This window comes from Paenibacillus sp. J2TS4, from assembly GCF_018403245.1.
Lineage (GTDB): Bacteria > Bacillota > Bacilli > Paenibacillales > NBRC-103111 > Paenibacillus_L.
Map to the genome: position 1 here is coordinate 749,727 of NZ_BOSH01000001.1, position 115,343 is coordinate 865,069.

The window sequence follows — 115,343 nt, forward strand, 5'->3', positions numbered from 1 at the left end:
AAATACGGAATGGTCGTAGACGTAACCCCGCATCGCTGGTCTACTATGCTGTATCAGTTTGGAGGAAGCGTCTTTAACGAAGACGGTACAAAAACACTGATCAATGACGAGAAAGCGGTTCAGACGCTGGAATACTTCAAAAAGCTTCACACAGACGGCATTATGCCCGATTCTGTATGGATCGGCGGAGAGAATCCGAACAACCTTTTCCGTACCGGACAAGTGGGCGTTCATTTAGCGGGCAACTGGATGCTGAGCAACTACAAAGATATCGACAACTTTGAATGGGGCGTCACTTACATGCCTAAGCAGGAAATTCGCTCTTCCGTTCCAGGCGGTAAATATTTAATGGCGTTCCAGAACTCCGGAGTGGAGAAGGAAGCGGCAGAACTCATCAAATTCCTGACTTCCAAGGAAATCAACAGCAAATACAACCAGGACTCCTTGTTCATCAGTCCTCGTAAAGACAGCGCCCAGCTGGATTATGAATTTGGTAAAGAGATGTTCGAAGTATTCTCTAATGAGTTGGCGGATACGACTCCGAAAGCAGCTAATGACTGGTCGAGACAAGATGTGATCACGAAATTTACGGACGATTTGAAAACAAACATCATCGAATCGTTGACTAGCAAGCTGACTCCGCAGGAAGCATTGGATAAAGTAGCAGAGAAAGCGACAAAAGCGATCGAAGGCAAGTAAGTAGGCAGTCGTTAGCTAAGCAAAGTAGAGCAAGTAAGTGGATAAGGAAACATAGAGTGGCTGCACTGGTGGCAGCCTCTCCATGTTTTAATCCATCAGGAAGGAGCTTAAGCCATGGCGAATAGCATTACTGGCGGCAGCAATGAATACAGAGCGCCTAAAAACCCAAAGTGGAAAAAAATGATTGCTCCCTATTTGTTCGTGCTGCCGAACCTGGCTATTTTTTCGGTGTTTATCGTTGTTCCCGCATTGTTCGGTCTTATTTATTCGTTTACCGATTATGACGGGATTAATAAAATGAATTTCATCGGATTCGAGAATTATGCTTATATTTTCCAGGATTCCGAATTTTGGGCGGCGCTTCGCCGAACGGCGGTCTATGCCGTTTTTGTCGTGCCGTTGTTATTTGCAGCCGCGCTGGGCATTGCTATTTTGCTGATCCAGCAAATTAAAGGAAAAGGGATTTTCCGGGCTATCGTCTATTGGCCAACGATGATTTCGTTAATTATCGTCGGTTTGACCTGGAAGTGGATATTCGGCGGCAGCTTCGGAATCGCGAACTACATTCTCGAATCGATGGGAATGCAGCCGGTTGGCTGGCTGACGGATCCATTCTTTGCCAACGCTTCTGTTATCGTGGCCACTCTGTGGTCGAGAGTAGGATTTTTTATGGTCATCTTTATGGCGGGGCTTCAGAGTATTCCGCAGGATTACTATGAGGCGGCCAAAATTGACGGAGCCGGCAAAATTCGTTCCTTCTTCAGCATTACTATGCCGCTGCTGAAGCCGACCAGCTTGCTCGTTCTTATGCTCTCTCTGATCGATGCGTTCAAAGCTTATCCGCTTATGTTCGCTCTTACCGGAGGGGGACCCGGACGCGAAACGACTTATGTCGTGCAGCATATTTATCAAACCGGATTTACCGCTCAGGAGCTTGGTCTGGCCAGCGCGATGTCGGTAGTCCTGTTCATCATCATCGCTATTTTTACTGTGTTTCAGTTTAGACTTGGAAAAGGAGGGGCGATCGACTGATGACTCGTGCAAACAAAGCAGCTGTTTATGCAGCGTTGATCATTCTTTCCCTGCTTTTTTTGTTCCCGGTAGTATGGGTCGTGCTTTCCTCTTTTAAAAACAGCAACGATCTATATGCCTGGCCGCCGCAAATTTTACCGAGTGTATTCACTCTGGAAAATTACAAAGCAGCTTTCGACAAAGGCAACTTCGGCGTTTATTTCATGAACTCCGCTTTTGTTACGATCGTCTCTACGATTCTGCTGCTTATCGTTAACTCGATGGCCGGATTTGCCCTGGCGAAATACCGGTTTAAAGGGGATACGCTGATCCTGGTCGGATTTATCTCTACTCTGATGATTCCGCTCGAGGTGATTATGATTCCGATCTTCTCGGTCATCAGCAAGCTGGGCTTGTATAACTCCTTATGGGGTATTATTATTCCGCCTGCGGCTACCCCGACCGGTGTGTTTCTGATTCGTCAATATTTGCTGAGCGTGCCTAACGAGCTGTTGGAAGCGGCGAGAATGGATGGAGCTTCCGAGTGGAAAATCTACCGGAGCATTATTTTACCGATCGCGAAGCCGATTCTTGCCGTGCTGACCATATTCTCCTTCATGTGGAGATGGGACGACTTCCTGTGGCCGTTGATTGTTATCAGCGATCCGAAGAAGTACACGATTCAGCTCGCACTATCCAATTTCATCGGTGAATATAATGTAGACTGGAGCAGCCTGCTGGCGATGTCCGTAATTACAATGATCCCGGTGCTTATTGTCTTCCTCGTCTTCCAAAAACAGCTTGTCCAAGGAATTGTCACTACAGGAATGAAAGGCTGATAATCAATGGGAAATATGGCCCGATACAAACCTCTTCAACATCATAATCTTACGATCAACCGTTGGCTGGTAAGCCAGACGATAGAAAGCAGAGTCCGTTTTGATCCGGTGACGATGGATGGAAGCATCAACACGTGGCTGTTGGAGGGTTTCGCTATCCATGAAAATCCATGCCGCCAGCAATTTGTAACGGAGCGTCGGGCTCATTCGCCGGAGCTGCCTCACGGCTTGGAAGAGGCGCTTCCCGGAAATACTCTTGCGGAAGCGGGAGCTTTGGGAACATGGAATCTTTATTTTCCGTGGGGAAATCCCCGGGTGGAAAGATCGAACTTCTGGATGGTGCCGACTCATCTTTTAACTTACGCTGTTACGCAAATCGACTGTCCCCGTGCTCATCTATCGAAGCTTAAGCTCATCACGTGCGGATCTATCACTCTATGGATCAATGGGGAGAAAACCGCCGACTTTACTCCATTTACGAGAAATAAAGAAGCGGAAACAGAGATTGAGGTCGAGTGGAAAGCCGGTATCAATACCGTCGTTGTCTGCTTTGAAGACTTGGCCGAAAGAGATACCCAGTATTATTTTCGCGTGGATTATGAAGGGACGGAGCCGCTGGACATTCTCCTTCCTATTGGAGAGGTGAAGGAGGAGGAGGCTCATTCGCTTGAGAAGGCATTGGCCGAAGCTTATTTTACCAAGGATACGGTAACGAATGGACCTGTCGTCCTTAACATCAGCAATCCGCTGGATGAGAAGATTGACTTCCGCATGCAATTTGGCAGCGATATTTTTGGCTCCTTGCAAAGCGCTGATGCGGTTCTTCAGGCGGGTGCGGCTGAGTTAAAGCTGGGTCAAGCGGAGCAATTCGGAATGGGCTATAAATACATTCAGCTGTCCGCCTGCAAGGGCTCCTTGTCCATGATGAGACGATTGGGCGTACAGATCTATCCTCAATCCGCTTTGGAGTTCGCGGTGGATGGAGATATAGCTGCCCGCAAGGAAGCAGCCCTCAAGACGATCGCCAAATATGGCGAGCCTAACCTGCACACGGCTTTGGCCCTGCTGAAAACAGGAGGCTCTACAGCGGAAGCGGAAGCGATCCTGCGAGAAGAAATGGAGGCCATTAACGCGCGGGCGGATTGCAGCGACTTTTTTCTCGTCTCGTTGTTCCGGGTTTGGCAGGATTATCGCAGCAGCGGACTGTTTACGGAGTCGTTCTGGAATGAAGTGAAGGCATGTATCCTCAATTTCCGTTATTGGATGGACGAGCCGGGTGACGATGTCATGTGGTTCTTTAGCGAAAATCACGCTTTGCTCTTCCATACTTGTGAGCTGCTGGCAGGGCAATTGTTCCCGGAGGGGCATTTCACCAACAGTAACGAAACGGGCGCCCAGCATAAAGCGAAGGCGGAAGCTCGATTGAAGGAATGGTTTGAGCGCTTTTTGACAGAAGGACTCGCGGAATGGAACTCGAGCGCTTATTTTCCAATCGATGCCATAGGCTTCATTCAATTGTATGATATGGCGGAATCTGCGGAAATTCGCAAGCAAGCCAAAGAAGCGCTGGACCTGCTTTATTATTACATGGCAGTCAATTCCCATCTCGGTGTGCTGGCCTCCACTTACGGCAGAAGCTACGAGAAGGAATTGAAAGGCCATTATATCGAAGGCACCTCCTCTATGAGCTGGATAGGTTATGGAGTTGGATATTTGAATAATTACACGATCAGTAATGTGGCATTGTGCCTGTCTGACTACGTTCCGCCAGAAGAGTATAAAGCTTATTTGCTTCCGAAGGACAAGGAACGGTTTGTTTTCCGGTTCGACCAAGGTCTGGGAGGCTATGCCAAGCTGTACAACTATAAAACGAAGAGGTACAGCCTGTCCTCCATAGCGGATTTTAAAATCGGGCAACGAGGCTATCAAGAGCATGTGATGCATCTGACCTTTGGCCCCGAGGCTAATCTGTGGGTGAACCATCCTGGAGAATTGGCCGTGCACGGTTCAGGCCGTCCGAGCTATTGGGCGGGTAACGGGTATTTGCCCAAGGTTGGCCAGTATAAAGGGCTGGGCGTCCTTCTGTATCGGATTGATCCGGCGCATGACGTCCATTATACCCATGCTTATTTTCCGACGGAAATTTTCGACGAGTACGCAGTTCATAATGGTTGGTATTTTGCTAGAATCGGAGACAGCTATGCGGCGGTCTATGCGGTTAAAGGATTACGTCTTCAGGATCAAGGTCCGGATCGTGGCAAGGAGCTGCTGTCTTCCGGCTTGACCAATGGTTGGGTGCTTAGAGTTTCTGACGGAGAGGAGAGCGGAAGCTTCGAGCAGTTCATGGAGCGCATATCTGGCATGGAGGTCAGCTTGGAAGGCAGTGAACAATTGGCGTTAACCGATCCTGATTATGGTTCTGTAGAGCTGCATTGGAATAAGCCGCTTGTCGTTAACGGGGAAGAACAGCCTGTCGGCGGATTTGGCATTCGCGGCAAGCTTGAATACGTATAGTCGGTCAGCGGGGAGGAATAGCGATGACTGTAAATAGAGAACAAGTTCTGGAGGCTATCGGCAAAGTATCGGAAGCGATGAAAACGATGAAGAACGACAGCCTTGAGGAGAAATATCCGATTGGTCTGATTGATATTCATTTATGGGAATGGCCCCAAGGAGTCGGGCTGTATGGAATGTATCAGTATTACGAGGAAACGAAAGACGAGAAGACTCTGGAATTCCTAAAGAACTGGTATCGGGCCCGGCTTAAGGAAGGCCTCCCGGAGAAGAACGTAAATACCTGTTCTCCATTAATTACGCTAATTTCTTTGTGCGAATTGACCGGAGATCAAGCTTTAGAGGCTGTCTGCGACGAATGGAGCCGTTGGATTATGGAAGAACTGATTCGTACCGGAGACGGAGCCTTCCAGCATATGATCACCGGCGATCCGAATGATGGACAGATTCTTATCGATACGTTGTTTATGACGGTGCTGTTCTTGGCCAAAGCCGGGATTTACTTCGGACGTCCGGAATATGTCGAGGAAGCCAAACGACAATTCCTCATTCATATTAAATATTTATATGACAAGCAAACCGGACTTTTCTATCATGGCTGGGATTTCAACGAAAAGCACAACTATGGGGCAGTTCGTTGGGGCAGAGGCAACGGCTGGTATACTTGCGGAGTAGTTGATTTCATCGACATGATCGGCCTGGAAGGCGGAATTAAGCACTATTTGCTCGATACGATGCGTGCTCAGGTGACCGCTTTGGCCGAGCTCCAGCATGAATCCGGATTATGGCACACGGTACTCGACGACCCGGATTCCTATTTGGAATCCTCTTGCGCCGCGGCCTTTGGCTATGGAATATTGAAAGGCGTCCGCAAAGGTTATTTGGACCGTTCCTATTTATCTAACGGGGTAAGGGCTTTGCAAGCCGTTATGGATCAAATCAATGACGATGGAGTGGTCATGCAGGTGTCGTATGGGACACCGGTTGGCAACGATGCGCAATTTTACAAGGACATCCCCATCAGTCCGATGACTTATGGACAAGCGCTGACGCTGTTGATTTTGATGGAGGGCTTGAAGCTGGAAGCTTCTTGATATCGATGCGAGCTTCGCCCGTCAAGGATAAACTTTTTTAATATGATAACGATACGGAAGGGGTTAATGCCGCGTGATTACACTGACTGGCTTCGCCGATGAAATATCGGCAGAATTCAAAGAACAACTGGATTGCCTGGAATCGGAAGGGATTCGATACCTGGAATTTCGCGGGGTATGGAATAAAAACGTATTGGATCTAACGGACGAAGAAATAGCGCAGGTTAAGGAAATGCTGGAGGAGAGGGGGATTAAAATATCAGCGATCGGCTCTCCTATCGGAAAAATCAAAATTACCGACCCGTTCGAGCCCCATGTCGAGAAATTCCATCGGGCGCTTCAGCTGGCGAAATATTTCGATACCCGCTATATTCGTATTTTCTCTTTCTTTATGCCTGAAAATGAAAAGCCTGAAGTTTACCGCGATGAAGTCATGCGGAGAATGAAGGAATTGGTCCGGCTGGCTGAGGAAGCGGATATCATTCTGCTTCATGAGAACGAAAAAGAAATATATGGCGATAACACCGAAAGATGCCTGGATATACTGACGACTTGCCGATCCAGTCATTTGCGGGCCGCTTTTGACCCGGCCAACTTCGTCCAATGCGGAGTGAAGCCGTTCGACGATGCTTATTTCCCGCTCAAACCCCATATCGAGTATGTCCATATCAAGGATGCACTATTTGCGGATGGATCGGTAACAGTGGCCGGGCAAGGAGATGGTCAGGTGCCACAGGTGCTGGCAGACCTGCAAGCATCCAATTACGCGGGCTTCATGTCTTTGGAGCCCCATTTGCAGGCGGCAGGCACTTTCCAGGGCTTCAGCGGACCGGCTTTGTTCAAGGAAGCGACCAGCGGCTTGAAGAAGCTGCTTTCTGATTTGAATTGGGAATGGAACTAACTCAGCAATAGAATACGGAAAAATGGGGTGTTAACGTTTGCATCCCTAAATATCAATATTAAAGCGGCCTCCTTTATGGGGGCCGTTTGCCATAATGATTATTATTCCACCAGTCCCATAGATAAATAATCGTGCTGGTTCACAACTCCGTCCACAGGAAGGTTATGAGCTTTCTCATAAGCCTTAAGCGCCTGTTCCATCGATGCCCGGAATTTGCCATCGCATGGCCCCTTATAATATCCTGCGCTTCTAAGCCAGCTCTGAATGAGCTGCACATCGGCACCGCTGTCCCCTCTGGCCAAATCCCGTGGATTGCGATTAGGTTCGCCTAACGCATGACTCACGATGGAGACGGAGGTTCCCACCTTAACCCATTCGAATAATTCCTCCACCTGGTGGTTTCTCATTCGGATACAGCCGTGGCTGGCATCTTGTCCTATGGAGGATGGACGATTCGTTCCGTGAATGCCATATATCCCCCAAGGCACATTCAAGCCGATCCAACGGGTTCCGAAGCCGGAGCCCCAATTCGTATATTTGTTAATGACCTTCCATTCTCCAGCCGGAGTCGGCGTTTGCGGTTTCCCTAGGGCGATTTTATATTTCTTGAATAATTTCCCATCGACCAGCACTTTTAATTCATTGCGAAGAGGAAGAATTTGGATCGAGACCTCTCCTTCCGGGATTGGATTCGAAGGGGGCTGACCGACCGCTTCTCCTTGAACAAAATCCGATTCACTAATCTCTTGGATAGCAGTCATAGCTGGATAACAGAAAGTGACAAAGACAAGCAGGAAAAGGATCGATCTCATGGTGCACCTCCTTGGAAAGCAATCAATTATGAACAGACTCAAGCTTGTTAAAGTTGAGCAGTTCAGAAACCGTAACGAATCGGAAACCTCGTTGCTTAAGCTCCGGTAATATTTGCTTCAAAGCTTCTACCGTTTGTGGATTTCTCTCCACATGGTCGTGAAAGAGGACGATATCGCCATTGCGGGCGTTGTCCAGTACTTTGCGAACAATTTTGTTGACGCCGGGAGAGCTCCAATCCTTAGTGTCCTGGTGCCAGGACCAGAGGACAGTCAAATAACCCGCATCTCTGGAAGCTTTTACGACGTTATCATTGTAAAATCCACCGGGTGGCCTAAACAGATGCGGCTTTTGGCCCGTGATCGATGTAATTAATTGTTGGTTTTTTACAATTTCCTGACGAATTTGATCGATCGGAGTACTCTTTTTAAAATAACGATGACTGTAGGTGTGATTAGCCAGTTCATGTCCCTCCGCCACTTCCCTTCGTGCGAGATCTGGAAACTTCTCCATGCGCCTGCCCACAACAAAAAAAGTCGCCCGGGCATCATATTGTTTCAATAAATCCAAAATTTGCGCCGTTTGTACCGGATTCGGGCCATCATCGAAAGTAAGGGCAATGACTTTTTCTTCCGTTTTGACCTCCCACACAATTTCCCCGCGGGCTTCATAATAATCTCTGCCTTTATCCGACAGAACGGAATTATGATTACCGTCCTGCGCTTCGGCAGACGCCGTCATGATTGAGCCCCAAGATACAGAAGCGGCCAGCAGGGTCATAAGAAAGGTTTTTAAGTAAATAGATCGCATAGCTTCCTCCGAGTATTCATGTCATAGTCTGTACACAGGTTGTCCCGCCTGTCCCGCCTCCATCCTTGGAAAAAGACGGATGTACACCATAGTGTTCCCAACTTGCGCCCCGATAATTTACCTAAGAAAGGATCATATTATAATCAGATCATTTAAGGGCATGTGGCAGCAGTCTACAGGGAAATGCCCGAACCTCAGGGGATGAAATGGCTATGCAAACTAAAGTATGGGTAGGATTGTGGGTTCTTATGAGCCTATTATGTGCGGGGTGGGCTGAACCGTCTGCCGCAAATGGGAAATCATCACCGGATACAGTCATTCTTACTGTCAAAAGTTCTCCATCTGCGGACTGGGAATCGAAGCTGGAACTTTCCTTTAAAGGGTTGAAAAGTGCCATTCGAGGGGCCACAAGGCTTGATGCTCTACAGCTTCCAGTGACTGACCGCTACTTAACGATAACAAGCGGCAGGCGGGACGAGGTGTTCCGAGTTGGGCAGGATGGTCGGGTGTACGACGCCGAAACAGGCCAGCAGCTGCAATTATCCGACAAATGGACGGCCAAATTGAAACGTTATGCAGATGGATTGGCTGAGCAGCATTATGGGCAGCTTGTGGAATGGGCAGAAGCCCGAAATTCCGTCAAGCTCAAAAACATAGTGACGGTAATGGATTTGGAAACCGGGCTTCAGTTCCGAGCTCAGCGCAGGGCGGGAAGGCATCATGCCGATGTTCAGCCTGTAACCAGGGAAGATACGAAAATCATGAAGCGAATCTACAACAATCAATGGAGCTGGAAGAGGCGGGCGATTCTCGTCCGGCAGGAGGACAAGCTCTTTGCCGCATCTATGCATGGAATGCCCCATGGGGGAGACGGAATACCCGATAACGGGTTCTCCGGACATTTTTGCATTCATTTTCTCAATAGTGTGACTCATGGCAGTAAAGCCAAAGACCCGGAACACCAGTTGATGGTTCATAAGGCTTCCGGCCGTTTGAATGAATATGTGCGGGGGCTTGATCCAATTGAATTGGTGGACAGCTTTATCGCGGCGGTTCACCTTCAGCAGCATTACATGCTTGGTCTGTTCGTGGATAATACGCAATCCTCCTTTTTCCATAAGCTTCAGGAGGAAGTACGGACAGTTCATTCTCTTCGCCAAATCTCTAAATCGAAGCCAGGGGAGACAAAGAAGGAAGAAGCATTATGGGCAATCGAGCTTCCGGTCGAAGTCCAATTGGAAAGAGAAGGAAGGAAAGCTATTAGGAAGAAGCTCGTTTTTGGACTGCATAAGGATGCAGCAGGAAGCTGGGTCATAACGGAGATTCAAGGGTTAGGCGAATCGCCAAAGGGGAGCAAGAAAAAATCAATACTAAAGAATAAAGGAGACTGATTATCATGAAGCGACCATGGGGATTATCTCTCATTGCCCTGCTGCTTGGACTCTTCGTAAATCCTATATGGTCTTCCGCGGCATCGAATGATCCAGGATTGACGGGGAAGAGGTCGGCAGCCGTAGTGATAGATGACTTTGGCAATAATATGAAAGGTACCGACGACATGTTCCATCTTCCCTTCAAAATAACTGCCGCAATCATGCCATTCCTGCCATCTACCAAGCTGGATGCGGAAAAGGCTCATCAAGCGGGCCACGATGTTATTGTGCATCTCCCGATGGAGCCTATTTCCGGACCCAAAAGCTGGCTAGGTCCCGGGGCCATTACGACGGATCTGACGGATGAGGAGATTCGGCGCAGAGTTCATGCGGCCATTGATGAAGTGCCGCATGCGATCGGGCTAAACAACCATATGGGCTCCAAAGCGACATCCGACCGCAGAGTAATGAAGGCAGTCCTTGAAGTATGCAAGGAGCGGGGGCTTTTTTTTCTCGACAGCCATACTAATTACCGCAGTATAATCTCCAAAGTAGCGCAGGAGGTCGGGGTTCCTTGCCTGGAAAATCACTTGTTCCTGGATGATGTCCATACGAGAAAGCATATGACGAAGCAATTGGCATTCATGAGACAGCATCTGAGCGACCATACTCCGTGCATAGCGATCGGTCACGTAGGAACCGGCGGTAAATTGATGGCCGAAGTGCTGGGGGAAATCATTCCCAAGATGGACAAGAACATTCGCTTCGTCGGGGTGTCCGATCTGTTCGCCGAAATGTTTCCTATTGTGCCTGGCCTGACATCCGGGCGGGACCATTAGACCCGTGCACAGGTTGATTGTCTAATGTTTAATGCGCCGGGCAGAACGATTTCCTGCCCCTGAATTCCGGGCTCCTTGATCTGCTGGAATAATAGCTCAACCGCTATGCTGCCCATCACTTTGGCCGGTTGAGTTATCGAAGTAAAGTAATCGACGTATTCCGCAGGCAGCGGAGTATATTCGTCATCAAATGTAACCAGGCTAATGTCCTCCGGTATTCGTAAATTGTATTCGTTAATCATTTGAACGGCGACCAGCAAGTCGCCAGGATGAGCAATGAAGATGGCGGTAGGTCTCTCGGATCGGTTCAGAATGGCTCTCATGGCTTCTGCTATCGTCATCCCGGCTTCATCCAGATCGATTAATCGATCGGAGCCGGTCTCCATTCCTTTTTCAAGCAAGGCAATCTGAAACCCGCGAATCCGGTCTCTATAAGTGGAGAAACGGGAGGGAGTAACCATGGCGATCCGGCTATGGCCTATGGAAAAAAGATAATTCGTCAGGTTCATCGCTCCCAGCAGATTGTCTCCTCGAACCAAATGCAAATTTTCTCCCTCCACCTTCTGATCGACCAGGACGGAGGGGATTCCGCTTTGCTTGAGCAGATGAAGATGGTCGCTCTGTTGATTCTTGCTGAGCAGAATGATTCCTTCCACATCGCGGGCGATCATTTGGGAAACAACCGCCTTTTCCTTATTTAACCCGCTGGAGTTCCCGATGAGGACCATATAGTCCTTCTCAAAAGCTTTTTCTTCCACCCCCAACAGAATGTCCATCCCAAAAGAATTAGCCGCAATGCTGCTTGTAAGCGGCAGCACTAATCCAATCATCATCGTGCCTTCGTTCGATCGTTTCATTTCGTTTGCATTCAAATTCAGCTTTCTCATCGCTTCCAGAACTCTCTGTCTGGCGGTGGCGGATACATTCTCGTGGTTATTGATCACTCTGGATACGGTCGCTTTCGAGACTTTAGCTAAGTCTGCGACTTCCTGAAGCTTGGACATCATTGTTCCCCTCTCTGAAACGTTGCAGTTTTCATGCTTTCATCCTAACTTACCGCTATTTTTTTGTCAAAATGAAGCTCCTAAAGGAAGGTGCATGCAAAAATTCATCTTGATCCTTGCAGGATTACCTTTTAGAATAGAGCTAGTTGCAACGTTTCAGAAACATATCATACAGTTCAATAATATTCTATCTATATAAATTGAACTAATGATGAATAGCTCATGAAGTGGAGAAAGAAAGATGCTTCCAGGGCGAGTTTTGGCTTTGTATTCCTACCATCCGAAGGCCCATCCATATAGAAGGAATACAAAACAAGATGTTTGAAGCTTCGGAGGCACTTTCCTTCGGAACGAAATGACAGCTATTCTTTAGTTCAACATATATAGTCCTATTGATCTGACAGATTTGGAGGAGGAGAAGCTTTGATTGAACATCAACTGGAAGGAAGCAAGCGAGCGCACGGCATGAAGCTGCGCAAGCCGGCAACGAAGTGGCAGGATGCTCTGCCAAGCGGCAATGGAACGATGGGGGCTATGGTTTATGGAAGCATCCAGGAAGAAACGATTCTGCTTAACCATGAGGAGCATTGGGAGGGAAGTGTAACGAAGCCGCTTCCCGATTTATCGGGCTATTTGCCGGAGGTTAGAAGACTGCTGGCGGAAGGAAAGTTCAAGGAAGCCAATACATTCTATCCCGATAGGCTTCGAGAGGCGGGTTATATTGTCCAGACGGGCCGGTTTCAGCCTGGCTTCGATCTCAAGCTGCGGACAGAGACGCAGTATGCTTTTCGGGATTACATACGCGAGCTGGATTTTGAGACGGGCCAGGTTTCGGTTCGCTGGAAGGACGGACAGATCCATTATGACCGTCGATTGTTTGTCTCCCGAACCGACGATGTAGTTGCTCTTGTTGTTCGGGCAGATCGTAAGGGAGCTATTTCTCTGGAGCTGGAATTGCTGCCTCATGATTTGCAGGATGCGACCGATAAGAAGGGCCATCCGCTGGACTTGCCCCTTTCTTTCGAACAAACAGTGGAAGAGGACTTTCTCATTGCTACGGGAAAGCGGGAGAAAGACGGCTCCGAATTCGGGGCGGTGGCCCGTATTGTCTCTGTAGGAGGAAGCCGTGAAGTGAAGGAGGATAAGCTGGTTATTGCTGAAGCCGACGAGGTGATCATTCTTACCCGGCTTTTTGCACAGGGAGAGAGCGCTTCGCAGACACAGCGTCTGAAGGAAGAACTGCTGCAATTGCCTGCCGACTACAACGCTCTGTTCGTTGGGCATCAAGCCGAGCACAGGAAACTGTTTCTGAGAACGGAATTGGATTTAGATATGGGATCCGGGAGGGATTCCGTTAACGAGCAATTACTGCTGGACGCCTACAATGGCGACGTTCCTGCAGCGCTGATGGAGCGGATGTTTGATTATGGCCGCTACTTGCTGCTTTCCAGCTCGCGCCCCGGGGGGCTGCCCGCCAATCTGCAAGGAGTTTGGAACGGCTCTTATGCTCCGCCCTGGTCCAGCGCTTTTTTTAACAACGAAAACATTCAAATGAATTATTGGCAAGCTTTACCGGGGAATATGCCGGAAACGATGCTGCCTTTCTTTGATTTTTTTGAATCGCTTGTGCCGGATATGAGGCAGAATGCTCAAGCCTTTTATGGCTGCCGCGGCATTCTCGCCCCGCTATTTGCCTCTCCTGATTCGGGATTGAAGAAAAATCTGCAGCCGCATGTCGTTTACTGGTCTGCCGGTGCGGGGTGGCTGGCCCAGCATTTTTACGATTATTGGCTGTTCACCGGGGATCGGGACTTCCTGCAGAATCGGGCGGTTCCGTTCATGAAGGAATGCGCCATGTTCTATGAGGATTTCTTCTTTGAGGGAGAGGACGGTTACTATATTTCGTCTCCGTCCAATTCTCCGGAAAATTGGGCCGGCGGTCATTTCGAGGGAGCGCTGAAGGTGGCCGTTTGCGTAAACGCGACGATGGATTTTGCAGTGGCCAAGGAGGTGCTTGCCAATCTCTGTGCAGCCTGCAACGAACTGGGGCTGGAGCCGGACAGCGTACAGAAATGGGAAAGAATGATCCGCAAAATTCCACCCTATGAGGTGAATGAGGACGGCGCGATTAGAGAATGGATGCATCCGGACTTGCAGGATAACTATCACCATAGGCACCAGTCTCATATCTATCCTCTTTTTCCCGGCTTGGAAGTGACGGAGGAGACGCAGCCGGAATGGTTTGAAGCCTGCCGCGTGGCGGTCGAGAAACGGCTGGTCATTGGTCTAAAGGAGCAGACGGGCTGGTCTCTCTCGCATATGGCCAATATTTACGCCAGATTAGGGGATGGCGACCGGGCATTGGAATGTCTGGAAATCTCCAGCCGTTCGTGCGTGGGCGATAACCTGCTTACTTACCATAACGATTGGCGGAGTCAAGGAATCACGATGAAAGCGATGTGGGGCCATAGCGCTCCATATCAAATTGAAGCGAATATGGGCTGGACGGCCGCGATGTTGGAAATGCTCGTGTTCTCTTCCCCCGGAATGATCAAATTGCTGCCGGCTCTTCCCCGCCCATGGACGAGAGGAAGAATCAAAGGAGTAATGGCCAGAGGAGAGGTGGAGGTTGCGATAGAGTGGGATATGGAGGCCGCCCAAGCGACAGCCACTCTCTTATCACGCCGGGATCAATGGATTACGATCAAATTTCCGCGGGCTATCCGGCAGCTTAGCTGTACCGGAGAGTGCAGGGATTCCTCCTATGGTCCGCTATATCGCGAGGTGCACGCAGCCGAGGATCAGGAACTGATCCTGGATATGGCTTTCATCTCCTGAGCCGAACAGAGGGCAGGACATGATATATGGTTGGGGTCCAAACCATAATTAGTGCAGGACGAAGGCAAAGAGAGATGAATCTTGGTCAGGTGCGGTGAAATAGGTGCAGATCAGTGGCATACAAAAGGGAACAAGTCTCTATAAACGATGGCCGGTGTTATAAAAGGAGTGAGTGACGATGTTCTTCAGAATAGAGCAGCTGAGCAAGCAAGTGGAGGAACTGGCGGCGTACCGTTACCGGGAGGAAAGAGGCATTTCCCCTTTATGCATGAAGCCCGATCCGTCAGGAGAGGTAGGCGCATACCCGACTGAAGAAGGGGAGTGGTCGGAAGTCCAAATAGGGGACCGCTGGAAAGGCCGGGATGCTTATTTATGGCTGGCGGCCGACGCAGTCATCCCCGAGGCATGGAAGGGCAGGAAGGTGGTCGGCCGGTTTTGCTTTGGCAGCGGCGGAGGAGGGAATAACCGCGGGTTTGAATCCCTGCTCTTTCTTAATGGCCAGCCTTATCAAGGGGTGGACACGAACCATCAGGAAGTCTTTTTTCCGTCGGATTGTGCGGGGTCTCAGGTCTCATTGAGGTTCAGATTATGGACCGGACTCAATGGCTATGGCAGAAGGCAGCCCGTTGAGCACCAGTTGATGAGAGCGGATCTCGCCTGGCTCGATCCAACGACCGATGATTTCTATTTTACGAGCAGGGCCGTGATCGAAACCGTTCAGGTACTGACCGAGAGCCAGCCGGAAAGACAGGAGCTGCTTTCTCTGCTCCATCAGTCCTTCCTGCTCATCGATTGGTCGCGTCCCGGCTCCCCGATTTTCTACGATTCCATAGAAATCGCCTTGCAGCAGTTGAAGGCCCGATTGGCGAAACTCCCGAAGCAGCATGCGGTAACCGTTCAGTGTGTCGGGCATACCCACATTGATGTAGCCTGGCTATGGCGTTTGCGGCATGCGCGGGAGAAGAGCGCCCGCTCCTTTGCAACCGTACTGCGTCTGATGGAGCAGTATCCCGATTATATCTTCATGCAGACCCAGCCGCAGCTTTACGACTATTTAAAGCAGGATTACCCCGAACTGTACGGGGAAATCCGGACCCGCATCGAGGAAGGACGCTGGGAGCCCGGCGGGGCGATGTGGCTGGAGGCGGATTGCAATTTGCCTTCCGGGGAATCGCTTGTCCGCCAACTGCTGGCGGGAACCCGCTTCTTGAAGAGGGAGTTCGGGACCGAATGCAAATATTTGTGGCTGCCGGATGTGTTCGGCTACAGCTGGGCTTTGCCGCAAATTATGAAGAAGTCGGGCATCGAAGTGTTTATGACGACCAAAATCAGCTGGAACCAGTACAACCGGATGCCGCATGATACTTTTTATTGGCGCGGCATCGACGGAACGGACATTCTTACCCATTTTATTACAACACCGGACCCCGGGGGAGGAGAAGGAGCTTTCTATTATACCTACAACGGTGGCGTTACTCCTTATTCCGTAACCGGTATCTGGGATGGATATCGAGATAAGGAAATTAATCAGGAGCTTCTGCTTTGTTACGGTTATGGAGATGGTGGAGGAGGAGTGAACCGGGAGATGCTGGAGATGCGGCGGCGTCTGGCCGAGCTTCCGGGAGTGCCTCAGGTGACGACCGGCCGGGCCGATGAGTACTTCGGCCGATTGCAGGATCGGGTGGCTGCCGCGGAGGAATATGTGCACACCTGGGACGGAGAACTGTATTTGGAGATGCACAGGGGGACGTACACAAGCCAAGCCTATAATAAGCGGATGAATCGGAAGCTGGAGCTTCTGTACCGGGAGGCCGAGTGGTTGGGAGTGACCGCCAGCCTGCTGCGCAGGGAGTGGTCACTTTATCGGCAAGCAGAGCTGGAAGAGGGATGGAAAATTATATTGCGCAACCAGTTTCACGACATCATTCCCGGTTCCTCGATTACCGAGGTATATGAAGATAGCCGCAAAGAATACGATGAAGCCTGGGGAACAGGGCAGAAAGTGTGGCAGAAGGCGGCGGATGAGATCGCAGCCCTGGACTCGCCAGATCAGGTGGCGGTAACGGTATTCAACTCTGCTCCTTGGGCAAGGACAGAGCTGGTGAGGGTAGAACTGGAGGAAGCCGCGGAGCATGGCGCCTGGCATGATGACAATGGCAACAGACTGGAAGCGCAGTACGATGGACGGCTGTGGTGGGTCCAGGTGGAGAACATGGCAGCCATGGGGTGGACAACGCTCGTCTTTACACGAGAATCCCAAACAACTCTTATCCCGGGGCAACCCTATCCTTTTGTCATGAAGGAGGAGGGAATGACTACCCCTTATTATGAAATTTCATGGAATTCCAACGGGCAGCTTACCCGAATCTATGACATCCAGGCCGAACGCGAGGTGCTGCTGGCAGGGCAGCGGGGGAATGTACTGCAAGTGTTTGAAGACAAGCCGAAAAGCCGGCATGAAGCCTGGGACATCGATATTTATTATCAGGAAAAAATGAGAGAGGTCCATGAGCTTGCCGAAGTATCCTGTCTGGAGCTTGGCCCCTTAAGAGCTAGAATTCGTTGGGAATGGACTTATATGGATTCAACAATTGCCCAGAACATGATCGTGTATAAAAATAGCCGGCGCATAGACTTTGAGACCGAGATCGATTGGCACGAGCAGCGGCAGCTGCTGAAGGTCGCATTCCCGGTCGAAATCCGATCGACAGAGGCGACTTATGATATTCAATTCGGCAATGTGAAGAGGCCCACTCATTGGAACACGAGCTGGGATTATGCCAAATTCGAAACGGTAGGTCATCAATGGGCCGATTTGTCCGAGAGGAGCTACGGAGTCAGCCTGCTGAACGATTGCAAGTACGGATATGACATTAAAGGCAACGTACTTCGTCTGTCGTTAATTAAATCGGCTTTAGCCCCGGACCCGACAGCCGATCAGGGGCGGCATTCCTTTACTTATTCGCTTCTTCCCCATCCCGGGGATTGGTTTGAGGGAGGCACGGTGCAGGAAGCCTGGGCGCTCAACCAGCCGCTCACGTATGCCAAGGGAAGGCCGGCGGCGGCCTCCAGCTTCTCCTTGTTCACTGTTCATTCTGATCATGTCATGGTAGATGCGGTCAAAAAAGCCGAGGACGGTCAGCATGTGGTGCTTCGCATCCATGAATACGGAGGCAAGCGCGGGCAGGCTGCCATCGATTGTGGATACCCGATCGATTGGTGGCAGGAAGGCAATCTGCTGGAGGAACCGGAAGGAGAACGCTTCCTGAATCAGCCCATCCAAATAGCGCTGCGGCCGTATGAAATCAAAACCTTGCTGATTTGCCCCCGGTAGGGGGCACTTTCCTTCGGAACGGAAAGGACGCTTGTCCTTGTTTGATATTTTTCATCTATGGGACAGACAGACTTTGCCGGCACAGATATGGAGTCCAAGAAGTGGAGAAAGAAAGAGGTCGACAGGGCAAGTTGTGGTGTCCATTAAATGTAATTAAACCTGAGGGCTTCTCCAGGAGGGGATGAGATGAAAAGAAACGGATATAAGCGATTGTTATTCTCTTACCTGCCTATCTTTTTCTTTATCACCCTGGCCATCGTATTTCTTTCCGTACTTTCCGCAAGCGAGCTGTCCAAAAAAGAAACCATTCGCGCCAACGAAGTATTCGCGGGGCATGTTATGCAGATGGTCGATCATACGATGCGGACGATAGAGCAGCAAATCATCAAGGAAGTGCAGACGAACGACAAGCTGGCCCAGTTTTACACCGAAAATTACTCCGGCAGTTCAGCTATGACTCTATATGAAATTTCCAATATGCTCAGAGAATGGATCGTCAATATCCCGATGATCGATTCGGTCTATTTGGTCCGTTCCTCGGATCAGATGATATTAAGCAATCATTTCATGAAGCCGGTGGCCGAATTCGAAGACCGCGATTTGATTGGGGAAGCACTGGAATCCCCCTCTTCCATCGCTTATAAATGGACCGACATAAGAAGCTATAGAGTGTTTGAGGATCAGCTTCGGCCGATCAAGGTTGTCACCTTGATCCACAGAGTACCGCTGCTGAGCGGGGATCAAGGCATCATCGCGGTCAATGTGCAAACCTCTGCTATTGAGAATGTGATCGAGGATCTGGCCGCTTCAAACCTGAATTTTATTCGTCTGCTGGACCGTCAGGAGTCGCCTATTCTGGACAACAATTCCAACGGCAAAATATTGACGAGCAAGGAATCGAGCTATACCGGTTGGAAAATAGAAAGCGGACTGACAAGCGATAATCTCCCTGCTTTTATCTTTTCGTACTCCTCTATTTGGTTTGCACTGAACCTGCTAATGATTGTCATAGGGATCGTTTGGATTCTGTTCGTGACACGCCGCAATTACCGGCCGATTGAAGCTATATTGGCCCGCATTGACGCCTATGCTGCTCAAAAGAACAGCCTTTCGTCCACCCAGGATGAATTCCGCTTTATTGAAACGGCCCTGGATGATTTGGTGGAGAGATCGATGAATTATCAAAAGCAGAGAGAGGACGATCTGATTTATCGAAAAAGAATTTTTTATAAGGAAATGGTTGAAGGCGGTTCCCCGATTACAGCGGAGCAATTGTGGACGGAGATGCGCCTGTTGGGCTTTCAGGACCCTATTGGAAAGCTGGCGATGGCTGTCGTCGAGCTTGACAAGTATGCGGAATTTGTAGACCGGTACAGCCAGAGGGACCAGTATTTGCTTAAATTTGCACTCAGCAGCGTCATAACGGAACTATTTCAGAAGAATGGGATAACGGTCTGGATGGAATGGATTTCTACTTCGCAATTGAGCGTCATGGCTCATCTCCCTGATTCGACGGATGACACAAGTCTGGCAGAGCAACATTTCGAGGACGTTATTCAATGGGTGAATCAGCATCTGACCTTCACGGTAACGATAGGACTATCCACTATGGCGAAGCAGATTGAAGAAATTCCCGCTCTGCACGAAGAAGCTTTGGAGGCCTTGAAGTACAAGCCGGTCCTCGGCGGAAATCGGATTATTCACAAGGAAGCGATAAGAATATACCCACAAGGGGAAGTTTACAAACATTTGAACTTATTGCGCTCCCTGGGACAGAAGTATCGGCTGGGCGATATGGAATGGGCGCTGGAATTAAAGCAAATGTTCCACGCATGCGCGGAGGGCCTGCTCACCCGCGATAGTTTGTCGGCAATTCTGCACAACATGATTTATCATCTGCAAAGAGAAGTGATGGAGCTGCCGCCGGAAGTCCAAAAATATTGGAACGATGAGACCCTTCCTCTGCTAAACCGGGCTATCGAACGGATGGACACACTGGACGAATTGGAGAAGGAGCTTCTTTCCATCCTGAACAAGTCGGCGGAGCAGATGGAACAATGGAGGCTGTCTCGCAATAACTACAATCTGATGCTGCAGATTAAATCATTTACCCACGAGCATTATGCCAATCCTGATCTTTGCCTCACCTATTTAAGCGGCCAATTCGATTTGAACGCCAAATATATTAGCCAGATGTTCAAGGAAAAGCTCGGCGTCAATTTTCTCGATTATTTGTCTACCGTAAGAATCGGGCAAGCGGAAAGATTGCTGACGGAAACCGATAAACCCGTACAGGAGATCGGGGTTCTGGTCGGCTATCCGAATGTAAGGTCCTTTTTACGTGTATTCAAAAAGATTACTGGAGTGACACCCGGTGAATTCCGCAAGAAGTGAAAGGATTCGGCAGAACTCCCCCTTTGTTCCGGAAAACTGTCTCTTGCAGAAATTTGTCCATAGCCTTCAAAAGCGGGCCGATAAGCGAATTTATGGAAAATAGTAACCTCCCGGAATACTGTCGATTGTCAACGAAAAAAGATTTCGGTAAATTGATGGAAATTTAGGGAGGGGAGGTGAGGCGGTGGAGCAGCCATTAAAGAGCTCAATACGGACAGCAGAGCACCAGAAACGATCGTTATCTTTGGACCGAAAGAGAAAATTTAAGCAGAATCTGCCTTTACTCGTCATGTTTATCCCGGTCGTCGCTTTTTATCTGATTTTTAAGTATGCGCCCATGGTCGGAGTTATTATCGCTTTTAAAAGCTATAACTTTGCCGACGGGATTTTTGGCAGTCCATGGGTTGGAATGAAAAATTTCCAGCTGCTGTTCAGCAACCCGAATTCGCTGCTCATTATTCGGAATACGCTGATGCTCAGCCTGTTGAGTCTTATTATCGGGTTTCCATTTCCGATAATGCTCGCCATTTTGCTTAACGAGGTCAGAAGAATGTGGTTTAAGAAGACGGTGCAAACCCTCGTTTTTTTACCTCACTTTTTATCCTGGGTTATCGTCGGCGGCATGGTGGTAACGATTTTCTCCCAGCAATCGGGAGTCATTAATCACTTGCTGGAGCAATGGACCGGGACAACCTTCGCGTTCCTGTATAACGAGCTTTCCTGGATATCGATCTATGTCGGCTCGGGCATATGGAAGGAAGCCGGGTTCAGCGCGATTATTTATATGTCCGCGCTGTCTACAATTGACCCGAGCTTATATGAAGCGGCCAGCATCGACGGGGCGAGCAAATGGAAGAAAATATGGCATATTTCACTGCCGGGGATTGCACCGGTCATTATTCTCATGCTGATTCTTTCCATGGGAAGGGTGATGGAGGTCGGCTTCGACCAGGTGTATACTCTGCAAAATTCGGTCGTAGCCAATGTATCCGAGGTCATCAGCACCTATATTTACAGCTTCGGCTTGCAAAGAGGACAGTTTAGTCTGACGAGCGCCATGGGCTTGTTCGAATCGGTGGTAGGCTTTATTCTCGTCGTCCTGGCCAATACGATCGCCCGCAGATTCGATCGTGGACTCTGGTAGGCTGTGTGTTAGTATGAACTCTCATATTTCAGGAGGATGCGATGAGAAGAACGTCAGGTGAAAGATGGTTTAATGGAGCCGTCGCCGTATTATTGTTCATTGCCGGCGTCAGCTGCTTGCTTCCCTTGCTGCATGTGGCGTCCGTTTCGCTCAGCGATCCCCATTATGTCCGGTCAGGGGCGGTTACTTTATGGCCGCGCGGCTGGTCGCTGGAATCGTACACGCTATTATTTAAAGGCTCTAAAATTGTTAGCGCTTTAAAAAACAGCTTCACCATAACCGTGGTGGGCGTTCTGCTGAGCATGCTGTTTACGACGCTGGCCGCATATCCGCTGTCGCGCAAATATTTTTATTTTCGCCGTTTTTTTACACTGGCCATCGTTTTTACGATGCTGTTCAGCGGCGGATTAATTCCTACCTATCTGGTCATGAAGCAGTTGGGCTTGATCAATACTTACGGGGCATTGTGGCTCCCCGGACTCGTAAGCACATTCAATATGCTGATCATGCGCACTTATTTTGACGGGATACCGGAAGAATTGGATGATGCCGCGCGGATGGACGGCTGCGGGGAGTGGCGGTATTTGCTGCAGGTGGTGCTGCCGTTATCGCTCCCGGTTATTGCGACACTATCCGTATTCTATGCCGTCGGCTATTGGAATGCCTTCTTCTCGGTATTGATCTACATTAACGATACCAGCAAATACAACTTAACCGTGCTGGTGCAACAGATGATCCAAAGCCAGTCCTTGATGCAGGAGCTGAACGCCAGCGATATGCAGACGTTCATTACACCCGAAGGCATCAAAACCGCCGGAATTGTCGTCATGGTTCTGCCGCTTCTTATCGTCTATCCATTCCTGCAGAAGTACTTCGTCAAAGGTGTGATGATAGGGGCGGTCAAAGGATAGCGGGATACAATAAAATCAGGAAAAGTGAGGGGTAGAGAATGAAACAAAGAAGATCACAATGGATGACCGCCGGGATGATTCCGGCGCTGGCCTTGGCTACAGTGATGGCAGGCTGTTCAGGCTCAGGCGGTTCCGGGCAGCCGGGTAAGGATCCTGATGTTAAGGATGCGGACGGATCCAAGAAGAAGGCGAATATAACGGCAACGATCTATGATCGCGGCTTGGTTCCGGAAAGTGAAGGAACGATTGAGAAAAATCGCTGGACAGAGTGGATTAACGAGAACGGGCCGGCCAATGTCAAGTTCGTCGCCATTCCCCGCAACGATGCTACGGCGAAGCTGACTACGTTATTCGCTTCCGGGAGCGCACCTGATCTGGTTTTTGAGTATTCCAACACACTTCGCGATCAGCTTTACTCGCAAAAACAGATTCGCAGTGTCGACGAGTTAATTGAAGAGCACAGCACGACTTATAAGCAGCTGTTGGAACAGTATCCGCTCTTCAAATCGGTAGCTACTATGCCGGACGGCAAAATGTATGCTTTCGGCAAAATCAACGGCTTGTCCACGAACCATGCTCTCTATATCCGCGCCGATTGGCTGAAACAAGTCAACAAAGAAGTTCCGAAGACGACAGAAGAGCTGTATGAAGTATTAAAAGCGTTTACAGAGCAGGACCCGGACGGCAACGGCAGCAAGGATACCTACGGCACATCGTTGGCTTATATAACCAATCAGGTCATCAATGCGATGTTTCAGAATGTGCGCTGGGTTGTTGAGGACGGGGAACTGATCCGCGATTGGGAAAGAGCCAAGGCGGCTACTGAATTCAAGAAGCGTCTTTACGATGAAGGCCTTGTGGACAAAGACTATCTGACCGATAAGAGCGGGCAAAAAGCCCAGCAGGATTGGGTCAACGGCAAGATCGGCATGTGGGCCGGACAAACGAACGGTCCAGCCTGGTTCCAAATTTACGAATCTTTGAAGAAAAATGATCCTTCAGCCGAAGTGCTGGTCATTCCGCTGCCTGAAAGTCCGTTTGGTCAATTCAGTCCGGTTATCCAAAATCCGGTTCAGTTGACCGCCATGATCAACGCTCAGGCTAAAAATCCGGAGGCCATTATAGAATACATTGATTTCATATCGTCGGAGACGGCCGGGAAAACATTGAAATATGGATTGGAGGGAACCCACAGCACAACAGGCTCCAATGGCTGCCCGGCCTTTGTAGACAAGGAGAAGGCTAAAGAATTGTCCTACACCGATGATTTCAGAATGCTCTATTCCCCTGCGCTGGAGGGGAAATGCGGGGAGTATGCAGAGACTTTGAATCAGGACAATCCTGTGGAAAAAGAGTTCTATGATCTGGTCCAAATGGCTAATGAAGCTTATTTGACTCCGGAAAGACCGATCGCCGATATTACTCACGGGGAACATATGCCGACGCCGCCGGAAGATATTCAACTGATTGTCTCCAGCGTCAACAAGCAGATCGACGATCTGTGGAATAAAGCTATCGTCAGCGGCCCTTCCTATACTCCTGATCAAGCTATGAACGAGGCGAAAAGCCTGTGGGACAAGGCGGGAGGCAAGCAGGTCGAAGAATGGTACGCCAATTGGTACAGCGAAAACAAAGAAACGGCTCTGCTGCGGGATAAATTGTATGAGTTCAAGCGATGAAGCCTGGCCATGGAACCTGACAGAATTGGCACATTGTCCCCGTCTTTATCCAATGTCCGAATGGGAGGACGGGGACATTAAGGCCCTGTTTTACGAAGGGCTGCCCTATCAGGGGCGGCAGACCCGGGTGTTCGCCTATTACGCCTTGCCTGAACCGGCCTGCGGGAAGAAGGTGCCTGCCATCGTGCTCGTGCATGGAGGAGGAGGGACGGCTTTTAAAGAATGGGTGCAGCTGTGGAGAGACCGGGGCTATGCCGCCCTCGCCATGGATCTGGAGGGACAGCTCCCTCTGGAGAAGAACAGCAGGGGAGAGCGGCCCAGGCATGAATGGGGCGGGCCGGCCAGGCAGGGGATTTTTGCCGATTACGGGCAGCCCCTGCAAGACCAATGGATGTATCATGCCGTAGCCGACGTCATCCTGGCTCATTCCATTCTCCGTTCCTGCGAACGGGTGGATGCCGACCGAATCGGTGTCACCGGGATTTCATGGGGGGGAGTCGTGGCCAGCCTGGTGGCGGGAGTGGATCGCCGTCTGGCCTTCGCCATTCCCGTATACGGCTGCGGATATTTATACGAAGCCGATAACCAGTACGGTCACAGCTTCGAGAGCATGCCGCCGGAGGCTTCCGCCAAGGTGAAGCGTCTCTGGGACCCGTCCTCTTTTTTGCATCGGGTCTCGATTCCCATGCTGTGGGTAAACGGCAGTGATGATCCGCACTTCCCGCTTCATCTGACGGGCCGATCGTATCGGACGGCCCACAACGGCATAGACGAATCCGCACTGAGCATTCATTTCGGATTAAGTCATTCTCATCGCGCCGGATGGGAGCCGGAGGAAATCTATTCCTTTGCCGATCAAATGACCCGGGGCGGGAAGCCGCTCGTGCAGATCGTTCGCCAGGAAATGGAAGGGAACCAGGTGAAGGTTCAATTTCGCTCGGACATTGCGGTAAGCCAGGCGGAATTGCGGGTTTCCCGAAATGTTTCGGATTGGTTTAAAGCGGAATGGGAAGCGATAGAAGCCCGAATAGAGCAGGATTCCTGTGAAATCAGCGCGGAGCTGCCGGAGCGGGCGGCTGCGTATTTTTTTCAAATCAAAGATGGATGGGGTAGGCTCGTGAGCACTCCCCCTGTCACGCTCTGAATGTCGCTTTCGACAGGGATCTACCCAAAAGCCACTAGTGTGGCGAAATAAGTGCAAAATGCATCTATTTTGCTCCGAAAGATTAACATGCGGTGAAATGGTGGTACAAGTGCTCTTGTTTCGCTGCGAAAGCTGCGCCTAATATACTCGCAACGCACTAACGTTAAGTGTAAATTCTGCAGTTAGTTCCTGCTTTGTTCGCTAAATGGCTTAATTTAAATGGAAAACCTGCATTTAAAAAAGGGCAAGTTGCTTGATTTCCTAGATTTTGCTCGAACTAGATGTAGGTTTTCCAGTTATTTTACATATTTTTGTCTGAAATGGCTGGATTTGCTGCAGAAAATCCATTTAATGAGAAGGAGGAATCGGAAATGCAATATAGACATCTGGGAGCCAGCGGCTTGAAAATAAGTGAGGTCAGTTTGGGAAGTTGGCTAACTTACGGGAATTCAATGGAAGAAAAGCAATCGGAAGCCGTCGTGGACAAGGCCTACGGGCTGGGTATCAATTTTTTCGATACGGCCAATATGTACGGGCGCGGAGCCGCTGAACGGATCATGGGCAAGGCATTGTCAAAATATCCGCGGCATTCCTACGTGCTCGCGACCAAGGTTTTCCATCCGATGGGGGACGGGCCGAACGACAGAGGACTGTCCCGCAAGCATATTATGGAGCAGTGCGAGGCCAGTCTGCAGCGAATGGGCGTCGATTATATCGATTTGTATCAGTGCCACGGCTATGATTCGAACACTCCTCTGGAGGAGACGCTTCGCGCTTTGGACGATCTGATCACACAGGGGAAAATTCTTTATGCCGGCGTCAGCCGGTGGAAAGCGGTTCACCTGTCGGATGCTGTTCATACCGCCGAACGGTATCATCTGGACCGGATAATATCCAACCAGCCCCAGTACAACATGTTCACCCGCGGACTGGAGCAGGAGGTGCTGCCTGTGTGCGAACGGGAAGGGATCGGACAAGTCGTATTCTCTCCTCTGGCCCAAGGAGTATTGACCGGAAAATACAAGCCGGGAATGGCTCCGCCCGAAGGCTCCCGTGCCGCCGATCCGAAGTCGAACATGTTTATGAAATCATTCATCCAGGAAGCGAATCTGGTCAAAGTGGAGAAGCTGCAGCCGATTGCCGAGCGGAACGGTCTTAATATGGCTCAGCTGGCGTTGGCCTGGATTCTGCGGCTGGATAATGTAGCCAGCTGCATTATCGGTGCTTCCCGGCCGGAACAGGTAGAGGACAATGTCAAAGCATCCGGCGTGAAGCTGGCCGCCGAAGATTTGCAGGAAATCGAAGCTATTCTGAATGGGCAATAGCGGCAGCTGCTGTATCTGCTAACAGTCTTTGACACCTCGCAGCTCAAGCAGGATTTTACCGGGCAGGGAATTATAGACATTTTATCGTTACGTTCCTTTCCTTCTTTTGGTCTATAATGGTCGTAAATGGAAGCGTTACCCCATGTCGGTTCTGTCGTATCAGTTCTAAAAATGCGATCCATTAAAACGAAAGAAGGTATGGACAATGGAAAAGGTTGATTTGGAGAAATTAGCGTTGAACGGAGGAGCGCCGGCCAGGAGCAAGCCGCTTCCACCTAATTATCCGGGTGCGGTTGTTATGGGAGAGGAAGAGGCGGCTCAAGCCGCGCAAATCATTAAAGCGCAATCCCCCTTCCGTTTTTATGGTCCAGATTTGCGAAATTCTGTCACCGCTATGGAAAGGATGATGGAGAAGGATTTGGGGGTTCCGTACGCACTGGGAGTAACCTCCTGTACTGCTGCCCTTGTTGTTGCCTTGAAAGCGTTGGGCATTGGTTACGGGGATAAGGTCATTGTTCCTTCCGTTACTTTTATCGCAACGGCCGGAGCGGTCGTTGCCGCGAACGCGGTTCCTATCTTCGCCGATGTGGATGACAGCTTGAATATAGATCCCGCCGACTTGGAGAGAGTGATGGACGAAGAAGTGAAAGCGATTATTGCCGTTCCCATCCTCGGCACTTCATGCGACATGGACCCTATTATGGCCTTCGCCAAAAAACATTCGATTCACGTGATCGAGGATGTCGCCCAGTCCTGCGGTGTCCGCTACAAAGGGCGTTATGCGGGAGCTATCGGAGATGTCGGAGTCTTCAGCTTCCAGATGAACAAAATCATTACGGCCGGCGAAGGCGGAGCGGTAGTTACGCATAGTCCGGAGTTCTACGAGCGTGCGGCAAGATACCACGATCAAGGGCTGCTACGGCCTCAATTGAAGGAGCGCCACGGACTGAATCCGGATGAGGAGACTGCGGCCTTCATCGGGCAAAATTACCGGATGAGCGAAATTACGGGAGCGGTTATGGTCGAGCAATGGGGAAGGCTGAACGGAATCGTCCAAACGATGCGAAATCATCATCGATATCTTAAGCAGGCTCTGGCGGCTGAGTTGCCGGATATGAAATTCCGCTATTCTCCTGATGAACAAGGGGATATCGGTTCCAATCTAGGAATCCTACTCGATTCCGCTGAGCAAGCCAAGGCATTCACGGAAGCCTTGAACGCTGAAAATATCGGGGTCCATACCTTATATGGAAGCCGCCCGGTTTATATGGTTCCGCAAATTTTCAATAAACGGACAGCGGAGAAGGATAATTTTCCATTCAATTATCCGTTCAAAAATCCTGTCGTCTATACGGAGGACATGTGTCCGCGTGCGGTTGATCTGGTGGCCCGTATGGTGTTCCTGCCGGTCAGTCCGGTGCTCGCTCCATCCGATCTCGACGAAATTGTCCAGGGGATCACGAAGGTATACAAGACTTTATTCTAACCTGCCGGGCAGGAAGCAATAGAATCTCTTCTAACCCGCCAGACAGGATGATAAATTAGAAGACGTTCGTCAATCCACCGCCGGATATGCCTGTTTTTGCGGTTTGACATCGTCGCTGCACAAGTGCTAACCTTCGAATAAGCGGTTAATTCCTTAACGGAGACCAAGCAATGAATTATAATTTTAATAATTGCGAGTGCACGTAATTCGATAGGAGTGAGAAGACGATGATGTTCACTAAATTATTGGTAGCTTATGACGGATCCGAGACTTCCAAGAAAGCTTTGGACAAAGCCATCAGTTATGTCAAAGAAAATCCTGCGGCCCAGATGGAAGTCGTCTATGTTCTGAATATGCAAAGTCTGGTCATAGGCGAGGCCATGATCAACATTCCGGTTTATCTTGAAAATGAAATGTACGAACAGGCGGAAGGGATCGTTAAAGAAGTCAATGAGCGATTGGCAGGGCTGTCTGATGCGAAGGCCATTATTAAACGTGGATCACCTGCGCCTACAATATTGCAGTATGTAGAGGAAGAAGGATTTGACGTCATTGTCATCGGCAGCCGGGGGCTTGGCGGCATCCGCGAATTCGTGCTTGGAAGTGTCAGTCACAACGTCGCCCAACATTCCAAAGTTCCGGTTCTTATCGTTAAATAGGAACGTAATGAAAGAGTCAGGTCTGAGAAGGTCTCGTACATCGGGGCCTTCTTTGTGTATTCTTGGCGCGCATCGAATAAACCACGAGAATGCGGTGCACGTTGTGTGGAGGCCGGAACGTACGACAAAGAGGCCAAGAGCACATCGTGAATAGGCCAAAAGCGTTAATGCGAGGATGCGAGAGCATAGCGTGAAGAGGCAGGGAATGTACTGCGAGGGCTCGAGAGCATAGTGTGTGGGCAGAAGCGTACACAAGGAGTGAGAGCGTATACTATAAAGGCCATAGATCCGTGGTACCGCATGACCGGCACGGTTAGAGGTCCATGCTATGGAACATGGACCTCTATGCTTGCTCAAGCGTTAAAGCGGCCGAACCGTTCCGACGTCTGCTGGACGGTCCGGCGGATGATGTCGGCCGCTCCTTCCGTCCGGCACAGAGCGGCGGCCTGTCCCGCCCAGAGCGACAGGCCGCCGGCGTCGCCAGCCCGTGCGGCCGCTTGCCGGATATCGCGCGTCAAGGCATTCTGGACGGGATAGGGCGGTATCCGCACCTCACATCGCTCCATATCAGCGATGAAGGCGTTGCGGATGCCGCGCGCGGGCTTGCCCGAGAACGCTCGGGTCAGCGTCGTGCTGTCATCCGTGGACCGCATAAGCTCCTCCTTGTAGCGGGGGTGAGCCCCGCTCTCCAAGGCGGTTAAGAAGGCGGTCCCCATCTGCACGCCCGACGCGCCCAGCGCGAGCGCAGCGGCAACCCCGCGCCCGTCCATAATGCCGCCGGCGGCGATGACCGGCACGCGGACGCGGTCGGCGAGCTGCGGGATGAGCGCCATCGTGCCGACGAGCGCCTGCTCGTGCGGGACGGCGAATGTGCCGCGATGGCCGCCGGCTTCGCTGCCCTGGCCGACGATCAGCTCGATCCCGGCCTGCTCGAGCTGGACGGCCTCGGCCACCGTAGTCGCCGTACCGATGGTGACGATGCCGCAGCTTTGCAGCCGCTCGATCACAGCGCCGGAGGGCAGGCCGAACGTGAAGCTGAAGGCGGGCACCTGCTCCGCGAGCACGACCTCGAGCTGTTCCTCGAACGGCTCGCTGTATCGGTCAGGAGGCGACGGATCTGCCGGAAGGCCCAGCTTCTGGCGATACGTGCCGAGCACCTCGTTCATCGCGGCAATGTCCTCCGATCGGACTTCGTACGGCTCTGGGATGAACAGATTGACGGCGAACGGTCGGTCCGTAAGCTCGCGAATGCGGAGAAGGGCTTCGCGGATTTGCTGCGCCGTCATATACCCGGCTCCCAGCGTGCCGAGTCCGCCGGCATTAGAGACGGCGGCGACTAATTCCGGTGTCGTGCTCCCCCCGGCCATTCCGGCCTGAATAATCGGGTAGCGGAGGCCCAGCTTCTCACTGACAGCGGTTTTGTACCAAGGCAAGGAAGCGGAGGGGACGGAGCTGGCATCATAGGAAGGCTCCGACTTTTTTCCATTAGCTGTGTATGCGGGTGTTGATTTGGATTTGGCCATACCATTTTGACTCCTTTTTGCTCATGATTATCGTATGAAGCTAAGCGCCAATTTCATTTAAAAGCTGGATGGCGGACGAAAGATGGATAAGAAACTTATTCCGGAAATCCGTGTATATAATTTAACAGACAGACTTCCCTATTATTATAGACGATATTATACCAGGGTATATACCGGCACTAAAGATTTCAAAGCTCATGAAGTGGAGAAAGAAAGATGCTTCCAGGGCGAGTTTTGGCTTTGTATTCCTACTATCCGAAGGACCATCTATATAGAAGTGATCTGTTGGTTCGGGGTCCCCGAAAAGTACCCGGAATCCCCTCGAAGCCTATCCTCACTTTTCGGGGAAGGAGTATGATGTTTGAAGCTTCGGAGGCACTTTCCTTCGGAACGGAATGATAGCTTTCTTTAGTGCCACATACATAGCTTCCTGCTTCCGTATTCTGATGAATTTTAAGGCAGCGGGCCGACAACCGTTTCAGTCTGAAACCTGCTCCATGGAGAGGAGTATCAAGTAAAAAATAACGGAAAAACAGCGGCACATGATATTTGACGGATGGCATTAGTGAACATTTGATGAAACATTTACTAATTTCCCCTAATAGTGAATGGACCGTGGTATAATTTTGTTAAACGGTTGCAAAAAGCGAGGTGACTGCCTTGGAAGGCACAGCAATGGTAGTTTCGTTTGTGTGCATAGTCATCGTTTCCATTATGACTTTTTGGGTAACAAGATTGGCTTATTCCAAAAGATGGGAAGATTCTGATTCGGATTGATCCACCATTTTATGGAATTTTAGCCTTCAGTTTATATATCAAGCACTTCTATTTATAATCATCTGATTTTAATTAAGGGAACGATTATTAATAATTTGGATATAGAGAAAGAAACACAATTAACGGCATCCGGGATGCCGTTTTTTATCGTTCGTTAGCATCCCGGCGTTGAATCCAGCCCCTAACGTTACCAGAGAGACTGTCGATTCATTGGTGAAGAGTTTTATTTGATATGATAATAACGAAACCTCGTCACGTTAAACCATTTTTTTCGCCCTGTTTCAAATTTTAAAGAAACTCCGTATCGCTATATAGCTTTTTTTGCATCCTTTTATCGCTTTTTTCGCTCATAGCGTTATCCAGATTCGTTAAAATCCCGCTGCGCCTGTTTCCGCCCAAATAAGGCTGCCCAGTTTCGTTAGAACGCTTAAGGGCTATCCCCGGCATCACCGGCACGATTATCATGCGATTATATCGTATCCTAAATGGGATGTTGACCAAAGCAGTGCTCCTTATTGCAGGAAATCTTTTGTTAGACAAGAAAGTTTTAATTGGGAAAAAAATTCCCTTTTTCCTTCAGATTCATTTTACAATATACATTAATTTAAGCGAAAAGGCGGTGTCTTCTATGAAAGAATGGATTCAATATGGTTTGTCTAAAAAAGGCGCGTTCTCGGACTATCCTTTCGGTCCGCAGCCATTAGTTCTTAAAGTCGGCTCGAAAATGTTTGCATTGATCAACGAAGAGGAACGCTCTGGAAGCATTTCTTTGAAATGTGATCCGGAAATGGCGTATTTACTCCGGCAGCAGCACCCGTCGGTAAAACCCGGTTATCACTTGAATAAGCAGCATTGGAATACAGTGATCGTCGACGGAACCGTCCCCGAAGAGGAGTTGAAATGGATGATGGATCATTCCTATGAGCTGGTCGTTAAGGGCTTGAAAAAATCAGAAGCCCGGGAGCTTGGTTTGATTTAGAGGCAATCCATCAGGAGCGATGGGAAATTGTGAATAATTGTGACCTTCGCAACAAAAGTTATGATTAAAAGGGAAGAAGGCACGAACGATGAAAATTTATCGTATTGCCGTCGCTATTATCCTGAGTATGATTACGCCTGTCCATCTCGAGGCCTCAGCAGCATCGAAACGGTTCGATATTCACTTACAGGAACGACAGGGGAGCTTCCATTCATTTAAATTGGTCACACCCGAATATGCCAAGTGGGGTAATCTTGCAATGAGGGAAGCGAGTAAAAAAGGTTATCAAATTTTGGACTACCAATATATCGGCAAGCAACAAATTAATCCCTTCGTGACGGAGCAGAAGTTTAAATTTTGGGTCAGCAAACAGGCAAGGAACTTTGGGTTATATGTATCTATCCGTTTTGAATCTACAACGGAACGAGTGCTGAACATCGATTATGAAGAAACCGATCGGTAACAGGAAATCGGTAAACATGCGAGAAAAACAGATCGTCAGCACAAAAACAATAAAACCGCCTACTCGTATAGAATAAGGCGGTTTTATTGCGGATTTATATAGTACTTGAACGTGACTCTTGCTCCACATAAGCGTCCCGACTGGCGCCCAATCCGACGATAAACAGGACCACGACGCTGGTCAGCAGAACTAGAAGAGGGGGGGTCCAACTTCCGCTCCAGTCGTGAAGCCACCCAATCAGACTCGGGCCAACGGCCGCCAGCAAGTAGCCGATAGATTGGGACATACCGGATAGACGGGCCGTCTGTTGAGAATTTCTCGTGCGGAGTGCTATGAAGACGAGAGCCAGACTGATGCTCGCACCTCCGCCAAGACCGATAAAGGCAACCCACAGCGGCAAGAGAGCAGCACCGCCGACAAACAAGCCCAAATAACCGATCAGGGAGAAGCAAAAGGTGATGATGACAAAGCTTCGCTGACTGCGCCGTCTGCCTGCCAAGAGCGGCATAATGAAGGAAGTCGGCAGACTGAATAGCTGCATCAGGGATAGCATCCAACCGGCAGCGGTTGGACTGTAGCCTCTGTCCTGGACAATTTCGGGCAGCCAAGTAATAGTGACATAGAAGGCAAGAGACTGCAGGCCCATAAAAAGAGTAACCTGCCAGGCAAGAGCGGACTTCCACATCGTGCCCTTGTGGCTTTCCTGAGCTTCTTCTCTCTCTTGGTGATGAGAGCGCAGCTGCGGCAGCCATACGATTGCGGCCAGTATCGAGATGGAGGTCCAGATGACCAGCGCTCCCCGCCATCCGAGCCCCAGTCCGACGGCCATCGGGATGCTGATTCCGGAAGCCAGGGACGCCCACAGATTCATGGACATCGTGTATAGTCCCGTCATCAGACCGACGCTATTGGGGAAATGGCGTTTGATCAGCCCGGGCAGCAGCACGTTGCATATAGCAATCGCCAAGCCAATGAGCACAGTTCCTGTAAATAAGGTGAACGTCGACGGCAGCGATCGCAGGACCGTCCCGACAATCAATATAAGCAAGCTGGCAAACAGTGTATTCTCCGCCCCGAACCGGTTCGCGATGGATGGTGCGATTGGGGAAAGAACGGCAAAAGCGATCAATGGAAGGGTTGTCAGCAGCCCGACCAGTACGCCGGATAATCCAGTATCGGCCTGAATGGTTCCAATAAGCGGCCCTATGGCCGTAAGAGAGGCGCGCATGTTGGCCGCTACGAGAATGACGCCAATAGCGAGAAGAGCTCCCGTAAGCTTGACTGGTTTATTTATTGATGGGTTTCTTACCTGAGACATGTTTTTCATAGTTTGGATTCCTTTCTTCACGGGAGAGCAGCGCAGATCGCATGGCTTCAATATAGGAGCGGGTTGCATTCTCCGCACCTTCCGGATCAGAGGCTGCGATGGCCTCCACCATATCGTGATGGGCTAGATGATGTTCATTCTCGGTCAAGGTGTCTTCCACCACAGTATGGATGGATTGATGCAAAGAATCAGACATATGGTCGTATAAATCGATCAACAAGGGGTTATAAGTAGCGGCCATGACCAATCGGTGCAGTTCCAGATCAGTGCGAATGTAAGTGTCAGTGTCTCCGGTGGCAATAGCGGCATCCCGCCGCTCCAGACAATCACGCATCTTGGCTACATCTTCCTCCGTGCGCCGATTCGCAGCCAGCCGTGCGGCCTCGCGTTCCAGGCAGTACCGGACTTCAAAGGTGTCATGTATGCTCGATTTGCGAAGCCGTCGCTGAATCGCTGCCTTTAGATCGCTGGAAGAGCAAACATAAGTGCCATCTCCCGGCTTGGCTTCCAGCAATCCGGTATGAATCAGCGCCCTGACGGCTTCCCGGATTGTATTCCGGCTAACACCCAGCTGCTTCACCAATTCGGGCTCTGCCGGAATTCTTGATCCGACTGCCCATTGGCCTGATTCAATCAGCTCCTCCAGTTGGCTGACCACTTGCTGGGAAAGAGTCAAGCGAGTAGGTTGCTGCAGTTTCATTCCGAAAATCTCCTTATAAATATTGTAATAGTATGATGATCCAAACGTAGGATGTTTGGATGAGTGCCTTTTGAAATTATAACTTTTTCAGCGCTAACCGGTCAATCCTAATTATAAAATTTTTTACGAAACCTACAGAAATTACAGGTATCTGTTTCCTCCATTCTTGCGATGAATAAATGGCAAATTGCATGTAATATGCCTCTACAACCTCAAGAGGGGCAATGGGAATTCCCCGGTTTTCGTTTGCTGTTGCCCTCGCGGAATGATATTCTTTAAGTATTGTATTTTTCCAATTATTTAAAATGAGGGTTATTCATGCATTATTCTATTGTCCAGAAGCTTAAAAAGCTAGATTTCGTCATTTTATTTCTGTTAGCCTGTTTCATGGTTATCAGCACGATTGTCGTCTACAGCGCCACTTCCGGCACCAAGCTGGATGGCTTGCATTCCGATAACATCAAGATGTATGTCTTGTCCTTCGTCGTCTTGTTTCTAGCAGCTTTTTTTAACTATAAATTATTGCTTCGTTACTTTGCCTATGTACTATATGCGATAGGAGTAGGACTGCTTTTGTATGTCCTGCTTAAAGGGGTCAACATTAACAACTCGGTTCGTTGGATCGCCGTGGGGGGGCAGCAATTTCAGCCATCGGAGCTGGTCAAGATTTTTACCGTGCTGCTGTTGGCCAAATTGTTAGCTGGAAGACAGGGAGAGCCTCTGCGATTGAGGAATGACCTTCTTCCTGCAGGTCTGGTCACCGCCTTGCCTGTCGTACTAATCATGAAGCAGCCGGATTTGGGAACCGCGCTCGTATTTGTCGCTGTGCTGATCGGCATGCTCTGGATGGCGAACGTCCGTCTCATTCATATTCTGCTGGGGGCAGCGGTGATAACGATCGCTGTGGGGCTTGTTGTTTGGTTATACTACTATGATTTTGCCTTGTTTTCCAAAATCATTCGCCCCCATCAATTAAGAAGAATAGAAACGTTCCTGAATCCGGCAGCCGATCCGCAGCAAAGCTGGCACGTTCTTAATTCCATAGGAGCGATCAGTGTCGGTCAACTGGCGGGCAAAGGCTTGTTGCAGGGAGATTTCGTACAGAACGGGTTTATCCCTTACCATTATTCCGATTCCATATTTGTCGTTATCGGGGAGGAATTCGGGTTTGTCGGCTCAGCAGTCCTGCTATTATGCTATTTTTTATTCATCTATCGCATGATCCGGATCGCTTTAAGCTGCTCCGATCTTTCCGGGGCCTATATAGTCATAGGGATCGTCTCTATGTTCACGCTCCAGGTGTTCGAGAATATAGCGATGCACATCGGATTGCTGCCGTTAACCGGAATTTCGCTGCCTTTTATCAGCTATGGGGGGAGTTCCCTGCTGACCTATATGATCGCTATCGGGCTTGTAATTAATGTCAAAATTCATGCCGACGAGCCTGTCCTTCCCGAGTAGAATCTACTTAGTTTGCGTTGATAGTGAAAGAGGAACTAGATTCCAGTAACAATTGCGATAATAGCAGCAAGCGGCAGCAGAGACGGATTGATCATTTGATTTTAATCAGGCAGGGGCGATATTTCGCTCTGAAGGTTAAGTTTTTTGTAAAAAAATGGTTCGATGGTTGGATTCATTGGGAGAAACTTTAAGCTAATATTAATGTTTGTATGATAAGGTAGTGGTTATGGAGCTATAGGGAGGTATCGGTTTGAACAGCAAAAAACTCCATTGGACAGAGCCGTTTGTTATCTTTTCTGTTCTGATGGTTTTGAAAATTAATTTGGTTTGGTTTGTTATTTATGGCGCCGCTAACGTCCTTCCCTTTATATTGGTGAGCATTCCGTCCGTTTGGGTTGTATTTACGTTAATAGAATGGCTGGCCCGAAGAAGAAAGCTCTTCCTATATATGCTGACCAATATTATCATGACATCCGTTTATTTTGCTGCCATCATGTATTACAAATATTATGGAGTCATCGTCAATTACCAGGCGCTCCAGCAGGCGAAGCAGGTCGTTCAGGTGAAGGCGAGCGTTCTGGAATTAATGCATCCTTACTATTTATTTATCTACACGGATATCATTGTTTTGCTCGTTATTTTTATGGTGAGAAAAAAATCACGACATTGGGGAAAATCACAATCCCCTATAGCGCGTAAGGGAGTTCCCATCCTGTTGTCCGTTTCTTTATTAACCTGTTTGATGACCGTCTGGTCGAATCGCGGGATCGCCAATGAATTGAAGCAGGCGGAGCAGATGGGGATATTGAATTATCAGGTCTACACTGTCTTTGCCAACATAAATAAAGAAGCTCAGGAGCCTCTGCCGGTTGATCTGGAAACGATTCTTGCCCTTAAGCAAATTGAAATGAAGGGTGAAGAAGAGAGAAAGTATTGGAAAGCGGCGGAAGACAAAAATCTTATTGTGATTCAACTGGAATCGTTTCAGGATTTCCTGATCGGTCTTAGCGTCGAAGGCCAGGAAGTTACTCCGGTCATGAATAAGCTGGTTGAGCAATCCTTATATTTTTCCCAATTTTACCAGCAAATCGGACAGGGAAATACGTCGGACTCCGAATATATGTCCAATACGTCCTTCTATGTTCCATCCGGAGGAGCCGCTTCAGAGGTGTTGAGCTATAAAGATATTCCTTCCCTGCCCAAGCTGTTGAAGGAGAAAAGTTATCGTTCTGTTACTTTCCATACGAATAGCGTTAACTTTTGGAACCGAAAAGAATTGTATCCTTCCTTAGGGTTTGACCAATATTATGACCGCGATTTTTTTGGCGATGAGGATCCTATCGCTTTTGCTGCCTCGGATGAAGTGCTCTATGATAAAGCAGTTTCCGAAATAGAGGCCTTGCTTGAGGAAGGGGATAAGCTGTATGCGCAGGTCATTTCCATGTCCAATCATCATCCTTATGAAATTCCGGAGGAAAAATATCAGATACCATTGTCTGAGAAATATGATGGATCTCTCGTCGGCAACTACTTGAAAGCGGCAAGCTATGCCGACTACGCTCTCGGACTATTTATCGAGCAGCTGGAGGAGGCCGCCATTCGCGAACAGAGCATGCTTGTCATTTATGGGGATCATATGGGGCTGCCGATTTATTCGTTGGATGGTCAAGACAAGGAGCTTCTTGAGGAACTGCTGGGAGGTCCTTACGATTATACAGAGATGCTAAAAATCCCGCTTCTCATTCATGCCCCCGAAGCGATCGAGCCGGCGGTGATTGAAACTCTCGGGGGACAAGTGGATATTATGCCGACTGTGGCCAACTTGCTGGGGATTTCTCTGGAAGATCATATTCATTTTGGTCAGGACTTGGTAAATCATACAAGCAATTTATTGCCGGAGAGATATTATTTGCCCTCGGGCTCGTATATTGATAATGATTTTATTTTTATCCCGGGTATGGGAATCGAGGACGGCACGGTTTATCCGTTGACGAGAGATGCCGAATGGGCGAATCCGAGCGAGGAAGACTACGAGAGGGCTTTACAGCTGCTGGAATTGTCCGACAGCTATTTACAGCAGCTGCCGTTTAGGAATCGTGTCAATTAGATAGATGGGAGATGGAGTCCTGCATGAATCGCGGTTGGATAATCCTGGGCTGGATCACACTGCTTTGCCTGATTTGGGTAGGCGCGGGTTGCGCGAATCGTTCGCAGCCCGGAGAGGGGGGCAGGGAAGTGCTGGAACCGACCCCTGCCGTCGGAGAAAGAATACCTGGCGCCGGCGGGAAGGTGGAGGAACAAACGGAACCGCCTGCAGCTCCGAGTCCCCCTTCACCGGAGCCGGAAGAGACAGTGACCACCGTCCGGTTCGCCGCGGTGGGAGATGTCCTTATCCACAGCTCCTTGTACAAGGACGCCAAGACGGAAGACGGCTACCAGTTCGGGCCTATGTTCGAGCTGGTAAAGCCGTTTATTTCGCGTGCTGATTTCGCCATGGCCAATCAAGAGTCCATGATTGGAGGAGAAGCGATCGGCCTGTCGGATTACCCGCAATTCAACAGCCCGTTTGAAATCGGCACCACTTTGAAGGAGGTTGGCTTCGAGGCGGTTACGATCGCCAACAATCATACGCTGGATCGGGGCCCGCAAGCGATATTGAATGCGATCGGCCATTGGGATTCCATCGGGATGATTTACACCGGGGCTTACCGTTCGAAGGAGGACCGGGAGACGCTGCGCATTGTAGAGAAGAACGGAATCTCTATGGCGCTGCTCGGGTATACCTATGGGACCAACGGAATTCCCGTCCCGGAAGGGATGGACTATCTTGTTTCGCTAATCGATCCGGAGCAAATCGTTAGTGACATTGAGAAAGCGTCCCGGTTAGCCGATGTCACTGTCCTCCAGCTTCATTTTGGGACTGAGTATGAGCGCATGCCGAACAAGCAGCAGAAGGAGCTCGCCCATCAACTGGCCGAGGCGGGCGCGGATTTGATCATCGGACATCATTCGCATGTTCTTCAGCCCTGTGAGTGGATAGAAAGAGAAGATGGACAGCGGACCTTCGTGATCTATTCGCTTGGCAATTTTCTATCGGGACAAGAAGGGGTCTACAAAGAAATTGGAGGAATCCTCGGCCTCACGATTGAGAAGCGCGTGCAGGGGGAGCAGCGGACCGTCACCCTGCTTGAACCCGCTTTGCTGCCTACCTGGACTCATAAAAAAAACTGGCGAAATTATAAAATCCTTCCGCTGGATCAAGTGACTGAACAGCAGCTCCCCGGTGTGGCGGGTTACCGCCAAGAAATTGCCGATCATATGACTCGCTGGATGCCCGAGCTTAAGATAATATCGTCCGGCGAAGTGGGAGGTTCCTGACAGGAATGAGGAAGGATAGCTTTTTTTAACATTACAGAAATTATAGTTTCCGGGGATGAGCGGGTCTCTTTCCAAACTTATGAAGGAATGCAAAAATGCAGTCGATAGGTGACATTTGATCTCATTTCACCAGATCTACTGCAAATATACAGTAGATTCGGCCATGTAGGCCCGAAAATGGCTGAATCGAAGAAATCGACTGTATGATTGCAGTCGATGACCCCAAAAGAGCGGAATCCGGTCAAAAGTAATGTATTATTGCAGTCGATTGTCAGCGGTGCACCAACACCAACACTTACGCTTATCCATCCTCATAGAACGCCGTCTGGCGTTTTTCTTAAATTATAAGAATTTTATAAGATTCACACTTATAATCATGCTTATAATTCACCGCGAAACGTTATTTCGCCGTTAAAGGACGGCGACAGCCGTTTACGCTTAAGGGCTGTCCTTTCGTTTGGTTCTTTTGCGATATTCGAGCGGACTGACCCTCATCATTTGCTTGAAAACCCGGCCAAAATGAGCGATTTGCTCATACCCGACCTGCTCGGCAATCTGGATGATTTTCAGGTCGGTCTCTCGCAGCAGCTTCTGAGCTTCTTTAATCCTCACGCTGTTGACATATTCCACGAACGTAAATCCCGTAACCTCTTTGAATTTTCTGCTTAAGTAGTAGGGACTGATATAATGCTCTTCTGCCACGGAGCCCAGTGTAATTTCATCCATATACCGACTGTTGATATGCTCCACGATTTCATAAATTTTGCGCTGCAGCGGGTTAGCCTGCTCCGGTGAATTCTCCGGTTCTTCCATAAAGCGCCGGCCTGCCAGAATAAGAAGCTGGGTTAACATGGCCTGCACGTTCGTCTTCCAGCCGGCAGGCTTATCCCTGTATTCCCCCAGCATAGCGAACAACAGCTTCTCTACAGCTTGCTTCTCCTCCGAGTTCAAGGCGATCCATTTGGAGCGGCTCTGAAAAGGGGTATAGCATACCGGATCGACAAACGGGCTCAGCCATTGGTCTTCGAACTGAAGCAGGATGCGCTCGTGATTAGCGACCCCGGTATCGGTCGTCTTATGCAGCTCATACTTGTCAATGAAGACGATCCCGCCTTCTTTAATCGGATGAGTCCGGTCTTTAATGAAGTAATCCCTCTCCCCTTGCAACAAGTAGTAAATTTCATAGTACGGGTGAAAATGATGGGCGGACATCGTGAAATGGCCTGTCCGTTTGACCTGCTCAATAAGAAATAAATCCACATTCTCTCCTCCTACTCTACAAGGTTGCGGGTGCCTCGACATCCGTTTCGGCTTCGATAATAATATCATACAATATTTGCGAAATATATAGACAAAATATGCAAGGTTTTTATATTAATGGGCAATATTTGTTTAGATATACATCTATTCTTGCGATAAAATGAATAAAAATTGATTCTATTTACCCGGCGCTATCGACCATCCTATTCCTCGATTTCCTTTCAATGAATGCGCTTAAGAGCGTCAGATTCGTATCCTTTCCGTTTCCTGAAAAGGGTTGACGCTCTTGATCTGGCAGCGGGGATCGGACTCTGAAATGCGCCGGAGGCAAAGGAGAATGGATAATGATGCTGAAAAAGTATGCGCTTGTAGGAACCGGCGGTCGTGCGGAGTTTTTTTACGGCCCATTGGCCCAGAAGTACCGAGAAACTTCCCAGTTGGTTGCCTTCTGCGATATCAATCAGACCCGAATGAATTACGCGAACCGTCTGCTTCAGGACAAATACGGAAGCGAGCCCGTGCCAACTTATCGCGCAGATGAGTTTGACCGGATGATTGCCGAAACGAAGCCGGATATTGTCATTGTTACTTCCGTCGACCGAACTCATCATACGTATATCATTCGCGCGATGGAACTGGGATGCGACGTCATCACGGAGAAGCCTATGACGGTGGATGAAGAGAAATGCCAGCAAATTATCGATGCCGTGAAGCGGACCGGCCGAGATTTGCGGGTAACGTTCAACTACCGCTATGCTCCGCATAACACGAAGATTCGGGAGCTTATTCGAGACGGCGTTATCGGAGAGGTCTTCTCCGTTCACTTCGAATGGCTGCTCAATACGAAGCACGGAGCCGATTACTTCCGTCGCTGGCATCGGGATAAGCGCAACAGCGGGGGACTGCTGGTCCACAAATCGACGCATCATTTTGACCTCGTTAATTTCTGGCTGGGCACCCATCCGGAGACGGTTTACGCCTTGGGCGGCCTGCGCTTCTATGGACGCGAGAACGCGGAAAATCGTGGCGTAACCCAGTTCTACCAAAGAGCTTACGGCAGTGAGATTGCCCGCCATGATCCTTTCGCCCTTGATCTGGAGAAGAACAGTCATTTGAAATCGCTATACCTCGATGCGGAGCATGAGGACGGCTATCAGAGAGATCAGAGCGTATTTGGCGACGGAATTAATATTGAAGATACGCTTGGAGTTATGGTCAGCTACAAAAATAAAGCGATCCTTACTTATTCTTTGAACGCCTACTTGCCTTGGGAAGGCTTCAATATTGTGTTTAACGGCAGTAAAGGCAGGCTGGAAGTGAAGGTCGTGGAACGGCCTTATGTCAATTCCGGCGGCAAAAAATCCGAGGAAGGCGCATTGAAGCATAAATCCGTTACCGTTCATCCGATGTTCGCCGAGCCTTATCAGGTGGCTATAGAAGAAAGGGAGGGAGGGCATGGAGGCGGAGATCCCATTCTGCTCAATGATCTGTTCGGAACTCCAGAGCCGGACCCGTTCAACCGGGCAGCTTCACACATCGATGGAGCAGTTTCGATCCTGACCGGGATAGCGGGCAACCAATCCTTGCGGACCGGGCAGCCGGTTAACCTTGATCGTTTAATCAAGTTTTAACGAGCACTTTTGCAAAGTCGAAGAAGGAGGAAAGTAGAATGGATCTTTATTTGGCTCTTATCGAGCAGTGGAATGAAGCGGAGGTAGACTTAGGCAGGGAAGGAAGAATCAGCTTCCCGGAGAATGGGGAGCATGCAGGGCAAATCGTTGTGTACGGGCGGTCTTATACATCGCTGGACGGCGTTAAGCTGCTTATGGTGAAAGGACTGGAAGGCAAAGGCTTATTGGTCTGGGGCAGCGGGGAGCTCTATCAGCAACTGAACGGCGAAGAGAGAAGCGGCTATAAGCTGTGCGGACTGACTCATGAGAATCGATTGGTGCTTAACCGTTTGCTGCCGTATACGGCTCCCCGGGCACTAGGCAAGCAGACGGCGACGATCGGTCTGGGGGACCGGCTCGGCCTGGCTTCCCCCGGACATATTGAGACCGTGCGAGGCAGAGGAATCAGACCGGTGCTGGCTCAACAAAGCATCCGCGAGCTTAACCTGACCAACCGCGATTACAAGCAGGTGCTGGATTCCGCCTGTTATGCGGCTCTGCAAGAAGGGTACCGCGACGGTTTTGGGGCCGATGGCGACCATCTGAAGGTGGAGCAGGATATTGAAATGGCGTTGGGACTCGGCTTCACTATGCTGACTCTGGATTGCTCCGATCGGATCGATAACACGATCGAAGGCAAATCCGAGGAGGAAATTGCCCAGCAATACGCTAATCTGCCGGAAGACGTAAGGAAGCGGCTGGAGCAGACGTATTTGCAGCAAGAGATTAAAGCGGGCTCTGTCGCCATTCATTTTGATATGGCGAATCTGCAAAAGTATGCGCTGGTTTATTTAGATGCCATTGGGTTTACGATTGAAATCTATGAGAAATATATCCGCAACCTGGGTCGTCCGATCGATTTTGAGCTGTCGATAGACGAGACGATGACGCCGACCGATCCGGCGGCTCATTATATGGTAGCTCATGAATTGTATTTGGCAGGGCTTGATTTGTACAGCGTGGCTCCCCGTTTTTGCGGAGAATTCCAAAAAGGAATAGATTATATTGGAGATCTTCGCCAATTTGAGCAAGAGCTGCAAATCCATTCCGCGATCGCGGACCATTTTGGCTACAAGCTGAGCATTCATTCCGGCAGTGACAAATTTAGCGTGTTTCCGATGATTGCCAAGTATACGAAGGGCCGTTTCCATGTGAAAACGGCGGGAACGAACTGGCTCGAAGCGATGCGAACCATTGCTAAAGTCCATCCGCAATTGTATCGGAGAATGCATGAATATGCGCTCAACCATTACCCTGAAGCGTTAGCCTATTACCATGTAACAACCGACTTCGATGCAATCGTACCGTTGGCGGAAATGAGCGATGAGCGACTGCCGGAGTATATGGACGAAAATAACGCTCGTCAGTTGATTCACATTACGTACGGGCTGCTTCTGCAGGCTAAGGACGAGCAGGGACACAGTCTGTTTAAGGAAGAGCTGTACCGCACGTTGGAGGAACGGGAAGCGGAATACGAACAGGCGTTGATCCGTCATATCGGACGCCATTTGGAGCTGTTGGGCAAATAAACAGCAGCTCTGAAGGAGAAAATTTCAGATTGGAGGAGAGCGAGAATGATAAGCGAACGGGAGCAACTGGCCGCTGTCGTGCAGGACGCGGTCCAACGTCAAAAAGTTACGGATATGCATACTCACCTTTATTCCCCCAATTTTGGCGACATTTTGCTATGGGGCGTTGATGAACTGCTCACTTACCATTATCTGGTGGCGGAAGTGATGAGGTGGAGTGAGATTTCCATAGACGATTTCTGGAAGCTGAGCAAGCAGCAGCAGGCCGAGCTAATCTGGAACAAGCTGTTCGTGGAGCATTCGCCGGTAAGCGAAGCATGCCGCGGAGTTCTGACCACTCTGCAGGGACTCGGGCTGGATTTATCCACTCGCGATTTGCAGCGGTACCGTGAGGTGATAGGCAAAGCCGATCGTTGTAGCCAGGTCGACCGAGTGTTGGAGCTGGCAAATGTCGATCACGTGGTGATGACCAATGACCCGTTCGATGACCGGGAGCGGGCGGTTTGGCTCGCGGGCACGAAGCCCGATTCCCGGTTCCACGCGGCGCTTCGAATCGACCCGCTGCTGAACGAATTCGAGTCCGGCAAGCATCGTCTCCGTGAGTGGGGGTACGCGGTAGGTGAGGATTGGGACGAGCCAACCGCGGCGGAGGTCCGCCGCTTCCTGAAAGATTGGATCGGGCGCATGAATCCATTGTATATGGCCGTATCGCTGCCCCCGACATTTGCTTATCCGGAGGAATCCGACCGCGGACGGATCATTCGCGATTGCATTCTGCCAGTGGCGCGCGAGGCGGGAATTCCGTTCGCCATGATGATTGGCGTCAAGAAGAAGGTCCATCCGGCGCTCGGCGATGCCGGCGACTTCCTGGGTCCAGCGGGGATGGAAGCACTGGAGTATCTGCTGTCGCAATACCCCGACAATAAATTCATCGTGACGATGCTGTCGCGGGAAAATCAGCATGAGCTGGCCGTATTGGGCCGCAAGTTCCGCAATTTGATGGTTTTTGGCTGCTGGTGGTTCCTTAACAATCCGGTCATTATTAACGAAATGACCCGCATGCGTCTTGAATTGCTTGGGTTGAGCGTCGTTCCTCAGCATTCCGATGCGCGTGTTCTCGATCAATTGATCTATAAATGGCGGCATTCGAAAGAACTGATTGCCGATGTGCTTATAGAGAAGTATTCCGATGTTCTGAAGACGGGCTGGAAGCTGGAAGCGGCTGAAATTCGCAGAGATGTAGCGGATCTGTTCCGCAACAACTTCTGGCGTTTTGTCGGACGGCCGGATAAGGTGCAGGTGCCTGAAGAATAGCAGCAAGATTTATAGAAGCGGTCTCTTTTTGCAGATATTCTGCTTAAGGGATCGCTTTTCTCATGGCTTGATCAGGCCCTGAATAATTTTCCCTTCTTTAAATAGAGAAAATAAATAATGGAGTTTGTAAATTTTCTATCTTAACTTTCCGATATAGTTCTAAAGTAGTGAATGTGTTGAAAAAATTCTATTGGAAGATAAGTCTTCAGGCACTGGCAATACATTAGTGAAAGGTGGAGTTGTTTAAGTTGTTTATCAACTGAAAAGGGAGTCTACTTGTCAAAAGACAAATCAGTTTCATTTTAGATTAAACCGAACAAAGAAGCTGCCTTATTGCCCATGTAAACAATTGTAAAAAATAAAAAAGGGTGCATGACATCCTTATTTCGGATCAGGAGACGAGCCCTATGTTCAAGAAATCATGGTCATTTCGCACTAAATTAACGATTACGATCTCGGTCTTTACCTTTATTGTAGCCGGCGTTTTATCTTTTATCGATAACAGGCAATTGGAAAGACTCATCGTTGCCGAGAAGAAGATACAGTATCAGCTGGTGGAAGACAACATCAGGAATGCCGTCCAGAATGTCGATCTGGTTTATGACGTATTCGAGCAGGATATGGAAGAACGGATGAAGGCTTCTCTGGAATTAATGGCTAAAAAGTATATGGAAAATCCTTATTTCGATACATGGGATTTCGCAGCCTTAAAAGAACAGTTTAATGATATGGATATTTTTGTAATAGACAAACAAACGACAGTAGCCTACTCCAGTCTGGCCTCGGATATTGGTCTTAGCTTCGCCAACGCAAAGGAGTTTGCCGCCCTTCTGCATAAAAGGATGGAAGGGGGCGAATTTACCGCTGATGGAATGGATGTTTCCGTCAATACCGGGGCGATCAAGAAGTTTGCTTACTTACCGACTCATGACCACCAATACTTGCTGGAGGTCGGAGTCAATCTGGAGGAAAGCCACTTATTTAAAACCTTTAATTTTCTGGATGCGTCCGAGCGGATTATTGAAAATTACAATGTTGTGAACGATATAACCTTATTTACTGCGACCGGTTATGCACTTGGAAAGCAGGGTGAGGATGGCAAAGCCTTTAAAATTGATGATGAGCTGCTTCCCTCCTTCCAGGAGGCCTTTGAAACGCAACAAGTCCAAGAGGTGGAATTAAGCCGGGACGGGAGCCTGTTAACGTACCATTACGTTCCATACAAGCTTGATGATCGAGATGGGGATTTAAGCCGTTCCCGGATCATTGAGATCGTTTATCATAATGAGGAGCTGGCGCAAATTATTGCGGAGCAAAAGAGAGTATTCTGGTTCAAACTGGCGATTTCCGCCTTGGGTGCTCTGCTCATCTCCTGGTTAATCGGGCGTCTGCTGACCAAGCCTATCGTACGTATGGGGCATCTCATCGACCGAACCGCACAATTTGAGCTTAAGGAATGGGCCGTCGATGTGGAAAAGCTCAACTCCCGGGACGAGATGGGAGCGATGGCCCGCTCGATTATGGTCATGCGCCAGCAATTGAACGAGATGGTGCACAAGTTAATCTCGGTATCGGATTCGATTAGCGATAACGCCCGAGAAGTGAAGCAATCGACGGACGGGGTGACCCGGCAATCGAATGGAGCTGCCGAAGCTGCCAAGCAATTGTTCAGTCACATGCAAGAAACGATGGCGGTAGCCGAGGAGATGAATGCGACCCTGAGTGATATCCAGACAGTGATTGCCGGGGTGACGGAACAAACGGCGGAAGCCGCATCGACCTCGCAGGAGGTCAGTGAACGGGCAGTTCAACTGAAAGAAATATCGCTCGCCTCCCGTGCTACGGCGGATCAAATTTATGCGGATGTGAAGGAGCAGACAGAGACGGCGATCCGACAGTCGGCCTCATCGATGGAACAGATTCATCGACTGGTCAGCGCCATTCTGGAAATTTCCGAGCAGACCCATCTGCTTGCGCTTAATGCTGCTATTGAAGCAGAAAGGGCGGGGGACAGCGGCAGAGGTTTTGCCGTCGTGGCCGGAGAGGTTCGCAAGCTTGCAGCACAGTCGTCGGTAGTAGTAAGCGATATTCAGCGGATAATAATTTCGGTGGAGGAATCGGTCAATCATTTGGCGGAAAGTTCCTCGAAGGTACTGGAGTTCATTGATCGCCAGGTACAACCCGACTATGTCAAGCTGATTGATACTTCGGAGCAATATAACGGAGACGCTGCTTACTTCAACCATTTGTTGACGGAATTCAGCGCTTCCTTCGAACAGCTTCAGGCGTCGATTTCAAGTACTGCTTCCGCTCTGGGGCAGGTCACCAGCTCGATTAGCGACAATGTCCAGCGAGTGGAGGAGATTACCTCCCAATCTGCGGGGATAGCGGACAATAACGGGCAGATTGCTTCGATCTCCAATCAAAACGTGGAATCAGCCAATACCCTGAGGGAAATCGTTAAACGATTTAAAGTATAGCCAACGATAGCTTCGGGCGTGCTCCTCGCTCATTTTTGGCGAAATATCGGAGTCCGGCAGCAGCACTTTTTATAACAAGAAGAGCAAAAGAAGCATTCCGATCCCATCTCGTACATAGGATCGCAGGAATGCTTTTTTTGCTTATGGAAGGGGGGACTCTCACGAAAGGCTTATTGTCCTGCCAGTTTCATTAGCCACAATTTGTTCGAAAAAATATGTGAAAACATTCACAAATATTGGGGACAAAGCTGTATAATAAAGTCATACAACAAATACGGCTCAAAACAGAAATAAGCGCTTGACGAAAAAGTCTGACGAATCGTAGTATGCTTAATCCGCGCAAAACGGACGGGTTTCGAACCTAACGAAACAGAGCAACGCTAATGTGACGAAAAAAGGGGAAAGTGAAGCGATATTCGGGAAATAACGATACAGACATTCGTTAAGGATCCAACCCCTTAATTTTAGTCTCCGTAACGTTACCAGAGTTCGTTAGATGGATCTATACCCAGTCAAGCACTGATTTTGAGATTGAGCCACAAACATACAAGGAGGTTTTATACATGGCTGTCCAAACGTTTAAAGCGTCCGCGCACTTGCAGCAAGGAATGGTAGTTAAAGCGAAATCCAGAAATTTTGAAATTACGATCGACGAACCCGCCTATTTGGGCGGGACAGATACCGGGATGAATCCCGTGGAGCTGGTTCTGTGTGCTCTGGGAGCCTGTCAGTCGATTGTAGCTAGAGTTTATGCGGGTAAATTTAACATCAAACTCGATGACTTCCGGGTGGAGCTGGAAGGCGATCTCGATACGGACGGCTTCATGAATAAATCCGATGTTCGCCGAGGATACTCGGATATCCGCTACAATATTTACATTAAAACCGACGCTTCCCAAGAGCAGGTGGAGCAATTTATTAGTTTTATTGAACGAACCTGTCCGGTCGGAGACACCATTGCCAATGAGGTCAATGTCCAATTAAACCGGATTATTATTGAAGAATAACGGAACGGGGAACTATATAAATTGAACTAATGAATAAATAGCTCATGAAGTGGAGAAAGAAAGATGCTTCCAGGGCGAGTTTTGGCTTTGTATTCCAACCATCCGAAGGCCCATCCATATAGAAGGAATCTGTTGTTTAGGGGTCCCCGAAAAGTACCTGGAATTGCTTCGAAGCTCATCTTCACTTTTTGGGGAAGGAGTATGATGTTTGAAGCTTCGGAGGCACTTTCCTTCGGAACGGAATGACAGCTATTCTTTAGTTCAACATATATAGAGACAGGCCTTGTCCGTTTGTAAAAACATAGCCATAATTTTATAGAGCAAGAGTAAAGAAAACAGATAAAGAGTAAACATGGAGATTAGAGGAAGAATAGGTTAGAATTTCAATGGTGCGTTATCGGTTATTGCTAACCGTTGACGCACCATTCGTCGTATATTCGGCAGATGATTCGCGATTCACTGTCCGGCAATAGATTTCGTGCAAGAGGGTGCTTTGCCGCAACATCAAGACCGGTCTACAAAATTCTCCGATAGAAGTTCTTCCCATTGTTGTTTTCAATCTCCTTTAATGTTGTCCTTGAATGGACCTCTATCTATTTTTCTATTATTGGCTGTCCCTTGTTTAGCTTCTTGAATATGCTGTATAGATCGAAATTAAGGAAAGGGAGACTGCGGTATGAAAAATCGTGGCTTGATCCCCTACTACAACCGCAACGGCTTTTCAGGAAAGTCTTCCTCCCCGTATTTTAATTCTAAGGTGCACCGGAAAGGGGAAGACGTGGGCAGACGATCGGCATATCGTAATAAAACTCGCATCGATCCGGTCGATTCGAGCGGGGCTTCCGATAAGGGGAAGACGATGTCCAAGTCCAGCTCGATCCATCCTAATCGAAGCGGACTAACAAGTGTGAATGAGAAGCTTCCCAAGAAGAATGAAGCGGATGCAGCAACGGAGAATAAATCCTCTGATGGTGGAGTGCGAGACAAGCGAGGGGCAAGAAAGGGGGATAAGAGGGAAGAAAAGAAAGAGGAAAAGAAAGAGGAACAAAAGGAGCAAGGATTGGCTGCTGCAAAGCATACTTCGAAGATCGCACCTTCCCGAAAACATGCTCCATCTGATAGTAAGATGAAAAGTACCCGAAGTGGTTATAAAGGAAAAAGTACAGGGAAAAGAGATAAAATCGAAGTAGAGAGGATGGATAGCCTCTTTAATGAATTGGAGCTGCTCGATGAGCATCAATCCGTCTCAGATAGCAGGTCGGAAAGTCGTTCCGTTCACAACCGCTCCAAGAAGTATGATAGGCAGTAAATCTCCTATCCCTCTCTTTTTCATTATTGAAAAAAAGTAACCTTGGAACCGGCCTATGCCTAATCCCCAAGTCCCCTGGAAGGGGGACTATTTTTCCACATAGGAATATTCAATCGCTTTACAGCGTTAATGTGGTGTGAAAAAAGATTTATATGAGCCATAAAAAGCTGCCTCTAATACCGGGTTATTCAACTCCGAAAAGGCTCCGTTAGGAGCTTATTTTTATTCCATTCTCTTTGGCTCCAAACCATAAGGAGCAGCTTGTAATCTACGGCATTCATTTTTGGTGTCGAATCGGCTTTCCTCCAAACAACTTCCTTCCAAGCAATCTCCATCCAACAACCTTATTCCAAAAAGTTCCTTATAATCAACTTCTATCCCGGGCAGTTTGAATATCCTTCGTAAATAAAACAGAGACTTTTTTGAACTCTCACTTAAAGGGAAAACAAACGAAATTCATAAAACAGAGACATTTTGGGAATATTTAGATTGAAATGCTCCCATTCATTGTGTGGATAAGCAATGATTTCGGAAAATACACTACAGACCTTCTTCTGGGGGGACTTATGATTTTTAACAATGATCTTTTACAGCAAAAAGCGCGCGAGCTTGCGCTAAAGCATGACACTCGCCCGGCCCTTCGTTCTGCCGCACGGCTTCGGACCAAGTTTAACGCGGACGTGGAAAGTCTGCGTTCGTTTGTTCGTTCTTTGCAGGAGGGTCATGGCCACTGCTCACAGCCGGCAGAGGAATGGCTGCTGGATAACGCTGAATTCATTGAGGAACAAGAGCTGACGGTTCGCGAGGAGTTGTCCGGCTCCGTTCTGCGGCGATTGCCGAGCCTGCGTAAAAGCGGGGAATTGCGGATCGAATCCGTTTGCGCCGATTATCTTGAACAAGTGGACGGCGTCGTGGATGTCGAGTCGTTCATGGTTTATATTCAAGCCTATCAGGAAGTCTCGGTGCTAACCGTGGCCGAGGTATGGATCATCCCGCTCATGCTGCGGGTTTCTTTAACCTCCCGGCTTGCCGCGGAAATGGAGCTGGTCCGGGAACGGCGGGAGGTATGTGTCGAGGTCCAACGTTTTCTGGAGCGGCTGGAACCAGCAAGAATCGATCCGGAACAGCTCAAAACCGCTTTGGACGAAGCTGGACAAGATATCCCGCTGGCCGGATCCTGGATCGTACACCTGGTCAGTCATCTGAGGGAATGGGCCGAGGATGCTTCTGTCGTACGGGAATGGTTAATTTGTAAATTGGAGAATGGATCGGAGAATCTCGAGCGTATTGTCTCTTACGAACATCAGCTTCAGTCCGGCTTTCAAGTGACCGCCGGTCATTTGATCAGCAGCTTTCGCACAGTGGAGCGGTGGAATTGGAGGGAAACGTTCGAACGGATTTGTCTGGTTGAGCAGACCCTTCGAAAAGATGGTACCGGGGTATACTCTCTGCTTGACGATTCGAGCAGAGATATTATTCGCAAGCGAGTGGAGGAAATAGCGTACCGATTGCGTGTCCCGGAAAATTTGGTCGCCAAACAAGCTGTAGAGCTGGCGCAAGCGGAACTTGCAAAAAAAGAGCCGGATGTTCTCAGCACGGCGACCGATGAAGCTCCGATGGAAGGGACCAGGACAAATAGCGGGTCATCCGGTTGCAAGGCTCACCCAAAATCTGTCGTGGAGATAAGAGAGAGAGCCGGTAATCTTGCTGATGATACTGAAAATCTTACGGATGAACCTCCCGTTAATCCGGCCGATCCTCCCGCGGACCATCTGGTCGGCGAGCTTCCGCCGAGACGAACGTTCGTCGCCTATTATTTACTGGAGCCCGCCGGAATAAAGCAACTGAGGCGTGCTCTTGCCATCTGCAGCGATACCCGTCTGGGGCCACGGCGGGCGGGGGCTGTTCGCCGGGAAACCGGCACTTACTTCAGCTGGCTTTCCATCCTGTTCGCCGTTGTCCTTATCGGCTTCTCCGCTTGGGTTGGAGCCGGACGCGTCCTGCAGCCGATCCATTGGTTTTGGATCGTGCTGGCTATGGCTTTGCCCGCCAGTGAATGGGCAGTTACCGCAGTACATTGGCTGATCGAGCGATTGACTCGTCCCCGGCCTTTGTTAAGGTATGATTTTTCCGCCGGAGTTTCCCGAGAGGCGAGCACGATGGTGGTTATTCCGGTTATTTGGTCGTCTCCCGAGGAAGCAGAAGAACTGGTGGACCGGCTGGAGCTGCACTATTTAGCTAACCGTGATCCTAATATTCATTTTGCGCTCTTGGGGGACTTTACAGACACAGACACGGAAACCACGCCGCAGGATCAGAAAATTGTAGATAGAGCTCGGGCCAAAATTGAAAAGCTGAATCAAACCTATTCCGGCGAAGACGGGACAACCTTTCATCTCTATCAGCGCCGCAGACAATGGAATCCTTCCGAAGGGGTCTGGATGGGCTGGGAGCGTAAGCGGGGCAAGCTGGTCGAATTTGTCGAGCTGCTGCAAGGAAGCAAGGATACAAGTTATCAGTTTGTATTCGGACAAGCCTCGGTGCTGGAACGAATTCGTTATATCATTACGCTCGATACGGACACTCAGCTCCCGATGGGGTCTGCTCAGCGAATGATCGGCACGATGCATCTGCCTTACAATCAGCCCCGTTTGAATGATACCCGGACTCGCGTGGTCGAAGGATACGGGGTCTTGCAGCCGCGAATCGGCATTAGTCATGAGGCCGCCATGAGCTCGCGTCTGGCCTATTTATGGTCAGGTGACCCGGGCATCGATCCCTATTCGTTTGCTGCATCGGATCCATATCAGGATGGGCTCGGGCAAGGTATTTTTACGGGCAAAGGCATATTCGACGTCGGCACATTCCAGCAGGTGCTGTGCGAGCGGATTCCGGACAACCATGTGCTTAGCCATGATTTGCTGGAGGGCGGTTTTTTGCGTGCGGGCCTCCTTTCGGACATTGAATTGATTGATGACTATCCTTCTACGTTCCGATCCTACCAATTGCGGCTGCATCGCTGGGTGCGGGGCGACTGGCAATTAGTATGCTGGCTGTTTCCCCGCATTTGTGACCGCCGGGGGATGCTGCAACCGATCGATTTGTCTGCTCTGACCCGTTGGCAAATCATCGACAACTTAAGAAGAAGTCTGGTTCCTCCAGGCTTGTTTCTCCTGTTGCTGCTCGGAATGACGGTTCTTCCAGGCGCTTCTGGCCGATGGTTGATCGTTGCCTTGATTACGTTATTGCTGCCGGCAGCCCGCCAATTAATAACGGGCCTGGGCCAAGGCTGGAATCCGCGCGGGCTGGTGTCTTCCATAGGCCAATCGCTTCTGACGATTTGGACACTGCCATATCAGACCGTGGTTTTGGTGGATGCGGCTCTCAAAAGCGTCTATCGGCTGTATGTTTCCAAAAAACGCCTGCTGGAATGGGTCAGCTCTGCGGAAATCGAAAGGCGGAACCAAGGGAAAAACGGAACAGAAATAGTAGGCTTAGGCGGGGGCATAGCTTTAATTGTTCTGTTCGCCGCGGCCTCTGTGGCGAGCAACGATCTGGGGATGATGTCGGCGGGGCTGGTTTTATGCGTTCTATGGGCCCTGGCACCATTCGGAGTTCGCTGGCTGGACAGACCGCCGCATCGCGCCATTCCGCGGTTTACGCAAGAGGAAGAGCGGCAATTGCGCATTCTGGCCAAGCAAATCTGGTCCTATTTCGAAGATTTTGCAGGACCCCAAGATAACTGGCTCCCTCCCGATAACATTCAGATCGAGCCTCCGAATGGAGCGGCCCACCGCACATCCCCGACGAACATCGGTTTTTTACTGACTTGTACGCTGGCGGCACGGGATTTCGGTTTTATCGATACCCGTGGGATGATTGAGCGTATGGAGCGGACAGTCGGTACGATAGAGCGGATGGATAAATGGCACGGCCATCTGTATAACTGGTACGATACCGTCTCCCTCGCACCGCTGCCGCCATTGTATGTATCGACGGTCGATTCGGGCAACTTTGTAGCCTGCTTGATGACGGTTAAAGAAGGATTGGCGGAATGGCTTCGCACCGAATTCAGAATGCAGGACATCCCGGATCGGACTATAAGCAACCACGTCCATGGGGCGTCGGTGGAGGAAAGGGAGGAAGCGGGTGTAAGCAGGCGGGGGTTAATGGCGATGGAGGAATTTGCCGTCGAGATAGAGCCAAGGGAACCAACTCCGGAAAAGCTTCCCCCCGTCCAGGGAGAGAGCCCTGATCCAACGGAGGAGACCCCGAAGGGAGATCAGGAACGATCTTCTGAACATTCGGAGGAGTGGGCCGCGCGCGGGAACGAATTAATCAACAGACTGGCCAAATTAATTGATGAAACCGATTTTCGCCCGCTGTATGACCATAAAGCCAAGCTGTTTGCGTTGGGATATCACGCGGATACGGGTGTGCGGGAAACGATACTATACGACCTTCTTGCATCCGAGGCGAGACAGGCCAGCTTCGTGGCCATAGCCCTTGGGCAAGTCTCGGTCTCTCATTGGTTCGCGCTGGGCCGGACAATGACTAAGCTCGGGAAAGAGGCCGCCCTGATTTCATGGTCCGGGACGATGTTCGAATATATGATGCCATGGCTAATCATGCGGACCTATCCGAATACGATCTGGGAACGTACTTACCGCGGGATTATAGACAAGCAAATTGAATATGCCCACAAGCGCGGAGTCCCGTTCGGCATCTCGGAATCGGGCTACTATGCCTATGATTATCAGATGAACTACCAATATCGGGCGTTCGGTGTTCCCGGTCTCGGCTTCAAGCGGGGGCTGGAACAGGACTTGGTGCTCGCTCCGTATGCGACCATCATGGCGCTGCCCTATGCTGCAAACCAAGGGCTGGAAGATTTGCGAAGGATGGAAGAGCTTGGAGCGCGGGGAAAATACGGTTTCTATGAAGCCATTGACTATACCCGCGAGCGGATGCCCCGCGACCGGGAATTTATCGTCATTCGCAGCTTCATGGCGCATCACCAAGGCATGAGCTTGCTTACGCTGGCTAATTTATTGCTGCCGCATAAAATGTACGACCGTTTTCACAGCGACAAGCGGGTTCAGGCTGCCGAGCTCCTGTTAAAGGAGCGTGCTCCTTTGCGTCCCAAAATAATGGAACGCCTCGTTATGGAAAGAACACCTCCGGAGACCAAGCTGGAATCGGTAGCTCCGCTTCGGGAATATTCTTCTCCGGACACTCCTGCGCCGGAGGTGTGCGTATTGTCCAACGGCGCCTATACGACCGTAGTGACCAACAGCGGCAGCGGGTTCAGCAGAATAGGCCCAATAGCCGTATCGCGCTGGCGCGAGGACCCGGCAGCGGACGACTGGGGAAGCTACATTTATGTCCGTGATGTAGCCGAGGATGAAGTTTGGTCGGCGACCTACCAGCCATGCCGCGGGCCGTCGGACGAGCAGCAAGCGCAGTTCATGCTGGAGAAGGCTGTCTTTACCCGGGAAAATCAGCAGATGCGGACGCAACTGGAAATCTGTGTCTCTCCAGAAACGAACGCGGAAATTCGCCGGCTGACTTTGACCAATCAAGGGAAGGAAACGCGGACCCTGGAGGTTACAACCTTCCTTGAACTGGTGTTGGCGCCGCCCGCTGCCGATGATGCTCATCCGGCTTTCAGTAAATTGTTCGTGCAGACGGAATATAGTCCGGAAGCCGAATGCTTGCTCGCCCAAAGACGGCCACGGGACGGAGGGGAGCAGACGATGTGGGCTGTTCATGCGTTGATGGCTTCGCGGCCGGACCGCGGATCGCTGGAATATGAGACGGACCGGGTCCGGTTCATTGGCCGCGGGCATACGTTATCCGATCCGCAGGAGATCCGTACGAGACTTAGCGGCACGTTGGGAGCGGTAGCCGACCCTGCGTTCGTTATGCGCAGGCAAGTAACGCTTGAACCGGGACAGCGAATGCAGCTGCATGCCGTCACCGGAGTCGCGGATACGCGGGAAGAAGCGATAGGAATAGTGAAGCGATTGAACCAGGAGCATTCCGTGGAGCGGACTTTTCAGCTGGCCTGGACGCGTGCGCAAATCGAGCTCAGGCATCTGCACCTAAAGGCGGTGGACACCGCTCTTTTCCAGACGTTAGCGGGCCGTGCTCTATATCGCTCCCACTTAGATGCGGAGAGAGCCAGGCGGATTGCCGACAATACGAAGGGGCAATCGGGGCTATGGGCTCACGGGATTTCCGGAGACCGGCCGATCGTGCTTGTCCGCATCGAGGATGCGGCACATCTGTCCTTTGTATCGAGACTGATCATGGGTCATGAGTATTTGGGCCGCCTCGGTCTGCCCCTCGATCTCGTCATCCTTAACGAGTCACTGGGCGGCTATCATCAGGACCTGCAGGAAGCGATCCAGCGTACGGCTGAACAAAGGACAGACCCCTACGGCTCCAGTCCGGGAACACTGTCTATCATCGCCGCGAACCAGCTTCCGGAGGCGGACAAGACGCTGCTTCTCGCGGCGGCCAAAGTAGTGCTGAATGCGGGGGGTCCCAGCCTGAAAGCCCAGCTTAGACGGGCGGGCGCTCCCGCAGGTCTTCCGGGGCCGCTTGTGGCATCGCGCGAAGAACAGCGGACCGTGGAGCCGGCCGGCCAACCGGCAGTCGGATCGGTCTCCAAGGCGACGGTCCGACCATCCGCGGAAGAGCCCCAGTCCTTATCCATGTTCAACGGCTGGGGCGGATTTAGCCCGGACGGCCGGGAGTACCGAATCGTCGTTAAGAACGGGAATCACCTGCCTGCGCCATGGATCAACGTCATGGCCAATCCGGGCTTCGGCACCTTGATGTCCGAGCTCCATACCGGCTATACTTGGTGGCGCAACAGCCGGGAATGCAAGCTGACGCCGTGGTCTAACGATCCGGTCATTGACCGTCCCGGAGAGATCTGCTACTTGCGCGATGAGGAGCGCGGCGAATTTTGGCAGGTTCCGCATTTCCGCACGGATTCTGCCAGCTCTCATACGGTCTCACATGGTCGGGGCTATACGCGTTACCATCAGGAAAGTCATGGCCTCGATCAGGAGATGACCGTCTTCGTGCCATTGGACGATCCGGTTAAGGTGATTCGTCTGCGGCTTAAGAACCGAACGGAAGAGAAACGCCGCCTCTCCGTAACGTATTATGCGGAATGGGTCCTCGGGGTGCAGCGGGAGGCCAACGCCTCATTCGTAGTAACGGAGTGGAATGATCGGCATGATGCTTTGTTCGCCCGCAATACGTATCAGGAATCGTTCCGTGAGGCGACCGCCTTTTTGACGATGGTCCGCCAGAAGGGCAAAGGAACTGATCCGTCGGATGCTTCGAAGCAGCGAACACACTCCGGGACTTCGGCCCCGGAGTTGTGCTGGACTTCGGACCGTGCGGAATTCTTCGGGCGCTTCGGGACGCCGGATCACCCCGCGGCAATGAGCCGCAGCTGCTTGTCGGGCAGGACGGGGACAGGGCACGACACTTGCGGAGCGCTTCAGGCTAAGCTGTCCATCGAGCCGCAGGGGGAACAGACGGTATATATTTTGCTGGGCTGCGGCGAATCCCGGGAGTCTGGGGCGCAACTGATACAGAAATATAGTAAAGCAGCGGAATGTGAAGAAGCGTTAACCCAGGTTCAGGCTTTCTGGGACCGTGTACTGGGACAAATTCAGGTCTCCTCGCCCAGCCCCGAAATGGATCTGATGGTGAACAGTTGGCTGCTTTATCAATCCCTTTCCTGCCGAATGTGGGCCCGTACCGCCTTTTATCAAGCCGGAGGCGCTTATGGCTTTCGCGATCAACTGCAGGATTCGCTGTCTCTGCTCCATTCTCTTCCGCATCTTACGCGTGCACAAATTATTCTCCACGCCTCTCATCAGTATATAGAGGGAGACGTTCAGCACTGGTGGCATGAGGAGACGGAGCGGGGAATACGCACCCGCTTTTCCGATGATTTGCTATGGCTCCCTTATTCCGTAACCCGATATCTGGAGCATACCGGGGACGATAGTATTCTGGAGGAAACCGCACCGTACCTGCGGAGCGAGCCTCTGGGAGAGGACGAGCACGAACGATATGAGGTGACCGTCACGTCGGAAGAGAGCGGGACGATTTATGATCATTGCCTTCGAGCTATCGAACGCTCCCTGCGCTTCGGTGAGCACGGACTGCCGCTCATCGGGATAGGCGACTGGAACGACGGCTTGAGCCGGGTAGGTGCGGAGGGAAGAGGCGAGAGCGTCTGGCTCGGCTGGTTTATATGCTACATTCTGGACCGCTTTGCCGAGCTGTGCGAACGCCGTGGAGATTCGGCCAGAGCTGAGCGCTACCGGGAGGTTCGCTCGAGTCTCGCCGCCTCGCTGAACGATCATGCCTGGGACGGACAATGGTATCGGCGAGCTTTTACAGATGCTGGCCAGTGGCTCGGATCAGTTCATAACGTGGAATGCCGAATCGATGCGATTGCCCAATCCTGGTCGGTTATTTCCGGAGCCGGGGAGGCGGACAAGGCGCGCCGGGCGATGCAGTCGTTTGATCGAAATTTGGTCGATCGCAGCCTGTCTGTCGTCTCGCTGCTCACTCCGCCGTTCGATCGCACGGACCCTTCTCCCGGATATATCCAAGGGTATCCGCCCGGCATTCGGGAGAACGGAGCGCAGTATACGCATGGCGTTCTCTGGAGTATTTTTGCCTGGTGTCAGTTGGGCAACGGGGATAAAGCGTTCGAGCTGTTTCACATGCTCAATCCGATTACCCATACCCGGACCCCAGGCGAAGTGAGGCGTTATGTCGGCGAGCCTTATGTCATGTCCGCCGACGTGTATACGACAGACCCGCACAAGGGGCACGCCGGCTGGACATGGTACACAGGTGCGGCAGGATGGATGTATCAGGCCTGCATCGAAGGGATTCTCGGCTTGCTTCGCCGGGGAGAACGGCTGTATGTTCGGCCTTGCATTCCGAGCGAATGGCCGGAGCTTGCTATTCAGTACCGCTTTGGGGACACTATGTACCGCATCACTATCCTTAATCCGGAGCGCAAGAGTCAAGGATTGACTGGTTGGTCGGTAGATGGTGAAGAGCAGCCATTGACGGAACGGAGTGAAGAAGAGGGAGCTGTAGTGGAACTGCGAGACGATGGTCAAGAGCATACAGTCGTCTTGACGCTGTAGTCTTGGCACCGCAGTTGCTTCTTTGGAACTGTTCTGCCCGCGGGATCACCCGTGGATAGAGCAGTTCTTTTTTTCGTCATATATCAAATTTAAAAGTTTCAGCTTCATGAATTATCAATATAAACGGCACTAGAGAAAGCTGCCGTTTCCGGTGCATCCAATCAACTAATGCCTCCGGTCCGGCCAAATTTTATGAAGGAATGCAAAAGTGCAGGCGATGGGTGACTTTTGTTCTCATTGCGAAGGATCTACTGCAAATATACAGTAGATTCGGCCATTTAGGCCCGAAAATAGCTGGATCGAAGAAATGGACTGTAAGATTGCAGTCGATAATCCCAAAAGAGCGGATTTCGATCAAAAGTACTGTATGATTGCAGTCGATTGCTCTAAACGCGCGCCGGGAGAGACGCGCGTGGCGGCGCTGGCATGGGAATGGTGCTCCTGCGCCCACGATTACGCTTTTGGTCGCTCCTCTTAGAAGGGCTTCGAAGGGAGATTTTTTTCATTTTAACAATCCGTTAATTTTCGCATAACACGGTCTTGAAGTTAGGCTGGGATAATAGGATCAAAAGGATGAATGGAGTGAACGATCATGAGCGCCATCGATATCCGCAAACTGAAAAAACTATTGTTCGTTTCGTTGTCCAGCCTGACTTTGCTCATTGTTGTCCATACAGTTATGTACCCGGAGAAATCGCGAGCCGGCAAGGGGACATGGATTAACGTTTCCGCAGGTGAGAAACTAAAGGAAAGAGGTGAATGTGGATGGCGAATTGGATCGGAAGGCTGAAGGAAAATGAAATTCGCCTGCTTTATTATATTAACCGGCGAATGAAGTCCCGATGGATGGACCGAGTGATGGGGGGAATCACTCACCTGGGAGGGGCGGTGTTTAACGTCGTTCTGCTGTTGGCACTGCCTGTTCATCCTGCGTTCGGATGGGATGGAATCGTCGCTTTAACGATGAGCCATTTGGCGGTTCAGGCGATCAAAAGATCCTTTAGCCGAACAAGGCCTTATGTCACCCTCCCGCAGCTGCATGCACCTACTAAATTGCTGGCCGACTTTTCCTTCCCCTCCGGTCATACGACAGCTATTTTCTCGGCCGTCACTTCCATCAGCCTGTCCGTCCCCGCTTTGGCCCCCCTCCTGTATTTCGTCGCCTTTCTTGTCGGCTGGTCCCGCATGTACCTTGGTTATCATTATCCATCCGATGTCATGATCGGAGCGATTACCGGCACTGGCTTTGCCGTCGCGGTTCACTATATGGTTAACCATGTTATCGGGTAGCCTGGTTTGGTCAATGCTGCATTCTTCGGCGGTATTCACTGGGGGAATACCCTAGTCGGGAACGAAACACGCGGTGAAAATACGAGTAGCTCTGGAAACCGCAGTATTCGGCGATTTGCTCCAGCGTCATCGAGCTGTACTCCATCCGTTCCCGGGCGATGGATAAACGGACCTCAATCGCATAATCGATGATGGATTTGCCGTGGATTTCTTTAAACAGATGGCTGGCCCGCGACGGGCTAATGCCTACATAATCCGCAACATTTTGTAAAGTCAGATTTTCCGTGGCATGCTGCTCCACGTATTCCTTCATCCGGTATGGAATGGAAGTCGAGGAAGATTTTCTGGTGGCTTGCTTGGATTCGTCGATGAGGCGGTCGATGGTCAGGCAAAGGATTTGACTGTAGCATTTTAAAATTTCATCGCTTTGATCGTGAACTCTCCTCTTTTCCTGTACGATCTGTCTCCAAATCGTCATGAGGCGTTCCCCGGAACCGACGTTAATTTTGGCAGGACGGCTGCGCATACTCCACCATTGATCGAACCAATCTCCTTCGACCATTAAATAATAGTCTGAACTGAGAATTTTGTTAAGCGGCTCTTGGGAATGAGGATTTTCATATCCGACAATCAGCTCATAAGGATCCGAAGGACACAACAGCAGCAAATCGCCGGGCTGAATCCAATGGTATTTGTCCCGAATCCAAATAAAGCAGTGGCCCTGAGTCTGCATCCGCAGCAAATAGCATTGCATTCCTTTTTTTTCGCTGATCGTAAGTGGCTTGTTGTGTCGGGAATACCCCGCGCTCAGGACATGCTTGTTCCCGGTAGGGGACAACTTATTCATGGCAATCGCACCTTTCCCAGCTAATCGTAGCAAGATAATTCATGAATTTAGTGGGATCATTCATTCTCATTATAGCCGTTCCCAGTATAGAATAAAAGCAGGGCCTCGACAGCCTTTCTTGAAATGGGAGCGTTAAATATTTCATGTGAAGGGGAATGAGAATGAAGCGAATGGGAATCGGACTGCAGATGTACACTCTCCGGGCAGAGACGGCGACAGATTTTACCGGAACCTTGCACAAAGTGGCTGCTCTTGGTTACGAAGGTGTAGAATTTGCAGGTTACGGAGGATTGTCACCGGAGCAGCTGAAGAGCTTGCTGGAGGAGCTTCAATTGAAATCGATTGGCAGTCATGTATCTATCCATGATTTAAAAGAGAAGCTGGATGAGATCGTCGAGATGAACGTCGCTATTGGGTCATCTTATGTCGTATGCCCCTTTTTAAATGAGGAGCAGCGTTCCGAGGGGGCCTTGCCCGACACCGTATCTGTGTTTACAAAGGCAAGCCATGAGCTCGGCAAGCATGGAATCCGCTTCGGTTATCATAATCACGCTTTTGAGTTAACAGAGACGATAGGCGGCGAAAGACTGTTCGACCGGCTGTTTGCTTTGATGGAACCCGAGGAATGTGTGGTGGAGATGGATGTTTGCTGGGTGCACCATGGCGGACAGGATCCGTTGGAGTATATTCGCAAATACGCGGGACGAGTGCCGTTAATCCATCTCAAGGACATGAGGACCTTGGAGGATGGCCAGGCCCAGACCGTTGAGCTGGGACAAGGGGAAATCGATCTTCAGGCAGTGATTTCGACAGCCGGGGAAGCGGGGGCGGAATGGTTAATTGTAGAGCAGGATCATTGTCAGAACCCTCCTCTGCAAAGTGTTGAAACCAGTATCCGCTGGCTGCAAGCCAATTACATAAACTAATTTATAGGGAGGATCAAACGATGACGGCTAAATATCGGGTTGGAATTATTGGATGCGGAGGCATTGCCAACGGCAAGCATATGCCGAGCCTGGCTGCAATTGATAAGGTGGAGATGGTCGCTTTTTGCGATATTCTTCCGGAGAAGGCTAAGGAGGCTGCTCAAAAATACGGAACTCCCGAAGCTAAAGTATATGAAGATTACAAGGAGCTGCTGGCGGACAGCTCCATTGACATCGTGCATGTCTGCACGCCTAATGATTCGCATGCCGATATTACTATCGCGGCGCTCGAATCAGACAAGCATGTGATGTGCGAGAAGCCGATGGCCAAAACGGCCGCCGATGCCAGAAGAATGGTGGAGGCCGCCCAAAGAACAGGCAAAAAGCTGACGATCGGATATCAAAACCGGTTCCGCACCGACAGCCAATATTTGCATCAAGTATGTGCAGACGGCGAACTGGGGGATATTTACTTTGCCAAAGCCCATGCGATCCGCCGCCGTGCGGTTCCAACGTGGGGCGTCTTTCTGGATGAGGAGAAGCAAGGCGGCGGACCGCTCATTGATATCGGGACTCATGCGCTGGACCTGACCCTTTGGATGATGAACAATTATAAGCCGAAGGCCGTTCTGGGGACCGCTTTTCATAAGCTCTCCGGTAAGGAAAATGCGGCTAACGCCTGGGGACCTTGGGATCCGCAGGAATTTACCGTCGAGGACTCCGCTTTTGGCATGATAACGATGCAGAACGGTGCGACCATTATATTGGAATCGAGTTGGGCGCTTAACATGCTTCAGGCCGGCGAAGCGAAGTGTACGCTTTGCGGAACGGAAGGCGGAGCCGATATGTGGGACGGACTGACGATTAACGGTGAGAAGCGGAGCCGGCTGTATGAGAATAAAATTTCGCTGCAGAGCGGCGGAGTCGCTTTCTATGAAGGTAAGTCGGTCAGCGCGGCGGATCTGGAGGCGAGATTGTGGATCGAAGCGATTGAGAACGATACCGATCCTGTAGTTACCCCTGAGCAAGCCTGTGTCGTCTCGGAAATCCTGGAAGCCATCTACGAATCATCCAGAACCGGCAAAGCCGTTTACTTCGATTGATCCGATGTCGCTATAACACAAAGTTAGGCCAAGGAGGCTGTTCTCTATGAGGACAGCCCCTTGTATTCACATTATAAGTTTATAAGCAGCCGTTGGATACGCAGAGGTTAAGATTCGGGTAAATGCTATGTTACGGCTTATAGGTTTCGCCATTCTGTTGGTGTTGTGCCGACATTCCTTTTAAATTGTTTATAAAAGTAAGCGGTATCTGAATAGCCGACTCTTTTGCTTATTTCTCCGGTCCGTAAATGTGTTGTTTTTAATAGTTCCTTTGCCTTTTCAAGCCGGTAGCGATTGATGTATTCAGAAAATACAACCCCAATTTCTTTTTGAAATAGCTGTCCTAAATAAATGGGATTGACATGGAAACGTTGACTTAATGTTTTTAATGATAACTCGTTATGATAATGCGTATGCATATACTGGAGAACATTTTGCACAATCGGACTGCGATTATCTTGCTGATGATCAATTGTATTCATTAATTCACTGCAATAATCAAGTAAAATATTTTTCATTTGCTTGATGTCGGCAGCAAATACAAGTCTTTCAATGGCAGCCGTATGATTGTAGTGCTTCACATCATGGATGGAATGATAGATATAAGAAACTAAATCAATCGTATATTTTCTTGCTACCGCTGGTGCAAGAAACGGTTTATTTTTTTTCATCGTTTCATAATATTTTTCAATCTTCTCAAGCAAACTTTGCTCGGCGTTCAAAATTCGCTTCACCATTTTGGTCTTAAGGCGCTGCAGGTGATTTAAAAGTTTTTGCCGATTCATATGAACTTGATTGGAAATAAGAGTATTCAATGGCAAGCAGACTTGAAACAATGAAAGCTCTCTAGCAAATAAATAGCTGTCCTCCAGTTTTTCCATCGAGTCCACAGCCTGACCCATGGATAAATAAAAATGGCCGATCGCCTTATTTTGTAATACAGAAACGAGCTGCTGATTGTATAAATAAAGCTCCTGCTCATTTTGCCCGGAAAATATAATAATCAGTTCTTGGTCAGGATTATATAAGCAGGAGGCTAAATATTGCCGCTCAATTTCACTTCGAAGGCTTTTTCTGACCTCTATGTTGTTATTATTCTCAAATTGAATAATCGAAACATTGTAATGCGGCTGCGCAACATTCATTTCATACAAAGAGAGCCTCTCATGCCATTCATTTTTATTAATTTCGCCATTTAGCAAGCGCCATAACGTATTATCCTTCAAAGTGGTAAATTCCGCCTCCAGCACTTCTTTGGAGGATGAATAGAACTTTTGGCTTACAGCCTGGATTGTATTTAACAATTCCTCTTCATCAACAGGCTTTAATAAATAATTTTCAATACCAAGCATCATGCCTTGCTTCACATAAGTAAATTCTCGATATCCGGATAAAATAATGCATTTTATATGAGGCTGGATTTTTTTGGCTTCTTCAATTAATTCTAAACCTGACATTTTCGGCATTAAAATATCGGTCACTAACAAATGAATGAGATTTTCGTTTACATATTCAAGCGCTTCTTTCCCATTTTCCGCAATTTGTATAATTTCAAATCCGTAGTCTTCCCAGTTTAACAAGGCCTGCAATCCTTTCGTAATAAGCGGCTCGTCATCTACAAGAAGGACCTTATACATCGTCATTCACCACTGCAGGGATTAAAATCGTTACGATCGTTTCTTTGCCAGGGTTACTTTTTAGTGAAATACCGTATTGCTTTCCATGTTTCAGCATTAAACGTTGCTGGACATTTTTTAACCCAATGGATTTCATCTCAACATCCTCTTTATTATTGATATGATCTTGAATCGATTGCAGTTTTTTTTCTTGAATGCCAATCCCGTTGTCTATTACTTGAATTTCGATTTTCTTTCCCGCTTGGCGGGCGCTTATTTGTAAAAAATTATCCTTTTGATCCTTGCGAAAACCATGGACAACATAATTTTCGATGATCGGCTGAAGAATCAATTTTTGGATCGGTGTGCTTTCGATTGTTGTAGGAATCTGAAAATCTGTTTGCAGCTTATTTGGATATTGTAACTTCATCAGCTTCAAATATTGACTCGTATTTTCAATTTCTTCATGAAGTGGAACCATTTCTTTCGATTCCAATGTATAACGAAGCAGTCGTGACAAATGATAGATCATATGACTAGACGTTATTGAACCATCGACCACTGCGGCCATTCGAATAACCTCCAATGTGTTAAAGAGAAAATGTGGATTAATTTGCGACTGTAACGCTTTTAATTCCGCCTGCTGTTGCTTTATGTCAGCAATGTAATAGCGCTCAATATAGTCATTTAATTCATCAAGCATGGAATTAAAACTAATCGCGATCGTCGCTAATTCATCATCATGCCTCGATTCTGGAATACGGACAGTTAAATTTCCGCTTTCAACTTCATGAATCGTTGCATTAATTTGTTTTATTCGTGCTGAATAATTTCTCATAAATGTGTAAGTCATTAAAATCGCAATAATCGTCGAAAGGACAATTAATATCCACATCGTTCCTCTTACAAAGGTTAATTTATTCAGCTCTTTTTGTGGAATGACGCTTACATATGTATGTTCTCCCATAGAGGCTAATGAATTGACATAGTACGTATCGCCATTTAGCTCCATCCGATTCTCGTTTATTTCATGATGTACTTTTTTCGTAATGTCTATTGGCACACCTTGATTAAACGAATAAACAATCTTTCCTTTCTCATCCAGTAAAAAGAAAGATGATCTCACTTCTGCATTTTTCTTCTTTATAATCTTTTCTAGCCCGTCAGTCGTATAAAAAATCGTCAGCTCTCCGATTTTTTTTAAAGAAACCGGATTGTTAATTCGCACCTTCTTAATGATCGTATCTTTTAGAACCCGCTCAACAGGCTTCTGCACCCGTATATCGGGTTGGTATCCGGCTGTTTCGGGTACTTGCCGCTCCGCTACGACACTTTGAGTCCAACGCCCATTATCGTAAATAAACAAATACTCGATTGCAGGGTAATCTTCCGAAGTTAGTGCTGCAGCATTAATATCGTTATCTTGAGTAAAAAGACCATTAAAATACGTATTGATGTTGCTCGGAATAAACGTTTTGCTCTCTGTAAATTTATCCAGCCGATATTTCGTATAATCTTCATAACCATTATGTAATGCATAAATGATGTCGGCTATCATATCCTCCCGATTATAAAGATTTCTAATGACACTATTTATGTCAGACTCCTTATTGGAAAAATAGTCCTCGACCCTTTCAAGTGTCCGCGTATTTAAATTCATTTCTCTTTGAATAATGATATCGGAATAATAGTTGGTGATTGTAATAATTAACACAATCACCGTCACAATAATCGTAATCGAGGAGGTCAGCAATAGCTTATTAAAGATTTTCTGTTTAAATGTTGGTTTAGAATGGGTAGTCATGTCTGTTCCCTCCCCGAATTAAGACTTTAAAAAAAACAAGCTGGAATATGACATCCAGCTCGATCACTTCTGTTTATTTTTTATTCTTCCATTCGTCATATTGTTTTTGGATCTCTTCCATTACTTTATCGAGCCCGGCCTCTTTTAATTTTTGATTAAACTTGGGCAAGTATTCTTCCGGATCAACAGAACCAGTAGCCAGTGATGGGAAGAATTCCTTCGATACGTTGGAAATCGAAGCGATCTCTGCCCTTACCGGATCGCTATCAAAATGGAATCCTAGAGTTGGCGCCGGTTTAGCTCTTTCATTAAACTCTTTAAAGGTATCCCATTTGTCAGCGGGATCTTCTTCATAGAGATAGAGAATAAAATGGTTTCCTAAAGAATAAGTTGGCAAATTGTAGTTTTCTACACGTGCTGGAAGATCTTTAATCGTTCCATCGTCATTTTTTTCGTAGTGGACTCCTTCGATTCCTTTATCCACTAGATTTCGCAAGTAAGGATCTGTATTAAGCAAGTTCAAAAATTTCATTACCATTTGAGGATTTTTAGAAGTTGTTGAAATGGCTTGGATGGCTCCTGTTACAGAGCTATTGTATGTCGTAGGTTCTTCAGCCGGTACAGAAACAACATCATATTTAGCTGAACGAGTCCAAAGCAAATCTGCATAGGGCTGGGAATCACCCATGCGTACAAACCAGTTTTCTACATCCATTGGCCAATTATCTTTACTTGTTGCGGCATCCGATTTAACGTAGCCTGCTTGATAATATTTATGCATTGTTGTATACGTTTGCATGGTTAAGTCTGTCTCAAAGAAGTTAATAACGTGATCCGTGTCTCCTTCTAACGGGAATGCAAAGGGTAGTTCGCCTGTAATGACATAATCGTATGGGAGGAACGCTTTGAATGTCGCAATAGGTGTAACCCCCGGCTCGTTTTCTTTAATCACTTTCAGCATTGGCTCCAGGTCTTCAAGCATTTTTACTTGAGTTATATCGAAGTTGTATTTATCTACTAAACGTTTATTAAATGTATAAACCGTTTGTCTGGCAGCTTCTTTATTCGATGGAATTCCATAGAGCTTGCCATCTATTCTAGCACCTTCGATTAGCGCGGGGTCCAGTGCTTCTTTTAATTCTTTTCCATCTGTTTCGAGCAAATCGTCAAGGGCCACGAATGCGCCTTTCTGAGCATCTTGAATATAGTTTCCACCGCTTGTAAAGCCTAAATCAAATGGCTCACCAGAAGAAATGATAACCTGCATCTTTTGTTCATAATCGCCCCAGTCAATTTGTGTCATTTTAACTGTAGCATTAATTTTTTCCTTCGTATACTTATTGACCTCTTCAAATACTTTTTCAGTATCCTTCTGGGGTGTTCCAATCGTATACCATTTGATCTCATATGGTTTGTCACCATTTCCACCGCCACCAGCGGATTCCTTTTTATCACTGCCGCAAGCGGCAAGGATGGTTCCAAAGCTTAGGACGAGAACGAATAGAAGCAAAAGCTTTTTCCTCATGTTAACTCCCCTTTCGTGTTCATTATTATTCTTTAACGCCACCGATCGTTAATCCACTAATAAAGTACTTTTGGAAAAATGGATAGGAGACTGCGATCGGTAATGTGGCAACTACCACCATAGCCATTTTGGCAGCATCGGCAGGAATCGTGTTAAATAAGCTTTGCTGCATCGCGCTTATTTCAATGTTTTGCCTCATAAATTCAAGATTTGCTTCAATCTTCATCAGCAATGATTGCAATGGTACAAGACTAGGCTCATCAATGTATAACAAAGCGTTAAACCAATCGTTCCAATAACCTAGCGTACTGAATAAGGCGATTGTCGCAATGCCCGGTAAAGAAAGCGGAAAAACAATTCGGTAAAATATTCTCCACTCACTGGCACCATCCATTCTGGCCGATTCTAAAATCGCTTCTGGAACCGATCTCATGAAGAAGGTACGCATAATAATGATATAAAACGCATTCATCGCAAGCGGCAAAATCAAGGCCCAAATCGTATTTTTCAAACCAAGAAACTGTGTTGCCACGATATAGCTTGGGACTAACCCACCGCTAAATAATAATGTGAAGAAGGCAAGAAATGTGAAAAATCTTCTATATTTAAATTGTTGTCTGGAAATCGCATATGCATAAAAGGTGATTAACGCTAAGCTAATTAGCGTTCCTACGATCGTAATAAAGATTGTAACCCCGTAGGAACGAAGTAACTGATCCTTAACGGCCCACAAATATTTATAAGCATCTAGACTCCATGCTTTCGGGACAAGCTGGAAGCCTTCTTTCACTATGGTTGTTTCATCTGTAAAGGATATGATAATAACGTAGATAAACGGGAAGATACACATGAATGTAAAGATCCCTAATAGCAAACTCATAATCCAGTTTGTTAGCGGATGAAAATGATGATAGTTATGATATTTTTTCCTTTTTATAGGGTGTCCTTGTATCGTCTTCACGATAGAAACACGTTTACTATCTTGACTCCTCATAAGGCGCGCTTTCCCCCCATCAATAAATTTGAGTATTCCATCGCCTATTGCATTTATCTCCGTCGAATGAAGCTAAAATAATGCATTATCCTCGTCAATTTTTCTGACAATATGGTTCGTTAACAGTACAAGCACAAGGCCGACTGCTGACTGATAAAGACCGGCTGCTGTACTCATTCCGATATCTCCAATCGTCATTAAACCACGATAGACGAATGTATCAATTACGTTCGTAACAGAGTACAAGGCTCCTGAATCACGAGGCACTTGATAAAATAATCCAAAATCAGAATTGAATATCTTTCCGACGTTCATAATCGTTAATATAATCATAAGGGGTTTAATCATCGGCAAGGTTATATGACGAATTTGCTGCCATTTCGTCGCCCCATCCATCATGGCTGCCTCATAATACGTTCTGTCGATCCCGACAATCGCAGCTAGATAGACGATACTTCCGTAGCCGATACCTTTCCACATACTCATAAACACGAGGATGAACGGCCAGTATTTCGGCTCGTTATACCAAGAAACCGCATCGATATTAAACCAGCCAAGAACATTGTTGAGCAAACCTCGGTCAGCGCTTAAGAAGGTGAATACGAAATAACTGACAATCACCCAAGATAGGAAATGCGGGAATAGCATACCGGTTTGATAAAACTTGGCTAGTTTTTTATTGGCCAGTTCACTAAGGAGGATAGCGGCTGTTACTGCTGTAACAAGCCCAAGTACAATAAAGACTAGATTATACAAAATAGTATTCCTTGTAATAACAAAAGCGCTATTCGTACTAAAGAGATAATTGAAATTATCCCAGCCAACCCACTTACTATTCATAATGCTGGCAAAAAATCCGTCAGGATCTATTCGAAACTTCTTAAAAGCGATAACAGTTCCAAACATAGGCAAATAGGAAAATAACAGAAACCAAATTGTTCCCGGCAATACCATAAGAATCCAGACGCGATTCTTATACATAATGTGCAGTGTCTCTTTCAAGTTCCTCCTTGCCCTCCTTTACTTGAAACATTGTAAGCACTTTCATATATTGATTATAAAAAAGAGCATCTTTCTTTAGTAGTTGACTTATTTCAGATTCACTGGAGAAATTAAATAATTTGCTGCTGAGCCTCTCAACATTGCGGTCATCGCCGGAGGAGCACCACAAGATTGACATGCAGTAGGTCAATTTTAAGAAATGCCGGTTTATAGGAAGAAGACGTGCAATCATGCACGTCATTCCCTGTCAAAAGCCAAAAATCGGCCGAATGACTAAATTTACCTGCACAACTGTATGTCTTTAGCTAATTTCAACTATAAAGCTTACAATGACGTGCATATTTGTATGTTTTTTGTAAGTGATCGGGGAGGGTCTTACCATTTTGCGCCAGCGAGACTAGACGGGTGATCTTGTCGACCTTCAGGGATTTGTAGGCTTATTATCATTCAGTAAAGTGTACTTAGGACGAAACTGGCTGGGAGACTTGCCGACCCAACGGCGGAATTGTCTCGAGAAGTGGCTGATGGATCCGAAGCCAAGCCGGGAAGCGATGGCTTCAATAGTCATATCGCTGTTGACCAACAGCTCCTTCGCTTTATTGAGCTTCAACCGGCTTAAATATTGTCGCGGGGGAATTCCGTAAATTTTGGTAAAAATTTTGCTGCACTGACTGCGGCTAAGATGGAGCTCCTCCGCAATAGTTGAGACGGACCCGGCAGTAAGCACCATGGATTGCAGTCTTTCTGCAATGATATGGGCGGTATCCGCTTCGTTCTGGGTGGCGTCTTTATGGGGAGCGGGCAGATCGGAACCGCTTTTGCCGGATGACAGAAAAAGAACGATTTCCCTGACGATCAGCAGGGTGAAGGCTTGAAGCGCGATTTGGTTGTCATAGGTAAGCTCCAGACGGGCGTCGGGGCATGAAGGCAAGCTGTTGTCGGACAGTAAACTCCGCTGCAGCAGTTGCTCGATTTCCTGAATGTATCGGGACAGGTTCGTTTGCAAGGCTTCCTCCTTGGTCAAACGCCCGTACGGGGAATGGCTTAACCGTTGGCGCAGCTTCGGATCATCGATGTCAAAATGAAGATTAAAGAAAGAATAGGGCTCCTCTGATTTATTTTCCATTTCATGCCGCACCCCGGACTTCAGCAGCAGCCAATCTCCTGCATGCAGTTGCAGCTTGTGCCCATTAATTATATGGGTTACACTTCCGCCCCAGCAATATAAAAGCTCAAACAGATGGTGATGGTGATTAGGGAACGACCACCCGGGAGGCTTCACGCTGAAGTGGCAGCCGACGATTTGTAAAGTGCTGGTCATGTTGGGGAAATATATATCGATGTTCATCACGGTCACCCTTTACCTGCAGAGATAGGACAGACATGCATATTTCTGTAAAAATTATAACATGGATGCGACACAAATGTACAAAAACAGGGATGGTTTGCTAATTGTACAAATAGGCTCAGCTTTCTATTATGAAGGTAACCTGATTTTAATATGGATATAGAAAACGGAGGCTGCTCTATGGGACAATTTGCGATTAGCGGGAATCAATTTACGTACGATGGAAAACCGATTCAACTTCTGTCCGGGGCGATGCATTATTTTCGGGTCGTGCCGGAGTATTGGCGGGATCGCTTGCTTAAGATGAAAGCCTGCGGTTTAAATACCGTTGAAACTTATGTCGCATGGAATATTCATGAGCCTGAGGAAGGGCAATTTAACTTCAGCGGCATAGCCGATCTGGTTCGTTTTATTGAGATTGCCGGCGAGCTCGATCTGCACGTTATTGTACGCCCCAGCCCTTATATTTGCGCGGAATGGGAATTCGGCGGCCTGCCGGCCTGGCTGCTGGGTTATCCGGATATGAAGCTTCGTTGCTATCATCAGCCTTTTCTGGATAAAGTCGATGCATACTATGACGTGCTGTTGCCGAAGCTGAAGCCTCTGCTGTGCACGAACGGCGGACCGATTATCGCGATGCAAATTGAGAACGAATACGGCAGCTATGGCAATGATAAACGTTATTTGGAGCATCTTAAAGAAAGTATGATTCGACGTGGAATGGATGTGCTGCTGTTTACATCCGACGGTCCGACTGATGTTATGCTGCAGGGCGGAATGGTGGACGGGGTGTTGGCTACGGTCAACTTCGGTTCCAGAGTGGAGGAAGCTTTTGCCAAGCTGGAAGAATACCAAGCGGGCAAGCCGCTGATGTGCATGGAATTTTGGAATGGCTGGTTTGACCATTGGGGGGAAGAGCATCACACCCGAGACGCCAAGGATGCTGCGGCTGTATTGGACGATATGTTGAAGGTCGGGGCTTCGGTTAACTTCTATATGTTCCATGGCGGGACGAACTTCGGGTTTTACAATGGAGCCAACTATGGCGGATTTTATGAGCCGACGGTAACCAGCTATGACTATGACTCGGCTTTGAGTGAGGAAGGAGAGCGGACCGAGAAATATTTCGCTTTCCGTGAAGTCATTGCGAAATATGCCAAGGTGGATGAGTCGATTCTACTGGAGCCGGTAAAGAAGAAGAGCTATGGGCGTGTGGAATTGACCGGGCAAACGAGCTTGTTTGACAGCTTGCCAGCCCTTTCCCAGCCCGTGGCCCGGACCTGTCCGGAGCCGATGGAGAAGCTTGGCCAGAACTACGGCTTTATTCTGTACACGACCCATGTATCGGGACCGAGGGAGAAGGCGAAGCTGGTTCTTCAGGATGTCCATGACCGGGCGCTGGTTTTTTTGAATGGTGAGTTCCAAGGGGTACTGGAGAGATGGGATAAGGAGGGCAAGGTCGAACTGGAGATTCCGAAGGAAGGGGCCGAGCTCCGTATTCTCGTAGAAAATATGGGCAGGGTCAATTACGGGCCCAAATTAAAGGATTATAAGGGAATTACCGAAGCTGTGCGGCTAGGCTATCAGGCTCTTTACCACTGGACTATTCATCCTCTCCCATTGGACGACTTGACCGAGCTGGTGTTTCAAGAGGGAGAGGGAACTTTTGCTCCCACAGGGAAGCCTGTATTTTACAAGGGTACTTTCCAGGTGGACGTGGCTGCGGATACGTACTTGGATATGTCTGGATGGACTAAAGGGGTGGCTTATATCAACGGCTTTAATCTGGGCCGCTATTGGGAGCGCGGTCCCCAAGAGACGCTGTACATTCCGGGTCCCTTATTAAGGGAAGGGCAGAACGAAATCATCATCTTCGAGCTGCATGGAACGGGCGAAGCGGCTGTTACTTTGACGGATCAACCTAATCTGGGATAAAACTAAAGAGCCTCTCCTCCTGATTCGGGACGGGGAGGTTTTTGAGTGGTTAGCGACTAGGTGAGGGGGCATGAAGAGGGCGGATTCCTGAAAAGCGACTTCGTTGATTTGGATCAGGACCTTCTCCTTCTTAATTCAGCTCATGGACTGAAGCACAAATCGGTTGCTTCTCCAAAGGACTAAAGCACAAACCGGTTGCTTCTCCAAAGGACTGAAGCACAAACCGGTTGTTTCCCCGAAGGACTGAAGCACAAACCGGTTGCTTCTCCAAAGGACTAAAGCACAAACCGGTTGCTTTTCCAAAGGACTGAAGCACAAACCGGTTGCTTCTCCAAAGGACTAAAGCACAAACCGGTTGCTTCCCCAAAGGACTGAAGCACAAACCGGTTGCTTCTCCAAGAACTGAAGCAAAAACCGGTTACTACCTCCAAGGTCTGTCAAACAATACGTGCCGGAGAGCTTATTATCGGGAAATGAATATGTTCAAATATCTGGTTTATTTATCCGGAAACAAGGTATAATTGAGCTTGATTTAACAGTAGATTTGATTCTCGTAATGATCAAAAGTCATTCGCAGATAAAGTTCTGGTTAGTTGAATATTTCCCTTCTCCTCTTCATGATCGAACTATAATGGAAAGTTCATGAAGGGGGAAGAGGGTGTTTCCATGGCAACGACATGCAAAAGCGCATGCTATTTCGAGAATCTCGTAAGCATCGAAGACCAATAGTACATGTTCGTCTGTGAGAATCCGGTATACGTCGAAAAAGACGTGCAAAAGCGCATGTCCATTTACGAAATTCCGGCAAACCACGTTGAAGACGTGCAGAACTGCAGGTCATTTTCCGCCATAATGAGAAAATCGGTCAAATGACTGAATCCACCTGCATATTTGCATGTCATTAGCTGATTTCAACTCGTTTCCTTCCAAAGACCTGTATATTTGCTGGTTCTTGCTCGATACTTTTGCCAGGACTTGTACTATCTGCCGATTTAAGGTGCAGAACTGCTCTTTAATTCAACGTTTTTCGGCATTTGGTTCCTTCCAGGTGCAAAACTGCTCTTTAATCACGCCCTTTTGCAGAAATTCCAGATTTGGACCGATTTAAGGTGCACGATTGCACTTTATTCGGCTGAAATGACCGAAATGGAGAATTAAGGTGCACTATTGCGCTATATCTGGTTTGGATGCTCTCGGAAATTCAATACTCTTCAAGGAGTAGTTCCTATGAAAATTTGGTTGTATCCCGAGTCTTCTCCTCGAATGGAGGGAGAATTGGCGAAAGCGGCAGAAGCTGCAGAAGTTACGGAGGCTGCAGAAGCTGTGGAAGTTACGGAGGCTGCGGAAGCTGTGGAAGTTACGGAAGCTGATGGAGTTGCGTCAGCTGCAGAAGCTGCGGATGATATGAAAGGCACGGCAGCTTTCGGTGCCGCAGAAGCTCAACATGTCCTCCCGTCCATGACTGCCTATTGGGCAGAGGGAACCGGGCCGAGGCCGGCGATGGTCATATGTCCGGGAGGCGGGTATGCCCGCAAGGCGGGGCACGAAGGGGAGCCCGTCGCCCGTTGGCTGAACGGATTGGGCATTACCGCGTTCGTCCTGGACTACCGGGTTGCTCCGCATCGTCATCCGCTGCCGCTGTCGGATGCGCACCGGGCCATTCGGCTAGTCCGGCATCTGGCGGCAGAATGGAATATCGATCCGGAACGGGTCGGGATACTCGGCTTCTCCGCGGGAGGCCATCTTGCGGCTGCGGCGGGGACGATCGAAGCTGCGGCTGCCGAAACGAGTGACGACGCCATCGAGCGGCATTCTGCCCGTCCTGACCTGATGGTGCTGAGCTATCCGGTCATCACCTTTGGAGAGGACGGGCATGAAGGCTCCTGTCGGAACCTTCTTGGGCCGAACCCCTCGCCTGAGCTTCAAGAAAGGCTGTCGCTCCAACGGCGGGTAGATGCCGCGACACCTCCCGCGTTCATCTGGCACACGGCAGACGATCAAAGCGTGCCCGTCCAGAACAGCTTGTTGTTTGCGAATGCGCTGAGCCGATTCGGCATCCCGTTCGAGCTGCATGTCTTCCCGCACGGCCGGCATGGGCTGGGATTGGCCAGGGAGGATGAGCACGTGAATCAATGGACGAAGCTTTGCGCTGCATGGCTTCGCAAGCACGGTTTTTAAGCGGAGGAAAGCTTATCGGGGCTGTGAAATGTTACTAGACGCGCGCCTCAACAGGCGAGCGGTAATATTGGCATGATAGTCAGACCAATATCATTTGCTGCCTCCAGTGCGTGCTTTCAGCTTTTGAGATGTTGACAAGTTCGACGAATTCGTCGAAAAGTACTATCAGCAAGGCGGCAAGATGATTGAAGAGCAAGCTAACGATTATAGTCCATGAAGTGGAGAAAGAAAGATGTCTCCAGGGCTAGTCTTGGCTTTATATTCCAATCATCCGAAGGCTATTTACTAGAAGGGAGTAACGGGTTTGACCGGGGTCCCCGAAAAGTAAATGAAAATCGCTACAAAGCCTGTCCTCACTTTTTGGGGAAGGAGTATGATGTTTGTAGCTTCGGAGGCACTTTCTTCGGAACGGAATGGACGTATATCTTTATTGCCGTATCTATAATAATTAGCCATATTCAAGAATTACTATCCGTTGGACAGACTCATAGATTGTAGATGACAATGGGAGGGATAAACATTGGCTACGCAGAAACGGCCGAATGTGGTCGTCTTTTTTACAGACCAGCAGCGCTGGGACAGTACAGGAGTGCATGGCAATCCGTTGGGACTAACGCCTAATTTTGACCGGATGGCTGTTGAAGGAACCCATCTTTTCCATTCATATACATGCCAGCCAGTATGCGGTCCGGCCCGCTCGTCTCTGCAAACCGGCAAATATGCGACAGCGACAGGCTGTTATATTAACGGCATCCCGTTATCGAAGTCCTCCAGAACGTTGGCCCATTATTTTGGCGAGGCCGGTTACCGGACCGGGTATATTGGGAAATGGCACCTGGCGGATCAGGAGCCGGTTCCGAAGGAGCAGAGGGGAGGTTATCGGTACTGGCTGGGGTCCAATATCCTTGAATTTTCGTCAGATGCTTACGATACCGTCATGTACGATAACGACAATCATCCGGTGAAGCTGCCCGGATACCGGGTCGATGCCATCACCGATGCGGCCATTCGCTATATCGACCGCCATCAGGACGAGCCGTTCTTCCTGTTCCTCTCTTATCTGGAGCCGCATCATCAGAATCATTCGGACAATTATCCGGCGCCGACAGGCTATGAAGAAAGATATACCGGCAAATATATACCGCCGGATTTGGCAGCGCTTGGGGGGACGGCCCATGCTCATCTGGGCGGCTATTACGGAATGATCAAGCGGCTGGATGAAGCGTTGGGCCGCCTGCTGGATGCACTGAAGAGCCTCGGGCTTGCGGACGATACGATTGTGCTGTTCACATCGGATCACGGCTGTCATTTCAAGACGAGGAACGGAGAGTACAAGCGCTCCTGCCATGACAGCTCGATCCGGGTGCCGACCGCTATTCACGGCTCCCGCTTCCAGTCGGGCGGACAGCTCCGCAGTCTGGTTTCGCTGGTCGATCTCCCGCCTACGCTGCTGGATGCGGTCGGGATCCCCGTCCCTGACGACATGCAAGGCCGTTCTATTCTGCCGCTGCTGCGGGGAGAGAAGAAGAATTGGCCGCAGGAGGTTTTCGTGCAGATCAGTGAATCGCATATTGGCCGCGCCATCCGTACGGAACGCTGGAAGTACAGCGTGGCCGCCCCCGATAAGCATGGCTCTGAGCAAGCCGGATCGGAGCAATATGTGGAGCAATTTCTATATGATCTGCAGGCGGACCCTTATGAACTGACGAATCTCGTCGGAATGGACAGCTTCCGCGCGGTAGCCGATGATCTGCGTGACCGTTTGATCCGTCGGATGGTGGAGGCGGGAGAGGCCCCGCCGGCAATTATTCCTGCTGAGCCGAAGCGCAGCGGCCGCAAGACTTCCGTGGAAGAGCTGCGAATTAAGATGGAGTAAACCGGCAGGAAATAGATTACCCGAATAGGAGGGAGCGGCTGTTCACTCCTATTCGGGACCAACCGTAATGAAAAAGTGATTATTAGAGATGAAGGATGCCGTCAGGGCGTAATAGCAGGTGATACGGTGAACAATTGAGCAGTTAGTCTTGCTTCCTGATATTAAAGTTCCTTCCATAACCCAGAGGGCTATCATTCATCTTCATCCGCATATCTCCTAATTGGTATCAAACGCCCCATTCTTTACGAGCATCCGCAACCGATTTCTGCGGAGTTTTGCCCCAGGCGTAATGTCCTTTCGGCTTGTGCCCGATCCATCTCTCGTCGACAGGCTCCGAAGCAAGCTGATAGCGGGTATCGGAGCTGATTCTGAATCGGTTGGTCCTATTGTTCAACGACGTATGCATCATGTACATTCCGAAGATGATCACGTCCCCGGCTTCAAAGGCCGTTGTCGCCCATTGGCCCCCGTACGTATCGACGATTTCGACCGGATCTTCGGAGAACCAGCCTGTAGCGACATTGTCGCGATCGACGTCCATTTCTCCGTACGTTTGTTTAATTTTGTCATAATGCTGCGATCCGAGACACATGGCCAACGTTCCCAATTCAAGCGGGGTGTCCCCGAAAGGGGTCCACATCGTGTAGACGTTCTTCGTTCCTCTTCCCATGTAGACGACATCGTAATGGGCGCCGGTGTTTCCTCCATGAGCAATGGCGCGAGGCCACTTATAGTCGTATGTCATAGATTTACCGCCCAGCAAACGATCAAAGAAGCTCATGACGGAAGGATGGTTAACGACCTCCAAAAAATGTGGAAAGTCGGCTTGCAGCTCTTCGGCGCTTCCCCCCCACATCCCGCCCTTATTTTCTTTGGAAATGACGCCTTCTTCAAGCGGAGCATGGGGGTCAAGCCTGCCCATGGCCTGCAGCTTCCGCAAAAAATCCATTCTCGCGGACAGCACTCGCTCCCGATCGTGGAATCCCCGGATCAGCAAATATCCGTCTTCCGCCAGACGAGCTCTCAACGCCTCCGTATCCTCCCAAATATCATTGCTGCTCCTTAATTCGGTCAAATACTTGCTTCCCATCTCCAGTTCCCTTTGTCCGATGGTTACCTTCATGCCTGATCTTCTCCTTTCCGGCCTTCCGAATGGTTGGCTTCGGTGTTATGGATTCCTTATCAGCATAGGGGATCCTTAAGGAGAAGTCGTTAGCCAAAACCGGACACTATTTACGCAAAACCCGCCGGAGCCGTTTTTCACTGATGATACAACCGCTGACGGGCTCTCCATTCGGAAGGGGGACAGCCTTCCAGTTTTTTAAACCAAAGGGAGAAGGAATGAAGCTGGGTAAAACCGATCAGGTTAGCGATCGACTGCATATCTTTATCCGAAGAGCTTAGCAGCCATTTGGCTTCCGCCAGCCTGCACATTTGCTGGTATTGCTTGGGTGTCCTTCCGTATATTTTGTAGAAGCGTTTGCGAAACCCTTCCTCCGAGAGACCGGCCATTGAGGCCAAAGCGGCGATTTGAATGGAATCTTGCAAATGCTGCCGAATGTAATCGCCAATGTGAGAGATCGAAAGAGCTTGCTGATCCGAATGGGAATGTTCGTTAAGAAATAACAGCAGCATTTCGATCCAAACCAAGTAATTTCTTTCCGGTTCTTTTAACGGGGAGAAGTGGACCCGGAGCCATTCGCGGAACAGCCGTTCATAATGATCCTGATCCAGACGTGACAAGGCGATGATTCGGGGAAGGCCGCCGATAATCAATCTGTCGAACAAATTTCGAACTTCTGGAGGAAGTCCGTCAATCAATAGAACCCCGAAACGAATAGGGGTTATCGCATGAAAGGAATGGGGGACGCCCGAAGGAATGAGGATGACATGCCCCGCATCCACAGTTCTTTCATCATCTTCCCGGCAAAACCGTCCTCTTCCTTCCAGCACAACGGTTATCTCCAAATCCCGATGTCTCCACAGTCGTTCGTCCTCCCAATCTTTGCCGTGGGTGCCTATAAAGCTTCTGACTTCAAGCAAGACTGTCATCCAACCTCCTTAATGAGAGTCCGCTGCTGCCGACCCTATGATCCTATGATGAATTCACTATACAGTCGATTATTGGTGCGATCAAGCTCATGAAGGCAGATCTTAACCGCCAATCCTAAACATTTATACATCTGCTAACAATGTATCCATACGAAATCTAACGAAACGAATATGATCTGATCTTTTTTACATTGAATCGATGAGGAGATTGCACTAGATTTGAGTGGAGCGAGTTTCATACTGCAAGCTATCCTATAAGAAAAGGGGGGTTACCATTGACAAATCCGCCTGGCATGCCGACGGTATCCATGGACAAACCAATGAAGCCGGCGAAACGGCACAACATGGTTAGAAACATGATTAAACAGAAATATTTATATTTAATGATTCTTCCCGGATTTATAATCGTTCTTGTGTTCAGCTATTTTCCAATGTACGGGGTGTTGATCGCGTTCCAGGACTATAACGTTGCCAAAGGGATTTGGGGAAGCGAATGGGTGGGCTTCAAATACTTTGCGGAATTTTTCTCCAATCCGCTAGCGGTCCGAACGATTAAAAACACGCTCCTGCTTGGCATATACGGATTGTTATGGAGTTTTCCGGCGCCGATCATTCTCGCTCTGCTGCTAAACGAACTTAAGCATTTAAAATTCAAGAAATTTGTGCAAACGGTTTCATATTTCCCGCATTTTATTTCCACGGTCATTATCGTCGGGATGATCAAGGAATTCGCTTCGTTGGACGGATTGTTCAACAAAATAACCGGCTTCTTCGGAATGGAGGCGGTCCAATTCATGTCGGAGCCTGCATTTTTCCGTACTCTGTTTATCGGATCGGGTATTTGGCAGGGAATAGGGTGGGGAACCATTCTGTATTTGGCCGCTCTCAGCGGAGCCGATCCGACTCTTTATGATGTCGCTTCGATAGACGGCGCGAACCGCTGGCAGAAGATGAAGCATATTTCCTGGCCGGCCTTGATTCCGACAACGGTCATTTTGTTCATTTTATCGGTTGGCGGTATTCTGGGCACCGACTTTATGAAGGTCATGCTGATGTACAATCCCGGAACCTACGAAACGGCGGATGTGATCGGCACTTATGTGTACCGCGTCGGTTTGGAAGGCGGCAGGTTCGAATATGCGGCTGCAGTGGGTCTCATGCTGTCCGTCGTCTCCTTCTTGTTCGTCTATGCGACTAATCGATTCTCGCGTAAATTTTCGGAAACGAGCTTATGGTAGGTGAAGCAGATGCAATATAGGCAAAGTTTCGGCTCCAAGCTGTTCGATGCCTCGAACTACTTTTTTATGTTGGTTCTTGTAGTCATCATGGTCTATCCGTTGTTAAACATTATCGCCATCTCGTTAAGTCACGCAGATTTCATTGCACTCGGTCAGGTCAATATTTTTCCGAAGGGCTTCAACGTCAAAGGGTATGAAGTCATTTTCAGCAAGCAATTGGTGTATATCAGCTACAAAAATACGATTTTGTACGCGGCCGCCGGTACATTCCTTACGTTATTTCTCACGTCCTTGATGGCCTATCCTCTAACGATCGGAAATTTCCAATTAAAGAAGTTCATAACGATCTTCTTGGCCGTTACGATGTTTTTCAGCGGCGGAATGATTCCGACCTATTTGCTGATCAAAAATTTGGGGCTGCTGAACACGTTCTGGGTCATGGTGCTCCCAGGGTGTATAAGCGCTTATAACGTCATTATTTTTCGAACGTTTTTTCAAAATCTGCCCAATGAGCTGCGGGAATCGGCTTATATGGACGGTGCGAGCGATCTGGTTGTGCTGTTTAAAATCTATTTGCCATTATCCAAAGCTCTGCTCGCCACCTTTGCTTTATTTACGATTGTCGCCCATTGGAATGAATGGTTCAGCGCACTGATCTATTTGCAGGATGAGAGCAAGTATCCGATCCAAATGTTTTTGCGCAGCATTATTTTTACCCAGCAAGGCTATGGGCAGAGCCAGCAAATCAGCGAAATGATCCAAAACAGGCAGATCAATCCGAAAAATATACAAATGGCCGCAATTGTGATTACGATGGCGCCGATCCTTTGTATTTACCCTTTCGTCCAAAAATATTTCGTGAAAGGGGTACTGGTCGGTTCGCTTAAAGGGTAGGAAATGGGTTGAATAGCGATTTAAGTTCAATCTATGAATCTATGGGGGAGGTTATTGACGATGATAAGAGCTTTAACTATCGTCTTATGGTTAGTATTGGTCATGGGTGTGGCGGCCGGGTGCGGCAAGGAAGATTCTACTTTGAATACGGATTCCGGGGACCAGGAAGCCGGCTTGAAACTGAAGGTGGTCATTCCCCATTTTGGCGGTGATCCTAAGGGGACTCTTATTCAGCAAGAGTACGAGAAGGAAATCGAGAGCTATCTTGGGGATAAGGTGGAATTCGAATGGAATCGGATCCCTTGGGCGGAATATAAAGAGAAAACGAACGTTATGCTGACAAGCGGAGACATTCCGGACATCATGCTGGTGTTAGGCAACGATGCTATCCAGAAGTACGGGGAGCAGGGGCTGTTTTTGGAGCTTTCCCAATACATGGATACAATGCCTAACTATAAAGAATATGTGGCGGCAACGCCCAATGCGGAACAATATCTTTATACGCCCGATCAGAAGATGTACGCTTTCTATGACGGCTTTAACAATCCGACCGATATCGAGCCGAGCCAATATGCCGCAGCGTATCGTCTGGACATTTTCAATAAGCATGGCATCAAGATTCCGGAAACATGGGATGAATTATATGATGCCGCCAAACAGTTGAAGGCGCTTTATCCGGATTCCTATCCGATTTCCCAGAGTGAGCAGTATCTCGGATTGAGCGGATTTCTTAACGCCAACCATACATCTGCGGGTATTTATTGGAACGGCGAGAAATATGTATACGGACCAACGGAGGAAAGGTTCAAGGAAGCGTTGATGTTCGTCAATCGACTGTATACGGATAAATTGCTTGACCCGGCTTATTGGTCCGACGATATCGATCAGGCGAAAGCGAAGGCGACCAACGGAAAAACGTTCATATTTCCGCAGATATGGTCCGGTTATGTAGCTGATTTCAATGCGAACCAACAGGCCGGTGTCCAATGGACACTTGCCCTGCATGCGGATAACCCGAAATATGGGAAGGCATGGAAAATCGACAGCGAACCGGCCGGTAAAGGATTGAGGAACGGGTACGGCTTGATCATTTCGGCTAAAGCCAAAAATCAGGAGCAGCTTGTCAAGCTGTTGGACTATCAATATTCCAATAAAATGGTGGATTTGCTCATGTGGGGAATCGAAGGCCAAACGTACGAGATCAAAGACGGTGAGAAGCGGTTTTTGCCTGAGTTGCGAAATTCCGAAGACTTCAAAGGAGAGTTGGCTAAAATGTGCGTGTCCGCCGCTATGACCTGCCGCCCGGGAATCGTCTTTACTCCTCAGGAAAGACTTGCGGTCTATACTTCCATCCCCGATGTTCTGTTCTATCATGACGGCCAAGCGCAGGAGGAGAATTATTGGATTGCATCCGATAAATACGGCGGGAAAGAATCGATTGCGCCCGGCGACCGGGCCCCGAAAATCGTCTTTACTAAAGATGAGAACGACAGGATCGCCAATACGATGACTCCGATCAACACGTACGTAAGCGAATCTACGGTTAAATTTATCAAAGGGGAAACGAGCTTTGCGGATTGGGACAAGTTCCTGTCGACGCTTAACAAGATGGGGGATTATGAGTCGATCTTAAAAATGTACAATGAAAGAGCGAATAAGTGATATTTAGAGACATTCTTCCGTTATGGGATATTTCGGAAAGAGTCCGCGAAGAGAGGGGATGGAATATGGAACCGTATTTCTTGAATTTCAATCGGGCAATCGACCGTTGGGATGAAGCGCTCCCGCTCGGCAACGGTTGGATAGGGTGTCTGCTGTGGGGAAATGGCGCACCGCTCAGATTCAGCCTTGACCGTGCCGATTTATGGGATCTGCGGCCCGCGCCGGAAACGTTATCCGAGGATTTCACTTACGAGCGGTTAATCGCGCATGTCAGGGATGGAGATCAGGAGGCGATTATGCGGAATATGCCCGCAGATGGGGGGCGGCCGGGCTCGAAGCGCAGAAGCTTTATTACGAGCATGCGGATTCGGTCGGATTTTTCACCGGGCCGGCTGTTCCTTTTACACAAGAGGATATGATTGAAATAACTAAAGTGATGACACCGCTCAACAAGCTTGTGAACGAGAAGTTGATCAAGTTTGTCTCCGGGGAGCTAAATATGGAAGCGGATTGGGGTCATTTCCAAGAAGAATTGGATATCATGGGATACGACAAGGTGCTCAATCTGTATCTGACGAAATACGCCAAGCTTTCGGACGAGAACAAAAAATTGTATACCGATATTAAAAAATACACTACCGCTAAATAAGAATTATTGCTAAGAAACCAAACTCATGGTTATTTGGTGACGGATTGAAATCTAGAGGAAATGGATTTAACGAAGGCTGCCCCTTAAGAATTATTTTTGGGATCAGCCTTTTTCTTATGCTGATTATCTCTTTCTACGATGGGATAAGCTTGTGGAAATCGAGAGGAAAGAAGCCTTCTTGGGAATATAGACTAGTACCGGTGCTTTGCAAAAAAAAACTATGGCCGGAAACGCCGGTGCAAAAAGCAATGATTGCTTGAAACGGTTCGCTTGAGTAGTTTATTAACAAGGCGGCAATACCTGTTCGGGACGCTGCCATCTTGCGGCGATCCTTCATAACAAGGACAACAACTGCTGAAAACTATGAAAAAGAGAGGGATGAGTATGCATGCAGAAACTACTTCAGAAACGGCCGCTAAGCCTGGGCGGGTTCCGTCCAAAAAACGCAAGCTTTGGTTGGATATAAAGAGGGACAAATACTTATATTTGATAGCGCTTCCCGGATTGCTTTATTTCCTCATATTTAAATATGTTCCGATAGGCGGACTTGCGGTCGCGTTTCAAAACTATTCCCCTTATTTCGGAATTTTGAAGAGCGAATGGGTAGGACTGGAGCATTTTCAACGTTTTTTTTCCAATGAAGATTTCTACATTTTATTCCGCAATACGATGGCGATCAATTTGTTGAATCTTACTTTCTTTTTCCCGTTTCCGATTATTCTATCCCTGCTGCTGAACGAGCTGAGGAGCTTTGCTTATAAACGTTTTGTGCAGACGATCATTTATGTACCTCATTTTTTGTCGTGGGTCATTATCGCCGGCCTTACCTTCCTTATGCTATCCGAATCTGAGGGGCTGATTAACAAACTGATAGCCGCTCTTGGAATGAAACCGATCAGCTTTCTGACAGAGCCGAATTATTTCTGGGGAATGCTGACAGCGCAATCCATGTGGAAGGAAGCGGGATGGGGAACGATTATTTTCCTGGCGGCGATCGCCGGGGTTGATCCGCAGTTGTACGAGGCTGCCGTAATGGACGGAGCTAACCGGTTTCGTCAAATGTGGCATATTACTTTGCCGGCCATTCGCAACGTCATCGTCATCCTGTTCATTCTTAGACTTGGGGCGATCATGGATACCGGATTTGAGCAGGTCTATTTGATGATGAACGGGGCCGTTTCCCACGTCGCAGACGTCTTCGATACTTACGTATATAGAACGGGGATCAAACAAGGAGAGTTCAGCTACAGCACGGCCATCGGTCTGTTCAAATCGGTCGTCGGCGTTATCCTTGTAGTGCTGGCCAACAAAATGGCCAAACGGTTCGGCGAAGAGGGGGTATACTGATCGATGGCCAATAAAAGCTTGGGGAGCCGGATTTTCGACGTTTGCAACATCTTGTTTTTGCTGCTGATCAGTTTCGCCTGCTTTTTTCCGATTTATTATACGTTCGTCCTTTCTTTTACCGATCCGGTCGAATATTATCAGAAACCACTTATTTTATTCCCGACCCAATGGACTTTAAGCGCTTACCAGTATTTGCTGTCTACCGATACGGTATTGAATGCCATCGGCGTAAGCACCTTCCTGGCGACGGTCGGAACGATGCTGAGCTTGGCGGTCAGCTCCGGACTCGCCTATGCCATTTCCCGCAAAAGATTGCGGTTCCGAAGAATTTTCATGTTTGCCATTCTGTTCACGATTTTATTCCAGCCCGGGTTGATTCCGCAATATTTGATCGTCCGTCAGCTAGGTTTGATCGACAGTCTGTGGTCTCTAGTCATTCCTTCGCTCACCGGAGGCTGGTTCGTCTTATTGATGAAAGGTTTTTTCGACAGCATTCCCGACAGCCTGGAAGAGGCGGCCAGAATAGACGGAGCTAATGAAATAGGGGTTTGGCTGCGGATCATCCTGCCGCTATCCGTCCCGGCCCTGGTCGCTTTCGGATTGTTCTTTGCCGTCTCGTATTGGAACACTTTCTTCAATGCCATTATGTTTATCAACGATCATAAGAAATGGCCGCTTCAAGTACTTCTGCAGAACATGCTGGTCGATCCGACGTCATCCGTTAACGGAGGCTCCGCCATGGATTTTCGCTCCAACCGGCAGATGCCGACCGAAACCTTGAAGATGGCCGCAGTCGTCATTGCCACGCTGCCGATTATGCTGGTGTATCCGTTCCTTCAAAAGCACTTTGCCAAAGGGGCAATGGTAGGCTCTGTTAAGGAATGATTACATAAATGGAGAATTAAAGGGAGGTAGGCTGCTTATGAACAAAATTTATTTACCGCTTTCGGTACTATTGTCTTCATCGCTTCTATTGACCGCCTGCGGAGGAAACGCGAAAACCGGTGGAACGCAGCAAACGGAAAAAGCCAAGGAGCCGGTAGAGCTTACATTAAACACGCTAAGCTATGGCACTCAATTTCCTGACGACAACAATCCGGTCGTTAAAGAATTCGAGAAGCGGACGAATACGAAGCTAAAAATCGACTGGGTTCCGGTGACGACGTCGGAGGACAAGTTCAAGGTGTTGTATGCTTCCGGGAATCTTCCGGATGTTACCTTCGTTGAGGACTTGAATGATTCGCAAATCCGAGGGTTGATTAAGCAAGGAGTATTCTGGGACCTGACCCCTTATATTAAAGATTATCCGAATCTGATGAATCCGGAATTGGCCGAGATGTGGGAAATAGCCCAAATAGAAGGGAAGAATTATTCCGTTCCCCGCTTTTATCCGACTCACGGAGGAGGAGTGTTCCCGATGCTGCGCCAGGACTGGCTGGAGAGGCTTGAAATGAAGGTGCCGGAAACACTGGATGAATTTTTTGCAACGATCAAAGCCTTCAAAGAAAAGGATCCCGATGGGAACGGGAAAGACGATACGATCGGATATTCCGCCGACATTACCTTTATGTCGTTCATTTATAATGTGTTCAACGATACCCAAGGGGCCTGGAAGCTAAGGGACGGCAAGCTCTATCCGATCATTACCGAGGATGCTTCGAGGGACGCCCTTCTATGGATCAAGAAAGCATATGAGGAAGGGTTGTTCCCACCGGACTTCGCTATCCTGAAATTTTCCCAGATCAATGATATTTTACACAGCGGAAAAGCGGGCGGAGCCGGTTACGCCATGAACAACTCATTGACCCGCACCCAGGAAATCCGCAAAATCGATCCCGAGGCGAATTTGATCCCATTAGCTTATATAATCGGGCCGGAAGGGAATAAATACGTCCCGTCGGGCGCTCCTTTCTATGGTCACTTCCTCGTTCCGAAGAAAGTGTCGGAGGAGAAGCTGAAGGCGATATTGGAATTTATGGACTTCGGTTACAGTAAGGAAGGCTATGAACTGGCAACTTACGGTATTCCCGAGGTGCATTATAAAATCGAGAACGGGGAAAGGATTCCGACCGAGCAAGCCCAAAAAGACTTGGTCATAGACGCGATGAACTATTTCTTCCACCCGATCGGCGATGAGATCGTCCTCGGCGATCCGTCGATAACGACCCCGGAGATTTTCGAGCGGAACCGCAACATATTAGAAGAGAGGAAGAAGGTGAAGGTCGATTACCCTTCTCTAGGCCTTGTTTCCGAAGCGAATACGAAATTTATGCCGGACATTAAGAAGAAAGTGGATGACATGAGAACTAAAGTCGTATTGGGGCAAATTACGATTGAAGCTTACGATGACTTCATCGAGAAATTGAAGCAGGATGCCGATCTGCAAAAGATTGTTCAAGAGATGAATGAAGCTTATCAGGCGAAGATTTCCAGCAAACAAGCGTAAACGGCAGCCGCCGTCCTCTAACGGCGGATTGACGTTTCACGGTGAATTATAAGCATGATTATAAGTGGGAATCTTATAAATCGTTATAATTTAGAAAGCAAGAGCTTAGCCTTCCGGAAGGAAGGCTAAGCTCTTGTAAATTTGAGAGCGAAGCAGGTTGGGCGGGAAGAAAGCCATATAGAAAGGGAACAGAGCGGAAAGATTAGTCCGCGTTAATGGGAATGCTTTTCCCGGTATTGACCCGGAGTCAACTCCTCGCTTTTTTTGAATAGACGAATCAGATGAGAGGGCTGGTAACGCAGCTTTTCCGCTATTTCTCCGATTTTCAGATCGGTGGTCAGCAGCAGCTCCTTGCATTTCTCCATCCGCAGCTTGGTCACATAGTCTACGTAGTTCTGTCCGGTCATTTGCTTGAACGCCCGACTTAATTTGAATGGGCTCATTTGCAGCTGTTCCGCATAACCTTCCAGAGAAATATCCGACAGATACTCTTCTTGTATTTTTAGAAGCAACCGATCAATCGCACTCTTTAATTCGGGATCGTAGGTTAAAGACAGCGTTTGAATGAAAGGTGCGACCAGCTTATGCCGGAACCAATCCAGCATTTCCTCCGGCTCGCGGATCGCCTGAAGCTGCTCGTACAAGTCTGCTCCCTGATATAGGGTGTAGGGATTCGTTCCGGATTTCAAGATGGCATCCCACATGCTCCCGAGCAGCTTCATCAAGCCTTGATGAACCATCAGCTCCGTGCTCGATTCCTTCTGCAGAGCCTGCATAAATTGAGAGATTCGCATCATCGTCTCTTCTTCCATTCCGATGCTGAAAGCATGCACGATTTCTCTCTCCAGCTCGAACGGGAAACGAACGGGTTGATGTCCGGCCAGCAGGAAATCGTCCATATCCAGCCGTTGATTGGAAGGGCCGATTTCCCGGTAACGAAGAGCCTGCCGGGTCTGTTCGGCCAGACCGGGAATCTCTCCGATGGAACAGGTCGCTTTACTAATGACGAGAGTCACGGTCATCCTGAGGACATTATTTAAGGCCGACATGAAATCGTTAGCCAGCTTGTCTTTTATTTCAGAGGAGTCCATGGAACTATCCAGCATCAGAAACAGACCCACGGACAAATCCTGATAGTTAATGACATGAAATAATTCCACTTGGGCAGAGCATAATTCTTCCACAATATTGGATGCGGCATAGGATATTAACTGCTTGTCCTTTTCGGAGAAGGCAGTGTCAAAGCTGGACATCCCATGGAGCTGCATGACGAAAAATACGAATTGTTTGTTCTCGATGCTCCAGTCCAGCTCTTTCATTTTCAGGGCCAATTCTTGATCGCTTAAATAATATAGATGGCCTTCTAGAAGCTGCAATAAGAAGCCTTCCCTTAAATTGGGAACCGATTGCTTGACCTTGGTATAAAGCTGTTCGCTTTTTTCCAACTGACGTTTCCATTGCCGTTCGATATAGGCCAATTCGTCATTGGCAACCGGCTCCCCGTCCTTGAAAGAATGGAATACTTTGGCCAGCCGCCGGATGGGATCGTAAATCTTTTTTGAAGCGAACCAGGACAACAGCAGCGCCATAAACAGGCCGAAACCGCTTACCAAAAGGACCGTTTTAACCATTGATGAGACGGGAGCCATAATCTGTGATAACGGGGTGGCTGAAATATAAGTGAATTCGGTGCCCAATTTGGCCAGCTTGCCGTAAGAAACGGAGAAGCTTTGGCCTTGCCAATCATATACGAATGTATTTTCGTGCAGATTATCATGACGGACGTAAGCTTTCAATGCCTCCTCCAACCCTTGAATTTCGTTAAAGTCCTTTGAAGAATCCGTAATCATCTGGTCATGATCGTCGATAAGAAAGGCTACTCCGGCTCCGGAAGTCAGCCTCTGAACCATGTTGTTTAAGGCAGACTGATTGATATAGATAATGAACGCGCCATAAGCTGCGGACTGAGTCCCGCCGGGCAGTTTAATGATGACGCCATGGTGATTGGATTCAGGCCTATGAATCGGATGGATGGAATGAACCCAATAAATGCCTTCATCCCCCCTCAACAAAGATTGGAAGACTGCGCGCTCCTGCTCGTTAGGAATCGTTCTGACCCCGGAGTCGTCTCCGATTACTTTATCTGAATCTTTCAAATATAGAACGACCGAACTGATCAGCGGGTTGGAATCTTTCATTAAGGACAGGGACCGGAGCAGATCGTTCGTTCGTTGAAACTGTTGGTGAAAATCGATGACCGCCAACGATTTATCGAACCCGGGGTTAAATCCGAGCTGGGCCGAATACAGCTCCAGATGGGATAAATAATCGTCCAACCGCTGAATCGATTGCTTAAGCTGGATTTGGTGCGCTTTATTTAATTCCTCAACGATCCGGTCGCTTCCGGTATAATAAAGCCCGATGCTGATTAATGTCACGGGCAAACAAGTTATGATCAAGACAAGAATTAAACTCTTTCTGTAAAAACTTCCTTTGACGGTTCCTTGCGTAATGATTTGCAAATGTTCACACCCTTATTTCCAGATGATGTTTCCAGTATATCAGCATTCTCCATTTCCTGAAAAGGTTTCCATAAATTCGCTCTAATCAGCACGCCTAAAGCTGTAAGTTACAACCTGTTCACCGCGTAAGGAGAAGTGCAAGGAAGAGATTATTATTCCAAAGTATGGATCGGGCTCTTCAACGAAACTGTTTGCGATAAGCTGTCGGGCTCTGTCCATAGTGAGAAGTGAATTGCTTGGTAAAATAGTACGGGCTTTGGAAGCCGACATCGTCGGCGATTTCCGTGACGGTACGTGAAGTGAATTCCAATAAACGGGCGGCCTGACGGAGCCGGATTTTCATTCGCGTAGCCACGATTGAATCACCGACCTGCTCTTTGAACAGGTGGGCCATGCGGGATGGAGACAGCTGAACCTGGTGTGCCAGTTCGGCTACGCTCAGCGGCTGCTTCAAATCTTGAGCAATCACTCCCAGCACTTCCTCTACTCTTGGATCGAGCACATGTCCTGCTGCGCCTCGGTTTTTTTGAGCAATCCATAGAATAATTTCTTCCATGGCGTTTAGAGCAAGCTGCCGGGAGTAAGGGCGGTTGTCCAGGCTATCCCTCATTAACCTTCGGAAGGCGGTTTGCAGACGTTCCAGAATGGCAGAATCGTCCATGCGGACGGCTAACAAGCCCGGATGCGGCTCCGGCCAAGTAAGCCAATTGATCCAGGAAGGCTGGGGAACAAAATGGGCCCAGTAAAAATTCCATACCGATCCTTTATCCGTGGCATAATGATGAATCGTCCCCGGCTTCAACACCACTATATCTCCGCTATGACATCGCCATTGCTGTTCCCCGATCCAGTATGTTCCCGTTCCCGAGAGCGTGTAAGTAATCAGCCAATCTTTGGTTCCTCTGGGGCGGTGCACCCGGTAATCATCCGCCTCGGAGTAATGGTCGGAAACTAAAATACCAGGCAGCGGACTTGCCGTCTCGACAGCAGGATAATTAAGGAATTCAGCCATTTCCATCATTCCTTCCTTCTTTCTTACATTCTACAATGAATGCATGGAAACTAAAATATATAGCAGCAAAGGAGAGGAAACTATATGAATCGTACATGGCCCGGGCACAAGCAGCAGTTTGACCTAGAAGGCTATACGATTGTCAAAGGGCTGTTAAGCGGAGCGCAGGTAGAGGAAATTAAAGAAACGTTCATGGGAATACACCGAGAAGGGCCGATTCCCGGATATTTTCATCCAGTCGCGGCCGCCGAAGCCGCAGAAGATATTCTCAAACAGTATCCCAGGGTTATGCACCCCCACCGGTTCCACGAAACGGCCAAAAGATATATGCTTCATCCGGGAGTGTTTGACGTTCTTGCACAGCTGTTGGAGGAGGAGCCTATTGCGGCGCAAAGCATGTTCTATTTCAAGCCTCCCGGCGCGAAGGGACAGGCGCTGCATCAGGACAATTTTTACTTGAAGGTGGAGCCCGGCACTTGCATTGCGGCTTGGATGGCCATCGATCCTTCCGACGAAGAGAACGGCGGGATTATGCTGGTTCCGAAATCGAACAGCCTCGACATCGAATGCCCGCATTTGGCCGACCCGACCGTATCGTTTACTAAGGAGGAAGTAACCGTCCCGGACGGGATGAAGATCGTGTCGACTCGCTTGGAGGCGGGAGACGTCCTGTTCTTTAACGGAAGTGTCATTCACGGGTCCTATCCTAACCGCTCCCCAGACCGCTTCCGACGCTCCTTTATTTGTCACTATACCGGAATCTCGGCTAGAAGAATCGGGCAATATTACAATCCGCTGTATACTAGGAACGGGCAGCATTTGGAATTGGAATGGAATGAGGACGCAGGCCCATGCGGTTCAGAATTCGAGCAGCCCGCTGAAGCACACTAAGCAGCCGCCAAAAGCAGCCGAAACGCGGCTGCTTTTTTTACCACAATAGAATTTATAAGTTTTTGCGTTCCGAACAGCTTCAAATTCTATTTGGCGATAAAAACATCCTTAAAACGCGGTCGCTCATCCACGAAATACTCCGATAGGAGTTTTTCTCATTGCTTTGTAGATAAGGGGGGCTCCTGCAATAGTAATGAATGCTCGGAATGCCCATAACGCAGGCAGTATAAGATTTTAATAATAAAAAAAGGATATAAAGCAAATAATTGTTATGTCTCGACATTATTGGATAGAGGGTGGGTTTATGCAGGAGTGGTTGGAAGTGGCGTTGCGTACGCTTACGGCTGTCGTCATCTTATTTGTGCTGACCAAGCTGTTAGGAAAAAGACAAGTCACTCAGCTGTCGGTGTTTGAATATATAACGGGGATTACGATAGGAAGTTTGGCCGCTTATATTTCCTTGGATCTTGAAGCTAAATGGTACTTGGGAATAGTTGCGCTGGCTGTTTGGGTGATGATTTCTTTTGGCATCGAGCTGCTGCAAATAAAAAGCAAATGGTTCAGAGACTTTATCGACGGCAGGGGAAGAGTTCTCATCAAAGATGGTAAAATAATGGAGGATAACTTGAAAAAGGAGCGCCTGTCCACGGACGAGCTGCTGGAGGAGCTGCGCAGAAAAAACGCCTTCCGGGTGGCCGATGTCGAATTCGCCGTAATGGAGCCAAGCGGAGAAATCAATGTGCTGCTTAAGCGGGAGAATCAGCCGATAACGCCGCGACACTTGGGCATCAAGGTAGGACCCGAGCAGGAACCGCAAACCGTCATTATGGATGGCAAAAGAATGGACGAGCCGCTCGCTACTATGGGGTTAAGCCGCGAATGGCTGCAGACCGAGCTGGACAAGCTTGGGGTTGCGCTGGAGAATGTGTTTCTCGGCCAGGTAGATGCTTACGGGCAATTATTTGTAGATCTGTTTGACGATCAAATCCAGGTACCGGCGCCTTCGCAAAAGGCGGCACTGCTCGCGACCTTAAAAAAATGCGAGGCGGATATGGAGATGTTCGCGCTGTCTACGGATGATAAAGAGACGAAGCAAATGTATGAGTACTGCTCGGAAAAAATGCTGCGGGTGATCGACGAGGTAAGGCCGCTTTTGATCGGGTAGTAAAAATCCAGGAGTTGTCGTTGAACCCGGACAAACTCCTGGAGGAATAAGAGATATTAAGGATTTTATTCAATTTTTCGTCAAGCCGTCGTAAATCGTATCGATGTTCCACTTCATCATTTTGATATAAGTGTCTCCATCCTTTCCCGGGGCTCCCAGGGAATCGGTAAATATTTGGCCTCCAATCGGAACACCGGTATCCTTGGACACCATCTCCATGCTTCTCGGATCGACGCTCGTTTCTACGAAAAGAACGGGAACGTCTTTATTGCGAATGAGGTCCACGATCGATTTAACCTGAGCCGGAGTTCCTTGATTTTCAGCGTTAATTTCCCAAATGTACCCGGCCTCAAAGCCATAAGCTTCGCTGAAATATTTGAAGGCCCCTTCGCTTGTCACGAGGAATCTTTTGTCCTGGGGAATCTCGTTAAAGCGGTCTACTGCTTCTTCATGCAGCTTCTCGAGCTCCGCTAAATAGGCGCCCGCATTATTCTTATACTCAGTCTCATGGTCCGGGTCGATTTGAATTAACGCATCCCGGATATTCTCCACATATTTCATGCCATTACGGACGTTGAGCCAGGCGTGCGGGTCCATTTCTCCTTCATTGCCGGTCGAAGTTAAATATTTGGCTTCGACGCCTTCGCTGACCCGGAATACGGGGGCATTCTCGCCCGTTTTTTTAGTCGTTTCGAGCAGCTTCTCGAACCAGGAATTACCGGCTTCCAGATTCATTCCGTTATAAAAAACTGCATCCGCATCCGCTGTATTCTTAACGTCCGCCGGCAGGGGATCGTATTCATGCGGATCGGAGCCGACAGGGGCGAGGCTGACCACTTCTACCCGATCCCCGCCAACATTAAGGACCAGATCGTAAATGATGGAATAAGTGGCCACTACCTTAAGCTTGCCACCCGTTGGTTTGGAGCCTTCGCCCGATCCATCGGAAGAGGGCTGCTTCCCGCCTGCGGAGCATCCCGCAATAAGCAATAGGGCTAATACAAAAATAGTCAGTTTACGAATCGTTAATTTCATAGGATGACCCCCCAGCATGATGAAAATGAATTGGAATAAGAAAAGGTATGGAATGAATGGGCCTGTTGAGCTTATCCGTTCAGCATCGCTCTTTTGCGCCGAGCGCGCATAGATCGAATAAGCAGCCCTTGCTTGGGCGAGAAAATAAACGCTGCGAAGAAAATGACCGTAGCAACAATGACAATGCTGGCGCCGGAGGCCAGATTGTACACGTAGCTGAAATACATGCCGGCAATAGACGAGATGACCCCAAACAAGGACGATAGGTACAGCATGATCCACAGCCGGTCGGTAAGCAGGTAGGCGGTGGCCGCTGGAGTAATGAGCATGGCGACGACCAGAATAATTCCTACCGTTTGCAGGGAAGCAACGGTGACCATCGTCAACAAGGTCATCAGAATATAATGGATCAATCGGTTCGGTAAGCCATAGGCCGCGGACATGGTCGGATCGAAGGTGCTGACGAGCAGTTCTTTATAGAACAAATAGATGGTGCCGATAACGACAATTCCAATGATCAGTGTGAACCACATTTCAGAAGAACGGACCGCCAGCACGTTGCCGAACAGAATGTGATACAAATCTGTGCTGCTTTTTAACATGGTGATCAAAATGATTCCGAGAGCAAAGGCGAAGGTGAACATGATCCCGATCGAGATATCGTTCTTGATCCGGCTGTTTTGGCTGACGAAGCCGATGCCCACCGCCGTCAGAATCCCGGTAATGACCGCGCCGATAAAAAAATTAATGCCCAGCATGTAAGAAATAGCAACTCCCGGGAGAACGGCGTGAGAGATAGCGTCCCCCATCAAAGCCATTCCGCGAAGGATAATGAAGCAGCCGATCACTCCGCAGATGATTCCAACCATAATCGAAGTAAGGAGTGCCTTTTGCATAAATCCATAATGGACAATGGCGTCGATAAACTCGATCATAGGCTCACCCCCAGTTCTTTCATGAACGAAAATTCACCGCGATAGGCTTTGGCCAGAATGTCCGGCCGGAAGACGTCCTCCACCGGTCCAAAACCGACCAGCTCCCGGTTGAGCAGAATCAGTTGGTTAAAATAAGAGCTCGCTTTGTTCAGGTCATGATGGACGACGATGATCGTTTTGCCGCTTTCCTTCAAATGCTTGAGGATCGATATGATGGTCTCCTCACTGGCTAAATCTACACCGACAAAAGGCTCGTCGAGGAAAAAGATTTCCGATTGCTGAGCCAGCGCTCTGGCCAGGAATACCCGCTGCTGCTGGCCTCCCGACAGCTCGCCGATCTGCCTTTGGCTAAAGGCCTCCATCCCTACTCTTTCCAGACAGTGATAGGACCAATCCCGGTCCGATTTCTTGGGCCGCTTGAACAAGCCGAGCTTCGGGTAGGTTCCAAGAAGGACGGTATCCAGCACGGTTATCGGGAACGTCCAATCGATATCATTGCGCTGGGGGACGTAGGCGATCTGCTTGCGGATTTCGGCGATCGTCCTGTCAAAAAACGTGACATCCCCCTTATCTCTTGGAATTAAATTAAGCAGTGCTTTGAGTAAGGTCGATTTACCGGCTCCGTTAGGGCCAATGATTCCGACCAGATTCCCCGGCGCAAGCGTGAAGCTTATATCTTTAATCGCTTCGTTTCCATGATAGGAAACGTAAAGATGCTGTACGGATATGGCTGAAGTCATCATTAATCACCTCAAATTCTACACGTATTTCTGTAGGGTCATTTTAAAATATAAGAAAGTATAAGTTTTCACCTTATACCTGTTCTTATATTTCATCGGTAAACGCACCAGTCCAAAGGACGGCGATAGCCGTTTATCCTTGTATAACATATTAACAATCATTTGCCTTCGCCACATTTCTTTCGGAAAGGAATACAATGTGTCCAAATGAAAGAAAGTTTCCTTAGGTAAAATTTTAAAGGCGATTGGTTTTCTTGTCAATAAGAATTGCTCAAAAAAATGTTCTTAAAAACGTCAAGACTGTGCCCTTCATTTGGTTGACGATTGCAAATAGGTTATACTACAATCCATAGTGTATGAGAGTTGAAACGGTTGAATCCACGGCAGCGGAACAAGGCGGGTCAGGATCAACGAAAGGAGAGGACAGAGCTATGAAGAAATATAGAAAATGGATACAGATCGGGATATTATCCGTTTTTGTCGTATTGGGCGCGGTGACGATCGCGGGCACATTCTCGGCTAGTGGCAGTCTGGCCAAGGAAGGCAATCAGGCTCCCGAGTTCACGCTGTATGATTTAAACGGGCAGAAGCATTCCCTGAGCGACTTTCGGGGGAAAGCGGTCATCGTTAATTTTTGGGGGACATTCTGTCCGCCTTGCAAGAATGAAATGCCGGCCATCCAGAATCAATATGATAAATGGAAGGATCAGGGGCTGGAAGTCCTTGGCCTGAATCTGGGTGAATCCAAGGTGACGATAGACAGCTTCGTCAGACAAGAGGGGATTCGCTTCCCGGTTCTGATGGATCGGAATTTGGATACGGCCAGCAATAAATATAACGTCACCCGCTATCCGACGACGTTCTTTGTCCGGCCGGACGGTGTCATTCATAAAGTGTTCGTCGGAGAAATGAACGAACAGATTATTGAAGGATTTGTCAGGGAGATTATGCCAGCCAAATAAGCAGGAAAGAGCCGGGGCGATGAATGGGATTATTTATATCGTTTTATTTTTAGTCAGCTTTGTTTATATGGGACTGGAAATGGCGGCGGGGAGAATAGTAACCCCCTATTTTGGGAGCTCGGTGTATACATGGGGGGCCGTTATTTCCGTCTTTTTAATTGGCTCGAGCCTGGGTTACTGGATCGGGGGGAGAGGAGCGGACTCGCCGCGCAATCGGTTGTGGCTATCATTCTATATGTCAGCGGCGGCTGTTTCTATTGCATTTCTTCCGATGGCGGCGGCTTTGATCCTGCCTCCGCTGCAGACACTTCCCGAGCCTTATGGAATATTGGCAGGTACGGTTGGGTTGTTTATTGTTCCCAACCTTTTTCTAAGCGCGGTTATTCCCGGGATGACCAAAATCGGTCTAACTACCCAGTTTACCGGGCAAAAAATCGGTTCTTATTATACGATTTCCGCGATAGGCAGTATTGTCGGAACAATGGTCACCACATTTGTCCTTCTGCCGGCGATAAGCGTCGCAGGGATTATTATGGTGAATCTGGCCCTGCTCATTCTGGCTCTGTTCCTGTTCCGAACAAGAGATTCGTGGGTTAAAGCGGCCTCCTCATTAGGACTGGGTCTGCTCTGCCTTATCCCTCTAATTCCGCAAACCCAGGTCTCCTTCGCGCAGGCCAAGCTGGTTGCCCACGTCTCCAGCCCTTATCAGGAGCTGTACATTACGGAAAGGGAATCCTACAGGGAACGTCCGGGCCATTACCGGTTTTTGCAGTTCAGTCAGGGAGGCTATCAGGGCGGAATCGATTTGAATCAGCCCGACGCTTTATTGTTTCCGTATACCCGGATGCTGCTGGACCTGCTGATGGGACATCATCCCGATTCGCGTACCGTCTATATGATTGGCCACGGCATCGGAACCCTTACGAGCCGAATCGATGCGATGGGCAAGCAAATCGAAGCCGCCGAAATTGACGGGAAGGTGCTGGAAGTGAGCCGCCAATATTTTGGCTATGAGGGAGGGCATGTTGAGGTTGGGGACGGAAGAATGCTGCTTGGAAGGAAGCCGGATCGCTCGCAGGATGTTATTCTGGTCGATGCGTATAACGGAGGCTCCATTCCGTTTCATTTGACGACAAGCCAGTTCTTTCAGATGACGTCCCGCAAGCTGCGGGATGATGGACTGCTATTAATGAACGTTATCGGACAAGCTTCAGACGACGAGTTCGTCGAATCGGTCTATGCAACCGTTCGCAGTATTTACCCCTATGCTGTCGTCTATGCCGCCGATCCGGGCTCGCCGGACAGGCAAAATTTATACATTGCCGCCAGTCCTCAGCCGCTGGACCCTATTACTCTGGAGGGAGTTCAGGAAATTCACGTCGGCCTCGGAACGGTCATTACGGATGAGAAGACTCCGTTCGTGACAGGCAACTGATTTTCCGAAGGCCTGTCCGGTATAAGGAGCTTATGGTTTGAACGGGGTCCCCGAAAAGTAAATGAATTTCGCTACGAAGCCTATCCTCACTTTTTGGGGAAGGAGTATGATGTTTGAAGCTTCGGAGGCACTTTCCTTCGGAATGGAATGAGAGCAATTCTTTAGTGCCACTTATATAGATTGTTGAAGAGAAAAGGTTACCGAATAAAGGAGGGGCTACCTGGAATGATAAGGCGATCTACTGCGGCCTTCGTCTGGGCCGTTATGTTAATAGCAGCGATGCTGACCGGATTCACGGCGGTTTCTTATGCAGAGACAGCGGAAACGGCAGAGACAGGGGAAGAAGAAGGGATTTATGTATCCAGCGTCTCATTGAGCGATGTGTATGTTAAAACACGGACACCGTACTACGTCAAAGTATTCGAGGGTGGAGTGACGCCGGGAACCGGCAAGAGCGAGCTGTCGATTGCCGAAGCCGAAGTGAGCGTCGTCATGACCAAAGGCTCGCATGAAATCAAGCAGGAGCTCACCAGCATCAGTGAGGAAGGCTATCAAGGAGAAGTCACTTTTCCTGAAGCTGGCCTGTGGAACATCGTCATAACGGCGGCCGATCCCCATCAAGCCGGCCAGGCCGATGTTTTTGAAATGGAGCTTAACGTCAAGGAAAAGAACAATGAGACAACTTATTTGTGGATCGGATTAATGACGCTGTTTGCTGTAGTGATCATCTATGTTTTGTTTAGAATTCGCCGATTGTTAAGGAAATGATCTGCTCGCTTGCGACGGGTCATAGGGAAGCAGAATCCTGTCGATGAAAGTGATAGCCATAATTGAAATAATAAGCCGTTGAATGAAACGGTAAGTTATACGATAAAGCTTTGATGAAGCGAAAAGCAATGATGTGATAGTCATCATGCAGCGAAAAAGCCCCGTCCTGTGCCTTATTAGAGGCCAGGGACGGAGCTTTTTTTAATTATTTTATAAAAATCGTTATCGGAAAATTTCGACGGTAAAAGCAGGTTTTTGATCGGATATCAAGGACTCCGAAGGCGTTTATCCTTGTGCTGGAGGTGAGGGCAGGTCTCTCTCCTCTTCATGATAAGTAAGCATTGTCTAGGAGAAACGCCCGGCCTACTCGGTTTGAAAGTACACCTGGCACATCTGTCATTATTCACGAATCCGGGTATCTTTACGATTTCCCGTGTGGCTAAAACATACGGCTTTACCGAATTTTGCGGTTGAATGCAAAAATACAGTCGATGGCTAACTTTTGATCTTATTTCGGCAGATCTACTGCAATAATACAGTGGATTGAGCTATGGGGGGCTAAAAATGGCTGAAACGAAGAAATTTACTGCATTTTTGCAGGCGATGATAGAAATAGAGCTGATTCCGATCCAAAGTAATGCATTTCTGCATTCGATAGTCAGTGATAATTCAGTTTGCTGTTTATTGCGGCGGTTTTGGATTCTTGGAGTAATAATAAGATTATAATATGTAAAAGATGTTTGACATAATTTCCGGATTATTGTATTCTTTTGTCAAATAAGTTTGACATTTGAGGGAAGGAGTCTGCCGTGGAAAACAGGATCAGAGAATTGCGTAAAGCGATGGGAATGTCACAGGATGATTTGGCCAAAGCCTGCAGTGTTTCCCGGCAAACCATCAACGCAATCGAGAATGACAAGTACGATCCGAGCCTGGCTCTGGCGTTTCAGCTCGCGGCTGTGCTAGGGATTACTGTGGATGCCTTGTTTGCATGGCCCGGCAAGCAGTAGTTCCGCTGATACTAAGTGAACGAGTTGAAGATTAAAGAATGGATGCGCCGGCTCATTATGAAACTTGATGAAACTTTATTGCTGCTCGATAGATTAACAACAGCCGGAGGGGAATACTCTTCTTTCCCGGAACAGGTTTATGCGCAAGAAGCGGATTATCGGCAGTGGACTATTTAGGAAGGGATGTCTGCCCATGAAGAAGAAATTGCAGTATAAAAACTTAATCCTTGCCTATTCCGGCATTGCTATTCTGGCTGTTGCCGGTTTCAACCTGTATAAATATTTGCGCGACGAAATGCTTGGTTTTAGCGATTGGATCGCCATTCCTCTCTTGCTTATCTTTTTCTTTAATACGCTCACCTGGAATTCGGAAGAGGAGCAAAAGGATGAGCGAGGGCAGCTGATTACTTATAAAAGTGCAAAAATCGGATATTTCGCTTTGCTCATCCTTATTTTTATCGTTTTTGTCATTGTGGAGTTTCCCATGAAGAATCAGCCTATTCAGAACTACCCGCTGTTCATCGTGTTGTGTGCGGCGATCGTCATTTTGCCTGTGTGTGAGTGGATTGTTTCCAGAAGACATAGGTAGCATCGTTTAATGGGTATGGACGGAGGGCGGAAGAAGCTCCCTCGTCAGGTTAAGATCATGCTGCAATGTGAAAAGAATGACGATCACCACAACCAGAAACAGAGTAACGGGCCGCTGCCAGAAGGCCTGGGATGCTACCCGTTTGCCTGTGTGAGCCGCTTGGTGAAGCATGAGAAAGATAATAAAAATAATGACACTATAAAGGACCACCATCCATTGGACGGTTAAGGCTACGTCGCCGGGAGGCATCATCTCGGTCAACATCGCCCCCATCATCCCGGCCATGACTCCGGACAGAAGGCCGTCCAGCACCGCCATCATTCCCACGGGGGCGCCGGTCAAGGCTCCGGCTATCGCTCCCGCGCCCATCCCGAGTGCTGTCGCCAAGGCAAATTGCCCTGGAATCCAGGCAGCGATAAGCGAGCCGAGCCCTAATCCAATCCCCATGCCTAGAGCCATAGCGGCGGTCATGCCTGCCATTCCGGACAAACTTTGGCGATATTGGTAAACTGTGCTGATAATCCATGCAGCAAGCAGTAAATAGATAAGTACTAGCGGAACCAATCCTTGCACCGGGACCACCTCCTTTTCTATCTACATGTATATAGCTTGACCCTGCCAAATATGTAAGCATGTATGAACATATTAACGGGACAAGACCAATATACTGGGTTTAAAGCGGACAAGAACGGAGGAGAAGGAATGGAAGGCAGAGGCCAACCGGAGGAAACGGTGGTGAAGATTACCGGCATGACCTGTGCGGCTTGCGCTAATCGAATCGAGAAGGTGATCGGCCGGATGGAGGGGGTATATGACATCCGGGTTAACCTTGCTCTAGAACAGGCCGCTATTAAACGGGATCATCGGCTGGTGACCATGGAGCAGCTGGAGGAGCGATTGCTCCAACTGGGCTTCGGAATGGAAAAGGAGAAGGAAGGTGAGGAAGACAACGGGCTGTCCGCGCAAGAGCGGCATTTTGCGGCTTTGCTTCGTTCGTTTATTTTCTCAGCAATGCTCACTCTTCCTTTGTTGTGGACGATGGTTACTCATTTTTCTTTAACCTCATGGATTTGGATTCCGGAATGGCTGCTGAATCCATGGGTCCAGCTCGCGCTCGCTACTCTGGTTCAGTTTGTAATCGGTCGTCCTTTCTATTTTAATGCTTATTATGCTCTTAAAAATAAAAGCGCCAACATGGATGTGCTCATTGTGCTTGGCACATCGGCCGCCTACTTCTATAGTCATTACTTGACGATCCGTTCCTTGCGGTTTCCGGAGTCGGCGGAGCATGTGTCTCTTTATTTTGAAACGAGTGCGATGTTAATTACGATTGTGCTGCTTGGCAAGCTGTTGGAGGCTGCAGCGAAGCGCAGAACGACGGATACGATCCGGCACCTGCACCAGTTGCGGCCGGCGAAGGCCAGCGTCATGCGGGAGGGCCGGGAATGGTCCGTGGCCGTAGAAGAGGTGGAGAGGGGCGAAATGGTGCTGATCCGTCCCGGAGAAAGAATTCCGGTAGACGGTCAGGTCGTCTCCGGCCACTCGACGGTGGACGAATCGATGCTGACCGGGGAATCGCTTCCCGTAAACAAGCAAAAGGGCGACCTCGTGACCGGAGGTACGGTCAATCGCGGCGGCATGCTGAAGGTGACGGTGACCCGGGCTGGAGAGGACTCTGCGGCCTCCAGAATGATCCGGCTGTTCGAGCAGGCCCAGGCGGCCAAAATGCCGATCCAGCGAATCGCCGACCGGATATCCGGAGTATTCGTCCCCTGCATTGTGGCGGTCGCCTCGGCAGCTTTCCTCGCCGGCTACTTCTATTTGGAGCCGGGACTGTTTGGCGCCGCATTGGAAAGAGCGATTGCCGTACTGGTCGTCGCCTGCCCGTGCGCGCTCGGACTTGCCACTCCGACCTCGATTCTGGTCGGTTCTGGCCGGGCGGCGGAGCACGGGATCCTGTTCAAGGACGGCAAGACAATGGAACAGATGCAGCGCATCCGCACGGTCCTGCTGGACAAAACCGGAACGATCACCACCGGTCTGCCCGTCGTCACGGACGTATACGCTGTCGATGGCGACCGCCAATCGCTATTGCGGCTTGCGGCTGCTGCCGAGGGGCCGTCCGAGCATCCGTTTGCCCGGGCAATCGTCCAGGCGGCGCAGGAGGAGCAGGTGCCGGCGGTGGAGCCGGACCGGTTCGCCGCCATTCCGGGAAGCGGTGTCCGCGCTGTGGTCGAGGGGACGGAGGTGCTGATCGGCACCCGGCGGCTGCTGCATCTGCACGGGATTACGCATGTAGCCGACGAACGGATGGCCAGCAGGCTGGAAGCCCAGGGGCGAACCGTTCTATTTGTCGCTGCTAATGGTCGGGCTGCGGGCTATATTGCCGTAGCCGATCCGCTGAAGCCTTCTGTCCGGATGGCGGTCCGGCGGCTCCGCAGGCTGGGAGTCCGGGTCATGATGGTTTCCGGCGACAATCTGCGGACGGCTCAAGCTATTGCGGAGGAGGCAGGGCTGACGGATGTCCATGCCGAGGTGCTTCCCGAAGGAAAAGTAGGGCTTGTCCGCAAGCACCAAAGAAGGGGAGGCAAAGTAGCGATGGCCGGGGATGGCTTGAATGACGCGCCGGCGTTGGCTGCCGCCGATGTCGGAATCGCGGTCGGCAATGGGACGGACATCGCCCTGGAAGCGGCGGACGTCCATCTGATTAGAGGAGACGTGGGCGGGATAGCGGACGCCATCTGCATCAGCCGGCTCACGACACGCAATATTAAGCAAAATTTCACTTTCGCACTGCTGTATAATACTTTGGCTATCCCGATCGCTTTCATGGGATTGCTGGCGCCATGGGTCGCCGGCTTGGCGATGGCGCTCAGCTCTGTATCAGTCGTCGCCAACTCTCTTCGACTAAGAAGGATAAGGCTGACATGAATCGGGCTGGCGAAGCGGAGCGATAAAGAGGCCGGACAGGCTTTCTTACCACATATAGGATTTATAAGTTTTTGCTTCCTGAATCCCATCAAATTCTATTTGGCGATAAGAAAAGCTTCTATTGAAGTCACTTCGGAGATGTCGTCGAATTCAACAAAATTCCCCAAAAAGTGACGCAAGCCTTCGAAGCACATTCCGGGTACTTTTCGGGGACCCCAGATATTTAAAAAGCTTTTCATGCCAACCAGAACGTGGTTCACTTTAATGCTGTGCTCTAGTGGATTGCACTTCTGGTGTGGCAAAAACAACCTTTAAACGCGGTCGCCCATCCTGGAAGGACTCCGATAAGAGTTTTTCTCATAAATATTGAATGGCGATTTAGGATAAAATAAATTGACTTCATACAAGTTATTAATATATACTAAGTTACGAAAAGTAATTAATTCACTAATTTTACGTAAAGCTTGATAGCTCAATAATAATCTCTGCGAGGGTGAGTCCAAGATTCGATGTCGGTTCGGTTGGGCTTATTGGCATCGATCGTGTGACATTTTTTGAACAACCTCTATAAGAAAAGGGGGAGGGTTTTATTGTATACCATACATCCGGATATTGAACTGGGCGAGGTCAAATTGAAGGTCAGTCATCTAGCAAGATCGCTTAGATTTTATCAGGACGTGGTTGGCTTAACGGTGCTCACGCAAAATGCAACAACGGCAGAGCTAACAGCGGATGGGAGTACCCCATTGGTCATCATCGAAGAAATTCCTGATGCAGTTATCGTGCCGCCACGTTCGGTCAGCGGGCTTTATCATTTTGCTATTCTGCTGCCTACCCGAAAAGCTTTGGGTGTTTCTTTACGGAGGCTTATTGACTCCGGAATTTCTATTGGGCAAGCCGATCATCTTGTCAGCGAAGCATTGTATATTTCGGATCCCGATCATAACGGTATTGAGATTTATGCGGATCGCTCCAGAGAAGACTGGGAGAAGGATGCTGAAGGCAACTACAAGATGACGACCGATCCTATCGATTGGGAGGGATTGCTGGAGGAAGCCAGAGGGGAGGAGTGGACAGGGTTGCCTGCCGGAACCAGAATAGGTCATGTCCATTTTCACGTCAGTGATCTTCTTCAAGCACAATCCTTTTATTGCGGCATTCTGGGATTTGATGTAGCGGCTAATTATATGAGTCAGATGAGGGCTCTATTTATATCGGCGGGCGGCTATCATCATCACGTTGGATTAAATTTATGGGCTGGTATTGGCGCCCCTGCTGCTCCGGCAAATGGAACGGGTCTTGCTTATTGGACTATCGTTTATCCCGGTGCCGTCGAATTGACCAACGCTTTAGAGCAGCTTCACCAGGCCGGTATACCGGTTGAACAGCAAGCCGATGCTTGGCATGTTACGGATCCTTTTGGCATTCGGCTTAAATTGTCAACAAATTAAACCGTTCTTCCTTAAAGGCTTGGCGCGAGTAATTAATACTATAGTTAAATCAGCATCCTCCTGGGCGAGCTCCGGAGGATTTTTGTTATTTTAAACAGCCTTCGGAGCTGTAGTTAAAGAGAGGAAAAACCTGCAAAAAAGCAGGTCTTCGCGAAGCGGCTAATTGAAAATAGCAAAGGACATGCAAACGTGCAGGTCGTTGGAGCCTTTTGAACGATTTTCCGCTTTTATGGTAATTAACCTGCAGATTTGTATGTCTTTTTCTATATTTACTGGATTCTTGCCAATTGACGTGCACTTTAGCATGTTTTGTTGAGCAACAATACAGATCAGACAGATAGCGAAACCACCTTGCAAAAAAATTATGGTTGACTGAAAAATAGTTTACATATAAAATAAATTTTGCCTAAATACAAAATAATTGTTAGTGGACAAAATCGATTGGCTCAGTCCAAGGATTCAGGATGGGAGAGGAGAGAGCTAGAGAACGATGAATACGAATAAGCTGCCAAGCACAGAAAAAGCCGATCACTTGAGCTATAAGCGCCATGTTCGCTCCGCTTTCACCAGCAAATGGTTGTTGGCTATCGGGATTCTGGCCGTGGCCGCGGTAATCGCGATCGTATTTGCGGCTGCGGTAGGACCGGTTTCGGTCCCGTTCTCCACCACGATGACCTTGCTGCTGGAGAAGCTTCAGCTTCCCGTCCAAACGGTTATTGAAGATCGGGAGCGGCTGATCGTCGAGCAGGTCCGTCTGCCCCGAGTTATAGTCGGAGGCTTGGTGGGTGCGGCTTTGGCGATTTCGGGTGCGGCGATGCAAGGGCTGTTTCGCAACCCGCTGGTGGAGCCGGGGTATGTGGGAGTTTCCAGCGGAGCTGCGGTAGGGGCGGTATGCGCGTTGTTTTTTGGCTGGACGCAATTTGGCAAATGGATGCTGCCCATTTCGGCTTTTGTCGGTGCTATTGTTTCCGTTATTCTCATTTTGCTAATTTGGCGGGGAAGCCGTAAATCGTCCATTACAACGCTGCTTTTGCTTGGAATAGGCATCAATGCCCTGCTCTCCGCAATCATCAATATTATGGTAGCCAGCTCCAACAGTGAGCAGGAGCTGAGAAGCATTGTGTTCTGGCTGCAGGGAGGCTTGGAGGCGCGTACCTGGGAGCATGTTCAGTTGATCGGGCCGCCGATTGTGCTGGGATGTGCGCTTATCTGCATCTTTGGCAGGGATTTGAATCTGATGCTGCTCGGAGATGAACAGGCTGAGGGCTCAGGCATTCGGGTCAGGGGGACGAGGTATATGATTCTGGGCCTGGCCTCGCTGATGACGGGCTCCGCCGTAGCGGTAAGCGGAATTATCGGCTTTGTCGGGCTGGTCGTCCCTCATGTAGTCCGGCTGATTGCGGGTCCTGATCACCGGCTGCTTCTGCCTGCCAGCGCGCTGGGAGGAGCCAGCTTTCTTATCGTCGCTGACGTTATTTCCCGCATGATTCTGCAGCCGGTCACATTGCAGGTTGGCGTAGTTTCGGCTTGTATCGGGGCCCCATTATTTATTTCGCTTGTATTGCGTTCAAGGAAGGTGAATCTGGGATGACCGTCCGTTTAAATGCACATGATCTGGCCGCCAGGATCGACCGTATATCGATTTTACGGCATGTTAACTTGAGCGTGTTCCAGGGTGAGTTCGTCGGGCTGATCGGCCCGAATGGCAGCGGCAAATCAACGCTGCTGCGCGTGCTGGCCGGGTTCCTCAAGCCGTCTGCAGGAGAAGTCTCTCTCGATGGCGCCGCTTTGCAGACGATGCCCAGAAAAGCCATTGCCCGCAAGCTCGCTTTTGTTCCCCAAGATTTGACCGTTGATTTTGATTTTACGGTACGGGAAATCGTGGCGATGGGGAGGCATCCGTTCCTTTCCCGTTTTGGGGTAGAAAGCGGTAGGGATCGCGACCAAACGGAGGAAGCGATGCGCCAAACGGGAATTCTTCATCTGGGGGAACGTTCTATGCCCAGCTTGTCGGGAGGGCAAAGGCAGATGGCGTTTATTGCCAAGGCGCTGGCCCAGGAGCCGGAGGTGTTGCTGCTGGATGAACCGATCTCCGCCCTGGACATCGGGCATCAGCTTAGAGTGCTTGGCGTAATCCGCAGGCTGTGTGGGCAAGGATTATCTGCGATAGCGGCTCTGCATGATTTGAACCTGGCTTCCCGGTATTGTGATCGGCTGATCCTGATTCGGGAAGGAGAGGTGCTGGCCAGCGGAACGTCGGAGGAAGTGATGACCGAAACCTTCATTCGCCAGGCTTATGGAGTAGATGCGGTTGTGACGACTGATTCAACGACGGGCAAACCGGCCGTTACCGCTTTGCAGGAAGCCGCCGGATAACTCGGGAACAAGGAGCCGGATCTATGAGGAATTGGCAGGGTAATGTCGAATGAAAATGAGAATCCAAGGAAGCTCGGAATGAGAATGCTAGGAACCCGATGTGAGAACGCGGGAAATCGATATGAGAACGCTGGGAACCCGTAATAAGAGCGTGGAAATCTGCAATGACGCAAGGGAACAGGAAAGATAAGAATTAAACATCAAGAGGTGGATAGGAAATGGCAAGTAAGGGAAGTGTTCTAAAAACAATAGGAATCGCAGCCGTTGCCTTGGGATTGCTCGCTGGCTTGTCGGCTTGCGGTTCAGCAGATCATCCGGAGAAGGGAGCCGCGGGGACGGAAGCGGTTCAAGGGCCAAGCGAATCCACTCCTTCGCCTGCATCGCAGTCTGATGCTGGAGTAAACGACAAGGCTTCAACGGCGGATAGGGAGGCGCAGGCAGAATTTCCCCGGCAGTTGACCGTCGGGAATGAAACGGTCACGATAGACAAGCGTCCGGTCCGGATAGCAGCCCTGTCTCTGGATACGGCGGAGATGGTTCTGGAATTGACCGACGCCTCCCACGTTGCCGTTGCTCCAAGAGGCATTGACGATCCAACGCTGGCAAGGAATACGGAGGCCGGACAGAATATCCCTAACAAAATCGCCGGGGCGACAATGCTGGATCCCGAGCAAGTGCTTTCCTACGATCCGGATCTGGTTCTGCTGACGACGATCCATGACGGGGAGAGGGATGCTGACCCTATACTTAAACAAGCCGGGATTCCGCTGATTACGTTCCAGGAATGGAACACATTACAGAAGCTTCAGCAGCATTTGCAGTTAATCGGACAGGCGATTGGACAGGAGGATAAGGCCGAATCGATCGTGGCCGACATGAACCGGAGAATCTCTGCAGTTGAAAATGCCGTAGAGAACAGCAAGGTTAAGCCGTCAGTGCTGGTTCTGTCGCCCGTCGGTCCGAATACGGGACCTTATCTGCTTGGACAGACGAACATTTCGTATGATCTGGTCGTTAAAGCTGGCGGGGTCCCCGCTGTCGATCTTATCGGAGTAAACCGGACGACGAAGGCGTCCATAGAGCAAGTAATGAAGGCCGATCCGGATATGATCCTGGTGATTGAGTGGGATGATAAAGGCGACAGCGAATTGGAGGAGATGATGTCTCAAGCCGCTTGGCAATCGCTTCAGGCCGTTCATGAAGGGCGCGTGAAGAAGATGAAAGCGAATCAGGTGACCAACCCGAATCTGAGTGTTATAGACAGCCTGGAGGAAATAGCGGAATGGGTGCGCGAATTCGCATCCGGACAGGAGGCGCCATGATCGGGCTTGTACTGACCGCTTACGGGATGGTTTCTTCCTTGGATGAACTGGAGGATTTCTATACACATATTTATCATGGGAAAAAACCGGATGAGGATAAAATGGCCCAAGCGCTGGCCCAGTACCGTTCTTTGGGGGTATGCGATCCTCTTTATTCGGTTACCCGGCGGCAAGCGGAAGCACTGGAGCGCAGGCTGGCTTCTAAGCTAGAGCAGACGGTCAAATCATACGTAATCTGCAAGCACACTCCCCCGTTTGCCGCAGAGACGGCAGCAGCCATGATCGCCGATGGGGTGTCGAGAGCCGTTATTCTGCCGTTATCTCCGCTTTATTCCAAAACGGGAGCAGGCTGGTATGAGCGGGACCTGCGTGAAGCATTGCCTTGTGAGCGGCCAGTGGAGCTGCTGCCCGTTTATCACTGGCACCTATTCCCTGAATTCGTGCAGATAGTCGCACAAAGAGTCCGTACCGCTGCAGCCTGGCTTCCAGCAAAGGTGCGCGGGAGAACGACAGTCGTATTTACTGCTCATAGTCAGCCCGGCCGGCCTGAGGCCCACCCGGAATATTGCGAACAATTCCAGGCGCTGGCGGAAGCTGTCGCTCAGGAGGCGGGCTGCGTTTCATGGCGGTCAGCTTACCGCAGCGGAAATCCCGCTCCTCAGACTTGGCTGGGACCGGATGTGCTGGAGGTCATCGAGGAAGAGAAGGCGGCAGGCACTGAAGCGATCGTTGTATGTGATTTGCTGTCTCTGACCGAGAATGTAGAGCTGCTGTACGATATTGGAGTCGAGGGGCAGGCTAGAGCGGAAGCGCTCGGAATGGAATTCGTACGGACCGGTTGCTTGAACGACTCGGACGATTTCATGAATGTCATGTTGACTATCGTTATGGAGCGGCTGGCGGAAGCGGGTTGGAACTATATAAATTGAACTAAAGAATTCATAGATCATGGAGTGGAGAAAGAAAGATGCTTCCAGGGCGAGTTTTGGCTTTGTATTCCTACCATCCGAAGGACATCCATATAGAAGGAATCTGTTGGATCGGGGTCCCCGAAAAGTAATGTATAAACCTTTTTCGAAGCAAAGTCAGGGGGATCGACCGCGCTTAGAGGAGGGTTTAGACGCCGACCGTGTTACGGTGCGGACGGAATTCACTACGAAGCCTATCCTCACTTTTTGGGGAAGGAGTATGATGTTTGAAGCTTCGGAGGCACTTTCCTTCGGGACGGAATGATCGCTTTCTTTAGTGCCACTTATATAGATTGTTGTCCCGTCTTAAGAAAAAACCAAAATTATACAAAGTATGGGAGTTAACTATATGACTATGGGGAAATTAGGCTTCTGCCTAATTTTTTTTGCAATTAGGGCGAATCTTTATTCCAAAATGGTATTAATAGAGTTATAATAAAGACGAAGAGATCAATTTTACATCATGAACGTGGAAAGAAGTGTTGCCTGATGGCTCCTATACAAAATTCGTGGAAGAAGTACGCGTCGATCTTTTGGACGTTTTTTAAAATTTCGCCGGTCACCTTCGGAGGGGGCTATGCGATGATTCCCGTTATCGAACGGGAAATTGTCACGAAGCGGCAATGGATGGATGATAAGGAGATGGCAGACGTGCTGTCGATATCGGGTTCGGCTCCCGGAGGAATTGGCGTGAACGCCGCTATTTTTACCGGCTTCCGGCTGGGCAAATGGGGCGGGGCCATCTCCGCTCTAATCGGGATTACGCTGCCTACCTTTCTCATCGTGCTAGCTCTTGGTGCTATTTTCGTCCAGTTTCGGGGAATTCCGAAGATCGAAGCCGCCTTTGCCGGCATTCAATCCGCAATCGCCGCTTTGATCGTGTTCGCTGCTTACCGGCTGCTGCGAACAGCGGTACTCGATGTATCTACGCTGCTTGTTGCGATAGGCACCGCGGTGCTGCTTCTTTTTTCCCCGGTTCATCCTCTTATCTTAATTGTATCGGGCATGCTTATCGGCGTTGTGCTCATTAAGGTTAAGGAAAGACTTGGATTGAAGATCAAACTGGATAAAGCAAGCTCTCGTTCCAAAGATGAACCATCGCGAACCGATCGTGCTTCTTATACCTCCAACGATTATTTCATCGGTGACGGAATTTGATGCCAGGCAAGGAATTCACTACGAAGCATATCCTCACTTTTTGGGGAAGGAGTATGATGTTTGAAGCTTCGGAGGCACTTTCCTTCGGAACGGAATGATCCCTTTCTTTAGTACCACTTATATAGCGGCAACCGAGTACAACAAGAATGAGAAAGGCGGGTTGCAAACAACCTATGGGACGGGGGGATTGTCATGCTGCTATTAAACTTATTTTGGACATTTTTTAAAGTCGGGCTTTTTTCCTTCGGCGGCGGTTATGCGATGATTCCCGTCATTGAACACGAAGTGACTACACAGGGATGGATGACCAGTGTGGAATATAATGAAGCGATTGCCCTAGCCGGAATGTCACCCGGTCCGATTGCAACGAATGGGGCTGTATATGTAGGTTATCATACAGCGGGCCTGGCCGGAGCTTTGGCCGCTACACTCGGGATGGTCCTGCCATCCTTACTGCTTATTGTTATTATTGCTTCCTTTTTTATACGGATTAATGAGCATAAACTGGTTAAATCAGCTTTTTACGGTCTGCGGCCAATCGTTGCCGGATTGGTTGCTTATGCCGGGGTTAACTTTAGCTATACGAGCGGCATCATCGGAGAAATATCTTGGCAAAGCGTCATTGCCTTTACTATTTTTGCGGCTGCTTTGTTCGCTTTGTTTAAATACAAGCTTCATCCGCTGTATGTTATAGTATTTTCCGCCTTGGCCGGCGCTGCCTTTTACAGTTAAGCCTGGAGTTGTATAATGGGATTAACTGGGCACAACGGAACTTCAATGTGTCATTAAGAAGTTAGGAAGGGCGGGGAAAGCTCTGATGAATGGTTCGTCTTCGGGAATGGGGAATAAGGCGAAGTCGATTTTTCGGCTCATTCGCAAGCAGCAAAAAGTGTCCAAGCAGCACTTGCTGGAGCAGTGCGAAATTCCAGTCAGCACATTAACCCGAATATTGGAGGAGCTTACGGCGCAAGGCTGGATTCGCGAAACCGGTTTAGGGGAATCTACAGGAGGACGCCGGCCGATTCTATACGAGGTGAATCCAGAATATGGATATTTATTCGGTCTGGAAATTTCTCGACTTTATGCCAGACTGGTGTTATGTGACCTGCAGACGAATAAGCTTGCGGAACGAAGCTGGAGCATGACCCGTGAGGCTACACCTCAATACGTCATGGATCGGGCGGCAAACGAAGTCGAATCGCTCCTGAGAGAAGGGAATATTTCATTGTCGGCCGTGCTCGGACTTGGTATCGGGGCGGTCGGTCCGGTTGACAGGGAGCGGGGGATGATTTTGCAGCCCCGCCATTTTCTTGCTCCCGGCTGGGAGAATGTTGAAATTTGCCGGCTGCTCCATGAGAAGCTGGGCATTCCCGTTGTGCTGGATAATGGCGCCAATACGGCTATTCGTGGCGAATACTGGGCCGATTCCGCCAAAGAATTCAAGCATTTGCTGTATATTCATGGAGGGATGGGCTTGCGCTCGGCGGTTATGTCGGCCGGTAAAGTCGTCTACGGGGCGGTCGATATGGAGGGAGCTGTCGGACAAATGATTATTCAGACCGATGGCAGGCCTCATCGCGAAAGCGGAGGCAATTACGGCAGTCTTGAATCGTATACGGCTATCCATGCATTAGAGAAGGAAGCTTCGGCCAAATTAAAGCAGGGCCGAGACAGCCTGCTTCTTGCATTGGCGGGAAGTCCGGAGCAAGTTTCTTTTGCCCATCTCGTTCGGGCGCTTCAGCAGCAGGATCCGATGACGGTGGAAATTTTTGCCCAGGCGGCTACTTATTTTGGAATTGGCTTAGCCAATCTGTTAAATATTTTACATCCCGAAAAAGTGATTCTGGGCGGTCCTTTAATTACCGCTCACGATCTGTTTTTTCAAACGAGCACCCGCGTAGCTGTGCAGAAGGCTTACTATTACCCGGAATATCAGGTTATTTTCAGCCGGGGCATGCTCGGTGAGGATGCGATAGCGCTGGGAGCTGCGATCATGATCATTGATTCGCTGACAGAGGAATAGCTCTTTCGAGACGGCTCTTGGATCACGGTTTTAAGTCAAGACAGGCGAGTCCATGGAAAGCGAGGATAAAAGAATGACAATGAAGAAAGCATGCTGTTCAGCGAGCAGGCCAACGGCAGAGGGGAAGGAATTTGCAGCGCTTGACCGGGAGATTCCTGTTTCGGGTTCTTCCTCATCGACGGAAGGAATGATCCTTTTGCCGGGGGGAACATTTATGATGGGAACGGAAGACGATGAAGGCTTCCCCGATGACGGAGAAGGACCTGTTCATGAAGTAGAGGTCGCTCCCTTTTATATCGATCCTTATGCTGTATCCAATCGAAAATTTGCCGAATTCGTTCAGGCAACCGGTTACAAGACAGAGGCCGAGCGATTTGGCTGGTCATTTGTATTTCACCATTTTGTGTCTGAAGAGGTGGCCAAGACGGTGGAGCGTGTCGTGCAGGCCGCTCCTTGGTGGTGGCCGGTGAACGGAGCTTATTGGGCCTGCCCGGAAGGACCGGACTCGAATGTGGAGGATCGCTGGGATCATCCCGTCATTCACGTCTCCTGGAACGATGCGGCAGCCTATTGTCAGTGGGCCGGCAAACGGCTGCCTACGGAGGCGGAATGGGAATATGCGGCCCGGGGCGGGTTTGTCCAAAAAAAATATCCATGGGGCGATTTGCTTAAGCCCGAAGGAAAATACGTCTGCAATATTTGGCAGGGAAAATTTCCTGTCAAAAATAATGCCGTGGACGGATATGCCGGAACCGCGCCAGTTGACGAGTATTCTCCTAACGGGTTCGGCTTGTACAATGTGGCCGGGAACGTGTGGGAATGGTGCTCGGATTGGTTTAGTCCGACTTATTACAAGGAAGCGCCCAGAAACAATCCTAAAGGCCCAGAAGCCGGGACGAGCCGGGTAACCCGGGGCGGATCGTATTTATGCCATAAATCCTACTGCAACCGGTATCGGGTCGCTGCGAGAAGCTCGAATACCCCGGACAGCTCCACAGGAAACATGGGCTTCCGCTGTGCTGCGGACGCATGATTCCATGGGCGGTACAGAAGTGGAAAATTTTTTCGAAAAATGGATGCCCCTTTGGAATTAAATGCGCTATAATAAACAGATCATTAGCATAAGGAGGCAATATATATGAAAATCGGACTGAGTTCCTACAGTCTGTCCCGTCTTATTAAATCCGGGGAAATGACCCTTCTTGAGGCCATCCAATGGGTCTCCGAGAATGGCGGAGAGCACGTAGAAATTGTCCCGATAGGCTTTGATTTAATCGAGGAGCCTTCGCTTATCGAAGCGATTCGCAACAAGGCAGCCGATGTAGGCATCGATATTTCCAATTATGCCGTTGGCGCCAATTTCATTACCGACAGCAAAGAGGGCTTTGACCAGCAGGTAGAGCTGCTGAAGAAGCATGTCGACATTGTCCATGGTCTTGGAGCGAAATTAATGCGTCATGACGTAGCGTCCCGTCCGATCCCGGAAACGTCGATTGCCCAGTTCGAAGCGGATTTGGAGACGATGGTGGAAGGCTGCCGGCAAGTAGCCGACTATGCTGCTCAATTCGGCATTACGACGAGTGTGGAGAATCACGGTTATTTTGTGCAGGCGAGTGACCGGGTCCAGCGTCTGATTCATGCAGTGGACCGCCCGAATTTCAAGACTACGCTGGATGTAGGCAACTTTATGTGCGCGGACGAGAACTCGGTCGTAGCCGTGAAGAAGAATGTTTCTTATGCCTCGATGGTTCATCTTAAAGACTTCTATCTGCGTCCCTCCTATCGCAATCCGGGTGAAGGCTGGTTCCCGACGGCAAGCGGTAATTTTTTAAGAGGGGCAATTGTTGGACACGGCGATATCGATATGGTGGAAGTGATTCGGGTAGTGAAGCAGTCGGGTTACGACGGATACATATCGATCGAGTTCGAAGGAATGGAAGATCCCCGCACCGGATCGAAGATCGGAATGGCTAATGCCAGACGGATTTGGGAAGAAGTTTAATCCAACTGAACTAATTCTAGTTAACGAACTAAACCAGGGACTGCTCTTTCAGCAGTCTCTTTTTGTTTGATTATTTAACATGTACAAAAAGATGGAAGACAAGACCAGTGGCTGATAAACTATGGTTATCT

Annotated in this window: 85 protein-coding genes (1 of these 85 only partly in view); 63 read left to right on the top strand and 22 right to left on the bottom strand. The window is 49.2% G+C overall.

Annotated elements, in window-relative coordinates; all coding sequences use genetic code 11:
* The 6 genes from KJS69_RS03350 to KJS69_RS03375 all read left to right on the top strand — a co-directional run.
* On the top strand, positions 1-699 hold the 3' portion of the coding sequence (locus tag KJS69_RS03350) for an ABC transporter substrate-binding protein (RefSeq protein ID WP_374706608.1). The gene continues 579 nt to the left of window position 1, outside the view; only the last 699 of its 1,278 coding nucleotides appear in the window; its start codon lies beyond the left edge, outside the window; its stop codon occupies positions 697-699.
* Positions 700-813: 114 nt separating this feature from the next.
* Positions 814-1,731: a carbohydrate ABC transporter permease gene (locus KJS69_RS03355; protein WP_213581570.1), complete on the top strand. Its 918-nt coding sequence runs from the start codon at positions 814-816 to the stop codon at positions 1,729-1,731.
* Entirely contained in the window at positions 1,731-2,549 is an 819-nt protein-coding gene (locus KJS69_RS03360; RefSeq protein WP_213581571.1) for a carbohydrate ABC transporter permease, read from the top strand. Before KJS69_RS03355 ends, KJS69_RS03360 begins: the two co-directional genes overlap by 1 nt.
* A gap of 6 nt (positions 2,550-2,555) precedes the next feature.
* Positions 2,556-5,063 carry a hypothetical protein gene (locus KJS69_RS03365; RefSeq protein WP_213581572.1) on the top strand — a complete coding sequence of 836 codons (2,508 nt, stop codon included), beginning with the start codon at positions 2,556-2,558 and terminating at the stop codon, positions 5,061-5,063.
* A 23-nt stretch (positions 5,064-5,086) separates the two neighbouring features.
* Complete coding sequence (gene bglB, locus KJS69_RS03370; protein ID WP_213581573.1) at positions 5,087-6,157, top strand: beta-galactosidase BglB; 1,071 nt, start codon at positions 5,087-5,089, stop codon at positions 6,155-6,157.
* A gap of 73 nt (positions 6,158-6,230) precedes the next feature.
* Positions 6,231-7,058, top strand: coding sequence for a sugar phosphate isomerase/epimerase family protein (locus KJS69_RS03375; RefSeq protein WP_213581574.1), 828 nt, complete (start codon positions 6,231-6,233; stop codon positions 7,056-7,058).
* A 101-nt stretch (positions 7,059-7,159) separates the two neighbouring features.
* On the opposite strand, the gene KJS69_RS03380 is transcribed toward KJS69_RS03375, so the two are convergent.
* Both KJS69_RS03380 and KJS69_RS03385 read right to left on the bottom strand, forming a co-directional pair.
* A complete protein-coding gene (locus KJS69_RS03380; RefSeq protein WP_249730333.1) occupies positions 7,160-7,870 on the bottom strand; it encodes a L,D-transpeptidase family protein in 711 nt (236 codons plus the stop codon).
* Positions 7,871-7,892: 22 nt separating this feature from the next.
* Positions 7,893-8,609, bottom strand: coding sequence for a polysaccharide deacetylase family protein (locus tag KJS69_RS03385; protein ID WP_213581874.1), 717 nt, complete (start codon positions 8,607-8,609; stop codon positions 7,893-7,895).
* A gap of 281 nt (positions 8,610-8,890) precedes the next feature.
* Between KJS69_RS03385 and KJS69_RS03390 the strand changes: the two genes are divergently transcribed.
* Both KJS69_RS03390 and KJS69_RS03395 read left to right on the top strand, forming a co-directional pair.
* On the top strand, positions 8,891-10,069 hold the full coding sequence (locus KJS69_RS03390; RefSeq protein ID WP_213581575.1) for a hypothetical protein: 1,179 nt from the start codon (positions 8,891-8,893) through the stop codon (positions 10,067-10,069).
* Positions 10,070-10,074: 5 nt separating this feature from the next.
* Entirely contained in the window at positions 10,075-10,890 is an 816-nt protein-coding gene (locus KJS69_RS03395) for a divergent polysaccharide deacetylase family protein (RefSeq protein WP_213581576.1), read from the top strand.
* Here the strand turns inward: KJS69_RS03395 and KJS69_RS03400 are convergent.
* Positions 10,887-11,897: a LacI family DNA-binding transcriptional regulator gene (locus tag KJS69_RS03400; RefSeq protein ID WP_213581577.1), complete on the bottom strand. Its 1,011-nt coding sequence runs from the start codon at positions 11,895-11,897 to the stop codon at positions 10,887-10,889. The two genes, KJS69_RS03395 and KJS69_RS03400, sit on opposite strands and share 4 nt — an antisense overlap.
* 420 nt (positions 11,898-12,317) lie before the next feature.
* Between KJS69_RS03400 and KJS69_RS03405 the strand changes: the two genes are divergently transcribed.
* From KJS69_RS03405 to KJS69_RS03450, 10 genes are all read left to right on the top strand, one after another.
* Positions 12,318-14,732 carry a glycoside hydrolase family 95 protein gene (locus tag KJS69_RS03405; protein ID WP_213581578.1) on the top strand — a complete coding sequence of 805 codons (2,415 nt, stop codon included), beginning with the start codon at positions 12,318-12,320 and terminating at the stop codon, positions 14,730-14,732.
* 178 nt (positions 14,733-14,910) lie between these two features.
* Complete coding sequence (locus tag KJS69_RS03410; RefSeq protein WP_213581579.1) at positions 14,911-18,066, top strand: alpha-mannosidase; 3,156 nt, start codon at positions 14,911-14,913, stop codon at positions 18,064-18,066.
* Between the two features lie 186 nt (positions 18,067-18,252).
* Positions 18,253-20,460, top strand: coding sequence for a helix-turn-helix domain-containing protein (locus KJS69_RS03415; RefSeq protein WP_213581580.1), 2,208 nt, complete (start codon positions 18,253-18,255; stop codon positions 20,458-20,460).
* A 289-nt stretch (positions 20,461-20,749) separates the two neighbouring features.
* Positions 20,750-21,604: an ABC transporter permease gene (locus KJS69_RS03420; RefSeq protein ID WP_213581876.1), complete on the top strand. Its 855-nt coding sequence runs from the start codon at positions 20,750-20,752 to the stop codon at positions 21,602-21,604.
* A gap of 41 nt (positions 21,605-21,645) precedes the next feature.
* A complete protein-coding gene (locus KJS69_RS03425) occupies positions 21,646-22,515 on the top strand; it encodes a carbohydrate ABC transporter permease (RefSeq protein WP_213581581.1) in 870 nt (289 codons plus the stop codon).
* Positions 22,516-22,553: 38 nt separating this feature from the next.
* Complete coding sequence (locus KJS69_RS03430; protein WP_213581582.1) at positions 22,554-24,194, top strand: extracellular solute-binding protein; 1,641 nt, start codon at positions 22,554-22,556, stop codon at positions 24,192-24,194.
* Entirely contained in the window at positions 24,178-25,338 is a 1,161-nt protein-coding gene (locus KJS69_RS03435) for an alpha/beta hydrolase family protein (RefSeq protein WP_213581583.1), read from the top strand. The genes KJS69_RS03430 and KJS69_RS03435 overlap by 17 nt, the downstream gene beginning before the upstream one ends.
* A gap of 371 nt (positions 25,339-25,709) precedes the next feature.
* Complete coding sequence (locus tag KJS69_RS03440) at positions 25,710-26,663, top strand: aldo/keto reductase family protein (RefSeq protein WP_213581584.1); 954 nt, start codon at positions 25,710-25,712, stop codon at positions 26,661-26,663.
* A gap of 205 nt (positions 26,664-26,868) precedes the next feature.
* Positions 26,869-28,149, top strand: a complete 1,281-nt coding sequence (locus tag KJS69_RS03445) for a DegT/DnrJ/EryC1/StrS family aminotransferase (protein ID WP_213581585.1) — start codon at positions 26,869-26,871, stop codon at positions 28,147-28,149.
* A 227-nt stretch (positions 28,150-28,376) separates the two neighbouring features.
* Positions 28,377-28,808, top strand: a complete 432-nt coding sequence (locus KJS69_RS03450) for a universal stress protein (protein ID WP_213581586.1) — start codon at positions 28,377-28,379, stop codon at positions 28,806-28,808.
* A 353-nt stretch (positions 28,809-29,161) separates the two neighbouring features.
* Here KJS69_RS03450 and KJS69_RS03455 read toward each other — a convergent pair whose 3' ends face one another.
* Positions 29,162-30,241 carry an NAD(P)H-dependent flavin oxidoreductase gene (locus KJS69_RS03455; protein ID WP_283777436.1) on the bottom strand — a complete coding sequence of 360 codons (1,080 nt, stop codon included), beginning with the start codon at positions 30,239-30,241 and terminating at the stop codon, positions 29,162-29,164.
* A gap of 1,495 nt (positions 30,242-31,736) precedes the next feature.
* Here KJS69_RS03455 and KJS69_RS03460 point away from each other — a divergent pair.
* Complete coding sequence (locus KJS69_RS03460) at positions 31,737-32,087, top strand: MmcQ/YjbR family DNA-binding protein (protein ID WP_213581588.1); 351 nt, start codon at positions 31,737-31,739, stop codon at positions 32,085-32,087.
* Positions 32,088-32,175: 88 nt separating this feature from the next.
* Positions 32,176-32,550, top strand: a complete 375-nt coding sequence (locus tag KJS69_RS03465; RefSeq protein WP_213581589.1) for a DUF3889 domain-containing protein — start codon at positions 32,176-32,178, stop codon at positions 32,548-32,550.
* A 94-nt stretch (positions 32,551-32,644) separates the two neighbouring features.
* On the opposite strand, the gene KJS69_RS03470 is transcribed toward KJS69_RS03465, so the two are convergent.
* Together KJS69_RS03470 and KJS69_RS03475 are read right to left on the bottom strand one after the other, a co-directional pair.
* Positions 32,645-33,868: a CynX/NimT family MFS transporter gene (locus KJS69_RS03470; protein WP_213581878.1), complete on the bottom strand. Its 1,224-nt coding sequence runs from the start codon at positions 33,866-33,868 to the stop codon at positions 32,645-32,647.
* Positions 33,837-34,577 (bottom strand): FadR/GntR family transcriptional regulator, encoded by a 741-nt coding sequence (locus KJS69_RS03475; protein WP_213581590.1) that lies wholly within the window; start codon positions 34,575-34,577, stop codon positions 33,837-33,839. Before KJS69_RS03475 ends, KJS69_RS03470 begins: the two co-directional genes overlap by 32 nt.
* Before the next feature lie 318 nt (positions 34,578-34,895).
* On the opposite strand from KJS69_RS03475, the gene KJS69_RS03480 reads away from it, so the two are divergent.
* From KJS69_RS03480 to KJS69_RS03490, 3 genes are all read left to right on the top strand, one after another.
* Positions 34,896-36,038, top strand: coding sequence for an FtsW/RodA/SpoVE family cell cycle protein (locus tag KJS69_RS03480; protein WP_213581591.1), 1,143 nt, complete (start codon positions 34,896-34,898; stop codon positions 36,036-36,038).
* 250 nt (positions 36,039-36,288) lie between these two features.
* Positions 36,289-38,145, top strand: a complete 1,857-nt coding sequence (locus KJS69_RS03485) for an LTA synthase family protein (protein ID WP_306434388.1) — start codon at positions 36,289-36,291, stop codon at positions 38,143-38,145.
* 23 nt (positions 38,146-38,168) lie between these two features.
* The gene (locus KJS69_RS03490) at positions 38,169-39,416 is read left to right on the top strand and encodes a CapA family protein (RefSeq protein WP_213581592.1); all 1,248 of its coding nucleotides are present in this window, start codon (positions 38,169-38,171) and stop codon (positions 39,414-39,416) included.
* A gap of 438 nt (positions 39,417-39,854) precedes the next feature.
* Here KJS69_RS03490 and KJS69_RS03495 read toward each other — a convergent pair whose 3' ends face one another.
* The gene (locus tag KJS69_RS03495) at positions 39,855-40,676 is read right to left on the bottom strand and encodes a helix-turn-helix transcriptional regulator (protein ID WP_213581593.1); all 822 of its coding nucleotides are present in this window, start codon (positions 40,674-40,676) and stop codon (positions 39,855-39,857) included.
* Positions 40,677-41,020: 344 nt separating this feature from the next.
* Between KJS69_RS03495 and KJS69_RS03500 the strand changes: the two genes are divergently transcribed.
* The 9 genes from KJS69_RS03500 to KJS69_RS03540 all read left to right on the top strand — a co-directional run bounded on the left by KJS69_RS03500 (position 41,021) and on the right by KJS69_RS03540 (position 60,475).
* Entirely contained in the window at positions 41,021-42,307 is a 1,287-nt protein-coding gene (locus KJS69_RS03500; RefSeq protein ID WP_213581594.1) for a Gfo/Idh/MocA family protein, read from the top strand.
* Positions 42,308-42,345: 38 nt separating this feature from the next.
* Complete coding sequence (locus tag KJS69_RS03505; RefSeq protein ID WP_213581595.1) at positions 42,346-43,875, top strand: tagaturonate epimerase family protein; 1,530 nt, start codon at positions 42,346-42,348, stop codon at positions 43,873-43,875.
* A 45-nt stretch (positions 43,876-43,920) separates the two neighbouring features.
* Complete coding sequence (locus KJS69_RS03510) at positions 43,921-45,189, top strand: glucuronate isomerase (RefSeq protein ID WP_213581596.1); 1,269 nt, start codon at positions 43,921-43,923, stop codon at positions 45,187-45,189.
* A 407-nt stretch (positions 45,190-45,596) separates the two neighbouring features.
* Positions 45,597-47,669 carry a methyl-accepting chemotaxis protein gene (locus KJS69_RS03515; RefSeq protein WP_213581597.1) on the top strand — a complete coding sequence of 691 codons (2,073 nt, stop codon included), beginning with the start codon at positions 45,597-45,599 and terminating at the stop codon, positions 47,667-47,669.
* A gap of 563 nt (positions 47,670-48,232) precedes the next feature.
* On the top strand, positions 48,233-48,676 hold the full coding sequence (locus KJS69_RS03520; RefSeq protein WP_213581598.1) for an OsmC family protein: 444 nt from the start codon (positions 48,233-48,235) through the stop codon (positions 48,674-48,676).
* Positions 48,677-49,352: 676 nt separating this feature from the next.
* On the top strand, positions 49,353-49,985 hold the full coding sequence (locus KJS69_RS03525) for a hypothetical protein (protein WP_213581599.1): 633 nt from the start codon (positions 49,353-49,355) through the stop codon (positions 49,983-49,985).
* 566 nt (positions 49,986-50,551) lie between these two features.
* Positions 50,552-59,185, top strand: a complete 8,634-nt coding sequence (locus KJS69_RS03530) for a glycoside hydrolase family 94 protein (RefSeq protein ID WP_213581600.1) — start codon at positions 50,552-50,554, stop codon at positions 59,183-59,185.
* Between the two features lie 592 nt (positions 59,186-59,777).
* Positions 59,778-59,975: a hypothetical protein gene (locus KJS69_RS03535; RefSeq protein ID WP_213581601.1), complete on the top strand. Its 198-nt coding sequence runs from the start codon at positions 59,778-59,780 to the stop codon at positions 59,973-59,975.
* Positions 59,951-60,475, top strand: coding sequence for a phosphatase PAP2 family protein (locus tag KJS69_RS03540; RefSeq protein ID WP_213581602.1), 525 nt, complete (start codon positions 59,951-59,953; stop codon positions 60,473-60,475). Before KJS69_RS03535 ends, KJS69_RS03540 begins: the two co-directional genes overlap by 25 nt.
* A 10-nt stretch (positions 60,476-60,485) precedes the next feature.
* Here KJS69_RS03540 and KJS69_RS03545 read toward each other — a convergent pair whose 3' ends face one another.
* Positions 60,486-61,322, bottom strand: a complete 837-nt coding sequence (locus KJS69_RS03545; protein ID WP_213581603.1) for an AraC family transcriptional regulator — start codon at positions 61,320-61,322, stop codon at positions 60,486-60,488.
* Positions 61,323-61,483: 161 nt separating this feature from the next.
* On the opposite strand from KJS69_RS03545, the gene KJS69_RS03550 reads away from it, so the two are divergent.
* Both KJS69_RS03550 and KJS69_RS03555 read left to right on the top strand, forming a co-directional pair.
* Positions 61,484-62,248, top strand: a complete 765-nt coding sequence (locus KJS69_RS03550) for a sugar phosphate isomerase/epimerase family protein (protein WP_213581604.1) — start codon at positions 61,484-61,486, stop codon at positions 62,246-62,248.
* A gap of 20 nt (positions 62,249-62,268) precedes the next feature.
* Positions 62,269-63,351 carry a Gfo/Idh/MocA family protein gene (locus KJS69_RS03555; protein WP_213581605.1) on the top strand — a complete coding sequence of 361 codons (1,083 nt, stop codon included), beginning with the start codon at positions 62,269-62,271 and terminating at the stop codon, positions 63,349-63,351.
* 137 nt (positions 63,352-63,488) lie between these two features.
* Here the strand turns inward: KJS69_RS03555 and KJS69_RS03560 are convergent, their stop codons facing one another.
* The 6 genes from KJS69_RS03560 to KJS69_RS03585 form a co-directional block, all read right to left on the bottom strand.
* Positions 63,489-64,988, bottom strand: a complete 1,500-nt coding sequence (locus KJS69_RS03560) for a response regulator transcription factor (RefSeq protein ID WP_213581606.1) — start codon at positions 64,986-64,988, stop codon at positions 63,489-63,491.
* The gene (locus KJS69_RS03565) at positions 64,981-66,771 is read right to left on the bottom strand and encodes a sensor histidine kinase (RefSeq protein WP_213581607.1); all 1,791 of its coding nucleotides are present in this window, start codon (positions 66,769-66,771) and stop codon (positions 64,981-64,983) included. Before KJS69_RS03565 ends, KJS69_RS03560 begins: the two co-directional genes overlap by 8 nt.
* Positions 66,772-66,844: 73 nt before the next feature.
* Positions 66,845-68,296: an ABC transporter substrate-binding protein gene (locus tag KJS69_RS03570; protein ID WP_213581608.1), complete on the bottom strand. Its 1,452-nt coding sequence runs from the start codon at positions 68,294-68,296 to the stop codon at positions 66,845-66,847.
* Positions 68,297-68,321: 25 nt separating this feature from the next.
* The gene (locus KJS69_RS03575) at positions 68,322-69,290 is read right to left on the bottom strand and encodes a carbohydrate ABC transporter permease (protein WP_213581609.1); all 969 of its coding nucleotides are present in this window, start codon (positions 69,288-69,290) and stop codon (positions 68,322-68,324) included.
* A gap of 72 nt (positions 69,291-69,362) precedes the next feature.
* Positions 69,363-70,292 carry an ABC transporter permease gene (locus tag KJS69_RS03580; RefSeq protein ID WP_249730334.1) on the bottom strand — a complete coding sequence of 310 codons (930 nt, stop codon included), beginning with the start codon at positions 70,290-70,292 and terminating at the stop codon, positions 69,363-69,365.
* A gap of 421 nt (positions 70,293-70,713) precedes the next feature.
* Positions 70,714-71,640, bottom strand: a complete 927-nt coding sequence (locus KJS69_RS03585; protein ID WP_213581610.1) for a helix-turn-helix domain-containing protein — start codon at positions 71,638-71,640, stop codon at positions 70,714-70,716.
* Between the two features lie 180 nt (positions 71,641-71,820).
* On the opposite strand from KJS69_RS03585, the gene KJS69_RS03590 reads away from it, so the two are divergent.
* The 3 genes from KJS69_RS03590 to KJS69_RS03600 all read left to right on the top strand — a co-directional run bounded on the left by KJS69_RS03590 (position 71,821) and on the right by KJS69_RS03600 (position 77,629).
* Positions 71,821-73,575, top strand: a complete 1,755-nt coding sequence (locus KJS69_RS03590) for a glycoside hydrolase family 35 protein (RefSeq protein ID WP_213581611.1) — start codon at positions 71,821-71,823, stop codon at positions 73,573-73,575.
* Positions 73,576-74,802: 1,227 nt separating this feature from the next.
* Complete coding sequence (locus tag KJS69_RS03595) at positions 74,803-75,753, top strand: alpha/beta hydrolase (RefSeq protein ID WP_249730335.1); 951 nt, start codon at positions 74,803-74,805, stop codon at positions 75,751-75,753.
* 520 nt (positions 75,754-76,273) lie between these two features.
* Positions 76,274-77,629, top strand: a complete 1,356-nt coding sequence (locus KJS69_RS03600) for a sulfatase family protein (protein WP_213581612.1) — start codon at positions 76,274-76,276, stop codon at positions 77,627-77,629.
* Positions 77,630-77,855: 226 nt separating this feature from the next.
* On the opposite strand, the gene KJS69_RS03605 is transcribed toward KJS69_RS03600, so the two are convergent.
* Both KJS69_RS03605 and KJS69_RS03610 read right to left on the bottom strand, forming a co-directional pair.
* Entirely contained in the window at positions 77,856-78,752 is an 897-nt protein-coding gene (locus KJS69_RS03605; RefSeq protein ID WP_213581613.1) for a phytanoyl-CoA dioxygenase family protein, read from the bottom strand.
* Positions 78,753-78,889: 137 nt separating this feature from the next.
* The gene (locus KJS69_RS03610) at positions 78,890-79,681 is read right to left on the bottom strand and encodes a helix-turn-helix domain-containing protein (RefSeq protein ID WP_213581614.1); all 792 of its coding nucleotides are present in this window, start codon (positions 79,679-79,681) and stop codon (positions 78,890-78,892) included.
* Positions 79,682-80,001: 320 nt separating this feature from the next.
* Between KJS69_RS03610 and KJS69_RS03615 the strand changes: the two genes are divergently transcribed.
* The 8 genes from KJS69_RS03615 to KJS69_RS03650 all read left to right on the top strand — a co-directional run bounded on the left by KJS69_RS03615 (position 80,002) and on the right by KJS69_RS03650 (position 87,917).
* Positions 80,002-80,919, top strand: a complete 918-nt coding sequence (locus KJS69_RS03615) for an ABC transporter permease (protein WP_213581886.1) — start codon at positions 80,002-80,004, stop codon at positions 80,917-80,919.
* A 9-nt stretch (positions 80,920-80,928) separates the two neighbouring features.
* The gene (locus KJS69_RS03620) at positions 80,929-81,813 is read left to right on the top strand and encodes a carbohydrate ABC transporter permease (protein ID WP_213581615.1); all 885 of its coding nucleotides are present in this window, start codon (positions 80,929-80,931) and stop codon (positions 81,811-81,813) included.
* Between the two features lie 60 nt (positions 81,814-81,873).
* Positions 81,874-83,475 carry an extracellular solute-binding protein gene (locus KJS69_RS03625; RefSeq protein ID WP_213581616.1) on the top strand — a complete coding sequence of 534 codons (1,602 nt, stop codon included), beginning with the start codon at positions 81,874-81,876 and terminating at the stop codon, positions 83,473-83,475.
* A gap of 65 nt (positions 83,476-83,540) precedes the next feature.
* Positions 83,541-83,894 carry a hypothetical protein gene (locus KJS69_RS03630; protein WP_213581617.1) on the top strand — a complete coding sequence of 118 codons (354 nt, stop codon included), beginning with the start codon at positions 83,541-83,543 and terminating at the stop codon, positions 83,892-83,894.
* The gene (locus KJS69_RS03635; RefSeq protein WP_213581618.1) at positions 83,891-84,124 is read left to right on the top strand and encodes a hypothetical protein; all 234 of its coding nucleotides are present in this window, start codon (positions 83,891-83,893) and stop codon (positions 84,122-84,124) included. Before KJS69_RS03630 ends, KJS69_RS03635 begins: the two co-directional genes overlap by 4 nt.
* A 384-nt stretch (positions 84,125-84,508) precedes the next feature.
* Positions 84,509-85,471, top strand: a complete 963-nt coding sequence (locus KJS69_RS03640) for an ABC transporter permease (RefSeq protein ID WP_213581619.1) — start codon at positions 84,509-84,511, stop codon at positions 85,469-85,471.
* A gap of 3 nt (positions 85,472-85,474) precedes the next feature.
* Positions 85,475-86,356 carry a carbohydrate ABC transporter permease gene (locus tag KJS69_RS03645; protein ID WP_213581620.1) on the top strand — a complete coding sequence of 294 codons (882 nt, stop codon included), beginning with the start codon at positions 85,475-85,477 and terminating at the stop codon, positions 86,354-86,356.
* A 37-nt stretch (positions 86,357-86,393) separates the two neighbouring features.
* Positions 86,394-87,917: an extracellular solute-binding protein gene (locus KJS69_RS03650; protein WP_213581621.1), complete on the top strand. Its 1,524-nt coding sequence runs from the start codon at positions 86,394-86,396 to the stop codon at positions 87,915-87,917.
* 212 nt (positions 87,918-88,129) lie between these two features.
* Here the strand turns inward: KJS69_RS03650 and KJS69_RS03655 are convergent, their stop codons facing one another.
* Positions 88,130-90,439 (bottom strand): helix-turn-helix transcriptional regulator, encoded by a 2,310-nt coding sequence (locus tag KJS69_RS03655; protein ID WP_213581622.1) that lies wholly within the window; start codon positions 90,437-90,439, stop codon positions 88,130-88,132.
* 178 nt (positions 90,440-90,617) lie between these two features.
* Complete coding sequence (gene araC / locus KJS69_RS03660; RefSeq protein ID WP_213581623.1) at positions 90,618-91,460, bottom strand: arabinose operon transcriptional regulator AraC; 843 nt, start codon at positions 91,458-91,460, stop codon at positions 90,618-90,620.
* 75 nt (positions 91,461-91,535) lie between these two features.
* On the opposite strand from araC, the gene KJS69_RS03665 reads away from it, so the two are divergent.
* Positions 91,536-92,342: a phytanoyl-CoA dioxygenase family protein gene (locus KJS69_RS03665; RefSeq protein WP_213581624.1), complete on the top strand. Its 807-nt coding sequence runs from the start codon at positions 91,536-91,538 to the stop codon at positions 92,340-92,342.
* Between the two features lie 304 nt (positions 92,343-92,646).
* Positions 92,647-93,507: a DUF421 domain-containing protein gene (locus tag KJS69_RS03670; protein WP_213581625.1), complete on the top strand. Its 861-nt coding sequence runs from the start codon at positions 92,647-92,649 to the stop codon at positions 93,505-93,507.
* 69 nt (positions 93,508-93,576) lie between these two features.
* Here KJS69_RS03670 and KJS69_RS03675 read toward each other — a convergent pair whose 3' ends face one another.
* The 3 genes from KJS69_RS03675 to KJS69_RS03685 all read right to left on the bottom strand — a co-directional run bounded on the left by KJS69_RS03675 (position 93,577) and on the right by KJS69_RS03685 (position 96,217).
* Positions 93,577-94,542, bottom strand: a complete 966-nt coding sequence (locus KJS69_RS03675) for a metal ABC transporter substrate-binding protein (protein WP_213581626.1) — start codon at positions 94,540-94,542, stop codon at positions 93,577-93,579.
* 71 nt (positions 94,543-94,613) lie between these two features.
* Positions 94,614-95,477, bottom strand: coding sequence for a metal ABC transporter permease (locus tag KJS69_RS03680; protein WP_213581627.1), 864 nt, complete (start codon positions 95,475-95,477; stop codon positions 94,614-94,616).
* A complete protein-coding gene (locus tag KJS69_RS03685; RefSeq protein WP_213581888.1) occupies positions 95,474-96,217 on the bottom strand; it encodes a metal ABC transporter ATP-binding protein in 744 nt (247 codons plus the stop codon). The genes KJS69_RS03680 and KJS69_RS03685 overlap by 4 nt, the downstream gene beginning before the upstream one ends.
* A 431-nt stretch (positions 96,218-96,648) precedes the next feature.
* On the opposite strand from KJS69_RS03685, the gene resA reads away from it, so the two are divergent.
* The 5 genes from resA to KJS69_RS03710 all read left to right on the top strand — a co-directional run bounded on the left by resA (position 96,649) and on the right by KJS69_RS03710 (position 100,981).
* Positions 96,649-97,179, top strand: coding sequence for a thiol-disulfide oxidoreductase ResA (resA, locus tag KJS69_RS03690; protein ID WP_213581628.1), 531 nt, complete (start codon positions 96,649-96,651; stop codon positions 97,177-97,179).
* Between the two features lie 19 nt (positions 97,180-97,198).
* Positions 97,199-98,614 carry a fused MFS/spermidine synthase gene (locus KJS69_RS03695; RefSeq protein WP_213581629.1) on the top strand — a complete coding sequence of 472 codons (1,416 nt, stop codon included), beginning with the start codon at positions 97,199-97,201 and terminating at the stop codon, positions 98,612-98,614.
* A gap of 225 nt (positions 98,615-98,839) precedes the next feature.
* Positions 98,840-99,382, top strand: a complete 543-nt coding sequence (locus tag KJS69_RS03700; RefSeq protein WP_213581630.1) for a hypothetical protein — start codon at positions 98,840-98,842, stop codon at positions 99,380-99,382.
* Positions 99,383-100,191: 809 nt separating this feature from the next.
* The gene (locus KJS69_RS03705) at positions 100,192-100,392 is read left to right on the top strand and encodes a helix-turn-helix transcriptional regulator (RefSeq protein ID WP_213581631.1); all 201 of its coding nucleotides are present in this window, start codon (positions 100,192-100,194) and stop codon (positions 100,390-100,392) included.
* A gap of 193 nt (positions 100,393-100,585) precedes the next feature.
* Positions 100,586-100,981 carry a hypothetical protein gene (locus tag KJS69_RS03710; RefSeq protein ID WP_213581632.1) on the top strand — a complete coding sequence of 132 codons (396 nt, stop codon included), beginning with the start codon at positions 100,586-100,588 and terminating at the stop codon, positions 100,979-100,981.
* 6 nt (positions 100,982-100,987) lie between these two features.
* On the opposite strand, the gene KJS69_RS03715 is transcribed toward KJS69_RS03710, so the two are convergent.
* The gene (locus KJS69_RS03715; protein WP_213581633.1) at positions 100,988-101,554 is read right to left on the bottom strand and encodes a hypothetical protein; all 567 of its coding nucleotides are present in this window, start codon (positions 101,552-101,554) and stop codon (positions 100,988-100,990) included.
* A gap of 129 nt (positions 101,555-101,683) precedes the next feature.
* Here KJS69_RS03715 and KJS69_RS03720 point away from each other — a divergent pair, with 129 nt between their 5' ends.
* The 11 genes from KJS69_RS03720 to KJS69_RS03770 all read left to right on the top strand — a co-directional run bounded on the left by KJS69_RS03720 (position 101,684) and on the right by KJS69_RS03770 (position 115,212).
* A complete protein-coding gene (locus tag KJS69_RS03720) occupies positions 101,684-103,912 on the top strand; it encodes a heavy metal translocating P-type ATPase (protein ID WP_213581634.1) in 2,229 nt (742 codons plus the stop codon).
* A 590-nt stretch (positions 103,913-104,502) separates the two neighbouring features.
* A complete protein-coding gene (locus KJS69_RS03725) occupies positions 104,503-105,363 on the top strand; it encodes a VOC family protein (RefSeq protein ID WP_213581635.1) in 861 nt (286 codons plus the stop codon).
* 490 nt (positions 105,364-105,853) lie between these two features.
* Positions 105,854-106,954: a FecCD family ABC transporter permease gene (locus KJS69_RS03730; RefSeq protein ID WP_213581636.1), complete on the top strand. Its 1,101-nt coding sequence runs from the start codon at positions 105,854-105,856 to the stop codon at positions 106,952-106,954.
* Positions 106,951-107,739 (top strand): heme ABC transporter ATP-binding protein, encoded by a 789-nt coding sequence (locus KJS69_RS03735; RefSeq protein WP_213581637.1) that lies wholly within the window; start codon positions 106,951-106,953, stop codon positions 107,737-107,739. Before KJS69_RS03730 ends, KJS69_RS03735 begins: the two co-directional genes overlap by 4 nt.
* A 218-nt stretch (positions 107,740-107,957) precedes the next feature.
* A complete protein-coding gene (locus tag KJS69_RS03740) occupies positions 107,958-109,061 on the top strand; it encodes an ABC transporter substrate-binding protein (protein WP_213581638.1) in 1,104 nt (367 codons plus the stop codon).
* Positions 109,022-109,990: a ferrochelatase gene (gene hemH / locus KJS69_RS03745; RefSeq protein ID WP_213581639.1), complete on the top strand. Its 969-nt coding sequence runs from the start codon at positions 109,022-109,024 to the stop codon at positions 109,988-109,990. Before KJS69_RS03740 ends, hemH begins: the two co-directional genes overlap by 40 nt.
* Positions 109,991-110,518: 528 nt before the next feature.
* Positions 110,519-111,187: a chromate transporter gene (locus KJS69_RS03750; RefSeq protein WP_213581640.1), complete on the top strand. Its 669-nt coding sequence runs from the start codon at positions 110,519-110,521 to the stop codon at positions 111,185-111,187.
* 192 nt (positions 111,188-111,379) lie between these two features.
* Positions 111,380-111,919 (top strand): chromate transporter, encoded by a 540-nt coding sequence (locus tag KJS69_RS03755; RefSeq protein ID WP_213581641.1) that lies wholly within the window; start codon positions 111,380-111,382, stop codon positions 111,917-111,919.
* An 85-nt stretch (positions 111,920-112,004) separates the two neighbouring features.
* The gene (locus KJS69_RS03760; RefSeq protein ID WP_213581642.1) at positions 112,005-113,210 is read left to right on the top strand and encodes an ROK family protein; all 1,206 of its coding nucleotides are present in this window, start codon (positions 112,005-112,007) and stop codon (positions 113,208-113,210) included.
* A gap of 73 nt (positions 113,211-113,283) precedes the next feature.
* Positions 113,284-114,243 (top strand): formylglycine-generating enzyme family protein, encoded by a 960-nt coding sequence (locus KJS69_RS03765; protein ID WP_213581643.1) that lies wholly within the window; start codon positions 113,284-113,286, stop codon positions 114,241-114,243.
* 105 nt (positions 114,244-114,348) lie between these two features.
* Positions 114,349-115,212, top strand: a complete 864-nt coding sequence (locus tag KJS69_RS03770) for a sugar phosphate isomerase/epimerase family protein (protein ID WP_213581644.1) — start codon at positions 114,349-114,351, stop codon at positions 115,210-115,212.
* Positions 115,213-115,343: the final 131 nt, after the last annotated feature.

Excerpts from the sequence above, each read along its gene's own strand:
- KJS69_RS03355 (WP_213581570.1), top strand. The coding sequence starts at position 814 with ATGGCGAATAGCATTACTGGCGGCAGCAATGAATACAGAGCGCCTAAA.
- KJS69_RS03360 (WP_213581571.1), top strand. The coding sequence starts at position 1,731 with ATGACTCGTGCAAACAAAGCAGCTGTTTATGCAGCGTTGATCATTCTT.
- KJS69_RS03365 (WP_213581572.1), top strand. The coding sequence starts at position 2,556 with ATGGGAAATATGGCCCGATACAAACCTCTTCAACATCATAATCTTACG.
- bglB (WP_213581573.1), top strand. The coding sequence starts at position 5,087 with ATGACTGTAAATAGAGAACAAGTTCTGGAGGCTATCGGCAAAGTATCG.
- KJS69_RS03380 (WP_249730333.1), bottom strand. The coding sequence starts at position 7,870 with ATGAGATCGATCCTTTTCCTGCTTGTCTTTGTCACTTTCTGTTATCCA.
- KJS69_RS03385 (WP_213581874.1), bottom strand. The coding sequence starts at position 8,609 with ATGACGGCGTCTGCCGAAGCGCAGGACGGTAATCATAATTCCGTTCTG.
- KJS69_RS03390 (WP_213581575.1), top strand. The coding sequence starts at position 8,891 with ATGCAAACTAAAGTATGGGTAGGATTGTGGGTTCTTATGAGCCTATTA.
- KJS69_RS03395 (WP_213581576.1), top strand. The coding sequence starts at position 10,075 with ATGAAGCGACCATGGGGATTATCTCTCATTGCCCTGCTGCTTGGACTC.
- KJS69_RS03400 (WP_213581577.1), bottom strand. The coding sequence starts at position 11,897 with ATGATGTCCAAGCTTCAGGAAGTCGCAGACTTAGCTAAAGTCTCGAAA.
- KJS69_RS03410 (WP_213581579.1), top strand. The coding sequence starts at position 14,911 with ATGTTCTTCAGAATAGAGCAGCTGAGCAAGCAAGTGGAGGAACTGGCG.
- KJS69_RS03415 (WP_213581580.1), top strand. The coding sequence starts at position 18,253 with ATGAAAAGAAACGGATATAAGCGATTGTTATTCTCTTACCTGCCTATC.
- KJS69_RS03420 (WP_213581876.1), top strand. The coding sequence starts at position 20,750 with ATGTTTATCCCGGTCGTCGCTTTTTATCTGATTTTTAAGTATGCGCCC.
- KJS69_RS03425 (WP_213581581.1), top strand. The coding sequence starts at position 21,646 with ATGAGAAGAACGTCAGGTGAAAGATGGTTTAATGGAGCCGTCGCCGTA.
- KJS69_RS03430 (WP_213581582.1), top strand. The coding sequence starts at position 22,554 with ATGAAACAAAGAAGATCACAATGGATGACCGCCGGGATGATTCCGGCG.
- KJS69_RS03435 (WP_213581583.1), top strand. The coding sequence starts at position 24,178 with ATGAGTTCAAGCGATGAAGCCTGGCCATGGAACCTGACAGAATTGGCA.
- KJS69_RS03440 (WP_213581584.1), top strand. The coding sequence starts at position 25,710 with ATGCAATATAGACATCTGGGAGCCAGCGGCTTGAAAATAAGTGAGGTC.
- KJS69_RS03445 (WP_213581585.1), top strand. The coding sequence starts at position 26,869 with ATGGAAAAGGTTGATTTGGAGAAATTAGCGTTGAACGGAGGAGCGCCG.
- KJS69_RS03450 (WP_213581586.1), top strand. The coding sequence starts at position 28,377 with ATGATGTTCACTAAATTATTGGTAGCTTATGACGGATCCGAGACTTCC.
- KJS69_RS03460 (WP_213581588.1), top strand. The coding sequence starts at position 31,737 with ATGAAAGAATGGATTCAATATGGTTTGTCTAAAAAAGGCGCGTTCTCG.
- KJS69_RS03465 (WP_213581589.1), top strand. The coding sequence starts at position 32,176 with ATGAAAATTTATCGTATTGCCGTCGCTATTATCCTGAGTATGATTACG.
- KJS69_RS03470 (WP_213581878.1), bottom strand. The coding sequence starts at position 33,868 with ATGTCTCAGGTAAGAAACCCATCAATAAATAAACCAGTCAAGCTTACG.
- KJS69_RS03475 (WP_213581590.1), bottom strand. The coding sequence starts at position 34,577 with ATGAAACTGCAGCAACCTACTCGCTTGACTCTTTCCCAGCAAGTGGTC.
- KJS69_RS03480 (WP_213581591.1), top strand. The coding sequence starts at position 34,896 with ATGCATTATTCTATTGTCCAGAAGCTTAAAAAGCTAGATTTCGTCATT.
- KJS69_RS03490 (WP_213581592.1), top strand. The coding sequence starts at position 38,169 with ATGAATCGCGGTTGGATAATCCTGGGCTGGATCACACTGCTTTGCCTG.
- KJS69_RS03500 (WP_213581594.1), top strand. The coding sequence starts at position 41,021 with ATGATGCTGAAAAAGTATGCGCTTGTAGGAACCGGCGGTCGTGCGGAG.
- KJS69_RS03505 (WP_213581595.1), top strand. The coding sequence starts at position 42,346 with ATGGATCTTTATTTGGCTCTTATCGAGCAGTGGAATGAAGCGGAGGTA.
- KJS69_RS03510 (WP_213581596.1), top strand. The coding sequence starts at position 43,921 with ATGATAAGCGAACGGGAGCAACTGGCCGCTGTCGTGCAGGACGCGGTC.
- KJS69_RS03515 (WP_213581597.1), top strand. The coding sequence starts at position 45,597 with ATGTTCAAGAAATCATGGTCATTTCGCACTAAATTAACGATTACGATC.
- KJS69_RS03520 (WP_213581598.1), top strand. The coding sequence starts at position 48,233 with ATGGCTGTCCAAACGTTTAAAGCGTCCGCGCACTTGCAGCAAGGAATG.
- KJS69_RS03525 (WP_213581599.1), top strand. The coding sequence starts at position 49,353 with ATGAAAAATCGTGGCTTGATCCCCTACTACAACCGCAACGGCTTTTCA.
- KJS69_RS03530 (WP_213581600.1), top strand. The coding sequence starts at position 50,552 with ATGATTTTTAACAATGATCTTTTACAGCAAAAAGCGCGCGAGCTTGCG.
- KJS69_RS03535 (WP_213581601.1), top strand. The coding sequence starts at position 59,778 with ATGAGCGCCATCGATATCCGCAAACTGAAAAAACTATTGTTCGTTTCG.
- KJS69_RS03540 (WP_213581602.1), top strand. The coding sequence starts at position 59,951 with ATGGCGAATTGGATCGGAAGGCTGAAGGAAAATGAAATTCGCCTGCTT.
- KJS69_RS03545 (WP_213581603.1), bottom strand. The coding sequence starts at position 61,322 with ATGAATAAGTTGTCCCCTACCGGGAACAAGCATGTCCTGAGCGCGGGG.
- KJS69_RS03550 (WP_213581604.1), top strand. The coding sequence starts at position 61,484 with ATGAAGCGAATGGGAATCGGACTGCAGATGTACACTCTCCGGGCAGAG.
- KJS69_RS03555 (WP_213581605.1), top strand. The coding sequence starts at position 62,269 with ATGACGGCTAAATATCGGGTTGGAATTATTGGATGCGGAGGCATTGCC.
- KJS69_RS03560 (WP_213581606.1), bottom strand. The coding sequence starts at position 64,988 with ATGTATAAGGTCCTTCTTGTAGATGACGAGCCGCTTATTACGAAAGGA.
- KJS69_RS03565 (WP_213581607.1), bottom strand. The coding sequence starts at position 66,771 with ATGACTACCCATTCTAAACCAACATTTAAACAGAAAATCTTTAATAAG.
- KJS69_RS03570 (WP_213581608.1), bottom strand. The coding sequence starts at position 68,296 with ATGAGGAAAAAGCTTTTGCTTCTATTCGTTCTCGTCCTAAGCTTTGGA.
- KJS69_RS03575 (WP_213581609.1), bottom strand. The coding sequence starts at position 69,290 with ATGAGGAGTCAAGATAGTAAACGTGTTTCTATCGTGAAGACGATACAA.
- KJS69_RS03585 (WP_213581610.1), bottom strand. The coding sequence starts at position 71,640 with ATGAACATCGATATATATTTCCCCAACATGACCAGCACTTTACAAATC.
- KJS69_RS03590 (WP_213581611.1), top strand. The coding sequence starts at position 71,821 with ATGGGACAATTTGCGATTAGCGGGAATCAATTTACGTACGATGGAAAA.
- KJS69_RS03595 (WP_249730335.1), top strand. The coding sequence starts at position 74,803 with ATGAAAATTTGGTTGTATCCCGAGTCTTCTCCTCGAATGGAGGGAGAA.
- KJS69_RS03605 (WP_213581613.1), bottom strand. The coding sequence starts at position 78,752 with ATGAAGGTAACCATCGGACAAAGGGAACTGGAGATGGGAAGCAAGTAT.
- KJS69_RS03610 (WP_213581614.1), bottom strand. The coding sequence starts at position 79,681 with ATGACAGTCTTGCTTGAAGTCAGAAGCTTTATAGGCACCCACGGCAAA.
- KJS69_RS03615 (WP_213581886.1), top strand. The coding sequence starts at position 80,002 with ATGAAGCCGGCGAAACGGCACAACATGGTTAGAAACATGATTAAACAG.
- KJS69_RS03620 (WP_213581615.1), top strand. The coding sequence starts at position 80,929 with ATGCAATATAGGCAAAGTTTCGGCTCCAAGCTGTTCGATGCCTCGAAC.
- KJS69_RS03625 (WP_213581616.1), top strand. The coding sequence starts at position 81,874 with ATGATAAGAGCTTTAACTATCGTCTTATGGTTAGTATTGGTCATGGGT.
- KJS69_RS03630 (WP_213581617.1), top strand. The coding sequence starts at position 83,541 with ATGGAACCGTATTTCTTGAATTTCAATCGGGCAATCGACCGTTGGGAT.
- KJS69_RS03635 (WP_213581618.1), top strand. The coding sequence starts at position 83,891 with ATGATTGAAATAACTAAAGTGATGACACCGCTCAACAAGCTTGTGAAC.
- KJS69_RS03640 (WP_213581619.1), top strand. The coding sequence starts at position 84,509 with ATGCATGCAGAAACTACTTCAGAAACGGCCGCTAAGCCTGGGCGGGTT.
- KJS69_RS03645 (WP_213581620.1), top strand. The coding sequence starts at position 85,475 with ATGGCCAATAAAAGCTTGGGGAGCCGGATTTTCGACGTTTGCAACATC.
- KJS69_RS03650 (WP_213581621.1), top strand. The coding sequence starts at position 86,394 with ATGAACAAAATTTATTTACCGCTTTCGGTACTATTGTCTTCATCGCTT.
- araC (WP_213581623.1), bottom strand. The coding sequence starts at position 91,460 with ATGATGGAAATGGCTGAATTCCTTAATTATCCTGCTGTCGAGACGGCA.
- KJS69_RS03665 (WP_213581624.1), top strand. The coding sequence starts at position 91,536 with ATGAATCGTACATGGCCCGGGCACAAGCAGCAGTTTGACCTAGAAGGC.
- KJS69_RS03670 (WP_213581625.1), top strand. The coding sequence starts at position 92,647 with ATGCAGGAGTGGTTGGAAGTGGCGTTGCGTACGCTTACGGCTGTCGTC.
- KJS69_RS03675 (WP_213581626.1), bottom strand. The coding sequence starts at position 94,542 with ATGAAATTAACGATTCGTAAACTGACTATTTTTGTATTAGCCCTATTG.
- KJS69_RS03680 (WP_213581627.1), bottom strand. The coding sequence starts at position 95,477 with ATGATCGAGTTTATCGACGCCATTGTCCATTATGGATTTATGCAAAAG.
- KJS69_RS03685 (WP_213581888.1), bottom strand. The coding sequence starts at position 96,217 with ATGACTTCAGCCATATCCGTACAGCATCTTTACGTTTCCTATCATGGA.
- resA (WP_213581628.1), top strand. The coding sequence starts at position 96,649 with ATGAAGAAATATAGAAAATGGATACAGATCGGGATATTATCCGTTTTT.
- KJS69_RS03695 (WP_213581629.1), top strand. The coding sequence starts at position 97,199 with ATGAATGGGATTATTTATATCGTTTTATTTTTAGTCAGCTTTGTTTAT.
- KJS69_RS03700 (WP_213581630.1), top strand. The coding sequence starts at position 98,840 with ATGATAAGGCGATCTACTGCGGCCTTCGTCTGGGCCGTTATGTTAATA.
- KJS69_RS03710 (WP_213581632.1), top strand. The coding sequence starts at position 100,586 with ATGAAGAAGAAATTGCAGTATAAAAACTTAATCCTTGCCTATTCCGGC.
- KJS69_RS03720 (WP_213581634.1), top strand. The coding sequence starts at position 101,684 with ATGGAAGGCAGAGGCCAACCGGAGGAAACGGTGGTGAAGATTACCGGC.
- KJS69_RS03730 (WP_213581636.1), top strand. The coding sequence starts at position 105,854 with ATGAATACGAATAAGCTGCCAAGCACAGAAAAAGCCGATCACTTGAGC.
- KJS69_RS03735 (WP_213581637.1), top strand. The coding sequence starts at position 106,951 with ATGACCGTCCGTTTAAATGCACATGATCTGGCCGCCAGGATCGACCGT.
- KJS69_RS03740 (WP_213581638.1), top strand. The coding sequence starts at position 107,958 with ATGGCAAGTAAGGGAAGTGTTCTAAAAACAATAGGAATCGCAGCCGTT.
- hemH (WP_213581639.1), top strand. The coding sequence starts at position 109,022 with ATGGGTGCGCGAATTCGCATCCGGACAGGAGGCGCCATGATCGGGCTT.
- KJS69_RS03750 (WP_213581640.1), top strand. The coding sequence starts at position 110,519 with ATGGCTCCTATACAAAATTCGTGGAAGAAGTACGCGTCGATCTTTTGG.
- KJS69_RS03755 (WP_213581641.1), top strand. The coding sequence starts at position 111,380 with ATGCTGCTATTAAACTTATTTTGGACATTTTTTAAAGTCGGGCTTTTT.
- KJS69_RS03760 (WP_213581642.1), top strand. The coding sequence starts at position 112,005 with ATGAATGGTTCGTCTTCGGGAATGGGGAATAAGGCGAAGTCGATTTTT.
- KJS69_RS03765 (WP_213581643.1), top strand. The coding sequence starts at position 113,284 with ATGACAATGAAGAAAGCATGCTGTTCAGCGAGCAGGCCAACGGCAGAG.
- KJS69_RS03770 (WP_213581644.1), top strand. The coding sequence starts at position 114,349 with ATGAAAATCGGACTGAGTTCCTACAGTCTGTCCCGTCTTATTAAATCC.